This window comes from Agromyces sp. Leaf222, assembly GCF_001421565.1.
Taxonomy (GTDB): domain Bacteria; phylum Actinomycetota; class Actinomycetes; order Actinomycetales; family Microbacteriaceae; genus Agromyces.
Genome location: NZ_LMKQ01000004.1, coordinates 1 through 115343, shown reverse-complemented (window position 1 = coordinate 115343; position 115343 = coordinate 1). Strand labels below are relative to the sequence as shown.

95 protein-coding genes, 1 tRNA gene and 1 pseudogene (1 of these 97 running past the window's edge) are annotated in these 115343 nt (G+C 71.8%); 39 read left to right on the top strand and 58 right to left on the bottom strand.

The features are described from left to right. The 5 genes from ASE68_RS19095 to ASE68_RS19075 form a co-directional block, all read left to right on the top strand. A protein-coding gene (locus ASE68_RS19095) for an ABC transporter permease (protein WP_055863213.1) crosses the window boundary here: on the top strand, nucleotides 1-545 show its 3' portion. It extends 265 nt beyond the left edge of the window; the window shows 545 of its 810 coding nt (coding positions 266-810); its start codon lies off the left edge, out of view; the stop codon is at nucleotides 543-545. Between the two features lie 132 nt (nucleotides 546-677). Next, nucleotides 678-1310: a TetR/AcrR family transcriptional regulator gene (locus tag ASE68_RS20625; protein WP_235481303.1), complete on the top strand. Its 633-nt coding sequence runs from the start codon at nucleotides 678-680 to the stop codon at nucleotides 1308-1310. A 35-nt stretch (nucleotides 1311-1345) separates the two neighbouring features. Beyond that, nucleotides 1346-3073: an MDR family MFS transporter gene (locus tag ASE68_RS19085; RefSeq protein WP_082462531.1), complete on the top strand. Its 1728-nt coding sequence runs from the start codon at nucleotides 1346-1348 to the stop codon at nucleotides 3071-3073. A gap of 245 nt (nucleotides 3074-3318) precedes the next feature. Further along, nucleotides 3319-5025, top strand: coding sequence for a long-chain-fatty-acid--CoA ligase (locus tag ASE68_RS19080; RefSeq protein ID WP_055863208.1), 1707 nt, complete (start codon nucleotides 3319-3321; stop codon nucleotides 5023-5025). 56 nt (nucleotides 5026-5081) lie between these two features. Next, on the top strand, nucleotides 5082-6713 hold the full coding sequence (locus ASE68_RS19075) for a bifunctional phosphatase PAP2/diacylglycerol kinase family protein (protein WP_235481301.1): 1632 nt from the start codon (nucleotides 5082-5084) through the stop codon (nucleotides 6711-6713). Here ASE68_RS19075 and ASE68_RS19070 read toward each other — a convergent pair. Both ASE68_RS19070 and ASE68_RS19065 read right to left on the bottom strand, forming a co-directional pair. After that, complete coding sequence (locus tag ASE68_RS19070; protein ID WP_055863427.1) at nucleotides 6679-7368, bottom strand: response regulator transcription factor; 690 nt, start codon at nucleotides 7366-7368, stop codon at nucleotides 6679-6681. The two genes, ASE68_RS19075 and ASE68_RS19070, sit on opposite strands and share 35 nt — an antisense overlap. A 1-nt stretch (nucleotide 7369) precedes the next feature. Next, nucleotides 7370-8566, bottom strand: a complete 1197-nt coding sequence (locus ASE68_RS19065) for an ATP-binding protein (protein WP_235481284.1) — start codon at nucleotides 8564-8566, stop codon at nucleotides 7370-7372. Between the two features lie 127 nt (nucleotides 8567-8693). Here ASE68_RS19065 and ASE68_RS19060 point away from each other — a divergent pair, with 127 nt between their 5' ends. Together ASE68_RS19060 and ASE68_RS20390 are read left to right on the top strand one after the other, a co-directional pair. Beyond that, entirely contained in the window at nucleotides 8694-10502 is a 1809-nt protein-coding gene (locus ASE68_RS19060) for a PspC domain-containing protein (protein WP_055863206.1), read from the top strand. 8 nt (nucleotides 10503-10510) lie between these two features. Further along, the gene (locus ASE68_RS20390) at nucleotides 10511-11035 is read left to right on the top strand and encodes a hypothetical protein (protein ID WP_055863204.1); all 525 of its coding nucleotides are present in this window, start codon (nucleotides 10511-10513) and stop codon (nucleotides 11033-11035) included. Nucleotides 11036-11194: 159 nt separating this feature from the next. Here the strand turns inward: ASE68_RS20390 and ASE68_RS19050 are convergent, their stop codons facing one another. Genes ASE68_RS19050 through ASE68_RS19040 form a run of 3 tightly spaced genes read right to left on the bottom strand, consistent with a single transcriptional unit; the run spans nucleotide 11195 to nucleotide 13357 of the window. Beyond that, nucleotides 11195-12472: a UDP-N-acetylmuramate dehydrogenase gene (locus ASE68_RS19050; RefSeq protein WP_369800126.1), complete on the bottom strand. Its 1278-nt coding sequence runs from the start codon at nucleotides 12470-12472 to the stop codon at nucleotides 11195-11197. Nucleotide 12473: 1 nt separating this feature from the next. Next, complete coding sequence (locus ASE68_RS19045; protein ID WP_055863202.1) at nucleotides 12474-12911, bottom strand: MaoC family dehydratase; 438 nt, start codon at nucleotides 12909-12911, stop codon at nucleotides 12474-12476. Further along, on the bottom strand, nucleotides 12911-13357 hold the full coding sequence (locus ASE68_RS19040) for a MaoC family dehydratase N-terminal domain-containing protein (protein WP_082462527.1): 447 nt from the start codon (nucleotides 13355-13357) through the stop codon (nucleotides 12911-12913). Before ASE68_RS19040 ends, ASE68_RS19045 begins: the two co-directional genes overlap by 1 nt. 347 nt (nucleotides 13358-13704) lie before the next feature. Here ASE68_RS19040 and ASE68_RS19035 point away from each other — a divergent pair, with 347 nt between their 5' ends. Then, a complete protein-coding gene (locus ASE68_RS19035) occupies nucleotides 13705-14037 on the top strand; it encodes a carboxymuconolactone decarboxylase family protein (RefSeq protein ID WP_055863198.1) in 333 nt (110 codons plus the stop codon). A gap of 212 nt (nucleotides 14038-14249) precedes the next feature. Here ASE68_RS19035 and ASE68_RS19030 read toward each other — a convergent pair whose 3' ends face one another. Further along, on the bottom strand, nucleotides 14250-15707 hold the full coding sequence (locus ASE68_RS19030; RefSeq protein ID WP_055863196.1) for a basic amino acid/polyamine antiporter: 1458 nt from the start codon (nucleotides 15705-15707) through the stop codon (nucleotides 14250-14252). 111 nt (nucleotides 15708-15818) lie between these two features. Continuing rightward, nucleotides 15819-16436, bottom strand: a complete 618-nt coding sequence (locus tag ASE68_RS19025; RefSeq protein ID WP_055863194.1) for a TetR/AcrR family transcriptional regulator C-terminal domain-containing protein — start codon at nucleotides 16434-16436, stop codon at nucleotides 15819-15821. Between the two features lie 189 nt (nucleotides 16437-16625). On the opposite strand from ASE68_RS19025, the gene ASE68_RS19020 reads away from it, so the two are divergent. Both ASE68_RS19020 and ASE68_RS19015 read left to right on the top strand, forming a co-directional pair. Beyond that, nucleotides 16626-17966, top strand: a complete 1341-nt coding sequence (locus tag ASE68_RS19020) for a hypothetical protein (RefSeq protein WP_055863192.1) — start codon at nucleotides 16626-16628, stop codon at nucleotides 17964-17966. Then, nucleotides 17963-19624 carry an amidohydrolase gene (locus ASE68_RS19015; RefSeq protein WP_055863190.1) on the top strand — a complete coding sequence of 554 codons (1662 nt, stop codon included), beginning with the start codon at nucleotides 17963-17965 and terminating at the stop codon, nucleotides 19622-19624. The genes ASE68_RS19020 and ASE68_RS19015 overlap by 4 nt, the downstream gene beginning before the upstream one ends. Nucleotides 19625-19752: 128 nt before the next feature. On the opposite strand, the gene ASE68_RS19010 is transcribed toward ASE68_RS19015, so the two are convergent. The 12 genes from ASE68_RS19010 to ASE68_RS18955 all read right to left on the bottom strand — a co-directional run bounded on the left by ASE68_RS19010 (nucleotide 19753) and on the right by ASE68_RS18955 (nucleotide 36820). After that, complete coding sequence (locus tag ASE68_RS19010; RefSeq protein WP_082462525.1) at nucleotides 19753-21315, bottom strand: APC family permease; 1563 nt, start codon at nucleotides 21313-21315, stop codon at nucleotides 19753-19755. Beyond that, nucleotides 21312-22262 (bottom strand): universal stress protein, encoded by a 951-nt coding sequence (locus ASE68_RS19005; RefSeq protein ID WP_055863189.1) that lies wholly within the window; start codon nucleotides 22260-22262, stop codon nucleotides 21312-21314. The genes ASE68_RS19010 and ASE68_RS19005 overlap by 4 nt, the downstream gene beginning before the upstream one ends. After that, complete coding sequence (locus tag ASE68_RS19000) at nucleotides 22262-23641, bottom strand: NAD(P)/FAD-dependent oxidoreductase (protein WP_055863187.1); 1380 nt, start codon at nucleotides 23639-23641, stop codon at nucleotides 22262-22264. The genes ASE68_RS19005 and ASE68_RS19000 overlap by 1 nt, the downstream gene beginning before the upstream one ends. Nucleotides 23642-23747: 106 nt before the next feature. Further along, on the bottom strand, nucleotides 23748-25220 hold the full coding sequence (locus ASE68_RS18995) for an NAD-dependent succinate-semialdehyde dehydrogenase (RefSeq protein ID WP_055863185.1): 1473 nt from the start codon (nucleotides 25218-25220) through the stop codon (nucleotides 23748-23750). 52 nt (nucleotides 25221-25272) lie between these two features. Further along, nucleotides 25273-26574, bottom strand: a complete 1302-nt coding sequence (locus ASE68_RS18990; RefSeq protein WP_082462524.1) for a Glu/Leu/Phe/Val dehydrogenase — start codon at nucleotides 26572-26574, stop codon at nucleotides 25273-25275. Continuing rightward, nucleotides 26571-27929, bottom strand: a complete 1359-nt coding sequence (gene gabT, locus ASE68_RS18985; RefSeq protein WP_055863183.1) for a 4-aminobutyrate--2-oxoglutarate transaminase — start codon at nucleotides 27927-27929, stop codon at nucleotides 26571-26573. The genes ASE68_RS18990 and gabT overlap by 4 nt, the downstream gene beginning before the upstream one ends. Nucleotides 27930-28155: 226 nt before the next feature. Continuing rightward, on the bottom strand, nucleotides 28156-30045 hold the full coding sequence (locus ASE68_RS18980; RefSeq protein WP_157421772.1) for an iron ABC transporter permease: 1890 nt from the start codon (nucleotides 30043-30045) through the stop codon (nucleotides 28156-28158). A 3-nt stretch (nucleotides 30046-30048) separates the two neighbouring features. Beyond that, on the bottom strand, nucleotides 30049-31218 hold the full coding sequence (locus tag ASE68_RS18975; protein WP_157421771.1) for a hypothetical protein: 1170 nt from the start codon (nucleotides 31216-31218) through the stop codon (nucleotides 30049-30051). Nucleotides 31219-31346: 128 nt separating this feature from the next. Further along, nucleotides 31347-32471 (bottom strand): ABC transporter ATP-binding protein, encoded by a 1125-nt coding sequence (locus tag ASE68_RS18970; RefSeq protein ID WP_055863176.1) that lies wholly within the window; start codon nucleotides 32469-32471, stop codon nucleotides 31347-31349. An 85-nt stretch (nucleotides 32472-32556) separates the two neighbouring features. After that, nucleotides 32557-34086, bottom strand: coding sequence for a DHA2 family efflux MFS transporter permease subunit (locus ASE68_RS18965; protein ID WP_055863174.1), 1530 nt, complete (start codon nucleotides 34084-34086; stop codon nucleotides 32557-32559). A gap of 25 nt (nucleotides 34087-34111) precedes the next feature. Further along, the gene (locus ASE68_RS18960; protein WP_055863173.1) at nucleotides 34112-35728 is read right to left on the bottom strand and encodes an LVIVD repeat-containing protein; all 1617 of its coding nucleotides are present in this window, start codon (nucleotides 35726-35728) and stop codon (nucleotides 34112-34114) included. Between the two features lie 126 nt (nucleotides 35729-35854). Continuing rightward, complete coding sequence (locus ASE68_RS18955; protein WP_055863171.1) at nucleotides 35855-36820, bottom strand: LysR substrate-binding domain-containing protein; 966 nt, start codon at nucleotides 36818-36820, stop codon at nucleotides 35855-35857. 83 nt (nucleotides 36821-36903) lie between these two features. Here ASE68_RS18955 and ASE68_RS18950 point away from each other — a divergent pair, with 83 nt between their 5' ends. From ASE68_RS18950 to ASE68_RS18905, 10 genes are all read left to right on the top strand, one after another. Next, nucleotides 36904-38424 carry a 2-hydroxymuconic semialdehyde dehydrogenase gene (locus tag ASE68_RS18950; RefSeq protein ID WP_055863169.1) on the top strand — a complete coding sequence of 507 codons (1521 nt, stop codon included), beginning with the start codon at nucleotides 36904-36906 and terminating at the stop codon, nucleotides 38422-38424. Continuing rightward, nucleotides 38421-39302, top strand: coding sequence for a 2-keto-4-pentenoate hydratase (locus tag ASE68_RS18945; RefSeq protein ID WP_082462522.1), 882 nt, complete (start codon nucleotides 38421-38423; stop codon nucleotides 39300-39302). The genes ASE68_RS18950 and ASE68_RS18945 overlap by 4 nt, the downstream gene beginning before the upstream one ends. Then, nucleotides 39299-40237, top strand: coding sequence for an acetaldehyde dehydrogenase (acetylating) (locus ASE68_RS18940; RefSeq protein WP_055863167.1), 939 nt, complete (start codon nucleotides 39299-39301; stop codon nucleotides 40235-40237). The genes ASE68_RS18945 and ASE68_RS18940 overlap by 4 nt, the downstream gene beginning before the upstream one ends. Further along, nucleotides 40234-41376, top strand: a complete 1143-nt coding sequence (dmpG, locus tag ASE68_RS18935) for a 4-hydroxy-2-oxovalerate aldolase (RefSeq protein WP_082462521.1) — start codon at nucleotides 40234-40236, stop codon at nucleotides 41374-41376. The genes ASE68_RS18940 and dmpG overlap by 4 nt, the downstream gene beginning before the upstream one ends. Then, nucleotides 41373-42170, top strand: coding sequence for a 2-keto-4-pentenoate hydratase (locus ASE68_RS18930; protein ID WP_055863165.1), 798 nt, complete (start codon nucleotides 41373-41375; stop codon nucleotides 42168-42170). The genes dmpG and ASE68_RS18930 overlap by 4 nt, the downstream gene beginning before the upstream one ends. Next, nucleotides 42163-42642 (top strand): RidA family protein, encoded by a 480-nt coding sequence (locus ASE68_RS18925; protein ID WP_055863163.1) that lies wholly within the window; start codon nucleotides 42163-42165, stop codon nucleotides 42640-42642. Before ASE68_RS18930 ends, ASE68_RS18925 begins: the two co-directional genes overlap by 8 nt. Next, nucleotides 42639-43163, top strand: a complete 525-nt coding sequence (locus ASE68_RS18920) for a 3-hydroxyanthranilate 3,4-dioxygenase (protein WP_055863162.1) — start codon at nucleotides 42639-42641, stop codon at nucleotides 43161-43163. The genes ASE68_RS18925 and ASE68_RS18920 overlap by 4 nt, the downstream gene beginning before the upstream one ends. A gap of 5 nt (nucleotides 43164-43168) precedes the next feature. Further along, nucleotides 43169-44161: an amidohydrolase family protein gene (locus ASE68_RS18915; protein WP_055863159.1), complete on the top strand. Its 993-nt coding sequence runs from the start codon at nucleotides 43169-43171 to the stop codon at nucleotides 44159-44161. Nucleotides 44162-44207: 46 nt separating this feature from the next. Beyond that, nucleotides 44208-45491: a kynureninase gene (gene kynU / locus ASE68_RS18910; RefSeq protein ID WP_055863157.1), complete on the top strand. Its 1284-nt coding sequence runs from the start codon at nucleotides 44208-44210 to the stop codon at nucleotides 45489-45491. 159 nt (nucleotides 45492-45650) lie between these two features. Then, a complete protein-coding gene (locus ASE68_RS18905) occupies nucleotides 45651-47222 on the top strand; it encodes a PucR family transcriptional regulator (protein WP_082462554.1) in 1572 nt (523 codons plus the stop codon). A gap of 135 nt (nucleotides 47223-47357) precedes the next feature. Here ASE68_RS18905 and ASE68_RS18900 read toward each other — a convergent pair whose 3' ends face one another. Further along, complete coding sequence (locus ASE68_RS18900) at nucleotides 47358-48752, bottom strand: GH1 family beta-glucosidase (protein WP_200921795.1); 1395 nt, start codon at nucleotides 48750-48752, stop codon at nucleotides 47358-47360. Between the two features lie 87 nt (nucleotides 48753-48839). Between ASE68_RS18900 and ASE68_RS18895 the strand changes: the two genes are divergently transcribed. Further along, nucleotides 48840-49610, top strand: a complete 771-nt coding sequence (locus ASE68_RS18895) for an SGNH/GDSL hydrolase family protein (protein ID WP_055863153.1) — start codon at nucleotides 48840-48842, stop codon at nucleotides 49608-49610. Between the two features lie 4 nt (nucleotides 49611-49614). Here ASE68_RS18895 and ASE68_RS18890 read toward each other — a convergent pair whose 3' ends face one another. From ASE68_RS18890 to ASE68_RS18830, 13 genes are all read right to left on the bottom strand, one after another. Then, nucleotides 49615-50106, bottom strand: a complete 492-nt coding sequence (locus ASE68_RS18890; RefSeq protein ID WP_055863151.1) for an FBP domain-containing protein — start codon at nucleotides 50104-50106, stop codon at nucleotides 49615-49617. A gap of 258 nt (nucleotides 50107-50364) precedes the next feature. Then, a complete protein-coding gene (locus ASE68_RS18885) occupies nucleotides 50365-51168 on the bottom strand; it encodes a hypothetical protein (RefSeq protein WP_157421770.1) in 804 nt (267 codons plus the stop codon). 24 nt (nucleotides 51169-51192) lie between these two features. After that, on the bottom strand, nucleotides 51193-51690 hold the full coding sequence (locus tag ASE68_RS18880) for an FBP domain-containing protein (RefSeq protein ID WP_055863146.1): 498 nt from the start codon (nucleotides 51688-51690) through the stop codon (nucleotides 51193-51195). An 86-nt stretch (nucleotides 51691-51776) separates the two neighbouring features. Further along, complete coding sequence (locus ASE68_RS18875) at nucleotides 51777-52847, bottom strand: phosphate ABC transporter substrate-binding protein PstS (RefSeq protein WP_055863144.1); 1071 nt, start codon at nucleotides 52845-52847, stop codon at nucleotides 51777-51779. Between the two features lie 94 nt (nucleotides 52848-52941). Next, a complete protein-coding gene (locus ASE68_RS18870) occupies nucleotides 52942-54279 on the bottom strand; it encodes an aminotransferase class V-fold PLP-dependent enzyme (RefSeq protein ID WP_200921794.1) in 1338 nt (445 codons plus the stop codon). A gap of 248 nt (nucleotides 54280-54527) precedes the next feature. Continuing rightward, on the bottom strand, nucleotides 54528-55925 hold the full coding sequence (locus tag ASE68_RS18865) for an NtaA/DmoA family FMN-dependent monooxygenase (protein WP_055863142.1): 1398 nt from the start codon (nucleotides 55923-55925) through the stop codon (nucleotides 54528-54530). Between the two features lie 175 nt (nucleotides 55926-56100). Continuing rightward, the gene (locus ASE68_RS18860; RefSeq protein ID WP_235481281.1) at nucleotides 56101-57519 is read right to left on the bottom strand and encodes a M20/M25/M40 family metallo-hydrolase; all 1419 of its coding nucleotides are present in this window, start codon (nucleotides 57517-57519) and stop codon (nucleotides 56101-56103) included. Nucleotides 57520-57545: 26 nt separating this feature from the next. Next, the gene (locus ASE68_RS18855; RefSeq protein WP_082462519.1) at nucleotides 57546-57884 is read right to left on the bottom strand and encodes a carboxymuconolactone decarboxylase family protein; all 339 of its coding nucleotides are present in this window, start codon (nucleotides 57882-57884) and stop codon (nucleotides 57546-57548) included. After that, the gene (locus ASE68_RS18850; protein ID WP_055863138.1) at nucleotides 57881-59500 is read right to left on the bottom strand and encodes an ABC transporter substrate-binding protein; all 1620 of its coding nucleotides are present in this window, start codon (nucleotides 59498-59500) and stop codon (nucleotides 57881-57883) included. Before ASE68_RS18850 ends, ASE68_RS18855 begins: the two co-directional genes overlap by 4 nt. Nucleotides 59501-59640: 140 nt before the next feature. Further along, on the bottom strand, nucleotides 59641-61446 hold the full coding sequence (locus tag ASE68_RS18845; RefSeq protein ID WP_082462518.1) for an ABC transporter ATP-binding protein: 1806 nt from the start codon (nucleotides 61444-61446) through the stop codon (nucleotides 59641-59643). Next, nucleotides 61443-62390: an ABC transporter permease gene (locus ASE68_RS18840; protein ID WP_055863135.1), complete on the bottom strand. Its 948-nt coding sequence runs from the start codon at nucleotides 62388-62390 to the stop codon at nucleotides 61443-61445. The genes ASE68_RS18845 and ASE68_RS18840 overlap by 4 nt, the downstream gene beginning before the upstream one ends. Then, nucleotides 62387-63484, bottom strand: a complete 1098-nt coding sequence (locus ASE68_RS18835; RefSeq protein WP_082462517.1) for an ABC transporter permease — start codon at nucleotides 63482-63484, stop codon at nucleotides 62387-62389. Before ASE68_RS18835 ends, ASE68_RS18840 begins: the two co-directional genes overlap by 4 nt. Continuing rightward, nucleotides 63484-64557, bottom strand: coding sequence for an LLM class flavin-dependent oxidoreductase (locus tag ASE68_RS18830; RefSeq protein WP_055863133.1), 1074 nt, complete (start codon nucleotides 64555-64557; stop codon nucleotides 63484-63486). Before ASE68_RS18830 ends, ASE68_RS18835 begins: the two co-directional genes overlap by 1 nt. Nucleotides 64558-64783: 226 nt before the next feature. Between ASE68_RS18830 and ASE68_RS18825 the strand changes: the two genes are divergently transcribed. The 11 genes from ASE68_RS18825 to ASE68_RS18780 all read left to right on the top strand — a co-directional run bounded on the left by ASE68_RS18825 (nucleotide 64784) and on the right by ASE68_RS18780 (nucleotide 80321). Beyond that, the gene (locus ASE68_RS18825; RefSeq protein WP_055863131.1) at nucleotides 64784-65992 is read left to right on the top strand and encodes an LLM class flavin-dependent oxidoreductase; all 1209 of its coding nucleotides are present in this window, start codon (nucleotides 64784-64786) and stop codon (nucleotides 65990-65992) included. Beyond that, nucleotides 65992-67434 (top strand): NtaA/DmoA family FMN-dependent monooxygenase, encoded by a 1443-nt coding sequence (locus tag ASE68_RS18820; RefSeq protein ID WP_055863129.1) that lies wholly within the window; start codon nucleotides 65992-65994, stop codon nucleotides 67432-67434. The genes ASE68_RS18825 and ASE68_RS18820 overlap by 1 nt, the downstream gene beginning before the upstream one ends. Next, entirely contained in the window at nucleotides 67424-68734 is a 1311-nt protein-coding gene (locus ASE68_RS18815) for an LLM class flavin-dependent oxidoreductase (protein ID WP_235481279.1), read from the top strand. Before ASE68_RS18820 ends, ASE68_RS18815 begins: the two co-directional genes overlap by 11 nt. After that, a complete protein-coding gene (locus tag ASE68_RS18810; protein ID WP_235481277.1) occupies nucleotides 68731-70119 on the top strand; it encodes a M20 family metallopeptidase in 1389 nt (462 codons plus the stop codon). Before ASE68_RS18815 ends, ASE68_RS18810 begins: the two co-directional genes overlap by 4 nt. Before the next feature lie 145 nt (nucleotides 70120-70264). Beyond that, the gene (locus ASE68_RS18805) at nucleotides 70265-71611 is read left to right on the top strand and encodes an MFS transporter (protein ID WP_055863127.1); all 1347 of its coding nucleotides are present in this window, start codon (nucleotides 70265-70267) and stop codon (nucleotides 71609-71611) included. Between the two features lie 118 nt (nucleotides 71612-71729). Further along, a complete protein-coding gene (locus tag ASE68_RS18800) occupies nucleotides 71730-72668 on the top strand; it encodes a DUF1684 domain-containing protein (RefSeq protein ID WP_082462514.1) in 939 nt (312 codons plus the stop codon). Nucleotides 72669-72671: 3 nt separating this feature from the next. Further along, a complete protein-coding gene (locus tag ASE68_RS18795; protein WP_055863125.1) occupies nucleotides 72672-73832 on the top strand; it encodes an LLM class flavin-dependent oxidoreductase in 1161 nt (386 codons plus the stop codon). Next, a complete protein-coding gene (locus tag ASE68_RS19985; RefSeq protein ID WP_082462513.1) occupies nucleotides 73832-74941 on the top strand; it encodes a GNAT family N-acetyltransferase in 1110 nt (369 codons plus the stop codon). Before ASE68_RS18795 ends, ASE68_RS19985 begins: the two co-directional genes overlap by 1 nt. Beyond that, nucleotides 74938-76056, top strand: coding sequence for an FAD-dependent oxidoreductase (locus tag ASE68_RS18785; protein WP_055863123.1), 1119 nt, complete (start codon nucleotides 74938-74940; stop codon nucleotides 76054-76056). The genes ASE68_RS19985 and ASE68_RS18785 overlap by 4 nt, the downstream gene beginning before the upstream one ends. A gap of 164 nt (nucleotides 76057-76220) precedes the next feature. After that, nucleotides 76221-77294 carry a hypothetical protein gene (locus ASE68_RS20385; RefSeq protein ID WP_157421769.1) on the top strand — a complete coding sequence of 358 codons (1074 nt, stop codon included), beginning with the start codon at nucleotides 76221-76223 and terminating at the stop codon, nucleotides 77292-77294. 339 nt (nucleotides 77295-77633) lie between these two features. After that, nucleotides 77634-80321, top strand: coding sequence for a hypothetical protein (locus ASE68_RS18780; protein WP_200921793.1), 2688 nt, complete (start codon nucleotides 77634-77636; stop codon nucleotides 80319-80321). A gap of 234 nt (nucleotides 80322-80555) precedes the next feature. On the opposite strand, the gene ASE68_RS18775 is transcribed toward ASE68_RS18780, so the two are convergent. From ASE68_RS18775 to ASE68_RS18755, 5 genes are all read right to left on the bottom strand, one after another. After that, a tRNA-Met gene (locus tag ASE68_RS18775) sits at nucleotides 80556-80629 on the bottom strand. A gap of 190 nt (nucleotides 80630-80819) precedes the next feature. Further along, nucleotides 80820-81848 carry an ABC transporter substrate-binding protein gene (locus ASE68_RS18770; protein WP_055863121.1) on the bottom strand — a complete coding sequence of 343 codons (1029 nt, stop codon included), beginning with the start codon at nucleotides 81846-81848 and terminating at the stop codon, nucleotides 80820-80822. A 138-nt stretch (nucleotides 81849-81986) separates the two neighbouring features. Beyond that, nucleotides 81987-82814: an amino acid ABC transporter ATP-binding protein gene (locus ASE68_RS18765; RefSeq protein WP_055863118.1), complete on the bottom strand. Its 828-nt coding sequence runs from the start codon at nucleotides 82812-82814 to the stop codon at nucleotides 81987-81989. After that, complete coding sequence (locus ASE68_RS18760; protein ID WP_157421768.1) at nucleotides 82811-83929, bottom strand: amino acid ABC transporter permease; 1119 nt, start codon at nucleotides 83927-83929, stop codon at nucleotides 82811-82813. Before ASE68_RS18760 ends, ASE68_RS18765 begins: the two co-directional genes overlap by 4 nt. After that, a complete protein-coding gene (locus tag ASE68_RS18755) occupies nucleotides 83926-84501 on the bottom strand; it encodes a GNAT family N-acetyltransferase (protein ID WP_082462512.1) in 576 nt (191 codons plus the stop codon). The genes ASE68_RS18760 and ASE68_RS18755 overlap by 4 nt, the downstream gene beginning before the upstream one ends. A gap of 470 nt (nucleotides 84502-84971) precedes the next feature. Here ASE68_RS18755 and ASE68_RS18750 point away from each other — a divergent pair, with 470 nt between their 5' ends. Further along, the gene (locus tag ASE68_RS18750; protein ID WP_235481349.1) at nucleotides 84972-86525 is read left to right on the top strand and encodes a stealth family protein; all 1554 of its coding nucleotides are present in this window, start codon (nucleotides 84972-84974) and stop codon (nucleotides 86523-86525) included. Nucleotides 86526-86664: 139 nt separating this feature from the next. Here ASE68_RS18750 and ASE68_RS18745 read toward each other — a convergent pair whose 3' ends face one another. Continuing rightward, on the bottom strand, nucleotides 86665-87609 hold the full coding sequence (locus ASE68_RS18745) for a phosphodiesterase (protein WP_055863116.1): 945 nt from the start codon (nucleotides 87607-87609) through the stop codon (nucleotides 86665-86667). Nucleotides 87610-87962: 353 nt separating this feature from the next. Here ASE68_RS18745 and ASE68_RS18740 point away from each other — a divergent pair, with 353 nt between their 5' ends. After that, the gene (locus ASE68_RS18740) at nucleotides 87963-88247 is read left to right on the top strand and encodes a hypothetical protein (RefSeq protein ID WP_055863402.1); all 285 of its coding nucleotides are present in this window, start codon (nucleotides 87963-87965) and stop codon (nucleotides 88245-88247) included. A 74-nt stretch (nucleotides 88248-88321) separates the two neighbouring features. Here the strand turns inward: ASE68_RS18740 and ASE68_RS18735 are convergent, their stop codons facing one another. The 3 genes from ASE68_RS18735 to ASE68_RS18725 form a co-directional block, all read right to left on the bottom strand. Further along, entirely contained in the window at nucleotides 88322-88699 is a 378-nt protein-coding gene (locus ASE68_RS18735) for a DUF2809 domain-containing protein (protein WP_055863115.1), read from the bottom strand. A 6-nt stretch (nucleotides 88700-88705) separates the two neighbouring features. Beyond that, the gene (locus tag ASE68_RS18730) at nucleotides 88706-90694 is read right to left on the bottom strand and encodes a DEAD/DEAH box helicase (RefSeq protein ID WP_055863113.1); all 1989 of its coding nucleotides are present in this window, start codon (nucleotides 90692-90694) and stop codon (nucleotides 88706-88708) included. 191 nt (nucleotides 90695-90885) lie between these two features. Then, complete coding sequence (locus ASE68_RS18725) at nucleotides 90886-91908, bottom strand: tocopherol cyclase family protein (protein WP_055863111.1); 1023 nt, start codon at nucleotides 91906-91908, stop codon at nucleotides 90886-90888. A gap of 125 nt (nucleotides 91909-92033) precedes the next feature. On the opposite strand from ASE68_RS18725, the gene ASE68_RS18720 reads away from it, so the two are divergent. Beyond that, nucleotides 92034-93047 (top strand): DUF2804 domain-containing protein, encoded by a 1014-nt coding sequence (locus tag ASE68_RS18720; protein ID WP_055863109.1) that lies wholly within the window; start codon nucleotides 92034-92036, stop codon nucleotides 93045-93047. A 45-nt stretch (nucleotides 93048-93092) separates the two neighbouring features. Here ASE68_RS18720 and ASE68_RS18715 read toward each other — a convergent pair whose 3' ends face one another. Together ASE68_RS18715 and ASE68_RS18710 are read right to left on the bottom strand one after the other, a co-directional pair. Next, on the bottom strand, nucleotides 93093-94145 hold the full coding sequence (locus ASE68_RS18715) for a HoxN/HupN/NixA family nickel/cobalt transporter (protein ID WP_055863106.1): 1053 nt from the start codon (nucleotides 94143-94145) through the stop codon (nucleotides 93093-93095). A 73-nt stretch (nucleotides 94146-94218) separates the two neighbouring features. Further along, a complete protein-coding gene (locus ASE68_RS18710; protein WP_082462510.1) occupies nucleotides 94219-96837 on the bottom strand; it encodes an MMPL family transporter in 2619 nt (872 codons plus the stop codon). 108 nt (nucleotides 96838-96945) lie between these two features. On the opposite strand from ASE68_RS18710, the gene ASE68_RS18705 reads away from it, so the two are divergent. Then, complete coding sequence (locus tag ASE68_RS18705; RefSeq protein ID WP_235481259.1) at nucleotides 96946-97515, top strand: TetR/AcrR family transcriptional regulator; 570 nt, start codon at nucleotides 96946-96948, stop codon at nucleotides 97513-97515. A 91-nt stretch (nucleotides 97516-97606) separates the two neighbouring features. Beyond that, a complete protein-coding gene (locus tag ASE68_RS18700; RefSeq protein ID WP_055863398.1) occupies nucleotides 97607-98665 on the top strand; it encodes a DNA polymerase IV in 1059 nt (352 codons plus the stop codon). An 18-nt stretch (nucleotides 98666-98683) separates the two neighbouring features. On the opposite strand, the gene ASE68_RS18695 is transcribed toward ASE68_RS18700, so the two are convergent. From ASE68_RS18695 to ASE68_RS18665, 7 genes are all read right to left on the bottom strand, one after another. Further along, entirely contained in the window at nucleotides 98684-99349 is a 666-nt protein-coding gene (locus ASE68_RS18695; protein ID WP_055863104.1) for a ThuA domain-containing protein, read from the bottom strand. After that, complete coding sequence (locus ASE68_RS18690; RefSeq protein ID WP_055863103.1) at nucleotides 99349-101388, bottom strand: hypothetical protein; 2040 nt, start codon at nucleotides 101386-101388, stop codon at nucleotides 99349-99351. The genes ASE68_RS18695 and ASE68_RS18690 overlap by 1 nt, the downstream gene beginning before the upstream one ends. A 35-nt stretch (nucleotides 101389-101423) precedes the next feature. Continuing rightward, nucleotides 101424-102431, bottom strand: coding sequence for a hydroxyacid dehydrogenase (locus ASE68_RS18685; RefSeq protein WP_235481257.1), 1008 nt, complete (start codon nucleotides 102429-102431; stop codon nucleotides 101424-101426). Continuing rightward, entirely contained in the window at nucleotides 102428-103387 is a 960-nt protein-coding gene (locus tag ASE68_RS18680; protein WP_235481254.1) for a carbohydrate ABC transporter permease, read from the bottom strand. Before ASE68_RS18680 ends, ASE68_RS18685 begins: the two co-directional genes overlap by 4 nt. Then, entirely contained in the window at nucleotides 103384-104313 is a 930-nt protein-coding gene (locus ASE68_RS18675) for a carbohydrate ABC transporter permease (RefSeq protein WP_055863392.1), read from the bottom strand. The genes ASE68_RS18680 and ASE68_RS18675 overlap by 4 nt, the downstream gene beginning before the upstream one ends. Before the next feature lie 58 nt (nucleotides 104314-104371). Next, entirely contained in the window at nucleotides 104372-105676 is a 1305-nt protein-coding gene (locus ASE68_RS18670) for an ABC transporter substrate-binding protein (RefSeq protein ID WP_055863100.1), read from the bottom strand. Nucleotides 105677-105813: 137 nt separating this feature from the next. Further along, nucleotides 105814-106902, bottom strand: a complete 1089-nt coding sequence (locus ASE68_RS18665; RefSeq protein ID WP_055863098.1) for a substrate-binding domain-containing protein — start codon at nucleotides 106900-106902, stop codon at nucleotides 105814-105816. A 162-nt stretch (nucleotides 106903-107064) separates the two neighbouring features. Between ASE68_RS18665 and poxB the strand changes: the two genes are divergently transcribed. Then, nucleotides 107065-108798, top strand: a complete 1734-nt coding sequence (gene poxB / locus ASE68_RS18660; protein ID WP_055863096.1) for a ubiquinone-dependent pyruvate dehydrogenase — start codon at nucleotides 107065-107067, stop codon at nucleotides 108796-108798. A gap of 42 nt (nucleotides 108799-108840) precedes the next feature. Here the strand turns inward: poxB and ASE68_RS18655 are convergent, their stop codons facing one another. Genes ASE68_RS18655 through ASE68_RS18645 form a run of 3 tightly spaced genes read right to left on the bottom strand, consistent with a single transcriptional unit; the run spans nucleotide 108841 to nucleotide 110673 of the window. After that, nucleotides 108841-109647 carry a siderophore-interacting protein gene (locus ASE68_RS18655; RefSeq protein ID WP_055863095.1) on the bottom strand — a complete coding sequence of 269 codons (807 nt, stop codon included), beginning with the start codon at nucleotides 109645-109647 and terminating at the stop codon, nucleotides 108841-108843. 34 nt (nucleotides 109648-109681) lie between these two features. Next, nucleotides 109682-110131: a YdeI/OmpD-associated family protein gene (locus tag ASE68_RS18650; protein ID WP_055863092.1), complete on the bottom strand. Its 450-nt coding sequence runs from the start codon at nucleotides 110129-110131 to the stop codon at nucleotides 109682-109684. Further along, a complete protein-coding gene (locus ASE68_RS18645; protein ID WP_055863090.1) occupies nucleotides 110128-110673 on the bottom strand; it encodes a MarR family winged helix-turn-helix transcriptional regulator in 546 nt (181 codons plus the stop codon). Before ASE68_RS18645 ends, ASE68_RS18650 begins: the two co-directional genes overlap by 4 nt. A 22-nt stretch (nucleotides 110674-110695) precedes the next feature. Here ASE68_RS18645 and ASE68_RS18640 point away from each other — a divergent pair, with 22 nt between their 5' ends. After that, nucleotides 110696-111001, top strand: a complete 306-nt coding sequence (locus ASE68_RS18640) for a hypothetical protein (RefSeq protein WP_235481251.1) — start codon at nucleotides 110696-110698, stop codon at nucleotides 110999-111001. A 114-nt stretch (nucleotides 111002-111115) separates the two neighbouring features. Here the strand turns inward: ASE68_RS18640 and ASE68_RS18635 are convergent, their stop codons facing one another. From ASE68_RS18635 to ASE68_RS20810, 4 genes and pseudogenes are all read right to left on the bottom strand, one after another. Further along, entirely contained in the window at nucleotides 111116-112039 is a 924-nt protein-coding gene (locus tag ASE68_RS18635) for an aldose 1-epimerase family protein (protein ID WP_055863088.1), read from the bottom strand. Next, a complete protein-coding gene (gene araA, locus ASE68_RS18630; protein WP_055863085.1) occupies nucleotides 112040-113563 on the bottom strand; it encodes an L-arabinose isomerase in 1524 nt (507 codons plus the stop codon). It lies immediately after the preceding gene. A gap of 28 nt (nucleotides 113564-113591) precedes the next feature. Next, nucleotides 113592-115223 (bottom strand): xylulokinase, encoded by a 1632-nt coding sequence (locus ASE68_RS18625; RefSeq protein WP_055863083.1) that lies wholly within the window; start codon nucleotides 115221-115223, stop codon nucleotides 113592-113594. Continuing rightward, nucleotides 115220-115343 (bottom strand): annotated as a pseudogene (locus tag ASE68_RS20810) (L-ribulose-5-phosphate 4-epimerase); the annotation flags it as partial. The pseudogene ASE68_RS20810 and the gene ASE68_RS18625, both read right to left, overlap by 4 nt.

Below are 115343 nucleotides of genomic sequence, written 5' to 3'. Positions count from 1 at the left end.
AGTCGAACGGCACCCTGAAGCGTCTCGGCGGCACCCCGCTCTCGCCGGTGGCGTACTTCCTCGGCAAGATCGGCCAGGTGTTCGTGACCGGCACCCTGCAGGCGACGCTGCTGATCCTCGCCGGATGGCTCGTGCTCGGCATCGCCCTGCCGACGGAACCAGAGAAGTGGCTGACGTTCGCCTGGGTGTTCGTGCTGGGCCTGACGACCTGCGCACTGATCGGCATCGCCCTGTCGGCGCTGCCCAGGTCGGGCAAGAGCGCCGCCGCGGTCGTCATCCCGATCGGGCTGATCCTGCAGTTCATCTCGGGCGTCTACCTGCAGTGGGACATGCTGCCCGACTGGCTGCAGAACATCGCGAGCCTCTTCCCGCTCAAGTGGATCGCGCAGGGCATGCGGTCGGTGTTCCTCCCCGATGGCTGGGAGGCCCTCGAGCAGAACGAGTCGTGGAACCTGCCGGGCGTCGCCATTGCGCTGCTCGTGTGGCTCGTCTTGGGGCTCGTGCTCAGCCGCCTCACCTTCCGCTGGATCCGCCGCGACGCCTGAACGCCCGGCGCACCCGACGCACCCGACGCACCCGACGCACCTCACGCGCCTGACGCACGCCGACACACCTCGGCGATGACCGAACGCCACTCGGATTTGCACTCTTCGCAGAATAGTGCAGAATTGCACTCCATGACCGAGAGTGCAAGTTCAACGCCAGGACTGCGCGAGCAGCGCATGCGCCGCACCCGGCTCGCGCTCTGCCATCGAGCACGCCAGCTCACGATCGAACGCGGGCTCTCGGGCTTCACGGTCGACGAGCTCTGCACCGACGTCGGCGTCTCGCGCCGCACCTTCTTCAACTACTTCCCGACCAAGGAGGACGCGGTCATCGGCCACGACGCCGACGGCATCGACGAAGCGGCCCTGGCCGCCTTCACCCGCGGTGACGACGACGCGCCGACCCTGCTCGATGCGCTGGCCGAGCTCGCGATCGCGACCGTCGCCGCCTGGGACGACGAGTTCGACGCGATCGACCCGCACGCCATCATCGACCGCGAGCCGCAACTGCTCCCCCGCATGATCGGCGCCGGCCAGCAGCTCGAACAGCGCGTCATCGCCGCCATCGAGGCGCGCGAGCACCTCGAGCCGGGTGACCCGCTCGCACGCACCGCGGCCTCCGTGATCGGCGCCCTCGTCGGCCGCGTCGGCCACCAGTACTTCGCCGACGCCGACACGTCGCCCGTCGACTTCGCCACGATGCTCCGCAACTCCGTGGCCGAGACCCGCGCGGCCTGCGCACCGGCATCCGCCCCTCGCCCCTGAATCACCAAACACCCCGAACCACCGAAGGCACCCGAATGACCACCACGGCACGACCCAAGGCGACGAGCGGCCCGCTCGTGCTCACCCAGCGACGCATCTGGATCATCTTCTCGGCCCTCATCGCCGGCATGCTGCTCTCGAGCCTCGACCAGACCATCGTCTCGACCGCGATGCCGACGATCGTCGGCGAGCTCGGCGGCGTCGAGCACCAGGCGTGGATCACCACCGCCTACCTGCTCGCGACGACCATCGTCATGCCGATCTACGGCAAGTTCGGCGACGTGCTCGGGCGACGCAACCTGTTCCTCATCGCGATCGCCCTGTTCACCGTGGCCTCCGTGGGTGCGGCGTTCGCCCCGACCTTCTGGGCCTTCGTCGCGTTCCGCGCGATGCAGGGCCTCGGCGGCGGCGGGCTCATGATCCTGTCGCAGGCGATCATCGCCGACATCGTGCCCGCCTCCGAGCGCGGCAAGTACATGGGCCCGCTCGGCGCGATCTTCGGCCTCTCGGCCGTGGCCGGCCCCCTGCTCGGCGGCTACTTCGTCGACCACCTGACGTGGCAGTGGGCGTTCTACATCAACATCCCGATCGGCATCGCGGCGTTCGCGATCGCCTGGTTCACGCTGACCCTGCCGAGCAAGAAGGCCGAGAAGAAGGTCGACGTGCTGGGCGTCATGCTGCTCTCGGCGGCGACCGTCTGCCTCATCTTCTTCACCGACTTCGGCGGCAACGCCGCACACGGCTGGGACGCCATCGAGACGTGGGCGTGGGGCGTCGGCCTCCTCGCCGCCGCGACGGCCTTCGTCGTGGTCGAGGCGCGCGCCGAGGACCCGATCATCCCGCTGTCGCTGTTCAAGAACCCGGTCTTCGTCAACGCGACCGCGATCGGCTTCACGCTCGGCATCGGCATGTTCTCGGCCATCGCGTTCGTGCCGACGTTCCTGCAGATGTCGTCGGGCGCCTCGGCGACGGCATCCGGCCTGCTGATGCTGCCGATGATGGCCGGCATGATGGGCACCTCGATCTGGTCGGGCATCGCGATCTCGCGATCGGGCCGCTACCGCGCCTACCCGATCGCCGGAACGCTCGTGACCGCGCTCGCCATGCTCGCCATGACCTCGCTCTCGGCCGACACCCCGATCTGGCTGATCTGCGTGTACCTGTTCGTGTTCGGCGCGGGCCTCGGCCTCATCATGCAGGTCGTCGTGCTCGTGGTGCAGAACGCCGTGCCGCCGACCCAGGTGGGCACCGCGACGAGCACGAACAACTACTTCCGCGAGGTCGGTGCGTCCCTCGGCGTCGCGATCTTCGGCGCGATGTTCGCGACCCGCCTGTCGGAGAACCTGACGAAGATCTTCACGGATGCCGGCGCGAGCGCGGCCCAGGCCGGCGACGCCATGTCGACCCTCGACCCGCAGAAGCTCTCGGAGCTGCCCGACCCCGTGCGCGACTCGATCGTCACGGCCTACGCCGACTCGCTGGCGCCCGTGTTCTGGTACCTGATCCCGTTCATCCTCGCCGCGTTCGTGCTCGCGCTCTTCCTGAAGCAGATCCCGCTCTCCGACGAGGCCGGCATGGTCGCGCGCGGCGAGGCGATCACGGGCGAGGAGGCGGATGCCGCCGAGCAGGCGATGCGCGACGGCGCGACCGTCGTCACCGGTCCGGCCGACGACGGCGAGCCCGTCTCGACGGCGACGGGCAGCACGCCCTCGCAGGGCGGCTCGGCCGGCACCTCCCCCGGCAGCACGCCCTCGCAGGGCTGACGACTCCGGGCGCGCCTCGACACGGGCGCGCCCGGTCCTCCCCGTCCTCCGTCTGCAGGAGCTCGGGCACCTTCCTCCGCGTGGAGCGGGGATGGGGCCTGATCTCCTGCACGAGCAGTCCCAGACGACGGATTCGGCACGCGGCATGCGGATGCGCCTACGCTTGAACGTGGCATCCGCATGCGCCGTGGCAACGACGGGCAGCGCCGTGGTCGACGCATGCAGGGTGGCCTCGAGAGGCTCGCATGACATCCCCGTACGATCACCGCCCATGGCTCGCGCACTACGCCGAGGGGGTGCCGCCCGAGATCGATGAACCGACCGAGACCCTCGTCGACATGATCGACGCGGCCGTCGGCCGGTACCGCAAGGGCACCGCGCTGGAGTTCTTCGGCGCCGAGACGAGCTATCGCGAGCTCGGCGAGCAGATCGCCTCCGCCGCCGAGGGGCTGCGCCGGCTCGGGGTGACGGCCGGCGATCGCGTCGCGATCATCCTGCCGAACTGCCCGCAGCACGTCGTCGCGTTCTACGCGGCGCTGCGGCTCGGCGCGATCGTCGTCGAGCACAACCCGCTCTACACGCCGCCCGAGCTGCGGCACCAGTTCGAGGATCACGGCGCCCGCGTCGCGATCGCCTGGAGCAACGTCGCCGACACCGTCGCGGAGTTCCCGAGCGACATCCGGCCCGACCACATCGTCGCGGTCGACGTGTCGAAGGCCCTGCCATTCGGCAAGCGGATGGCGCTGCGCCTCCCGATCCCGCAGGCCAGGCGCTCCCGCGCCGCCCTCGCGACGACGCCGAAGGCCCGCGGACTCGTGGCCTGGGAGCACCTCACCTCGCGGCGGGCGCTCGCCAAGCGGCATCCGCGCCCCTCGCTCGACGACACCGCCGTGCTGCAGTACACGAGCGGCACCACGGGCGCCCCGAAGGGCGCCGTGCTCAGCCACCGCAACCTGCGCGCGAACGCGATGCAGAGCCGCGCGTGGGTGCCGGGGCTCGACCTCGGCGGCGAGACGTTCTACGGGGTGCTGCCGCTCTTCCACGCCTACGGCCTGACCCTGTGCCTCACCACCGCGATGAGCATCGGCGCACGACTCGTGCTCTTCCCGACGTTCGACCCGAAGCTCGTGCTCGATGCGGCGCGTCACTCGCCGCCGACCTTCCTGCCCGCGGTGCCGCCGATCTACGACCGGCTCGTGCGCGCCGCCGAGCGTCGGCCGCAGGCCCTCGCGAGCATCCGCTTCGCCATCTCGGGGGCCATGAGCCTGCCGATCGCGACCGTCGACCGCTGGGAGAGCGCCACCGGCGGGCTCCTCGTCGAGGGCTACGGCATGACCGAGAGCTCGCCGATCACCGTCGGCAATCCGATGGGACCGACACGTCGCCCGGGCACCGTCGGCGTGCCGTTCCCGAGCACCGAGATCCGCGTGGTCGACCCGTCCGACCCGGCCGAGGACCGGCCGGCGGGCGAGGCCGGCGAGCTGCTCGTGCGCGGGCCGCAGATCTTCCAGGGCTACTGGCGCCGCCCGGCCGAGACCGCGGAGACCCTGCTGCCCGGCGGCTGGCTTCGCACGGGCGACATCGTGCACGTGTCCGACGAGGGATTCGTCACGATCGTCGACCGCGTCAAGGAGCTCATCATCACGGGCGGGTTCAACGTCTCGCCGTCCGAGGTCGAGTCGGCCCTGCTCGCGCACCCCGACGTGCGCGGCGCCGCGGTCGTCGGGCTGCCGCGCGCCGACGGCGGCGAGGCCGTCGCCGCGGGCGTCGAGCTGCGCGAGGGCGCGGTGTTCGAGGCATCCGCACTCCGCGACTTCTGCCGCACGAGCCTCACGCCCTACAAGGTGCCGAAGCACGTCGAGCTGTTCGACGAGCTGCCCCGCTCGCTCATCGGCAAGGTGCTGCGCCGCGAGGTGCGCGACGAGCTGCTCGATCGGATGTCGCAGGGCTGACGCCCCACGCCGGCCGGGCCGTCGGCCGGGGCCTCCGCGCCGCATACGATGACGTGGTGGTCCTCCAGAACGCACGCGCCGCCGTGCAGCGCACGAGAATCCTGCCCGTGTGGGCTCGGCGAGCGGATGCCGCGACGGCACGCGCCGTGAACGCCGGACCCAGCCATCCCGTGGCCGATCGGTTCTGGTCGCAGGTCTCGGGGTTCGCCGACCGCGGCGTGCTCTGGTGGTCGATCGCCGGCGTGCTCGCCGCGACCGGCCGCCCCCGCACGGCCGCGCGCGGACTCGGTTCGCTGCTCGCCGCGAGCGCCCTCGCCAACCTGATCGCCAAGCGGCTCTTCGGCGGCGAGCGGCCGCTGCTCTCCGACGTGCCGATCGCTCGGCGCCTGCCGAAGCAGCCCGTCAGTGCATCGTTCCCGTCGGGCCATTCGGCGAGCGCGGCGGCCTTCGCGACCGGCGTCGCGATCGAATCGCCGCGCCTCGGCCTGGTCCTGGCTCCGGCAGCCCTCGGCGTGGCGTACTCCCGCCTGCACACGGGGGCGCACTGGTTGTCGGACGTCGTGGGCGGGCTCGCGCTCGGCACGGGGGTGGCCGCGCTCGGCGCCGCCATCGCGCCCCCGCACCGGCCCTCCGAGCGCGATGGGTCCGCTCCGACCGGCACCGACCGCCGGCTGCCCGCCTCGCCAGACGGGGAGGGCGCGTTCATCGTCGTGAACCGCTCATCCGGCACGAGCGTGGTTCGCGCCGATCCGGTGCGGGTGCTCGAACGACGGCTGCCGCTCGCCGAGCTGCACCTCCTCGCCGACGGCGAGGACCCGCAGGACGTCGTGCGCGCCGCGCTCGCCCGCGACGTGCCGCCGACCATCGTCGGCGTCTGCGGCGGCGACGGGTCGGTCGCCGCCGTGGCGCACGAGGCCAGGACCGCCGGCGTGCCGCTGCTCGTCGTGCCCGGTGGCACGTTCAACCACTTCGCACGCACGGCGGGCGCCGCATCCGTCGACCTCGCCGTCGATGCGCTGCAACGGGGCGAGGGCGTGCGAGCGGATGTCGCCGAGCTCCGGTTCGCCGGTGGTTCGCCGATCACGGTGCTGAACACCGCCTCGGTCGGCATCTACCCGGATTTCGTCGCGGAGCGCGAGCGCCTCCAGGGCCGGTGGGGCAAGTGGCCCGCCGCCGTCGCTGCTGCCGTGCGGGTGCTGCGGCATTCAGATCCGGTGACCGTCGTCGTCGGCGGACGCCGCGCCCGCGTCTGGACCCTGTACGTGGGCGTCGGCGGCAACGACCCCGGCATCGCAGCGCCGATGCAGCGTCGAAGGCTCGACGGCGGCGAGCTCGACGTGCGCGTGCTGCATGCCGGCACCCGGGTGCGAGCCGTCGGCGCGCTCGCGTTCGGACGGCGCACGAGCGCCGTGCTCCGCCGGCTGCGGCTCCTGCCGGAGCGGCTCGAGTCGTTCACCACCGAGTCGATCGACGTGCTCGTGCGCCCGCGCAAGGGGCAGCCGCCCGGATTCGCGCACGACGGCGAGGTGTCGATCGAGGCGCCGGCCGAGGCATCCGCCCGCACCCCCGGGCCCGGATATCGCACGACCGTGCGCGTGCTTCCGGCCGCACTCGACGTCTACCGCCCGGCCGCCGGCCCCCGCGACCGCGACGTCAGAGCAGGCGGCGCGCGTTCGCCCAGGCCGTGAGTTCGTGCCGGCTCGAGAGCTGCAGCTTGCGCAGCACGGCCGAGACGTGCGACTCGACCGTCTTCGTCGAGATGTAGAGCTCGGCCGCGACCTCCTTGTAGGCGTAGCCGCGCGCGATGAGGCGCATGACCTCCTGCTCGCGCGCCGAGAGGCGGTCGAGCTCGTCGCTCGCGGCCGCGGTCTCGCCGACGGCGGCCCCGAAGGCGTCGAGCACGAATCCGGCGAGCTTCGGCGAGAAGACGGCGTCGCCGCTCGCGACGGCGTGCACCGCGCGGCTGACGTCGGCTCCGGACGACCCCTTCGTGATGTATCCGCGAGCGCCGGCGCGGATCACGCCGACCACGTCTTCGGCCTTGTCCGACACGCTCAACGCGAGAAACCTCGTTCCCGGCACGGATGCCGCGGCGCGGCGCATGACCTCGGCCCCGCCGCTCGTGCCGGCCGGCACGCCGACCCCTGGCAGGTGCACGTCGAGCAGCACGACGTCGGGTGCGGCATCCGTCACCGCGAGCACGGCGGACTCGACGTCGTGCGCCTCGCCCACGACCTCGATCGAGGCGTCGAGGTCGGCCTTCAGCCCCGAGCGGAAGATCGAGTGGTCGTCGACGATCACGACGCGAACGGATGCCGCGCCCGCCGTCTCGGCAGGGTTCAGGTCAGCCACGTGCACCCTCCGTGCCGGAGTTTCCGGCGCTCCCCATGCTGCCGATGCGCTCGGCCGGGAACCGCAGTCGCACCTCGGTGCCGACGCCGCCCGCGCCCGGGCGCACCTCGCCCGAGCCGCCGGCCCGGCGCATGCGCCCGATGATGGACTGCCGCACGCCGAGCCGGTCGCTCGGCACCTCGCCGAGGTCGAACCCGTCGCCGCGGTCGCGCACGAACACCTCGACCGAGTCGGGCGTCGCCTCGACGTAGACCGAGACCTCGCCGCCGGCGTGGCGTGCGGCGTTCAGCATGGCCTCGCGCGCAGCGGCCGCCACCTCGCCGCTCGCCCGCTCGCTCGACGAGCCGACCGCCACGACGTCGATCGTCACCGGGTAGTCGATCTCGAGGGCCGCGGCGAAGTCGCGCAGGTCGGTTCCGAGGTCGCTGTCGGCGGGCGCCTCGCCGTCGAAGAGCCAGTCGCGCAGCTCCCGCTCCTGCGCCCGGGCGATGCGGGCCACCTCGGTCGTGGCGCCGGCCCGATTCTGGATGAGCGCGAGCGTCTGCAGCACCGAGTCGTGCAGGTGCGCGGCGATCTCGCTGCGCTGCTCCTCGCGGATGCGCTTCGTGCGCTCCTCGGTGAGCTCGCGCCACGCGGTCACGAGCGTCGGCGCGTAGACCAGCCCGATGCCGAGCACCGCGGCGAGCGCGGCCGCGAACGTCGGCACCGGATGCCAGCGCGCGCTCTCGCCGAACACGAGGCCGACGGCCGTGACCAGCAGCAGCGCCGTCGCGACGAGCCGGATCGTGAGCTCGTGCCTCGGCCCCCGCTCGGGCTCGGGACGGTCGATGAAGGTCGCCCAGGCTCCGGATGCCACGGCGAGCCCGACCCCGGCGATCACGCCGCCGAACCACCACCGCAGGTCGGCCGCGTCGGCGCCGATCGCCCGCCCGGCCGTGAGCCACGCGACCGCGAGCACTGCCGCCGATGCTGACACGAGCAGCCACGCGACCGGGGCCCGCCGGCTCGGACGCCGCTCGCCCGGCTCCCACGGCGTCAACGCCCAGAGCCAGGCGTAGAGCAGCACGCCCGCACCCGCCGCGACGCTGGTCACGACGAACGCGGCGCGCACGACGAGCACCGGCCAGCCGAGGTGCGCGGCCAGCCCCGCCGCGACGCCCGTGGCGACGCAGGCGCGCGGTCGCGACATCCGGGGCTCCATGTCTGCCATCCAAGCACGCCCGGCGCCACCTGCCCCGGCCCCCGGGTCACCGTCAGGGTCGAATCAGGGACTCACCCCATAGCGGGTCGCCCAGCGCCGCTGCCAGCATCGAGGCATGGAGACGAACCAGACCGCCCCGCAGACCGACCCAGTGCCGGAAGGCGTGCAGGGGGACTCCGCGCAGGTCGGACCGTCGGTCGACGGGGCGGTCGGTTCGGCTTCATCAGGTGCAGAGGGTGCAGGCGGCTCGGGCGGCGCGGGCGGTTCAGGCGGCTCGGGCACTCCGAACGGCTCGGGCGCGACGGATGCCGGTGGCAGGCCGGCCGCACCCGACGCGACGGGCCCCGGCTTCTACGCCTGGCTGCGGCGCCTCGGACTGCCGCGCCGCGCCGGATGGCTCGGCGGCGTCTGCGCCGGCATCGGCGCCCGCCTCGGCATCGACCCGATCATCGTGCGCGGCATCGTCGTCGTGGTCGCCGTGCTCGGCGCCCCGTTCGTGCTGCTCTATGCGATCGCCTGGCTGCTGCTGCCCGACGCCGACGGCGAGATCCACCTCGAACGCCTCACCCGCGGCATCGTCGACCCGGCCGTCGTCGGCATCGCGGTCATGGGCGTGCTCGGCCTGATCCCGTTCGTGCAGGGCGGCTGGCTCGGCTGGCAGTGGTGGGACGAGTGGCCCTACATCGCCGACCCGATCTTCGGCTTCAACCTCACGGTGCCGCTGCGCATCATCTGGACCCTCCTCATCGTGGGCGGCATCGTCGCCCTCGTCATCTGGCTCGCCCGGCGAGCCTCCCAGAACCCCCCGGCCGGCGGCGCCGGCGCGCGAACGGCTTCCGCTGCCGACGCCGCCCGGTCGGGGTCCACGCCTGGGGCTGCCGCGAGCGCGGCCGCCGCGACGTCCGCAGCCCCGGTTCCCCCGACGAACGGCGACACCCGTTCGACGGGTGCGGATGCGGCATCCGCTCAGGTGACGGATGCCGCGTCCGCGACTCCGGCCGATCCCAGCGCCGGTGCGGCGACCATCGCGGCCGCAGCAGGCCCGACGACGTCGACCGAGCCCCCGGTGCCCGCGATGGGCGCCGACCCCGCGGCGATCGCCGAGTGGCGTGAGCAGCACGAGGCATGGCGCGTCGCGCACACCGAGTGGAAGACCGGGCAGGAGCAGGCCGAACGGGCCGCCCGCGCCCGCGCCGCCGCCGAGAACCGGGAGAAGGCCCGCGCACTCGCCGCGAGCGCGGATGCGGCCAGGGCCGCACGTCGTGCGAGCCGCCCTAGGGCGAGCGCCGCGTTCGTGTTCACGATGCTCGGCGCGAGCCTCATCGGCGGCGCGATCGTCGCACTGCTGGCCCTCGGCGACGCGGGGGTCGCAGCCTTCGCCGTGCCCGTGGCGCTGGCCGCAGGCACCCTCGTGCTCGCGCTCGGCATGATCATCGCGGCCCTCCGGCGACGTCGGAGCGGGGCGCTCGCGTTCCTGACGCTCACCGCCGTTCTCGCCATGTTCGTCGGGCTCGGCGCGGCGACGTTCTCCTCGCAGGGCCGGCTGATCGGCCCCGACGAGAGCATCGACCTCACCACCTCGCAGCGCCTCGTGCAGCCGATCGGCAACGCCTACATGCGAGCGCTGCCGGTCGCAGGCTCCCCCGCGGTCGTAGAACTCACGCAGGGCATCGGCGACACCTGGCTCGGACTCGACGACGGCGCCGTGGTGCTGCTCGACGCGTCGGACGCCGGCCCCGTCGACATCACGGTCTACGACGACGAGGGCGCGATGCGCGTCCCGCAGATCGGCGACCTCGATCGCGCCGCGCTCGTGCTCGGCGGCGAGGCCGGCGCCAGGGCCCTGAAGTCCGGCGAACAGGTCGACGCCGTGCTCGAGCTGTCGCAGCGCACGGGCACCGTCCACATCCAGATCATGGAATGAGCGAGAACATGACCGAGAACACCTCACGCCCCGCCGACGACGCCGACGCCGACCGCCGGTCGAGCAGCGACGAAGGAGCGTCTCGAGACCTCCACGCCGCCGCGAGCACCGGCCCCACGGCCGTCATCGAGACGGATGCCGCGGCCGACGCCTTCACCACGGTGCCGCTGTCGCCGCCGGCCGCCGCAGAGCCCGCCTTCTTCACGACGCCGGCCGACCCCGCGGCATCCGCCGACCGGCCCGACTCGGTGTACGCCTCCGCGTCGCGTGCCCCGGCATCGACGACGCCCCCGGGCCGACCGACAGTGCGCTGGGGCGCCCTCGTGTGGGCGCTGATCTTCGGCGGCACGGCCGCGCTGACGCTGTGGATCCTCGTGGATCCGGCCAGGCGCCTCGCCGCCGACGCCTGGATCGCCGGGCTCAACCCGCTCGCCGCCTGGCTCTACGCGCTCATCGCGGTCGGCGTGATCGTCGCCCTCTTCGGCGTCGTCGGCCTCATCCGGCGCGGCGAGCGCGCCCGGCCGGTCGAGTAGCGAAGCGTATCGAGGCCTCAGTCGGGTCACCCGCCGGTCGAGGAGCGAAGCGTCTCGAGGCCCGCGCGCCGGTTGCCGCTGGTCTCGATACGGCGCTTGCGCGCCTACTCGACCGGCGGAGCTCGGCGCTTGCGCGCCTCCTCGACCGGTTCGGCCGCCCTACAGCTCGAGCCCGACGACCACCGGCTCGGGATGCAGCAGGATGCCGAACTCGGCCTGCACGCGGTTGCGCACGTAGCGCGCCAGCTCGGCGATCTCCTCGGCCGTCGCTCCCCCGCGGTTCGTGAGGGCGAGCGTGTGCTTCGACGAGATCGCGGCGCGCGATCCGGGCAGGGCGAACCCGCGGCCGATGCCCGAGCGCTCGATGAGCCACGCGGCCGACAGCTTCACGCTCGGTTCGGTCGCCGCGGCATCCGTCACCGATTCGGATGTCTCGAGCGACGCCTGGTGCGCGAGGAACTGCTCGAGCGGCGACTCCTCGAGGGCGTTCGCGAGGGGCACGACCTCGTCGGCGACCTCGGGCTCGACGTACCAGCGCGGTGCATCGCCCGGCAGCGACCTGGCCGCATGCTCGCCGACGATGGGGTTGGTGAAGAAGGATCCGGCGCTCACCGAGTCGCGGTCGTCGGGGTCGAGCACCATGCCCTTCGAGGCGCGCAGGGCGAGCACGCTCTCGCGCACGCGGGCGATCGGCACGCGGTCGCCGAGGTCGACGTGCAGCGCCCCGGCGAGCTGCGCGTAGGCGACGGCCTGGCCGAGCGCCTCGCCGAGCACGGCGCGCTCGGCGGCCGTGTCGTGCAGCGCGAGCTCGATCGAGACGACGATGCCGCTCAGCCCCTGCTTCAGCACCGAGGTGCGGTAGCCGAGCTCGAGCTCGGCGGCGGTCATGCGGCGGGGACGGTCGGCGCCCTCGTCGAGGAACTCGATCGCGACGAGCGTCGACTCGAGCTCCTGGCCGTAGGCGCCGATGTTCTGCACGGGCGCGGCGCCGACGCTGCCCGGAATTCCCGACAGCGCCTCGATGCCCGAGTACCCCTTGTCGACGGTCCAGGCGACGAGGTCGTCCCAGACCTCGCCGGCCTGCACGCGCAGGTGCACGGTCGAGGTGTCGGGCTCCGCGCCGGGCTCCGCGCCGGGCTCGCCGTCGGCTTCGGACCCGCGCAGCACCTCGATGCCCTTCGTCGCGATGCGGATGACGGTGCCGTCGAACCCCTCGTCGCCGATGAGGAGGTTCGAGCCGCCGCCGAGCGCCATCCACGGTTCGACGTCGCTCCACGCGTGGGCGGCGGCGTCGACGAGGTCGCGCTGCGTCGTCACGGTGACGAGGCGCCGGATCGGGCCGCCGACGCGCAGCGTCGTGAGCTCGGCGAAGGTCGGTTCGGTCGGTTCGGTCGCGCCCGGCACGGCCTCGGGTGACGTCATCTCGGAGTCGCCCATGTCAGCCGAGGACGACGCGGACCTGCGCCTTGCCGAGCACGGTCGCGCCGTCGAACGTGACGGTGAGGTCGATGCGGGCTGCGCGCGCGTCGGCGTCGAGCTGGCCGACCTTGGCGCTGACGCTCACGGTCGCGCCGAAGGCGGGGTCGACGACCACGGGCCGCGTGAAGCGCACCTGGTAGTCGAGCACCCGGCCGGGGTCGCCGGCCCAGTCGACGACGGGCTGCACCGCGAAGCCCATGGTGAGCATGCCGTGCGCGAGCACGCCGGGCAGGCCGACCGAGGCGGCGACGTCGTCGCGGTAGTGGATCGGGTTGAAGTCGCCGGATGCCCCGGCGTAGCGCACGAGCGAGTCGCGGGTCAGCGCGAACTCGCGCTCGGCCACGACGTCGCCGACGGCGAGCCGATCGAACGAGGGCGTTGCGGACGCGGCGGCCATCACTCATCACCTCGCACCACGAGCGTGGAGGTCGCGGTCACGACGTGCTCGCCCGCGGCATCCGTCACGTTCGTCTCTGCGGTGACCATCGAGTGCGGGCCGAGCGTCTTCACGCTCGCCACCGTGAGCGTCGCGGTGAGCAGGTCGCCCGCGACGATCGGACGGGTCGACGTGAAGCGCTGGTCGCCGTGCACGACGCGGCTGAAGTCGATGCCGGCGTCGGGCTCGGCGAGCAGCTGCGCGAGCGTGTGCTCCTGCACGACGACCGCGAACGTGGGCGGCGCGACGACGTCGGCGTAGCCCGCCGCCTGCGCGGCTTCGGTGTCATGGTTGATCGGATGCGTCGCGAACACGGCGCGCGCGAACTCGCGCACCTTCTCACGACCGACGAGGTACGGCTCGGCCGGCGGGAAGACCCGCCCCTGCAGCTCGGGGTTCACTGGCACCCGCACAGTCTATTCGGCGAGCGGATGCCGCGGCCGGGCGCCCGCCGCACGCCGCCGTCCCTGCCACCCGCCGGCCACCCTGCCGGCCACTCCGCCGGCGCCACGCCGCCGCCCGTCGCCGAGCGGTCACTTCTGGCCGGAATGCGCGCGCCGAGGCAGCCGAAATCGACCACTCGCGGGCGCGGCGTGGCGCGGCGCGGCGCGCCAGCTGCAGCAGGGCCCGAAGGGGGCACTCGCAGTGACTGCCACGTGCATTCGCCCGCGCATACGTTCGAAGGGCGAGACGACACGGCACGACCACGTCTCGCACCGCATCACGACATCGACAGGACGGGACGGGACAGACGATGACCGACAGCCAGGCACCCAAGCAGGTCGGCGGAGGCCGCCGCACACTCGGGGACTTCGCGCCCAAGCTGGCCGCGCTGACCGACGACGTGCTCTTCGAGGACGTCTGGAACAGGCCCGAGCTCTCGCCCCGCGACCGCAGCCTCATCACGGTCGCCGTGCTCGCCGCCGGCGGCGACCACGACCAGCTCGCGTTCCACCTCGGGCGGGCGGTCGAGAACGGCGTGACCCGCGAGGAGCTCATCGAGGCCCTCACCCACGTCGCCTTCTACGCCGGATGGCCCAAGGGCATGGGCGCGATGAACGTCGCGAAGGGCGTGTTCGCCGACTGATCCCGGAGGTGCGCCGACGAGCGGATGCCGCATGCGGGCGTCCGCCGCACGCGGCCGTCCCTGCCACCCGCCGGCCACGCCGCCGGCGCCACGCCGCCGCCCGTCGCCGAGTGGTCATTTCCGGCCGGAATGCGCGCGCCGAAGCAGCCGAAATCGACCACTCGCGGTCGAAGCACGGCGCGCCGCCCGCAACCGGGCACGCCGCGCGCTCCTCAGATCGCGAGCCAGCCCGCCGCGAGGCCGACGACCGCGACGACGGCACCCCCGAAGGCGACCGCGAGCACGACGACGTCCCAGCGCGAGGCGATGAGGGGGCGGGAGTTCTCGCGGCGGGCGAGGAAGTAGAGCAGGGTCGCCGGCGCCTGCACGATGAGCGAGATGAGCAGCAGCTCGAGGCCGGCGCCGAGCAGCAGGAAGATCACGTAGCCCGTGGCGACCGCCCCGATCACGAGTTCGGTGGCGCGCGAACGGCGCGACGCGGCATCCGGACCGTAGCCGTCGCGGCGGATCGCGATCTTCAGCAGGTAGCCGGCCGCGAACAGGAGCGGCACGAGCGCGAGCGCGCTGGTCAGGTCGAGGGCGAACCCGAACGCGTCGGCCGAGAAGAACGCGACGACGAGCACGAGCTGCGCGAAGACCGTCGAGCCGAGCAGGGCGACGGTGGGCACGTCGCGCGAGCTCATGGTCGCGAAGATGCGCGGGAAGTCGCCGTCGCGCGCGGCCGTGAACACGACCTCGGCGGCCATGAGGGTCCACGCGAGGTAGGCGCCGAGCACCGCCACGATGAGCGCGATGCTCACGAGCACGGCGCCCCACTCGCCGACGGCCGCCTCGAGCACGCCCGCCATCGAGGGTTCGTGGAGCGCCGCGATCTCGTCGGCGGGCAGCACGCCGTACGACACGATCGTGACGGAGGCGAAGACCGCGAGCACCGAGAGGAAGCCGAGCACGGTCGCCCTGCCGACATCCGTTCGCCGCTTGGCGTGCCGCGAGTAGACGCTCGCGCCCTCGACGCCGAGGAACGCGAAGACCGTGACGAGCATCGTGCCGCGCACCTGGTCGAACAACGGGCCAGCGTCGACCCCGCCGAGCAGGTTCGCGGCGAACACCTCGGGGTCGAGCACGGTGAGCGAGATGACGATGAACACCACGATCGGCAGGAGCTTGGCGACCGTGACGATGCGGTTGACGGCGGCCGCCTCGCGCACGCCACGGCGCACGAGCAGGAACGTGACCCAGAGGCCCGCGGTCGCGCCGATCATCGCGGGGATCGTCTCGCCGTCGCCGAGCGCGGGGATCCACGCGCCGAGCGTCGACATGATGAGCACCCAGTAGGTCACGTTGCCGACGCACGCGCTCGCCCAGTAACCGAACGCCGAGAAGAAGCCGAGCAGGTCGCCGAACCCCGTCTTCGCGTACGAGTAGACGCCCGCGTCGAGGTGCGGCTTGCGGTTCGCGAGCGCCTGGAACGTGAAGGCGAGCATGAGCATGCCCGTGCCGGCGATCGTCCAGGCGATGAGGGCGCCGACGACGCCCGTGTTCGCGGCGAACTGGCCGGGCAGCGAGAACACGCCCGCGCCGACCATCGATCCGACGACGACCGCGGTGAGGCTGCCGGTGCCGAGGCGCACGGTGGCCGGTTGCGCGGCCGTCGGTCGCGTCGTCGACATGGCTCCCCCGTTCGCCCGCGTTCGCCCGCCCCGCGAATCCCCTGCGCCGACGCTACACCGGCGGGCACCCGAGGGGCGAGCGGATGCCGCGGGCCGGCGTTCGCGCGCCGCTCAGGCGTTGAGGCGCGCCAGGCGTGCGCGCAGCGACTCGATGAGGAGCTCGAGTCCGAGGTCGAAGGCGCGGTCGGAGCGCTCGTCGCCGTGCGGCGCGTCGGCGATGAGGCGGCCGAGGGTCTGCGTCTCCCCCTCGGGCTGCCAGACGTCGTGCGGCGAGGCGAGGTCGAGTCCGAAGCCGATGGCGAAGGCGTCGAGGAGGGCGATGACGCCGAGCACCTCGTCGTCGGGGAACCCCGCGTCGACGAGGGTCGTGGCGAGGTGGTCGTAGCTGGCGATGACGTAGGGGTCGGTGATGGTCTTGCCGACGATGAGCGGCACGAGGTTGGGGTGCGCCGCGTACATGCGTCGCTGCGCGCGCAGCGTCTCGGCGACGACCTCGTGCCATTCGCCGCCGCTCGCCTGGGCTCCGGCACCGGCGTCGCGCGAGAAGCGTCCGCGCATGAGCTCGATGATGCCGTCGCGCCCGTCGACGTGGTTGTAGAGCGACGACGGCGTCACGCCGAGGCGGCGGGCGAGGGCGTTGACCCCGAACGGCTGGCCTGAGTCGACGAGTTCGAGGGCGGCATCCGCGATGCGATCGACCGACAGCAGGGGAACCTTGGGTCTCGCCATGATCGGTTCCCCCTCTCGTCGTCGAGCCGGCCCGGCGTGCCGAATGTCCCGGATCAGGGTATCGGCCTTCCGCGACCGAACCCTGATGTGCATAATAAACGAACACCATTCACTTACCGCGTCGCGACACCCCGACGACACGGACCCCCGCCGGCACGACGGAGTGCCCAGCCCCCTCGGAGAACGAACATGACCGACCTCGACCTCGGCATTGACCAGGGCGCGCGAGTGCCGCTGCGACTGCCCACCGCCACCGCCACCTTCACCATCGGCATCGCCGGCTACCTCGGCGTCAACCTGTCGCCGTACATGATCACCGCGCTGCAGGGCGCGCTCGGCAGCGACGTGCTCACCGCCAGCTGGATCGTCACGGGGGCGCTGCTCGCCACCGCGATCACCGGCCTCGCGATCGCCCCGCTCTGCGCCGGCCCCCGCCGCCTGCTCGTGGCCCGCGTCGGCCTCGTGATCGCGATCCTCGGCTTCGGCGCGGCCGCGCTCATCGCCGCACCCGGCGTCGTCGTCGCCGGCCTGCTGCTCGGCGGCGTCGGCGCCGGCGGGGCGGTGGCCGCCTCCGGTGCCGCGATCGCCGCGTTCACGAACCCCGACCGCGTCGCCGGCTTCAACGGCCTCGCGAACCGGGCGATCGTCACCGTGATCCTCGCCGTGGTGCCGCTGATCGGCCTCGCACCGATCGACGTGTTCGGCGCGCTCGCGCTGTTCTCGCTCGTCTCGCTGCTCGTGAGCGGCTGGCTGCCGGCCGCACCCGTCGCCGCGGCGAACGCCGGAGCGGCCGTCGCCGAGGCCGTGCCCCTCGAGGTGCCCGAGACGTCGGCGATCCCGGCGCTCAGGGCCCGCGCCGCGGCATCCGCTCGTCCGACCCGCCTCGCGACCATCGCCGGCTTCGTGCTGCTCGCGACCTTCGCGCTCTGGGCCGTCAGCGAGGACTCGCTCTGGGCGATGACCGGCGTCATGGGCGCCGAGCAGGCCGCGCTGACCCCCGAGGGCCTGGGCCTCGCGCTCAGCGGCGCCACCGCCGGCGGACTCGTCGGCTCGGTGCTGCTCATGGTCGTCGGCAACCGCCTCGGCCGCGCCGTGCCGCTCGTCGTGCTGCTCGTGCTCGGCGGCGTGCTGAAGATCGTCGAGGGCTTCGTCGCCGACCCGACCGCGTTCATCGTCGTCTTCATCGCGTGGAACACGATCTACGCGATCGCCTTCATGTACTTCGTCTCGACGTCGGCCGCGCTCGACGTCGAGGGCCGCTGGTCGGGCCCGCTGCTCGCCGTCTACCTCGTGGGCTCGGCGCTCACGCCCGTGATCGGCGCGGCGCTCGTCGAGGTCTTCGGGTTCCAGGGCTTCACGGTGGTGCTCGGCATCGCGAGCTTCGTGCTCGCCGTGCCCGCCGCGTTCGCCGCCCACGTCTCGACACAGCACGAGAAGGCCGAACGGGCGGATGCCGCAGCGCTCGCCGCAGCCGCATCCTCCTCCGCCACCGCCGCCACGGGCGCCGACGCCGACGAGGTGCTCGCATGAGCCGCACGATCTACCGCAACGCACGCGTCTTCACGGCCGAGCCGTCGACTCCGTGGGCCGAGGCGTTCGTCGTCGACGGCGACGTGCTCGCCTTCGTCGGCGATGCGGCCGGCGCGCTGCGCGTCGGAGGAGCGGATGCCGCGACGGTCGACCTCGACGGACGCCTCGTGCTGCCCGGCTTCACCGACGCCCACACGCACCTCGTCATGATGGGCGACGCGCTCGGCCGCGTGCCGCTCACCGATGCGCGCACGCTCGACGAGATCCAGGCGCGGCTCCGCGCCGCGCGGGCCGCCGACCCGACCGCACCGCGCGTGCTCGGCCGCGGCTGGCTGTTCGACTCGGTGCCCGGCGCCCCCACCGCCGCGATGATCGACGCCGCCGTCGCCGACGTGCCCGTGTTCCTCGACGCGAACGACTACCACTCGTGCTGGGTCAACGGCGCCGCGCTCGCCGACCTCGGCATCACGCGCGAGACGCCGGACCCCATCGGCGGGCGCATCGGCCGGGACGCCGACGGCGAGCCCGACGGCATGCTCTACGAGACCGCCGCCCAGCAGTTCGTGTGGGAGCACCTCGCGAGCCTCACGACCGACGCCGACCGCGACGCGGCCGTCGAGCGCACGATCGACGCCTACCTCGCCACCGGCGTGACGGGCGTCGTCGACATGGCGTTCGACGAGCTCGGACTCGCCGCGTTCCAGCGTGCGATCGACCGCCGGGGCGGCACGCTGCCGATCCGCGTCGCCGCGCACTGGTTCGTCGCCAACACGGGCGACGAGGCCGCGAACCTCGCGCAGGTCGAGACCGCCGCCCGCCTCGCCGCCGAGACGGCCGCCGCGCCGACCGCGCCGTGGCTGCGCATCGTGGGCGTCAAGCTCGTGCTCGACGGCGTGATCGACGCGTGCACGGCCGCCATGCGGCATCCGTACGCCGATGGCTCGAACGCCGAGCCGATCTGGCCGCTCGACGCGCTGAAGCCCGTCGTGGCCGCAGCAGACGCGGCGGGCCTGCAGGTCGCCCAGCACGCGATCGGCGACTACGCCAGCGAGATCGCCCTCGACGCGATCGAGCACGCCGTGGCCGTCAACGGCGACCTGCCGCGCCGCCACCGCATCGAGCACCTCGAGTACGCGGCCCCCGGCACGGCCGAGCGGATGTCGCGCCTCGGCGTGACCGCGTCGATGCAGCCCGTGCACGCCGACCCCGCGATCTTCGACAACTGGGTCGCCATGCTGGGCGACGAGCGCGTCGATCGGGCGTTCGCCTGGCCCGAGTTCGTGGACGCCGGTGCCCTGCTCGCGTTCTCGACGGATGCCCCGACCGCACCCCACGAGGCGCTGCACAACATGTACGTGGCCGCCACGCGCCGTTCGGCGCTCGACCCGTCGTTCGAGCCCTCGCTGCCCGGGTTCGCGCTGCCCCTCGCCGAGGCGATCGGACACGCGACGCGCGATGCGGCCGCCTCGTGCGGCGACGGCGATGCGCGCGGACGCCTCGTGGCCGGCCTCGCCGCCGACTTCGCGGTGCTCGACGTCGACCCGTTCGCCGCGGGCGAGGCGTCGCTGCTCACGGCGCGCGTGATCCGCACGGTCGTCGCCGGCGCGACGGTCTTCGAGGCGGATGCCGCGGCAGCCGACGAGGGCCGCGCCGCGTAGCCCGGGGGCCCGCCGGCGGCATCCGCTCGACCGACTCGACGGGCTCGACCGGCGCTCGACAGCAAGACGAGGATGAGGCCGCCTCCCGGTGTCGCGGGAGGCGGCCTCATCTGTCGGTGTGCGCGGGACTACTCGCTCGCGACCGCCCGCGACAGCGTCTCGCCGCGGAAGAACGCCGGCCGCTTGCGCCACTGCCAGAGCATGACCGCGACGCCCGAGAGCAGCACCACCATGCCGAGCACGAAGACGAGGCCGACGCCGAAGACGTTCGACCCGCTGCCGTAGTCGGGGTTCATGCTGTCGATCAGCGTCGTGAAGAAGAGCACGGCGAGGATCACCCCGCCGATGAGCGGGAACAGCAGCGTGAAGAAGACGTTGCGCACCGAACGCCACCACAGCTTGCGGAAGAACCAGACGCACGCGAACGCCGTGATGCCGTAGTAGAAGCAGATCATCATGCCGAGGGCGGTGATCGTGTCCCACAGCACGTCCTCGCTGAGGAAGCGCATGACGGCGTAGAAGGCGGCCGCGACGATCGCCGAGACGATCGTGGCGTAGCCGGGCGTGAAGAAGCGCGGGCTGACGCTCGCGAACTTCTCGGGCAGGGCGCCGTAGTGCCCCATGGCGAGCAGCGTGCGCGCGGGCGACACGAACGTGGACTGCAGGCTCGACGCCGAGCTCGTGAGCACGGCGAGCGAGACGAGCACCGCGAGCGGCCCGAGGATGGGCCCGGCGAGGTGGAAGAACACGTTGTCCTGGATGTCGGGATTGCCGAGTCCGTACTCCCCGTCGCCGACGCCCGCGAAGGCGATGAGCGAGACCGCGATGAGCAGGTACAGCACCACGATCGTGACGACCGTGATCGTGGCCGCGCGCCCGGGGGTCTTCTCGGAACCCCTCGTCTCCTCGTTCATGGTGAGCGTGACATCCCACCCCCAGAAGATGAAGATCGACAGCGAGAGCCCGGCGGCGAAGGCCGAGAACGACTCGACGGCGAACGGGTTGAACCACGACAGCTCGATGGGCGTCGCGTCGAACGCGTTGCCGTTCGCGACCTCGACGAGTGCCGCGACGGCGAAGAGCACGAGCACGGCGACCTGGAACCCGACCAGCCAGTACTGCAGCTTCTGCGTCGTCTGCATGTCGCGATACGACACCCACGTGGCGCCGAGCACGAACAGCAGGCACACGCCGACGTTGATGAACGGGTTCGTCGCGAGGTCGGCGATCTCGGGATTGCCGACGATCTGCGAGATCAGCAGGAACAGGAAGTCCACGGCGATGCCCGCGAGGTTCGAGAGCACGAGGATCGTCGCCGCGACGAGTCCCCAGCCGGCCATCCAGCCGACCCACGGGCCGAACGCCCGCGTCGCCCAGGTGAACGACGTGCCGGAGTCCGGCATCCGCTTGTTCAGCTCGCGATAGCCGAATGCCACCAGCAGCATCGGGATGAACCCGACGAGGATGATCGCCGGCACCTGCACGCCGACCTCGGAGACCGTCGGGCCGAGCGCCGCGGTCAGCGTGTACGCCGGCGCGATGCACGAGATGCCGATGACGATCGCGCCGATGAGGCCGACCGAGCCGGCCGAGAGCCCCTTCTTCGAGATGCCACCCTGCTCGGAGGCGTCGACGGCCGCGCTCGCGGAGGTCAGCGGAGCACCCGCCGTCGGGTCGGGTCGGTTCGTCATGATGACGCCTTTCCGGTGGTGCGACCGGCGGCTCGTCCGTTGGCTCGCGGCTCGGTGGTGCTGCGCGGAACGACGATCATCGGCACCGGGAGCTCCCGGAGCATCTTCGACGCCGTCGACCCGAGGAACAGGTGACTGGGGGTGGCCAGGCGGCTCGACGCGACGAGCACGATCTCGCCCTCGTGCCACGAGAGGCTGCGCACGGCGGCCTCGATGGTGTCGCCGGTGGCGACCTCGGCCGTGGCCTCGATGCCGGCGGGCAGCTCGCGCTTGGCCGCGGCGAGCACCTCGTCGGCGTGGGCCGTGCCCGTGAGCTCGGCGAGGCCCTCGTCCATGCCCGAGGGCAGGTCGATCGGCACGAGCGAGAGCAGCCGCAGCGGCGCGCGCAGCGACTTCGTCAGTCGCACGGCCGCATCGAGCAGCACGCCCGCGCCGGGGCGCGAACCGAGGGCCGCGGTGATGCGGGAGACGCCGGCGGATGCCGCGAGCTCACGTGACCCGGCGGGCGCGAGCGCCACCGGCACGTCGGAGGAGTGCAGCAGTTCGTTGGCCACCGAGCCGATGCGCGAACGCCCGAGGATGCCGCCGCGGGCCGCGCCGACGACGATGAGCGACGCGCCGAACTCGTGCGCCGACTCGATGAGCCCCTCGGCGAACGACTCCGCGTACCGCACGTGCAGCGACTGCACGAGGTCGGGGTCGAGGCTGGCGGAGGCCTCGGCCAGCCAGGAGCGCGAGCGGGCCTTCAGGTGGCGCTCGTACCCGACGTCGGAGGGCACGGTGCTCGAGCGAGCCTCGCTCGGCAGCACCATCACGACATCGAGCTGCGCCTCGCTCGCCGTGGCGAGCCTGGTCGCGAGGGCGAGCGCGTCGGCGCCGCTGTCGTTGGCCGTGTACCCGACGACGATGCGGCGCGGCGCGGCATCCGCCGGTGCCCCGGCGTTCATCAGTCGCCGGCCAGGATCGCGGCCGCGACGTCGCGGCCGACGCGGATCGCGCCGTCGACGTGCTGGTAGCCCTTGCCGGCCATGTCGCTGCACGAGAAGTGGATGGGTCCGACGGGCTTGCGGAGGTCGGCGCCGTATCGCGCCAGGCCGCCCATGTCGAAGCTCGCCGCGTACGCGCCGCGGGTCCATTCCTCGGAGCCCCAGTCGCTCTCGTAGTAGACGACCGGGTGCTTCGCCTGCTCGCCGTAGTAATGCGACAGCGACTCGAGGATGCGCTCCTTGCGCTCCGCGGCACTGAGCGTGAAGACGCCGTCGGCCTCCTCGTCGGAGACGAAGCCGACGAGCGTGCCACGGGGGTCGTCGTGGTTCGTGTTGTCGTACGCCTCGTGCACGAGCTCGTACGGGCTGAAGGCCGTGCCGCTGAGCCCGTCGGTGCGCCAGAACGGCGTCTCGTAGACGGCGTGCACCTTGATCACGAAGCCCATCGAGAGGTGCTGGTGCAGCTGGTGCTGGCGGCGGGGCAGCGGCGGCTCGTACGAGATGCGGCTGATGAGCACGGGCGCGAGGGCGAGGATCACGCGCTTCGCGTGCACCTCGAGGTCGTCGGTCACGGCGGTGACGCCGGCGTCGGGGTTCTTCGCCTGTCCTTCGGCGCCGGCCCAGCGGAGCTTGCGCACCGGCTGGCCGAGGCGCACCGCGCCGCCGAGCTTCTCGGCGAGGAGGAGCGGCACCTGCTGCAGGCCGCCGACGACGCGCTGGTCGAGGATGAAGTCGGCGTCGACCAGGTGCGAGAACGAGCCGGCCGAGGCGGCCATGAGCAGCGCCTGCAGGGCCGAGAACGCATGCGCGGGCTTGGTGAGCATGGCACCGGCGATGAACATGCCGATGTTGAGCTTCGCCTCCTCGTCGTCGGTCTGCGTGCCGAGCCACTCGGCGAACGAGACCTCGTCGAGCTCCTTCGCCCGCGGGTGGGCCCACGGCGCGTCGGGGTCGATCTCGGCGACGAGCGCGTCGAGCTTGTCGATGAGCCCGAGGATCTCGCCCTCGGTCTTCGCGGGCACCGGGAAGATCTCGCCCTCGAAGAGGCGGCGTTCGCCGTCTTCGCTGATGTAGACGTTCTCGCCCTCGCGGTAGCGCGAGTAGGTCTCGAGGCCGAGCTCCTCGATCGTCTCGATCAGGGCGTCCTGGTCGGGCGAGACCCACTGGCCGCCGATCTCGAGCATGGCGCCCTCGATGTCGTCGGTCCAGAGGCGGCCGCCGATGCGGTCGCGCGCCTCGAGCACGACGACGGACTTGCCGGCCGCCTTCAGCTTGTTCGCGGCGGTGAGGCCCGAGGCCCCGGCGCCGACGATGACGACGTCGCAGTCGATGCGTTCCATGGTGTTTCTTTCGCTTTCGGTTCGCGTGTTCCCGCGTGACGCGCGGGGTTCGAGATGGGGGCGAGCGGATGCCGCGGCGCGGCGCTGCGGCATCCGCCCGACCGGCTCAGTCCACCGGGACGAGCGTGTACTTCGTGTCGAGGTACTCGTGGATGCCCTCGAGCCCGCCCTCGCGGCCGATGCCCGACTGCTTCACGCCGCCGAACGGTGCGGCGGCGTTCGAGACGAGGCCCGTGTTGAGCCCCATCATGCCGGTGGCGAGGCGCTCGATCATGCGGTGGCCGCGCGCCAGGTCTTGCGTGAAGACGTACGAGATGAGGCCGTACTCGGTGTCGTTGGCGAGGCGCACGGCCTCGTCCTCATCGGAGAAGGTCGTGATGCCGAGCACCGGGCCGAAGATCTCCTCGGCGAGCAGGCGGCTGCCCGCCGCGACGCCCGCGAGCACGGTCGGCGCGTAGAAGGTGCCGTCGCCGTCGACGATGCGGGTTCCGCCGGTGAGCACGCTCGCGCCGCGCGAGACGGCGTCCTGCACGAGCGCGTCGGTCGACTCGACCGCCTTGCCGTCGATGAGGGGGCCGATGTTGACGCCCTCCTCGGTGCCGCGGCCGACCTTCATGGCCTTGACGCGCTCGGCGATGCGGCTCGCGAACTCGTCGGCGACCGACTCGTGCACGATGAACCGGTTCGCCGCGGTGCACGCCTGGCCGATGTTGCGGAACTTCGCGACGAGGGCGCCCTCGACCGCCTTGTCGAGGTCGGCGTCGCCGAAGACCACGAACGGGGCGTTGCCGCCGAGCTCCATGCTCGTGCGGAGGATGCCGGTTGCCGCCTGCTTCATGAGGGCGCGGCCGACGGGGGTCGAGCCCGTGAAGCTCAGCTTGCGCAGGCGCGGGTCCTCGATGATCGGGCCGGAGACCGCCGACGAGGTCGACGTCGGGATGACGTTGACGACGCCCTTCGGCAGGCCGGCCTCCTCGAGCAGCTGCACGAACGCGATGGTCGTGAGCGGCGTGAGTGCCGGGGGCTTGATGACGACCGTGCACCCCGCGGCGAGCGCGGGTGCGATCTTGCGGGTCGCCATCGCGAGCGGGAAGTTCCACGGCGTGATGAAGAACGACGGGCCGACCGGGCGCTGCGAGACGATCATGCGTCCGGTGCCCTCGGGGTTCAGGCCGTAGCGGCCGGAGATGCGCACGGCCTCCTCGCTGAACCAGCGCAGGAACTCGCCGCCGTAGACGACCTCGCCGCGCGCCTCGGCGAGGGGCTTGCCCATCTCGAGGGTCATGAGGAGCGCGAACTCCTCCTTGCGCTCCTGCAGCAGGTCGAACGCCTTGCGCAGCAGCTCGCCGCGCACGCGGGGCGCGGTCTTCGCCCACGACTCCTGCACGGCCACGGCGGCATCGAGGGCGCGGATGCCGTCGGCGGGCGAGGCGTCGGCGATCTCCTTGATCACGGCGCCCGTCGCGGGGTCGTGCACGGCCAGGGTCTTGCCGCCCTCGGCGTCGACCCATTCGCCGCCGATGAAGAGGCGGCCCTCGACGGCGCCGAGGATGGTCGATTCGAGCGTTGCGTTCGTCATGCGGATTCCTGTTCGGTTCTCTTCGAGAGGAGCGTCGTGTGATGAAGGTGGATCAGGGGTAGAGGCCGCGGAGGCGGTGCGCATCGGCCACGCGTTCGACGGCGAGCGCCGTGGCCGCGGTGCGAAGCGAGAGCCCCCTGGTCTCGGCATACCCCAGCACGTGCTGCCACGCGCTGAGCATCCGCTCCTCCAGTCTGGACTCCACCTCGTCGGCGCGCCACCAATAGGCCTGATTGGCCTGCACCCACTCGAAGTAGGAGACGATCACGCCGCCGGCGTTCGCGAGGATGTCGGGCACGACGAGCACGCCGCGCTCGCGCAGGATCGCGTCGGCCGTCGGCGTCGTCGGGCCGTTCGCGCCCTCGACGATGACGCGAGCCCGCACGTCGCCGGCGTTGGACTCGTGCAGCACGCCCTCGACGGCGGCCGGCACGAGCAGGTCGACGTCGAGCGTGAGCAGCTGCGCCCCGTCGATGGGCTCGGCGCCGGCGAAGCCGACGACGGATCCGGTGCCGCGCACGTGGTCGGTGAGGGCCTCGACGTCGAGTCCGGCGGCGTTGAACACGGCGCCGTACTGGTCGCTCACGCCCGTGACGCGCACGCCCGCCTCGGACAGGAACCGCGCGGCATCCGCACCGACCTTGCCGAAGCCCTGCACGGCGGCGGTCGAGCGCGTGGGCTCGAGGCCGACGTGCCGCAGCGCGGCGAGCGCGATGTGGGTCACGCCCCGGCTCGTCGCCGAGGCGCGACCCAGCGAACCGCCGAGCGCGATGGGCTTGCCGGTCACGATGCCGGGCACCGTGTAGCCGCTGGCGACGGAGTAGGTGTCCATCATCCAGGCCATCGTCTGCTCGTCGGTGCCGATGTCGGGCGCGGGGATGTCGCGCTCCGGGCCGATGATCGGCAGGATCTCGCTCGTGTAGCGACGGGTCACGCGCTCGAGCTCGGCCTTGGAGTGCTCGCGGGGGTCGATCGCGATCCCGCCCTTCGCGCCGCCGTACGGCACGTCGAGCAGGGCGCACTTCCAGGTCATCCACATCGCGAGTGCGCGCACCTCGTCGATGTTGACGTTCGGCGCGTACCGCAGGCCGCCCTTGGCCGGGCCGCGCGAGAAGTTGTGCTGCACGCGGTGGCCGACGTAGAGGCGGCTCTCGCCCGAGTCCATGCGCAGCGGCACGGCGACGGTCAGTTCACGACGCGGGGTCGCGAGCATCCGGTGCAGGCCGTCGTTGTAGCCGAGCAGGGCCACGGCCTCGGCGAGCTGCGAGCGCGCGTCGGTCAGCGGGGTGGCGATGTGATCCGAGGATGCCGCGGGGCGGGCGATCACGACGTCGTTGTCGGTGAGGGTGGTCATGCCGTCTTGAGTCCTTCCGCGACGACCTGCAGGCCCTCGATGAGGAGGTCGTCCGAGATGGTGAGCGGGGGGAGGAAGCGGATCACGTTGCCGTAGGTTCCGCAGGTGAGCACGAGCACGCCCTGCGAGTGGGCGTACGCGGCGACCTTGTTGGTGAGTGCCGCGTCCGGTGCGCCGGTCGCGGGGTCGACGAGCTCGATCGCGACCAGCGCGCCGCGGCCGCGGACGTCGCCGATGCGGGCGTCGGTCGTGCGCAGGGCGTTCAGGCGGCCGATCAGCACCGTGCCGATCTCCTTGGCCCGCTCGATGAGGCCGTCCTGCTCGTACGTCTCGATCGAGGCGAGGGCGGCGGCGCAGGCGAGCGGGTTGCCCGCGTAGGTGCCGCCGAGCCCGCCGGCGCCCGCGGCGTCCATGATCTCGGCGCGGCCGGTGACCGCGGAGAGCGGCAGCCCGCCCGCGATGCCCTTGGCGGTGGTGATGAGGTCGGGCACGATGCCCTCGTGGTCGCTCGCGAACCAGGCGCCGGTGCGGCCGAAGCCGGTCTGCACCTCGTCGGCGATGAACACGACGTCGTTCGCGCGGCACCACTCGACGAGGGCCGGGAGGAAGCCGGCGGCGGGCACGATGAAGCCGCCCTCGCCCTGGATGGGCTCGATGATCAGCGCGGCGAGGTTCTCGGCGCCGATCTGCTTCTCGATCTGCAGGATGGCGCGCGCGGCCGCCTCGGCGCCGCTGAGCCCGCCGTCGCGGAAGGGGTAGCTGAGCGGCACGCGGTACACCTCGGGCGCGAACGGGCCGAAGCCGTTCTTGTACGGGATGTTCTTCGCGGTCAGGCCCATGGTGAGGTTCGTGCGGCCGTGGTAGGCGTGGTCGAACGCGACGACAGCCTGCTTCTTCGTGTAGGCGCGGGCAATCTTCACGGCGTTCTCGACGGCTTCGGCGCCGGAGTTGAACAGGGCGGTGCGCTTGTCGTGGTCGCCGGGGGTGAGCTCGTTGAGCTTCTCGGCGACGTCGACGTAGGAGTCGTAGGGCGCGACCGTGAAGCAGGTGTGCGTGAAGGCGTTCAGCTGCGCGGTGACCGCCTCGACGACGCGCGGGTTGGCGTTGCCGACGCCCGTGACGGCGATGCCGGAGCCGAGGTCGATGATGGAGTTGCCGTCGGCGTCGACGAGCACTCCACCGCCGCCGGCGACGATCGCGACGGGAATGGTGGTGCCGACGCCCGAGGCGACGGCCGCGGCCTTGCGCGCCATGAGCTCCTGCGAGCGCGGGCCCGGAATGGCGGTGACGAGGCGGCGCTCCTGCGGGAGCGACGGTCCTCCGGTGACGGTGACCGTGGTGTCGACGATGGTCATGACGGGCTCCTCTTCAAGGTGACGACGGTGGCGGTGCGCCCAATGCTAGGTCGCGACATCCGGATGTCGCACCGCCCCGTCGTACACTTCGAACCCGTTTCATCGACACCGCGTACAAGCACCGTCGAGCAGGCAACGCCGATCGAGTAGGCCCGCCAGGGCCGTATCGAGATCCGCATCGGCTGGCCTCGATACGCTCCTTCGTCGCTACTCGACCGGCGCGAGGTCAGCGCCTGGCCAGCTGCCTCCGGTCCTCGAGGTCCTGCGCGGCGACCGCGCGGGTGTCCGGAGCCACGGGCGGCGCCGACGGAACCACGTCGGCCGTTCCGACGCCGGGGATCGGGTTGCGGCGCTTCGCCCGCCCGATGGCGAAGAGCGAGACGGCCCACTGCAGCCCGTAGCCGATCGCGAAGACGAGCAGCGTGAAGATCAGCGCCATCGCCGCACCCTGGTCGGGCTGGTAGAGCTGCGCCGACCGCGGGCTGATCATCGCGTACATGTACACCGACAGCGGCCGCGACTCGGGCGTCGCGAGGAACGCCGGCAGCGTGAACTCGTTGGTGCCGAGCACGAACATCTGGATCCATACGGCGAACACCGTCGGCATGAGCAGCGGGGCGACGATGCGGCGGAAGCCCTCGAGCGGACTGGCGCCGCTGACGAGCGCCGCCTCCTCGAGCTCCATCCGGATCTGCAGCGTCGCGCTGTACCCGGCGCGGTAGGCGATCGACACGCGGTACGAGTACGCGAGGATCAGCGCCACGATGGTGCCGGCCAGCGGGATCACCGGGTTGATCACCATGAACGTGAGGAACATCGCGAAGCCCGCGATGACCGCCGGGATCGCGACCGACGACGAGGCGAAGAGGTCGACGGCCTTCGTCCAGCCGGTGCGCCTGGCCCTCGCGATGCCGTAGGCGAGCACCGTCGCCGCGACGCAGGCGATGGTGGCGCTGCCGCCGGCGATGACGAGCGTTCGCCCGAGGGAGGCCCAGAACTCGGGGTCGGCGAGCACCGCCCCGAACGAGCCGAACTGGGTCTGCGTCGCGAGCGCCTCGAACGAGAACGCGATCGGGTAGGGCGTGATCGCCGACCAGAGCAGGGCGAACAGCGGCAGGATCGCGGTGAGCAGCACGAAGACGAGGATCGCGAGCATCACCGGGACCTTCCACGGCCCGAGCTTCATGACCGTGGGCCGGAAGCCCTTGCCCGAGATCGAGGCGCGCCGCTCGGCGTTGCGCGTCGCGCGGAGGTAGATCACGAACGCGATCGTCGTGATCACGAGGAACACGCATCCCCAGGCCGCCGCGAGCCCGTACTGCGGCAGCTCCCCCGCGCCGGCGCTGATGAGGTTCCAGAGCTTCAGCGCGAAGATCGACGTGCCCGACTCCTGGCCGAACAGCAGCGGCACCTCGAGGCTGCCGAGTCCGAGGATGAACGTGAGCACGGCCACGCCGAGCAGGCCGGGCCAGAGCATCGGCAGCGTGACGCGACGCAGCGTCTTGGGCCACGAGGCACCCGAGACGCGCGCGGACTCCTCGAGGGAGCCGTCCATGCTCGTGAGGATCGGCACGATCATCAGGTACGGGAAGGTCACGTTCGTGAGCGCCTGGATCGCCGTCATCGTGACGAACGAGTAGGGGTCGATCACGAGGTCGCCCGGCAGCAGGCGCAGGAGCTGGTTCAGCACGCCCGACTCGGGCGAGAGCATGAGCAGGTACGCCTGCGCCTTGACGATCGGCGGAATGATGAACGGCACCACGACGAGCACGGAGATCACGCGTCGCAGCGGGGCGTCGGTGCGCACCGTCACCCAGGCCAGCCCAAACGCCATCAGGAGCGAGAGCACGGTCGACCCGCCCACGAAGGCGGCGGTCGAGCCGAGCACGGCCCAGAAGTCGTCGCGCAGGCTCCAGAGGGTGACGAAGTTCTCGACCGACCACTTCGCGGTCGAGACGCCGAACGGCAGGAACGGACCACGGAAGGCCGTGATCACCTGTACGGCCAAGGGGATCGCGAGGAGGAGGAAGATCACCGCTCCGGCGATGATCGTCGCGATCTTCATCGAGGTCGGCCGAGTGCGCTCGACCTTCGTGGTCCGTCCTGCCTGTGACACGAGTTATCCGTTCAGTGCCGCGTCGGCGGCGTTGATCATGGCGATCCAGTCATCGCGGGTGTCGACGGTCTCGGTGATCGCCCCGCCCTGCAGGCCCTCGAGCAGCGCGGTGGAGTTGGTCTGCATGAGCCCGGTGGCCGAGTCGAACAGCGAGGTGGGCAGGCCCGGGTACGGCACCTGCGTCGTCGAGAAGCGCTCGTCGGTCATGCGCAGCTCGAGCCAGTCGGGGTTGTACGCGTTCCAGAGCGACCACAGCATGCCGCCGGCCGGGTTCTTCGCGTCGACGTTGACGCCAGAGAACTGGGCGAAGACGCCGGCATCCTCATAGGGCGAGACCGACAGGCTCGGGTTCGGGTTGAAGAGCGTCTGGCCGAGCGCGATCGGCACGTCGCCGCTCGAGAGCGGCGAGTCCTGGTCCTCGAGCACCTGGAGGTTGCCCGACGACTTCAGCTCGCCGATCAGGTCGACCATCGCGTCTTCGCCCTGGTCCATGCCGTAGCCGGCGAAGACGTTCGCGTTGTAGCTCGCGACCGAGACCTTGCCCGCGTACTCGGGGGCGAGGAGGCCCTCGAGGGTGTCGGGCGCCTCGGCCTTGTCGGTGTTGACCTGCATGAGCGAGCCGTTCACGCTGTCCGGCAGCATCTCGGGGGCGCCGATCGTGAAGAACTCCGACGGGACGCCGAACTCGGTCCAGTCGACATCCGCCCAGTAGCCCTCGTCGGTCATGGTCGCCGCCGACACGAGGGAGCCCGAGATGACGTCGGTGTTGCGCGAGCCCGTGGCCTTGGCCGAGATGATGGCCGACGACAGGTTGTAGGTGAGGCCGCGCGTCTCGATCTTCAGGTCGGGGTAGACCTCGTTGAACTGGGCGATGACGTCGGGCGAGAGCTCGTACCAGTCCCAGATCACCAGGCGGCCGCCGTCGGTCTGCTTCGCCGTCTCGTAGAGGGCGTCCATCTGCTTCGAGATCTCGGGCCAGAAGTCGTCGTAGAAGTTCTCGCAGCGCGTGACCGCGCCGACCTCGACGGCATCGCACGCGGCGAGCTCGACCGGGCCGTCCGACGGCTCGATGGGGCCGGATGCGGCCGACCCCGCCGAACTGCAGGAGCTGAGCAGCAGCATTCCCGCGGCCGCGAGGGCCACCATTCCGTTCCGTGCTGTGGGTGATGTCATGATCCGGGTTTCCTTTCTCGGTGGCGCTCTTCCTTGGGGTGGTGCGGATGGTGCGGCGTTCCGGTGGTGCGGGTGGTGCGGCTTGCGGATGTCGCGGCGTGCGGGTGGTGCACGTGCGGGTGGTGCGGCTAGGCCGCCAGCACGCGGCAGGCGTGCGGCGCGAGTTCGATGAAGACGGTGCTGCCGGTGGCGGGCGAGTCCAGTGGGGCTCCACGGGCGACGAGCGTGCCGACGACGGTCTCGCCGTGCAGCACCTCGACCTCGTACTCGACGATCTCGCCGAGGAACTCCACCCGCACGACCCTGGCGGGCAGCACGTTCAGGCGGTCGGGGCGGGTCTCGTGCCAGCGCACGCTCTCGGGCCGGAACGTCACGGTGACGTCGCTGCCGGTTCCGATGCCGCTCGGGCACGGCGTCACCAGTCGGGTTCCGAACGCCTCGACGAGCGCAGCGCCGTCGGCGTCGCGGTCGCGCACGACGGCCGGGATCATGTTGACCCGGCCCACGAAGTCGGCCACGAAGCGATCGGCCGGCTGGTAGTAGAGGTCGCGCGGTGCCGCCTCCTGCACGATGCGGCCCTGGTTCATCACGGCCACGCGGTCCGACATCGACAGCGCCTCGGACTGGTCGTGCGTGACGTAGAGCGCCGTGATGCCGAGGCGCTGCTGCAGGGAGCGCAGCTCGTTGCGCATCGTGTCGCGGAGCTTCGCGTCGAGGTTGCTCAGCGGCTCGTCGAGCAGCAGCAGCTTCGGGCGGTGCGCGAGCGCACGGGCGAGGGCGAGGCGCTGCTGCTGTCCGCCCGAGAGCGCGGTGGCGGGCCGGTGCGCGTAGGCGTCGAGCTGCACGAGCTCGAGCGCCTCCATCGCGCGCTTCCTGGCCTCCTTCTTCGGCAGCTTGGCCGCGGCGACCTGGAGCGGGAAGATCGCGTTCGCGAACACGCTCATGTGCGGCCAGATCGCGTAGTTCTGGAACACCATGCCGATGTCGCGCTTGTCGGGCGAGATGTGGCGGGTGCCGGTGGAGAGCATGTTGCCGTCGAGCGAGATCTCGCCGCCGTTGCTGTTCTCGAGGCCGGCGACGCATCGCAGGGTCGTCGTCTTGCCGCAGCCCGACGGACCGAGCAGCGACGTGAACGTGCCGGGCTCGATGGTGAAGGTGACGCCCTTGACGACCGGCACCTCGGCGCCGTCGAGCTCGTAGTGCTTCTCGAGGCCGTCGACGACGAGCCGACCGCCTCCGCTTTCGTGCGTCATTCGCTGCTCAACTTTCGGTGGCGAGTTCTGTATTTTGGATCCAGAGAGACGGTACGGATGCCGCGGGCGGGCGCTGCGACGTCCATCAGCGTTCGCCGGCCGAGGTCGACGACGCCGCGGTGGCGGGCGCTGCCGCCCCGGTGGCGGATGCCGGGGCCTCGCCCCAGCCGACGGTGACCTTCGGCTTCGCGAAGAACGCCACCACGACGGCGCAGAGGGCGAACCCGCCGACGGCGAGCCACAACGACTGCGCCATCGCGGCCGAGAACCCGGCGACGAGCTCGGGCGGCAGCGCGCCGCCCTCGCCGGGCCGCGCCTGTTCGGCGGCCCCGCCGGGCAGGTTCGCGGCGAGGCTGTAGCTCATCAGCGCGGCGACCGCCGCGGAGCCGAGCACCGATCCGACCTGCCTGGTCATCGTGTAGACGCCCGATCCGGCACCGGCCTGGGCCCGCGGGAGGTTGCGGGTCGCGGTCGACGCGAGCGGGGCGAAGACGCCCGAGATGCCGACCCCGAGCACTGCCGAGGGGAACAGCAGCAGCCAGTACGGGACATCCGGCCCGAGGAGCGCGACGTAGCCGCCGAGCGCGAGCGCCGCCGTCGACAGCCCGACGAGCGCGACCCACTTCGGATCGACGCGGTCGCTGAACCGCCCGACGAGCGGCGAGAGCACGCCGGAGACCACGGCCATCGGCACGAACATGAGGGCCGCCTGGGTCGGCGTCAACCCGCGCGCCACCTGGAAGTAGTACGCGAGCGGCAGCGGCATGGCCGTCAGCGCGAGGCCCACCAGCGAGATCGCGACGTTCGAGAGCGCGAAGTTGCGGTCGCGGAACAGCCCGAGCGGCAGCAGCGGCTCGGCCTTGTTGAACGCCTGCCAGACGACGAAGCCGACCAGCACGACGAGTCCCGTGACGATGACGCCCCACACCGTGATCGGGCCGGTGATCGTGCCCCAGTCGTAGGTCGCGCCCTCCTGGATGCCGAACACGACGAGGAACATGCCGACCGCGCTCAGCACGACGCCGAGCCAGTCGAAGCGGTGGCCGTGCGTCTCGAGGTCCGGCACGAGCCGCCACGCCGCGACGAACGCGACGATGCCGACCGGCACGTTCACGAAGAACACCCACTCCCAGCCGAGCGAGTCCACGAGCACGCCGCCGAGGATCGGTCCGACGAGCGTGGCGACGCCCGCCACCGAACCCCAGAGGCCCATCGCCGCGCCCCGCTGGTTCGGCGGGAAGATGCGGGCGATCACGGCCATCGTCTGCGGGGTCATCAGCGCGGCGCCGAGGCCCTGCACCGCACGAGCGGCGATCAGCGTCTCGATGTCGCCCGACAGCCCGCACCAGAGCGACGCGAGCGTGAACACCACGAGCCCGACCAGGTAGACCCGCTTCGGGCCGAAGCGGTCGCCGAGCCGGCCCGTGATGAGCAGCGGCACCGCGTAGGCCAGCAGGTAGGCGCTCGTCACCCAGATCACCGCCGTGAGGTCGGTGTCGAGATCGGCGAGGATCGCCGGGTTCGCGATCGACACGATCGTCGTGTCGACGAGGATCATGAAGAACCCGATGACGAGCGCCCAGAGGGCGGGCCACGGCTTGGAGGTCTGGTTCATGGTCGGCTTTCGCAGTCTCGGCCGGTCAGTCGGCGTCGGACGGCGCAGACGGCAACCCCACGACGGGCTCGCCGAGCAGCGGCGTCGAGACCGCGTAGATGCCGTGGTTGGCGAACACCCAGATGAGGTTGCGGTCCCACTCGACGAAGATGCCGTGCACCGGGGCGGCCATGTCGTCGTCGTCCTTGAGGCCCATCGGCGGCACGAAGTAGGCCCCGACCTTCGGGTCCTCCGGGTCGCGCACGTCGAAGACCTGCAGGCCGGCTGCGTAGAACGCGTAGGGCACGACACCGCCGTGCGGGGTGCCCGTGTTCGTGAAGTAGCCGGAGCGCTTCGGCCCGAACGATCCGCGCCGCTGCGCCCAGTCGGTGAACGCAGCCGTTGCCGGCGGCACCGGGCGGGGCAGGGTGCGCACGAGCTTCGGCTGCGTCGGGTCGCTCACGTCGATCTGGTAGATCTCCTTGGCGGGCTCGTAGCAGTCGGTGTTCATCGGGTAGCCCGAGACGTAGACGTACCCGGTCTCCTCGACCTGGGTGGTGTCGACGTTGTCGCCCTCAGTGCCGGCGACGCTCGACGGCAGCTCGCACCATCCGACGTGGTGGATGTTCGTCGGATCCGAGACGTCGAGCACGAAGAAGCCCTGACCGCCCTGGGCCGCGTAGGCGTACGTGCCGCCGGACTCGACCGAGCGCGGCATGAAGACGCCCATGCGCGAGCCGAACCACGAGGTCTTGTTGTTCCACCGGTCGTTGCCCGCGAGGTACTCGGAGTCGGCCTCCTCGCCGAGGCGGGTGCCGGGAACCCACCAGTCCGACAGCCGCACGGGGTTCGCCGGGTCGGACACGTCGTAGGCGGCGTGGCCGGCGGCCCACAGGGTGGTCTTGTAGGGCTGGTTGGTGAACGTGTTGTCGGGCGCGGTCGCCACGAAGAGGTACTTGTCGCCGTAGTAGACGGGCAGGTCGAGCACGCCGTTGCCCTCCTGCACCTCGTCGGGCCCGTGGTTCGGGTCGGTCGAGACCTCGGTGAGCAGGGTCCAGTCGCGCGGGGTCGGGCCGTTCACCTCGAAGACACGGAAGCCGCGAAGGCCCTCCCACTCGAGCAGCTGGCCCTCGACGGTGTCGTCGATCCACTTGTTCGCGACGCGCCCGTTCAGGAAGTAGCGGGGCGTCTCGCTCGCCTGGATCGCGATGAACTTCCCGCGCGCCTCGTTCCACTGGATCGTGACGGCGCCGAACTGGGGCGCGCTCCACGGCAGGGTCTCCTCGTCGACGACGGTGAGGGCGCGCGGGTCGGTGATGTCGTAGACCTTCCAGGCGTAGCCGCCGCCGTAGTGGAGCATGTACCGTCGGCCGTTCAAGTCGTAGATCGACTGCCAGGTGTGGCTCGTGTTCACGACGATCGGGTAGAAGGCCTCGGCGGTCGCGTTCAGGCTGTAGGTCTCGGGGTCGCGGTAGTCGAGCTGTCCGGGCCAGTCGACGAACACGTCACGCGGAACCGAGGGGGTCAGTGCCGGCGGCAGGAAGCTGCCGTCGGGCTGCATGCCCCAGCTGGCGGGGTCGGGGTCGACCGGCTCGCCTTCGACGCGCTCGAAGTCGTCGGGGTTGTACTTCTTCGCGTTCGGTACGTACGGAGAGCCGGCCATGTCGCCTCCAGGTTGGGCAGTCGAGCGGATGTCGCGACGCAGGGGGCGTCGTTCATCCCAGCGTCGCCAGAGCGACCGATGCTGTCCAATGACTATCCGGCTCGGAGCCATGACCGTTCGGGCATATCAGCCGAGCGGTCGGAACTCCGTCTGCGCGTACTCGCGCTCGAGCGCGGCGAGCAGCGCCCCCTCTTCGCGGAGGTGCACGAGCAGGGCCGCAGCGGCGGCCGAGGGCGCGCGGTCCTTCGGCATGGTGACCCCGACCGAGCGGCGGATCGAACTCAGCGGCGTCGGCAGGATGCGGAGCTCCCCGTCGTCGACGGCGATGAACATCGGCAGGGCGGCGATGACGTCGGTCGACACGAGCAGGTTGCGCAGCGTCAGCATCGACGTGCACTCGACCCGGTCGGCCGGCAGCGGCAGTCCTTCGTGGAAGAACACCGCCTCGAGCTCGGCACGCAGCGCGGTCTGCGCGACCGGGAAGATCCACGGGTACGCGATGAGGTCGGCGAGCGAGGTGCGCGACCCGGTGTGCACGGGGTGCCCGGCGCGGGCCACGAGCCGGATCGGCTCCTGGTGCAGCCGCTCCTGCTCGAGGCGCACCGGGACGGTCGGCGAGAGGCGCCCGACCGTGAGGTCGAGGTCGCCGGAGAGCAGCAGCTGCTGGAGCGTGTCGGGCGTGCCCTCGCGCACGACCACGGTGAGCCGCGGATGCTCGGCCTTGAGCCCGGCGATGGCCCGCGGCAGCAGCAGGTTCGAGCCGGCGAGGTGCGTGCCGACGGTGACCGTGCCGAGCTGGCCGGACTGCAGCAGCCGCACCTCCTCGCCCGCGATGCGGAGCTCGGCGAGCACCGAGCGGGCGCGTTCGATGAACGGCCGGCCGTACTGGGTCGGCACCACCCCGCGCGGCAGCCGCTCGAAGAGCTGCACGCCGAGCAGGTCCTCGACCTCGCGGAGTCCGCGGGTGACGACGGGCTGCGTGATGTGCAGGGATTCGGCGGCGCGCACGAGCGTGCCCTCGTCGGCGATCGCCGTGACGAGCACGAGGTGCCGGATCTTCAGTCGTCCATCGAGGATGCGATCGGTGCTCACGCTTCGGAACTATAGCCGTGGGGGCATGGCAGTGCCACAAGTGGGTATTTGTCGGCATCGACGGGAGTTCCTAGCCTGATCGCATGACCACCCGGACGACGACGTCGCTGCCTGATACGGCCCAAGCCCCCCAGCCGAGCGACCGCGCGACCCGCCAACTGCGCAACTTCATCGGCGGCGAGCCCGTCGACGGCGTGCGCACGTTCGCCAAGCTCGACCCCACCGACGGCTCGCACGTCGCCGAGGTGCACGAGGCCGGACGCCGCGAGGTCGACCTCGCCGTCGCCTCGGCCCGCGCCGCGCTCGAGGGCCCATGGGGCCGGATGACGGTGGGCGAGCGCGCGACGATCCTGCGACGCATCGCCGACGGCATCGAACGCCGGTTCGACGACCTCGTCGCCGCCGAGGTGGGCGACACCGGCAAGCCGGAGGCCCTCGCCCGCGACCTCGACGTCGCCAGGGCCGCCGCGAACTTCCGCGCCTTCGCCGACGTCGTCTCGGCCGCGGGCCTCGACTCCTACCTGACCGAGTTCCCCGACGGACGTCGCGCCCTGAACTACGCCGTGCGCAAGCCGCTCGGCGTGGTCGCCGTGATCGTGCCGTGGAATCTCCCGCTCCTGCTGCTCACGTGGAAGCTCGCGCCGGCGCTCGCCTCCGGCAACGCCGTGGTCGTGAAGCCGTCGGAGGAGACGCCGTCCTCGGCGACCCTCCTCGCCGAGATCCTCATCGAGGCCGGCCTCCCCGCCGGCGTCGTCAACGTCGTGCACGGGTTCGGCGCGGACTCCGCAGGCGAGTTCCTGACGACGCATCCGGGCATCGACGGCGTCACCTTCACGGGCGAGTCCTCCACCGGGTCGGCGATCATGCGGGCCGTGGCCCCTCGCGTGCGCCCGGTCTCGTTCGAACTCGGCGGCAAGAACGCGGCCGTCGTCTTCGCCGACGCCGACCTCGACGCGGCGATCGCCGGGCTCGCCCGATCCACCTACCTGAACACCGGGCAGGTGTGCCTCTGCACCGAGCGCATCTACGTCGAGCGGGCGATCTTCGACGACGTGGCCGCCGGCCTCGCCGAGCAAGCCGCGCGCCTGCGCCTCGGCCGGCCCGAGAACCCCGCGACGACCACAGGTCCGCTCATCTCGCGTCAGCATCGCGAGAAGGTGCTCTCGTACTACGAGCTCGCACGGCAGGAGGGCGCCACGGTGCTCGCCGGCGGCGGCATCCCGACCCTCGGCGACGGACTCGACGCCGGATTCTGGATCGAGCCGACCCTGCTCTCCGGGCTCGACAACTCGCACCGCACGGTGCGCGAGGAGATCTTCGGCCCCGTCGCCACGCTGATCCCGTTCGACACCGAGGAGCAGGCGATCGCGCTCGCGAACGACACCGACTACGGCCTCGCCGCCGTCACCTGGACCCGCGACCTGACCCGCGGTCACCGCGTCGCCCAGCGCATGCGCGTGGGCATGTCGTGGGTCAACACCTGGTACCTGCGCGACCTGCGCAGCCCCTTCGGCGGCGTCGGCCTCTCGGGCATCGGCCGCGAGGGCGGGCACCACTCGCTCGGGTTCTACACCGAGCCGACGAACGTGTGCGTGCAGCTGTGAGCGGCCAGACCTCACCGGCCTGGCCTGGCGAATGGCCCGAGGCGGATGCCGCGTCCGCCGCATCATCGACGACGCCGCCCGCCGTGCGGACCGCCGCCGAGCGCCTGCGGTCCGCCGCGGCATCCGGAACCCCGTGCGAGCCCGTGCGCGACCTCATCGGCGACGACGACCTCGACGCCGCGTACGCCGTGCAGTCGCTCGGCATCGAGCGGCGCCTCGTCGACGGCCGGCGCATCGTCGGCCGCAAGATCGGCCTCACCTCGCCGGCGGTGCAGGCCCAGTTCGGCGTCTTCACGCCCGACTACGGCGTGCTGCTCGACGACATGGTGCTCGGCGACCGCGAGCCGCTCGACCTCTCGCGCTTCCTGCAGCCCCGCGTCGAGGCCGAGGTGGCCTTCGTGCTCGGCCGCGACCTCGACTCCCCCACGACGCACGTCGCCGACGTGATCCGCGCCACCGCCTTCGTGCTGCCGGCGATCGAGGTCGTCGACTCGCGCATCGCCGGCTGGGACATCCGCATCGCCGACACCGTCGCCGACAACGCCTCGAGCGGTGCCGTCGTGCTCGGCACGACCCCGCGCTCGCTCGACGGACTCGACCTCACGGCCGTCGGCATGAGCCTCGAGCACGACGGCGAGACGGTCTCGACCGGATCGGGCGCGGCCTGCCTCGGCAGCCCCGTCATCGCGGTGGCCTGGCTCGCGAGAGCGGTCGCCAGGCACGGTCGCCCGTTGCGCGCCGGAGAGGTGATCCTCTCGGGCGCACTCGGCCCGATGGTCGCCGTCACCGGACCGGGCGTGTACACCGCGCGGCTCGACGGCCTGGGCGAGGTGCGCGCCGACTTCACCGGCGCCCTGAGCGAGGGAGCCGCCGCATGAGCGCGGGCATCGCCATCATCGGCTCCGGCAACATCGGCACCGACCTGCTGATCAAGGTCAAGCGGCTCTCGACCACGCTCCGCGCCGTCGCCATGGTCGGCATCGACGAGCACTCCGACGGGCTCGCCCGTGCGCGCCGCCTCGGGGTCGCGACGACCCACGAGGGGGTCGACGGCCTCCTGCGCATGCCCGAGTTCGCCGACGTCGAGCTCGTGTTCGACGCGACCTCCGCCGGCGCCCACGCCCGCAACGACGCCCTCGTGCGCGACAGCGGCCGCATCATGGTCGACCTCACGCCCGCCGCGATCGGCCCCTACGTCGTGCCCGTCGTCAACCTCGAGGAGCACCTCGGGGCCACGAACGTGAACATGGTGACGTGCGGTGGTCAGGCCACCGTGCCGATGGTCGCCGCCGTCTCGCGCGTCGCGCCCGTCGCCTACGCCGAGATCGTCGCCTCGATCGCCTCGAAGTCGGCCGGGCCCGGCACGAGGGCGAACATCGACGAGTTCACCGAGACCACCTCGCGCGCGATCGAGCGCATCGGCGGCGCCGACCACGGCAAGGCGATCATCGTGCTGAACCCCGCCGACCCGCCGCTCATCATGCGCGACACCGTCTTCTGCCTCGTCGAGCGTGGGGCCGCTGAGCTCGATCGAGAGGCCGTGCGCGCGTCGGTCGACGCCATGGTCTCCGATGTGCAGGGCTACGTCGGCGGCTACCGCCTCAAGCAGCAGGTGCAGTTCGAGGCGGTCGACGAGGCGTTCGTGCCGGCCCTCGGCCGCCCGTTCCGGGGCACGAAGGTCACCGTCCTCCTCGAGGTCGCGGGCGCCGGGCACTACCTTCCGGAGTACGCGGGCAACCTCGACATCATGACGAGCGCGGCACTGCGCACCGCCGAGCGCCTCGTCGCCGGCCGAACGGGAGCCATCGCATGACCGCCGCCACGACCCCGTCGACCCGGTCGACCCCGACCGACCCGACCGACCCGACTGCCGCGACTGCCGCGACTGCCGCGAACGCCCCGCGCGTCTACGTGCAGGACGTCACCCTGCGCGACGGCATGCACGCCGTCGCGCACCGCTACTCGGTCGAGCAGGTGCGCGACATCGCGGCCGCGCTCGAGGCGGCGGGGGTCGACGCCATCGAGGTCGCCCACGGCGACGGGCTCGGCGGGTCGAGCGTCGCCTACGGCCACGGCGCGAGCACCGACGAGCGCTGGATCGAGGCCGCGGCCTCGGTGCTCGAGCGGTCGAAGCTGACGACGCTGATCCTGCCCGGCATCGGCACGATCGACCACCTCGCCCGCGCCCGCGACCTCGGCGTGCAGAGCGTGCGCGTCGCGACGCACTGCACCGAGGCCGACGTCGCCGCCCAGCACATCGGCTGGGCCCGCGATCACGGCATGGACGTCTCGGGGTTCCTCATGATGAGCCACCTGAACGACCCGCGCGGCCTCGCCGAGCAGGCGAAGCGCATGGAGTCGTACGGCGCCAACTGCGTCTACGTCACCGACTCGGGCGGACGCCTGACGATGCACGACGTCGCCGAACGCATCGACGCGTATCGCGAGGTGCTCGACCCCGGCACCCAGATCGGCATCCACGCCCACGAGAACCTCTCGCTGAGCGTCGCGAACAGCATCACCGCCGTCGAGCACGGCGCCCTCCGCGTCGACGCGTCGCTCGCCGGGCAGGGCGCGGGCGCCGGCAACACCCCGATCGAGGCGTTCATCGCCGTCGCGAACCTGCTCGGCTGGGAGCACGGCTGCGACCTCTTCGCCCTGCAGGATGCCGCGGAGGAGCTGATCCGCCCGCTGCAACGACGCCCGGTGCGCGTCGACCGCGAAACCCTCACCCTCGGCTACGCGGGCGTCTACTCGAGCTTCCTGCTGCACGCCGAGCGGGCAGCCGAGCGCTACGGGCTCGACGCCAGGGCCATCCTCATCGAGCTCGGGCGCCGCCGCATGGTCGGCGGCCAGGAGGACATGATCGTCGACGTCGCGCTCGACCTCGTCGCCGCCCGCGATGCCGCCCGCGACGCCGCCCGCGACGCCGCGCTGGAGCCCGTGCGATGACCGGCACCGCGCCCCGCGAGGGCCTCACCGCGCTGGCGGAGACCCTCGACGCCGCCCAGCTGCACGGCGCACCCGTGTCGCAGTCGGGCGCGGCGATGACCCTCGCCGACGCCTACGCGGTGCAGCACCTCCTCGTCGGGCGCCGCACCTCCCGCGGCGACCGCATCTCGGGGGTCAAGCTGGGCTTCACGAGTCGGGCGAAGGCGATCCAGATGGGCGTCGACGACGTCATCATCGGCTCGGTGACCGAGCGGATGCGCGTCGAGGACGGCGGCCTGCTCGACGCCGCCGGGTTCATCCATCCGCGGATCGAACCCGAGCTGGCCTACCTCATCGGCTCCGACCTGCCGGCGGACGCCGACGATGCCGCGCTCCGCCAGGCCGTCGTCGGGGTCGCGCCCGCCCTCGAGATCATCGATTCCCGCTACCTCGACTTCCGGTTCGACCTCGAAGACGTCGTCGCCGACAACACCTCGGCCGCCGCCTACGTGATCGGCCCATGGACGGATGCCGCCACGGCAGGCGACCTCGGCAACCGGGGCGTCCGCCTCGAGGTCGACGGGCGCCTCTGCGCCACCGGGTCGACCGCGGCGATCCTCGGCCACCCCGATCGGGCCCTCGCCACGGCGCTGCGGATGTCGCGAGCCCACGGCTTCGAGCTCCGCGCCGGCATGGTGCTGCTCGCCGGGGCCGCCACCGCGGCGGTGCCGCTGCCCCACGGCGCCCACGTCGCGGCATCCGTCACCGGACTCGGGAGCGTCTGGATGCGATTCGGGGGCGGGGCGCATGACTGACGCGACGCAGGCCGGGAGCGGCGCCATCACGGTCGAGGGCAGGGCGACCCCGCGCGGCCGGTTCCCGCACGTGAAGGTCGCCGGCGACCTGATCTACGTCTCGGGCACCAGCAGCCGGCGCGCGGACAACACGTTCGAGGGCGCCGAGGTCGACGAGTTCGGCGCCACGACCCTCGACATCGCGGCGCAGACGCGCGCGGTGCTCGAGAACATCCGGGGCGTGCTCGCCGCGGCAGGGGCGAGCCTCGACGACCTCGTGCAGGCGACGACCTACCTCGTGAACATGAACGACTTCGCCGGCTACAACGCGGTCTGGGCCGAGTACTTCGACGAGACGGGCCCGGCACGCACGACGGTCGCCGTGCACCAGCTGCCGCATCCGCTGCTGCTCATCGAGATCCAGGCGATCGCCCGACGAGACCCGAACGCCATCACGAACTCCAGCACCACCACCATCAAGGAGGAATCATGACCACCATCCCACCCGTGATCGACTTCCCGGCCTGGATCCGCGAGCACGAGCACCTGCTGAAGCCTCCGGTGAACAACAAGGCGGCCTGGGCGCCGATGGGCGACTTCATCGTGCAGGTCGTCGGCGGCCCGAACCAGCGCACCGACTTCCACTTCGACCCGTACGAGGAGTGGTTCTACCAGTACCGCGGCAACATGCACGTGAACATCCAGACCGAGGACGGCCCGCAGCGCATCGACATCCGCGAGGGCGAGATGTGGCTGCTGCCCGGCAACGTGTTCCACTCCCCCCAGCGCCCCGAGGCCGGTTCGATCGGCATCGTCATCGAGCGCATCCGCGAGGAGGGCACGCTCGAGAAGTTCGCCTGGTTCTGCCCGAACTGCAACACGAAGGTGCACGAGGTCGAGCTGCAGGTCCGCGACATCGTCGAGGACCTCCCGCCCGTGTTCCGCGACTTCTACGAGAGCGAAGCGGGACGAACCTGCCCGAACTGCGGCGAAGTCCACCCCGGCAAGGGCTGAACCGGGTGGGCACGATCGACATCCACACGCATGCCGTGCCCAAGGGCTGGCCCGACCTGTCGACGCAGGTCGGGCCGGGCTCCTGGCCGTGGCTCCGCGTGGACTCCGAGCGCGAGGCCATGATCATGCTCGGCTCGAGCGAGTTCCGCCGCATCGACGAGAGCTGCTGGGACGCCGAGACGCGCCTCGCCGAGATGGACGCCGACGACGTCGACATCCAGGTCGTCTCGCCGACGCCGGTGTTCTTCTCGTACGAGAAGCCGGGCGACCAGGCCGCGAAGGTCGCGCGCATCTTCAACGACCTCACGCTCGAGCTCTGCTCCCCCGCACCCGACCGACTGCTGCCGTTCGCGCAGGTGCCGCTGCAGGACACGGATGCCGCGTGCGCCGAGCTCGATCGCGCGATCGCCGCCGGGCACCGCGGCGTCGAGATCGGCAACCACGTCGGCGACCGCGACCTCGATCACGAGGGCATCGTCACGTTCCTGCAGCACTGCGCGGATCGCGGGGTGCCCGTGCTCGTGCACCCGTGGGACATGCCGGGCTCGCCCCGACTCGACCGGTGGATGGCCCGCTGGCTCACCGGCATGCCCGCCGAGACGCACCTGTCGATCATCGCGATGATCCTCGGCGGCGTCTTCGACCGGGTGCCGCCGACGCTCCGCATCGGCTTCGCCCACGGCGGCGGTTCGTTCGCGTTCTGGCTCGGCCGGTTCGAGAACGCGTGGCACCGCCGGCCCGACCTGGTGGGCGTCAGCGAGCTGCCGCCGTCGGGCTACCTCGACCGTTTCAGCGTCGACTCGGTCGTGTTCGACCCCGCGGCGCTGCGCCTGCTCGTGGACACCCTCGGCGCCGAGCAGGTGATGCTCGGCAGCGACTACCCCTACCCGCTCGGCGAACGGCCCGTCGGCGCCGTGATCGAGCGCGCCGACTTCCTCACCGACGAGCAGAAGGCGGCCATCCGCCACGGCAACGCCCGGCGCTTCCTGGCGCTCTGACCACGCTCTGACCACCTCCCCCGAGCCGCGAAGGACCGACTCCGCCATGAGCATCGCCCCCTCCATCCCCCACGTGATCGACCGTGCGACCTGCACGGCCCTCGACGCCGCCGACCCGCTCGCCGGGTTCCGCGACCTGTTCGACCTGCCCGACGGGGTCGTCTACCTCGACGGCAACTCGCTCGGCGCCCTGCCGCGTGCGACGGCGGCGCACGTGCAGCGCGTGATCACCGAGGAGTGGGGCACCGGGCTGATCCGCAGCTGGAACGACGCCGGCTGGTTCACGAAGCCGCTCGACCTCGGCGACCGCATCGCGCCGCTGATCGGCGCGGCGGCGGGCGAGGTCGTGCTCGGCGACTCGACGTCGTCGAGCCTGTTCCAGGTGGCGGTGGCGGCGGCCCGGCTGCGGCCGGAGCGCCGGGTGATCGTCTCGGAGCGCGGCAACTTCCCGACCGACCTCTACGTGCTCGAGTCGGTGCAGGAGCTGCTCGGCGAGCCCGGCCGGCCGCTCGAGCGCCGCCTGATCGCCGACGACGGACCGACCCTCGACGACGTGCTCGACGCGGACGTCGCGGTCGTCGTGCTCACCCACGTGAACTACCGCACGGGCCGCATGTACGACATGAACGAGGTCACGCGCCGCGTGCACGAGGCCGGCGCGATCATGGTGTGGGACCTCTGCCACAGCGTCGGGGCCGTGCCCGTCGACCTGAACGGCGCCGGCGCGGACTTCGCGATCGGCTGCACGTACAAGTACCTCAACGGCGGCCCGGGCTCGCCGTCGTTCCTCTGGGTCGCCGGGCGGCACCAGGCCGCAGCGCGGCCGGCGATCACCGGCTGGCACGGGCACGCGAAGCCGTTCGACTTCGACGTCGACTACGCACCGGCGCCCGGCGTCACCCGCTTCCGCGTCGGCACGCCCCAGCTGCTCGCGCTGGCGGGCCTCGAGGCCAGCCTCGACATCTGGAGCGGCGTCGACCTCGACCTGCTCAGAGAGAAGAGCCTCCGCCTCACCGAGCTGTTCATCTCGCTCGTCGACTCCCGGCTGGCCCAGTGGGGCGTCGAGGTCGTCACGCCCCGGCAGTCGGCGCGGCGCGGCAGCCAGGTCGCGCTCCGCGCCGGCGACGCCGACGGGTACTCGGTCATGCAGGCGCTCATCGAGCGGGGCGTCATCGGCGACTTCCGCGCGCCCGACCTGATGCGCTTCGGCTTCACGCCGCTCTACACCTCGCATGTCGACGCGTGGGATGCGGTGGCCGCACTCGAGGACATCCTCGCGACCGAGGTCTGGCGCGAGCCGCGCTTCGCACGCCGCGGCACCGTCACCTGAGAGCCCCGGCGGGTCGGTCGGCGCATCGATCGACCCGCCGGTCGGCCGCCCAGCACCCCGCTCGGCCGTGCCGGCGTTCGGCCGACCGCACAAGGCCCGCCTGTACACTCGTGCCTGCATGTTCGACACCGCGTACATGCCGAGCGGAGGGTGGCCACGGTGCAGCCGACGGTGCAGACCCTGCTCGATCGTCCGGAGCTCGCGCTCGGACTCCTCACCCCCGCATCCGCTCTGCCCGACGACGCGCTCGCCGCCCCGGTGGTCTGGGCGCACAGTTCCGACCTCGCCGACCCGGCCCCGTTCCTCGACGCCGGCCAGGTACTGCTCACCACCGGCACGCAGTTCGACCTCGACGAGGCGCGAGCGGATGCCGCGGGCTTCGCCCACGAGTACGTGCGACGCCTGCGCGACCGCGGTGTCGCCGCACTGGGCTTCGGCACCGAGGTGATCCGCGACGGAACGCCGGCGGCACTCGTCGACGCCTGCGTCGAGCTCGGACTGCCGCTGTTCGAGGTGCCCTACCGGGTGCCGTTCATCGCCATCGCCAAGCTCGTGGCCGACCTGCTCGCCGAAGACGCCTACGCGCGACAGGCCTGGGCGCTCTCGGCCCAGCGGGCGATCTCCCGTGCCGCGCTGCGCCCCGACGGCCTCACGGCGACCCTCGGCGAGCTCTCGAAGCGGCTCGGAACGTGGGTCGGACTCGTCGACGCTACCGGTGCGCTCGACCGTGAGGCCCCAGAGGGCGCGCTCAGCCAGCCAGGGCTCGGCGAGGTCGTCGGCGAGGCGCGCTCGATGCTGCGTCGGGGCCAGCGGGCCGGCCGCACCGTGCTCGTCGGCGAGTCGACCGATACCCCGCAGCGCATCACCATGCAGACGCTCGGCTCCGGCGGCGCCCTCCGCGGCGTGCTCGCGGTCGGCGACTCGCCCGAGCTCGACCAGGCCGGCCGCGAGGTCGTCACCGCCGTGATCGCCCTCGCCGGGCTCTCGCTCGAGCAGAACCGCGACCTCGATCGCGCCAGGGGGCACCTGCGCACGGGCCTGCTCCGCAGCCTGCTCGCCGGCGACACCTCGTTGGCCGAACAGGTGTCCTCCGAGATGTGGGGCCAGCTTCCCGAGGCGCCGGTGCGCGTCGCGGTGACGGATGCCGCGGCGCAGGCGCTCGACCGCATGACCGAGCTGCTCGAGCTCCGCGTCGACGAGCGCGGCGGGCGCCTCTTCTTCGCCCGCGACGGCGGGGTCGTCGTGCTCGTGCTCGAGGCCGCGGATTCGGCCATCGCCGACGAGCTCTGCGCCGAGTTCGACCTGCCGGTGGGCGTGTCCGACGCGATGCCGATCGAGAGCCTGGCCGCCGCGCACGAGCAGGCCCTCCGGGCACTCGACCGCGCCCGCGAATCGGGGGCCCGCGACGCTCCGGCCCGCGTCGTCGCGTTCGACGAGATCAGCCGGCAGGGCGTGCTCGCGTTCCTCGCCCGAACGGATGCCAGGGCGGTCGCGGTCGCGACGCTCGCACCGCTCGTGCAGCACGACGCGGCATCCGGAACCGCGCTCGTCGAGACCGTGCGCACCTGGCTCGAGCACGGCGGGCAATTCGATGCGACCGCCCAGCAGCTCGGCGTGCACCGGCACACGGTGCGCAGCCGCATCGCGCTCGCCGAGCGCCTGCTCGAGCGCGACCTCTCGGGCTTCCACGCGCGGGCCGACCTCTGGGCCGCGCTGCTCGCGGTGCAGTAGGCGGCCGCCCGCGGCATCCGCTCGCCCCCGCTCGGACCGACGTCCGCGAATCAGGCGAACGGCCCCGGCTCAGGACGGAACGGGGCCGATCGTCCTGAGCAGCGCGCGTTCGCCTGAACTCACGCCCACCACGACTCAGCCGAGCTGGTCGGCGACGACCCCTCGGTACCAGGCGAAGGAGTCCTTGCGGGTGCGTTCGCCGGTCTCGAAGTCGACGTGCACGAGCCCGAACCGCTGCGTGTACCCCTGCGCCCACTCGAAGTTGTCGATGAGCGACCAGACGAAGTAGCCGCGCACGTCGACCCCGCGCTCGATCGCAGCGTGCACCGCGCGCAGGTGCCCGTCGAGGTAGTCGATGCGCTCGATATCGTGCACGGCGGGCTCGCCGTCGGGGCCCGGAACGACCTCATCGGGATACGAGGCGCCGTTCTCGGTGATGACGACCGGCGGCAGCGCGTCGCCGTAGTCGCGGCGGAGACTCACGAGCAGCTCGGTGAACGCCGCAGGCGCGACCGGCCAGTCGAAGCCCGTGACGGGCGTGCCCGCCGGCGGCCCGACCGGCTCGAACGGCAGTCCGGCGAGCGCGAACTCCGACCCCTCGGCCGGCGCGGCCACGTAGGTGGGGTTGTACGAGTTGAGGCCGTAGAAGTCGAGCGGCGCCGCGATCGTGTCGAGGTCGCCCGGCTCGAGGCCCGGGAACGCGTCGAGCCCGAACGCCGACAGGTCGGGGTACGCCCCGGTGAGCACCGGATCGATGAAGATCCGGTTGTAGACGAGGTCGAAGGCGAAGGCGGCGACCAGATCGGCCGGGCCATCGGAGGCGGGCACGACGAGCGTGTGGTTGTTCGTGATGCCGACCTCGGCGGCGCCCGACGCGGCGCGGATCGCGGCGACCGCGAGCCCGTGCCCGAGCAGCTGGTGGTGCACCGTCGGCAGGGCGCCGAGCATGAGCGTGCGACCCGGCGCCTGGGTGCCGAGCGCGTATCCCTCGAGCGTCGTCATCGCGGGCTCGTTGAGCGTGATCCAGCGTCCGACGCGGTCGCCGAGGCGGTCGAGCACGAGCCCGACGTACTCGGCGTAGCGCTCGGCGGTGTCGCGCACGAGCCACCCGCCGGCGTCTTCGAGCGGCTGCGGAAGGTCCCAGTGGTAGAGCGTCGCGAGGGGCGCGATGCCGGCCTCGGCGAGCGCGTCGACGAACCGCTCGTAATGGTCGAGCCCTGCGGCGTTGGCCGCCCCCGAGCCGCCGGGCTGCACGCGCGGCCACGAGATCGAGAACCGGTAGTCGGTGGCGCCGAGCTCGCCGAGCAGGGCGATGTCGTCGCGCCAGCGGCGGTAGCCGTCGGCCGCCTCCTCGGCGTTCGAGCCGTCGATCACGCGGCCGGGCTCGGCCGTGAACGTGTCCCAGATGCTCGGCCCGCGCCCGTCGGCCGTCGTGGCTCCCTCGATCTGGAACGCGGCCGTGGCAGCGCCCCACCGGAAGCCCCTCGGGAATCGGGGCATGCGTTCGTCGACCACTGGGTACCTCGCCATCGAAGATCCGAAGTGGGTCAGCTGACCCACTTCGGCCACCCTAGCGGTGCGCCCGCCCGTGCGCCACGGAAAGGTAGCGTGGAGCCCATGTTCCACTCCTATGCGGCCATCGGCGACAGCTTCACCGAGGGCGTCGGCGACGAACGGCCCGACGGCAGCGTGCGCGGCTGGGCCGACTTCGTCGCCATGGGCCTCGCCATCGCCGCACGCGAGCCCATCGGCTACGCGAACCTCGCGATCCGCGGCCGCAAGCTCGGACCGATCATCGAAGAGCAGCTCGAGGCGGCCATCGCGCTCAAGCCCGAGCTGCTGAGCTTCAACGGCGGCGGCAACGACATGCTGCGCCCCCGCATGGACGAGCAGGTCACCGCTGAACGCTTCCGCCAGGCGATCCACCGCATCCGCGACGAGGGCATCCACGTGCTGATGCTGAGCGGCGCGAACCCGACCGAGCACCTGCCGCTCGGCAAGGTCTTCGACGCCCGCGGCGCACGGCTGACGACCGCGCTCATCGACCTCGCCGACGTGCCGGGTGTCACGTTCGTCGACAACTTCAACGACCGGGGCCTGCGCGACATCCGCTACTGGTCGGCCGACAAGCTGCACCTGAACTCGCTCGGGCACGCGCGCGTCGCGAGCAACGTGCTCACCGCGATCGGCGTGCCGGTGCCCGAGGAGTGGGGCGTGGCCGAGGTCGCCGCGGCCCCCGCGGGTGCTCGCAGCCGCAACACGGCCGCGTACTACCGCGAGTTCGTGCTGCCGTGGATCGGCCGCCGCCTCACCGGTCGCTCGTCGGGCGACGGCCGCACCGCCAAGCGCGCGACGCTCGAGCCCCTCACGCCCGACGCCGCGCACTGACCGGTCAGGAGCCCTCGCGCACCGCCTGCACGAAGCCGGCGACGTGCTCGCGCAGCGCCTCGATGCGATGGAGCCTCGCGGCCTCGACGTCGAACCCGAGGTACGCCACCGGCGGCAGGCGCCGCACGTTGCGCGAGCACTCGAAGCCCGCGCACGCGAGGATGCCCACCGTGTCGCCGTTGCGGCCCGCCGCGCCGGAGCGCTTCGCCGTGTAGAACACGACGTCGTTCGGCAGGGTCACGTCCTCGCACCACGAGCACTGCGGGCGCGTGCGGATGCGGCCCTCGGCCTGGCGCAGCACGACGCCGACGAGGCCGCCCTCGGTCTCGATCACGACGTAGCCGACCTTCGGCAGCTTGGGGTCGCGCCAGCCGAGGACGTCGAACGCATCCCACTGGAGGGTCGCGAAGTCGGCGGGCAGGGTCACCGCGGCGCGTTCGCGCTGCGAGGCGTTGATGAATGAGGCGCGGATGCGCGCGCCGTCGATGGGCAGCATGATGTCGAGTCCTTCGTCGTGCCCGGTCGCTCGCGCGGCCGGGCGTGATGGTTCTGTTCCGGGTGGAGGTGCCCCGAGCGGCGAGCGCGGCTCAGGGATCCGCTCGCGCCGAGGCGCGCGCGATCACGGGCGCGACGGCCCTCTCCTGTCGGCATCGAGAACGCCGACGACCTCCAGACGCCCGACGGGCATGGGGAACGGAACGGTCTGACTCACAAGCGCCGAGTGTACACAGCGGGCCTGAGCGGCACGCGTGAGCTACCTGCGCATCGACCACTCGAGCCCGGTCGAGTCCGCCGTCCAGGCGAACTCGACGCCGTCGCCCGGCCCGACCCCCACCGGCCTGGCCAGGTCGCGCAGCTGCTCGTACCTCACGACCTGACGGATGCCGGAGCGCGCGAAGTCCGACTCCGCGACGCAGGTGGTGCCCGATCCGTTCCAGTTCTCGCGCTGCAGCGTCAGGCAGACGTCGCCCCGGTCGCGGAACACCCAGGCGCGGTAGCCCACCTCGGTGCCGATGTACCTCACCGAGGCGAGCGATGCGGGGGTCAGGATGTCGTCGTTGCCCGGCATCAGCGCCTGCGACGGATCCGGCGCACGATCGAAGACCTCCAGGCCCCTCGGCGGTTCGGAGAGCGCTCGCAGCGGACCGAGCGCGGCGACCACGGCGATGGCGGCCGCCACCGCGACCATGACGAGGACGCGACGACGCGTGCCGGGCGGGGCGCCGGGCGGGGCCGGGTCGCGCAGAGCCTGGTCGGGCACAGCCGGGTCGGGCACAGCCGGATCGACCTGCGGGTGCTGCCCGATCTGCTCCACCTGCTCGATCACGGCGAGACCGCCGGCGCGCAGGGGGTCGGCGGTCGGCGAGGCGATCGGCCCCGACCCCGAGATCGGATCCGAACCCGGCCCGGGGGTCGGATCCGAACCGGAGCGCAGCTGCGCCTCCACCGTCTCGAGTTCCGCGGCGGCGGCGCTCAGGTGCCCGCCGGGCGTGCCGTAGACGATGCGACGAAGGGCCGCCGCCCTGGCCTCGAGCTCGGACCGTTCGGAAGACGTCATCGTCATCCTTCCCCTCAGGCTCGATCAGTCGGTCGCGACCACGTTCGCGACGAAGGCGCGGGTGCGACGGGCGAGGCCCTCGATGCTCTCGAGCTCGCGCAGGCTCGGCATGACCTCGGACGGCGCCGCGGGCCGGCCGAGGCGCACGGTGTCCTGGCACGCGAGGTCGGTGCACATGTAGACGCCGACGCTGTCGCCGCGTTCACCGGCGGCGCCGGCCTTGCGCGCCGAGACCATCGCGACCTGGTCGGCCGGCTGCTGGGTGTGGCAGAGGTTGCAGATCGCCGCGCGATGGTGCGATCCGCCCGGCGAGGGGGTGCGCAGCACGACGCCGACCGGCGAGCCGTCGAGCTCGGTCACGAGGTAGCCGCGCCCGCTGATGCGGGGGTCGCGCCACGCGAAGGCGTCGAGGTGCGCCCACTCGGTCACGAAGAACGACACCGGCAGCGACAGTTGTGCGAGCTCCCCCGGGGAGGCGTTGCGCAGTGCGCCGCGCACCTCGGCCTCGGTCAGCGCCTGCATCCGTCTCCCCCGTGAACGTCTCGTGTTCGTCGAACCCGTCCAGTCTACGAAGGCCGACGGCGAACGGGCCCGTGCAGCGGAGCGGATCAGCCGATCGTGGCCACGACCTCCTGCACGCGGGTGCGCAGCGATGCGGAGATGGGCGAGGAGCCCGCTCCGTCGGCCGCGGCATCCTGCCCGGCCTCGCTCGCGACCCAGGCCAGGTAGGCGGCGACGAGCTCGCCCTCGCCGGCGTCGAGGTAGGCGCGGCACGCGATCACGTAGCTCACGAGCACGAGCGGATACGCGCCCGCGGCATCCGTCGACCGGTCGATGTCGATGACGAGGTCGTCGTCGGCACGGCCGGGCTGCATGGGCGAGACGTCGAGGATCGCCGCCGCCGCCTCGGGCGTCGGCGTGACGAAGTCGTCGCCCACCGCGAGCTGTGCGACGCCCATGTCCGTTGCGCGCGAGGCGTCGAGGTAGCCGATGACGTTGACGCCGTCGCGGATCACCGAGGCGATGCCCGAGCTGCCCTGCGCGGCCTCGCCCTCGTAGGGGAACGTGCCCGACGGCTCGTTCGGCCACTCGGCGGGCGCGGCCTCGTGCAGGTAGTCGGTGAAGTTCTCGGTCGTGCCCGAGTCGTCGGATCGGTGCACGGCCGTGATGCGCGCGTCGGGCAGTGCCGCATCTGGGTTCAGGGCGACGAGCGCGGGGTCGTTCCAGCGGTCGATTTCGCCGCTGAAGATCCGGGCGACGGATGCCGCGTCGAGGCGCAGCTCGTCGACGCCGGCGATGTTGAACGCGAGCGCGATCGGCGAGACGTAGAGCGGCAGGTCGACCGCGCCCGCACCGTCGACGCACCGGCCGATGTCGCCGGTCGTCTGGTCGGGATCGAGCGCCGCATCGCTGCCCGCCCACCCCACCGCTCCCGTGAGGAACTGGTCGCGGCCTGCACCGGATCCGGCAGGGTCGTAGTTGACCGTCGCGCTGCCGTTCGCGGTCTGGAAGCCGGCGATCCAGACCTCCTGCGCCGCCGCCTGCGCCGAGGACCCGGCGCCGTCGATCGTGCCGGAGAGCTCGCTCGGCTGCTGGTCCTGCTCGTTCACGGCGCAGCCGCTCAACAGGGCGAGGGCGATGAACGCGCCGAGCCCCCCGGTGATCTTCGCCGCACGCATACCGCCCATCGTATTGACGGCAGCCTGCGAAGGCGCGGGGCGCGTCGGCGCGCGGCGCCTCAGTCGAACGAGGCGCCTCAGTCGGCGCGGGGCCTCAGTCGAACGAGGCGCGCGGCCGGTCGTCGGTCACGGGACACCAGCCGTCGGGCGTGCGCGAGTACTCGTGCGCGGGGCCGTCGGTCACGAGCAGGCCGAGCGCCGCGATGAAGCGGTCGACGTCGTCGATGGTGGATCCGGCGCCGAGGCTGGCGCGGAGCCCGTTCGAGCGCGACGAGACGCGGTCGAAGAACGGGTGCGCGCAGAAGCGGCCGGCGCGCACCGAGATGCCGTGCTCGGCGCCGAGGGCGGCGGCGACGAGGCCGACCGACCCGCGGTCGAGCTCGACGGTCGCGATGGCGAGCCGGTCGGTCGCGTCGTCGAATCCGCGGATGACGCGCACGCCGGGCAGCGACGCGAGGCCGTCGTGCAGGCGGGCGGTGAGCCCGGCCTCGTGCGCCTCGCGTTCGGCGTCGCCGAGGCGTTCGAGCTCGACGAGCGCACGGGCGAGTGCGGCGATGCCGACGACGTTCGGTGTGCCGGCCTCGTGGCGGTCGGGGCCGGTCCGCCACTCGACGCGATCGACGGCGACGTTCTCGACCGCGCCGCCGCCGGCGAGGAACGGCGGGGCGGCGTCGAGCCAGTCGGCCCGGCCGATGAGCGCGCCGGCGCCGAAGGGCGCGTACGCCTTGTGGCCAGAGAACGCGACGAAGTCGAGGTCGGATGCCGCGACGTCGATGCGCCGGTGCGGCAGCAGCTGGGCGGCGTCGACGGCGATGCGGGCGCCGTGCGCGTGCGCGATGCGTGCGAGCTCGGCGATCGGCAGCACCTCGCCCGTGACGTTGGAGGCACCCGTCACCGAGAGCAGCGCCGCCGGGCGCGCGGCGAGCTCGGTCTCGAGCGCGACGAGCGTCTCGGCGATGCTCGCGCGGGCGACGACGACGCGTCGGTTTCGCCACGGCAGCAGGTTCGCGTGGTGCTCGATGTCGAGCACCACGGTGTCGCCGGGCACGGCGGTCGCGAGCAGGTTGAGCGCCTCGGTCGTGTTGCGGGTGAACACGACGAGGTCGCCGTCGCGGGCGCCGACGTGGCGGGCGACGCTCACGCGGGCGTCTTCGACGAGCGCGGTCGCGGCCTGCGACGGGTAGCCGCTGCCGCGGTGCACGCTCGAGTAGTACGGCAGCACCCTCGTGACGTGGGCTGCGACGGCCTGCAGTGCGGGTGCGGATGCCGCGACGTCGAGGTTCACGTGCCGCACCGTTGCTCCGCCGAGCACGGGCACCTCGAGGCCGGCGTCGGTCAGTTGCGCGAGCGGCGAGGCGCCGTCGGGGATCGGGCCGGCCGCGGCATCCGTGCGCACCGATCGCACGTCGGTGCGTGCTGCGGTGTCGATCACGCCGGCTCCAATCGCGGGTCAGGCGTCGAACCTACGACCGACGCGGCGGGGCCGACAACCGTCGGGCGTCGCACGTGGTCATCGGGTGCAACATTCGGTCACGAACCCGCGGCAGGCTGGTCTCGATACGGCGCTTCGCGCCTACTCGACCGGCGCGACCCGACCGCCGGTCGAGAAGCACGAGCGCCTATCGAGACCCCCGCCGGTCGAGTAGCGCGAAGCGCGTATCGAGACCCGTCACCGACCGTTCAGATGTGGGCGCCCGCGTAGCTCGGCTGCGCGAAGCTGCTCTCTGGCCGCGTCAGCCCGAGGTGCTCGCGCAGCGTCTCGCCCTCGTAGGCCGGCGGCAGTACGCCGCGACGCACGAGCTCGGGCGCGACGAGGGTCGTGAACGCCTCGAACTGCGACGGCTGCACCGCGGAGAGCACGTTGAACCCGTCGACTGCTCCGGCCTCGCCCCAGGTCTCGAACTCGCCGGCGATGTCGTCGGCCGTGCCCACGATGATCGGGGCGTTCACGGCCGCGGCGACGACGAGGTGCCGCAGGGTCGGCGGCCGGGTGCCGCCCGGCGTGCGCCCGGTTCGCTCGGCGACGATCTCGACGAGCTGCTGCCCCGCTGCGCCGAACTGCGCCGCGATGGCGGGGGTCACCGCGAGGTCGGGCGAGCGGCCCGTGAGGTCGACGCCGACGAGCGGCGACAGGCTCGCGAGCGAGCGCGACGCCGGGAACCCCGGCGGCGGGCCGTCGGGCCAGTCCTCGACGATCTGCATGAGCTCCGAGAGCTCGTCGGCGAGCTGCTGCGCATCGGCGCGGGTCTCGCCGACGATCGGCAGCACGGGTGCGATGACCTTCAAGGTGCGGTCGTCTCGCCCGGACTCGAACGCGAGGGCGCGCAGCTCCTCGCGCACCGAGACGGCGTGCGCGAGGTCGTTCGCGGCGACGAGGGCGAGGTCGGCGCTCTGCGCGGCGATGAGCTGCGAGCGCGGCGAGGCGCCCGAGCGCACGATCGGCAGGTGTCCCTGCACGGGCCGCAGCACGTTCAACGGTCCGGCGGAGCGCACGTGCTGGCCGCGGAAGCCGGTCTCGTGCAGGCTGCCGGGGGCGAGGAACCGGCCCGTCGCGGCATCCGCCACGATCGCGTCGTCGTCGAAGGAGTCCCAGAGGCGGCGCAGCACCGCCTCGAACTCGACCGCCCGGTCGTAGCGGCTCGGATTCGCGCGGTCGAAGTCGACCCCGTGGTTCGCCGCCGCACGCGGATCGGCCGAGGTCACGAGGTTGAGCCCGGCACGCCCGCCCGAGAGCAGGTCGATCGAGGCCGTCGCCCGCGCGACCGTGTACGGGTCGGCGTAGGTCGAGTCGACCGTCGCGATGAGCCCGATGCGGTCGGTCACCGCCGCCAGGTGCGAGATCGTCGAGAGCGGGTCGATGCGGGCCACGAGGTAGGGGTCGTGGTGCTCGAGGTCGTGGCCCGTCGCGAGCCAGTCGCCGAAGAAGAGGTAGTCGAGACGGGCCTCCTCGGCGAGCCGCGCGGTCAGGCGCAGCACGCCGGCGTCGTGGCGCGGGTCGCGGTGCGCACCCGGATAGCGCCAGCCCGACGGGTAGGCGCCGATCGCGCGCACCATCGCGCCGATGATGAGTCTGGTCATCGTCGTTCCCCTCGTCGCGGTGTCGTGTTCGGCATGGCTCGACGCTAGGTGGAGCGGGGCGGATGTCGCGAGCACCGCCGACGCGGTCGGTAAGCGGACGCAACAGGCCGACGCATTGCGCCGCATGACGACACGTCGGGCGGTGGCCGCCCGCGCCGCCCGCCGCCCGAGGCGCTCAGGCGAGCCGCAGAAGACGCTCCGTGACGCGGGCCGAGAACGCGAGCGCCTCGACCGGGATGTGCTCGTCGGCCGTGTGGAACTGCCCGAAGACGTCGAACTCGTCTGGCACCCGCAGCGGCACGAAGCCGTATCCCGAGATGCCGAGCCTCGACAGGTGCTTGTTGTCGGTGCTCGCCGGCAGCAGGTACGGCACCACGAGCCCCTCGGGGTCGTCGGCCTCGATCGCGCGTTGCATGGCCGCGACGATCGGCGCGTCGACAGGCGATGCGATGGGCGGGATCCACCTGCCGACCTCGACCTCGACGTCGTCGCCGACGACGGCGCGCAGCTCGTCGACGAAGGACTCCTCGTGGCCGGGCAGCACGCGCACGTCGAGGCTCGCCGTCGCGACGCCGGGGATGACGTTGGTCTTGGCTCCGGCCTCGAGCACCGTCGGCGACGCCGTGTCGCGGGCGCCGGCACTCACGAGGGACCCCGTGAAGCCGAGCGCGGCGAGGTCGGCCTCGATGTCGGCCGCGGCATCCGGGAACGCGAGACCGCGCGCCTCGCCGAAGGTGTGCAGGAACGTCTCGAGTGCCGGCGTGCGCGTGAACGGGAACCGGTGCCCGCCGATCGCGGTGACGGCCTGCGCGATGCGCACCACGGCGTTGTCGGGAGTCGGGCGCGATCCGTGGCCGGGGCGCCCGCGCGCCGTGATGCGCGCCGACCCGACGCCCTTCTCGGCGGTGGCCACGAGGTACGCCCGCCGTGGCCGTGCGGCCGGGCCCGCGGCATCCGGAGCCCCCGGCGCGCCTGGCGCCGTGCCGGCCTGCGGGATCGGCACCGAGAACCCGCCCACCTCGCTGAGCGCCTCGGTGGCGCCTGCGAACAGGTCGGGCCGGTGCTCGACGAGCCACTTCGCACCCCAGGTGCCGCCCGCCTCCTCGTCGGCGAAGAACGCGAAGACGAGGTCCCGCGACGGCACGACCCCCTCGCGGGCGAACGCGCGGGCCACCGCCAGGAGCACGCCGGCGAAGTTCTTCATGTCGACGGCGCCCCGGCCGTACAGCTCGCCGTCGTGGATCTCGGCCCCGAACGGCGGATGCCGCCAGTCCTGCCCCTCGACCGGCACCACGTCGAGGTGGGCATGCACCACGAGCGCGCCACGCTCGGGCTCGCCGCCGTCGGGGCCCGCGCCCCGCAGCCTGGCCACGACGTTGCCGCGGCCCGGCGTGGACTCGATGAGCTCGCTGTCGAGCCCGGCCTCGGCGAGCGCCGCCTGCACGAGCCGGGCGGCCCGCGTCTCACCGTCGCCGATGGTGCGCGGGTCGCCCGTGTTGACGCTGTCGATGCGGATCAGCTCGCGGATGTAGTGCAGCGCCTCGCGCTCGAGCAGCGTTCCGCCCGCAGGCGCTTCGCTCGTCGTCTCGCTCACCGTCCCAGTCAACAGCGTCTCGCCCATCAGTGCTCGTGCAATCCCGAGAGCTTGAAGGCGAGCCGCCCGTGCGCGTAGCCGCCGCCGGCGCGGATCGCGGTCGCGACCCACGCCGACTCGGCGAGCTCGGTCTCGGTGGCCCCGGCCTTGACCGCGTTCTTCGAGTGGGCGTCGATGCAGTACGAGCACTGCGTCGTGACCGACACGGCGAGCGCGATGAGCTCGCGGTACTTCAGCGGGATCTCGCGCCCGTCCGCCGCGAACACGGCGGCGTCGAAGTCGGCGAACGCCTTCAGGATGTCGGGCGCGTGCTCCTTGTAGACCTTGGTGTAGCTGCGGTCGGATGCCTCGTAGTAGGCGGTCACTCGGCCTCCTCCCATGCGCCGACGAGCGAGTCGAGGCGCGAGTCGGCGCCGAGGCTCACGCCGTGCACGGTCGGCAGCGTGCCGAGGATCGAGGTGAGCTCATGCACGGGCACCTGGTGCACCTGCTCGGCGATGCGGGCCTGCGCCTCGGCGAGCACCTCGTCGCGGGCGTCGGGGTCGGCGAGCGCGGCCTGCTCCTGCAGCAGCGCCTCGAGCTCGGGGTCGTCGAGGTGCAGGCGGTTGGTCGCGGCGACCGAGTAGGTGGTGCGCAGCACGTCGCCGTCGGCGCGGGAGAGGTTCTGCCACGACAGGTCGAGGTCGCCCGTCTCCTGGATCTTCAGGAACTCGGGCACGCTGCCGCCGACGAGCTCGATCTCGATGCCGACCTCCTTGAGCTGCTGCTGGATGAGTTCGAGCGAGGTCTGGTTCGGACCGAAGTTCGTGATCCACGCGAGCTTCAGGCTGAGCGGCTCGCCGTCCTTGGTGCGGATGCCGTCGGCGCCCTCGGTCCAGCCGGCGCCGTCGAGCAGGTCGGCCGCGGCAGCGGGGTCGTACTCGAACGCGTCGCCCTCGTCGGCGAAGCCGGGCGTGGTCTTCGCGAGCGGGCTCGTGGCGACGGCGAAGAGGTCGTTCAGCGCGGTGTCGCGCACGACCTCCGGGTCGATCGCCGCGGCGATGGCCTGGCGCACGGCGAGGTCGGAGACGACCGGGCGCGACTCGTTGAAGTACACGCCGAAGGTCGCGCCCGGGTTGCCGCGGTACACGAGCGGGAAGCCGGCGTCCTCGATGGTCTGCACGTCGTTCGGCTGCACGCCGCCGGCCACGTCGACCTGCTCGGAGGTGAGGCTGCCGGTGCGCACGCTCGCCTCGGGCACGACCTGGAACACGACCTCGTCGAGGTGGGCCGCACCGTCGTTGCCGAGCGCCTCCGGCGCCCACGCGTAGTCGTCGCGACGCTCGAGCACCGTCTCGACGTCCTTCGTGTACTCGCCGAGCGTGAACGCGCCCGAGCCGACGATGGCCGCGCCATCCGCTCGCTCGTCGTAGGGCGTCTCGAGCGTGGCCGCGCCGACGATGCCGAGCGAGACCGTCGCGGTGGAGTTCGGGAACGCCGCGTTCGGCGTGCTGAAGCGCACCTCGACCGTGTGCTCGTCGACGGCGACGGTCTCGTCGTAGCCGATGAGGAGCGCGGCGGCCTGGCTCGCGGCGCCGGCCGCGACGATGTCGTCGAACGTGCCCTTCACGTCGGCCGCGGTGAGCGGCGTACCGTCGGAGAAGGTCACGTCGTCGCGCAGCGTGAACGTGAAGACGGTGGCGTCGTCGTTCGACGACCAGTCGCTCGCGAGCCACGGCTCGAGGCGGCCCGTCTCGGGGTTCTGGTACAGCAGCGAGTCGACGAGCTGACGCGTCACGTAGAGCGTGTCGTTGCCCGAGCCCGTGCCCGACGGGTTCAGCGAGATCGGGTCGTTGGCGATCGCGAAGGCGAGCTGCCCGCCGTCGACGACGGTCGCGGTGCCGTCGCCCGAGCCGGCCGACCGGGCGTCGGCGCAGCCCGCGAGGGCGAAGACGGTCGTCGTCGCGATGGCCGCGACGACGAAGCGTGAGGTGGTGCGCATGTGCTTCTCCTGGTGTGTTCGGTGTGCTGGTCTGTGGTTCGGGTGGTCGGTGCTGCGGCAGCGGCTCCGGATGCTGCAGCCGGGCGGTTCCGGGTCGGATGCCGCGGCCGGGTGTCAGGCGCGGACGGCGCGGCCGGGTCTCAGGCGCGGACGGCGCGCCCTGGGATCGCGTCGAGGAGCTCCCGCGTGTACTCCTCGCGTGGATCGCGGAAGATCCGCGCGGCCTCCCCCGCCTCGACGACGCGCCCGTCGCGCAGCACGATCACCTCGTGCGCGATGCGGCGCACGACGGCGAGGTCGTGCGAGATGAAGAGGTAGCTCACGCCGAACTCGGCCTGGATCCCGGCGAGCAGGGTGAGGATCTGGTCCTGGATCGACACGTCGAGCGCCGACACGGGTTCGTCGAGCACGACGAGGTCCGGCGCGAGGGCGAGCGCCCTGGCGATCGCGACGCGCTGGCGCTGCCCGCCCGAGAGCTCGGCGGGCTTGCGGTCGATCGTCCCCTTCGGGAGGGCGACGACGTCGAGCAGCTCCTCGACGCGGCGCCGCCGCTCGGCGCGGCTGCCGACCCCGAAGGCCTCGAGCGGATCGGAGACGATGCGACCGATCGGCAGGCGCGGGTTCAGCGACGCGTACGGGTTCTGGTGCACGAGCTGGGCGCGCCGGCGGAACCGTCTCACTGCCCCCTGGCCGAGCGCCGTCAGGTCGACGCCGTCGAAGTCCACGCTGCCGGAGGTCGGCTCGGCGAGCCGCAGCACGAGCCGTGCAGTCGTCGACTTGCCCGACCCCGACTCGCCGACGAGGGCGAGCGTGCGTCCGCGCGGGATCGCGAAGTCGACGCCGTCGACGGCGCGGTGCACGCCGCCGCCCGCCGCCCTCGGCACGGGGAACTCCTTCACGAGGTCGTGGGCGACCACGAGCGGCGACGGCACGCCCGCAGGCGGCGCGCCCGCGGCATCCGACCCGCCCGACGCGAACGCGGAACCGGAGCCCGCCGCGACCGTGACGCCCGACGCATCGGCCCGGCCCGAGACATCCGCCGCCCGCGATCGCTCGTCGAGGTCGAGGCTCGGGGCTGCGGCGATGAGGGCGCGCGTGTACGGATGCGAGGGCGAGCCGAGCACCTCGGCGGGCGTGCCCTGCTCGACGACCTCGCCCTGCGACATGACGACGATGCGGTCGGCGCGGTCGGCGGCGACGCCGAGGTCGTGCGTGATGAGCAGCACGGCGGTGCCGAGGTCGTGCTTCAGGGCGTCGATGCGGTCGAGGATCTGCCGCTGCACGGTGACGTCGAGCGCGCTGGTCGGCTCGTCGGCGATCACGAGCGCGGGCCTGGCGATGAGGGCGATCGCGATGAGCACGCGCTGCCGCATGCCGCCAGAGAGCTCGTGCGGGTACTGTTGCGCCTGCCGCTCTGGGTCGGGCAGTCCGGCCTCGGCGAGCGCGTCGACCGCGCGGGCCTCTGCTGTGCGCCGGTCGGCGAGGCCGTGGATCTCGAGGACCTCGGCGACCTGGCGGCCGATGCGCTGCACCGGGTTGAGGCTGACCGTCGGGTCCTGCGGCACGAAGCCGATCGCGCGCCCGCGGAGGCCGCGCAGCTCGACGCGCGAGATCGCCGTGACGTCGCGCCCCTCGAACCGAACGCTGCCGCCCGCGATCGACGCGGTGGACGGAAGCAGCTGCACGACCGCGTGCGCGGTCGTCGACTTGCCGGAGCCGGACTCGCCGACGATCGCGACCGTCTCGCCGGCGTGCACGGTGAGGCTGGCATCGCGGACGGCGTCGATCGTGCCGCGGGCGGTGCGGTAGCTCACGGCGAGGTTCGTGATCTCGAGCAGGGGCGTGCGGTCGGGCGTGCGATCGGGCGTGCCGCCGGGTGTGCGGTCGGGCGTGCGGCTCGGCGTTCCGCCTTCTGCGGCGGATGGTTCGGTCGGTGCGGCGCTCATCGCGTGCGCCTCCCTTCGGTGTCGAGGGCGCGCGAGACCCGGTTGGCGGCGAGCACGGTGGCCGCGATCACGAGACCGGGGAAGGTCGTGAGCCACCAGGCGTTGCGCAGGAAGTCGCGACCGCCCGAGACGAGCGATCCCCATTCGGGCGCGGGCGGCGGTGCGCCGTAGCCGAGGAAGCTCAGCGCGGACACCGCGAGGATCGCCCCGGCGAACTCGAGCACGGCGAGCACGAGCACGGGCCCGGCCGAGTTCGGCAGCACGTGGCGGAACAGCACGCGCCCCCAGCGGTCGCCGGAGGCGCGGGCCGCGTCGACGTAGACCGAGCTGCGCACGCGCAGCACCTCCGAGCGCGAGATGCGCGAGACGGTCGCGATGCTCGCGAAGCCGACCGCGACGGCGACGTTGATCGTGCCGAAGCCGAGCGCGGTGATGATCGCGAGCGAGAGCAGCAGCGCGGGGATCGCGAGCAGCACGTCGGCGAACCGCATGACGGCCTCGTCGACGAACCGGCCGACGAAGCCCGCGAGCAGGCCGAGGAACGTGCCGACGACGAGTCCGACCGCCACGGCGATGCCGGCGGCCGAGAGGGTCAGCGCCGTGCCGTGCACGACGCGGGTGTAGAGGTCGCGGCCGAGCTGGTCGGTGCCGAACCAGTGCGCGGCCGACGGGCCCTGCAGCCGATCGGCGGGCACCCCGTCGAGCGGGTCGCCGGGGGCGAGCACGTTCGGCGCGACCGCGGCGATGACGATGAGCGCGAGCCACACGAGCGCGATGAGGAGCGTCGGCCGTGCGAGCACCCGGCCGAGGCCCCGGCCGGCGCGCAGGGCGGCGTCGGCCGATCGGCTGCGCACCGCGTCGGCGAAACGCGCATCGGCGGTGGCCGCGAAGACGTCGTCCGACTGCTCGTGCCGCTCGGGAACGAGGGCGGTGGTGTCGGTCATGCGGGCTCCCCCTGGGTCGATGCGGCCGACGGCACGGCGGAGGCCGCGGTTCCGGATGCGGCGGCGGGCCGTGCGGCCGGCGTGTGGGTGGCTGCCGGGCGGGCCGCAGCGGGGCGGGCCGTAGCGGGGCGAGCCCCGGCCGGCGTGCGCCGTCGGCTCGACGCGCCGCCCGTGACGATGCGCGGATCGAGCAGCGGCGCGACGAGGTCGACGACGAGGTTCGCGACGACGAACGCCGTGGCGGCGACGAGCACGACGCCCTGCACGACGGGCACGTCCTGCTGCTGCACGGCGCCCGCCGTGACGCGGCCGAGGCCTGGCCGCGAGAACACCGTCTCGGTGACGACGGTGCCCGAGAGCAGCTGCCCGACGATGAGGCCGGTGACGGTGAGCGCGGGCAGCGCGGCGTTCTTCAGCGCGTGGCCGAGGTGCACGCGGGCCCGGCTGGCTCCCTTGGCCCACGCCGTGTCGACGTAGGGCTCGCGCAGCGTGTTCGAGAGGCTCTTCGAGAGCAGCTGCGCGATCGTCGCGCCCGTCGGCAGGGCGAGCGTGATCGCCGGCAGCACGAGCGACGCGAAGCCGCGGTCGCCGACGGCCGGGAAGATCGGCACCGTGAACGAGAACCACTGGATGAGCATGAGCCCGAACCAGAACGCGGGCACGGCGACGCCGAGCGGCGGCAGGCCGAGCAGCACGTCGGCCAGCCACCGGTGCCTCGTGTAGTTCGCCGCGATGGCGATGCCCGCACCAGCGACGACGGCGATCACGAGCGCGAACGTCGCGATCGCGATCGTCGGCGGCAGCGCCTCGCCGATGATCTCCGTCACGGGGCGGCCCGTGACGATCGACGTGCCGAGGTCGCCGTGCAGCACGGCGCCGAGCTGGTCGAGGTACTGCACGATGAGCGGCCGGTCGAGCCCGAGCTCCGCGCGCAGGGCGTCGAGCTGGGCCGGCGAGATGTCGGTCGCATCCGGCCCGGCGAGCAGCGTCACGGGGTCGCCGGGCAGCGCGTAGAGCACGAGGAACGACACCGTGTACGCGGCCCACAGCACGCCGATCGCCTGCAGCAGGCGCAGCAGCACGTACCTGGTCATCAGGCGGCCGCCGTCACCGGCGTCGACGCCACGCCCTCGCCCCTGCCGTCGCCCCCGGCCCAGCCGAGCTCGGGCGCGACGAGCCGGGCGACGTCGTCGAGGATCTGCCGGTAGTCGTCGACCGAGAACTCGTAGGGCAGCTCGAGCCGCAGGTCGGTGACGTCGGAGACCACGGCATCGGCGGCGAGCTGCTCGAGGATCTGCTCGGCCGTGCCGATGAGGTCGGGCGCGAACTGGGTGAGGCGCTCGCCGTGGGCGAGGCGCGTGCGCTCCTCGCGGCTCGCGCGGTACTCGGCGTACTTCGCCCTCGTGGCGCGGTCGGCGCCGTCGGTCGGCACGATCACCCGGCCGAGCGCGACCCTGGGTCGCCCGGCGCCGCGGTATCCGTCGCGATAGCGGGCGAGCACCTCGAGCTGCGTGGCGCCGAACGCGGCCGGTCCGCCGGCGTCGACCGGGCCGCCGGAGACGATGTTGCCCGTCAGCAGGCCGAGCCCGCGCTCGGCGGCCCACTCGGCCGACCGGGCCGAGCCCGCGCCGATCCAGATCCGGTCGCGGAGCCCGGCCGCGTGCGGCTGCAGGCGCGGACGCTGCACGTTGCCCGGCGAGTGGATGACCGTGTCGGCGTCGCCGAGGAACTCTCCGGAGAGGTTCTCGAGCAGCCGGTCGACGCGGGCGTGCGAGAAGTCCTGCCCGCTCCAGTCGCCGTCGAACACGCGCTCGCCGATGAGCTCGACATGCGGCGGGCGGCCGGCGCTCACGCCGACCTCGAGCCGGCCGCCCGAGAGCACGTCGGCCGTCGAGAGGTCTTCGGCGAGCCGGAACGGGCTCTCGTAGCCGATCGGGATCACGCCGATGCCGAGCCGGATGCGGCGCGTGCGCTGCGAGGCCGCGGCGAGGAACACGGGCGCCGACGACACCCCGTGCTCGAGGTGGCGCTGACGCACCCATGCTCCGTCGTAGCCCAGGCGCTCGCCGTGCTCGAACAGGGCGAGGGTGTCCTCGAGGCCCTGCTCGGGTCGGGCGTCGTCGTAGTTGCCGGGGGTCAGGAACGCGATGGTCGAAAGGGTGGTCATGCCGCCACTGAACCGTCGGATCCGGCCTCGGCCAAGCCGTGTCGCGAAGCGTGACCGAAGGTGGCGCCGAGTGTCTCCGCGCGACGGAACATGACGGCGAGCGCACCGATGGTGTGACCGCGTATGACCTCGGCCCGCGGCATCCGATGAAGCCGTATGACCTTCGACTTCACCTCGTGACGGGCCGCCTTGCACGCCCGGCCGGAACGCGCGGAAGGTGAATCGCATGACTCGACGACCCACCATCGCCGTCGCCCTCGACGGGGCCGGATGGCACCCCGCCGCCTGGCGCGATCCGTCGGCGCGACCGACCGAACTCTTCAACCGCCGCTACTGGCGCGACCTCGTGCAGGTCGCCGAGCGCGCCGACGTCGACCTCGTCACCATCGAGGACGCGCTCGGACTGCAGACCTCCACGCTCTGGACGGCCGACGACCGCATCGACCAGGTGCGCGGCCGCCTCGACGCCCTGCTCATCGCCTCGTTCGTCGCGCCCGTCACGAGCCGCATCGGCCTCGTGCCCACCGTGACGACCACGCACACCGAGCCGTTCCACGTCGCGACGGGCCTGCAGACCCTCGACTTCGCGAGCCGCGGCCGGGCCGGCTGGCGCCCGCAGCTCTCCGGCTCGCCGAACGAGGCCGCGCACTTCGGCCGTCGCACCGTGCCGCCCGTCGACGTCGAGGCGCTGCTCGCCGGCGACTCCGAGCAGATCCGCCCCGGGTTCGACGAGGCGCGCGACGTCGTCGAGGTGGTCCGCCGCCTCTGGGACAGCTGGGAGGACGACGCGATCATCAGGGATGCCGCCACCGGCCGCTTCATCGACCGCGAGAAGATCCACGGCGCCGAGTTCACCGGCGAGTGGTTCGACGTGAAGGGCGCCTCGATCGTGCCGCGCTCGCCGCAGGGCCAGCCGCTCGTCGCGGTGCTCGCCCACCAGACGATCCCCTACGAGCTCGCCGCGACGAGCGCCGACCTCGTGTTCGTCACGCCGCACGACGACGCGCAGTCCGCCTCGATCCTCGCCGAGGTGCGCGACGCCGAGGCACGCACGGGCCGCACGGGCCGCCGGCTGTCGGTACTCGCCGAGGTGCTCGTCGTGCTCGAGTCGACGCCGGCCGCCGCCCGCGCCGCGCTCGAACGCCTCGACGAGCAGAACGGCTCGCCACTGACATCCGACGCCCTCGTCTTCGCCGGAACGCCCGAGCAGCTGCTCGAGCGCATCGACGGCTGGACCGCGCTCGGCTACGACGGCGTGCGCATCCGCCCCGCCCGCCTGCCGCGCGACCTCGAGCAGCTCGCTGACTGGGTGCTGCCCGCACTGCCCCGAGCGGATGCCGCGGGCACGACCCTGCGCGAACGGCTCGGCTTCGAGCTGCCCGAGAACCGATACACCGCCGCCGCCGCGGCACGGACGAACGAGGAGGCCGCCTGATGACCCAGAGCAAGCCGACCCAGAGCAAGCCGACGCAGGCCAAGCGCCAGGTGCATCTGGCCGCCCACTTCCCGGGCGTGAACAACACGACGCTCTGGGCCGACCCGCTGCACCGCAGCCAGATCGACTTCAGCGCGTTCGAGCACTTCGCCCGCACCGCCGAGCGCGGACGCTTCGACTACCTGTTCCTCGCCGAGGGTCTGCGCCTGCGCGAGCACAAGGGGCAGCTGCACGAACTCGACGTCGTCGGCCGGCCGAACACCCTCGCCGTGCTCGCCGCCCTCGCCGGCGTCACCGAGCACATCGGACTCGTCGGCACGCTGAACGCGACCTTCAACGAGCCGTACGAGCTGGCCAGGCAGCTCTCGACGCTCGATCACCTCTCCGACGGACGCGCAGGGTGGAACGTCGTGACGAGCTCCGACGCGTTCCACGGCGCGAACTTCCGCCGCGGCGGCTACCTCGACCACGCCGACCGCTACCACCGCGCGAACGAGTTCGTGAGCCTCGCGAAGGAGCTCTGGGACAGCTGGTCGGCCGACGCGATCGTCGCCGACCGCACCTCAGGGCGGTTCCTCGCCGGCGACGCCGAGGAGGCGGGCGCGTTCGCGCACCGCGGCGCGCAGTTCGACGTGCGCGGTCGCTTCACGACGCCCGCCAGCCCGCAGCGCTACCCGGTCATCGTGCAGGCGGGCGACTCCGCCGACGGGCGCGACTTCGCCTCCGAGCACGCCGAGGTGATCTTCTCCAGGCACAGCGCCTTCGACGAGGCGCGGACGTTCTACGCCGACGTCAAGGGCCGGCTCGCCGGATGGGGCCGCACCGAGGACTCCCTCAAGATCCTGCCCGCCGTCACGTTCGCGATCGGCGACACGCAGGCCGAGGCCGAGGAGGTCGCCCGCGCGACCTCGCTCGCCCAGGTCACGCCGCGCAACGCGATCACCGCGCTCGAGCAGCTCTGGGGCACCGACCTCACGGGCTACGACGCCGACGGGCCGCTGCCCGAGTTCGACCCGGGCGAGGGGCCGGCCGACACCGTCGCGGGCACGATCACGAAGGGCTGGGCGCCGCGCTTCCCCAACGCCGTGCAGATCGCCCGCGCCTGGCGCGCGCAGTCCGAGGCCGAGGGGCTCTCGATCCGCGAGCTCGTCATCAAGGTGGCCGGACGCCAGTCGTTCATCGGCACGCCCTCGCACATCGCCGCCGAGCTCGACCGCTACGTGCAGGAGCGCGCGACCGACGGCTTCGTCGTCGTCGGCACGACCTCGCCGCACGGCCTCGACGCCTTCGTCGACCGGGTCGTGCCCGAGCTGCAGGAGCGCGGCGTGTACCGCACCGAGTACGAGCCCGGCGCGACGCTGCGGCAGAACCTCGAGCTGCCAGAGCCCGGCGCCCGTGTGGCGGCCGTGCGGGATGCCGAGGAGGCGCGTCGTGTCGGCTGAGTCGCGGGCCGCCGAGCCCGCCCGCCGCGTGCCGCTCGCCGTGCTCGACCTCGTGCCCATCGCCGAGGGGTCCAACGCCGGCGAGGCGCTGCACCGCTCGATCGACCTGGCGCGCCGGGCCGAGGCGTTCGGCTACGCGCGCTACTGGCTCGCCGAGCACCACCTGAACCCGGGTGTCGCCGGTGCGGCCCCGCACACGTTCCTCGGCATCCTCGCCGCGTCGACCGAGCGCATCCGCGTCGGCACCGCGGCGACGATCCTCGGCAACTACGAGCCGCTGCAGGTCGCCGAGGCGTTCGGCACCGTCGCGGCGCTCTGGCCGGGCCGCGTCGACCTCGGTCTCGGCCGCAGCGGGCTCCCCCCGGCGAAGGCGGATGGCGGAGCCGCCGCGGGGCCCTCGGCCGTGCCGGCCGCCCCGCCGCTGCCCGCGGTGCCGGTCGCGCCCGAGACCGCGGCCGAGCCCGCTCCGCCCGCACCCAACGAGGTGATCGACGGACTCGTGATCCCGCCGCAGCGTCCGTTCCGCTTCGATCGGGCCCGGTTCGCGCTGCAGGCGCGGCTCCTCGGGCGCACGGTGGGCGACGCCGACCGCTTCGCCGACGACGTCGACGCCCTGCGGGACTTCTTCGCCGGCCCGGTGCGCTTCGCCGACGACAGCCGACCCGACGGCGTGGCCGTGCAGGCGCAGCCCGCGACGGGCACCCCCGTCGAGCTCTGGGTGCACGGATCGAGCGCGGGTGAGAGCGCCCGCCTCGCCGGACGCCTCGGCCTGCGGTTCGGCGCGAACTACCACGTCGCCCCGAGCGGCGTGCTCGCGGCCGTCGCCGAGTACCGGGCGCACTTCCGCCCCTCGCCCGAGCTCGAGCGTCCGCACACGATCGTGTCGGTCGACGTGGTCGTGGCCGAGACGGATGGCGAGGCCCAGCGCCTCGCTCGCGGCTACGCGGAGTGGGTGCTCTCGATCCGCGAGGGCCAGGGCGCCGTGCCCTACCCGAGTCCCGAGCGTGCGACGCCCGACGCCGAGCTGTCGAGCATCGAGCTCGACGCCGTGCAGGATCGCCTCGACACGCGTTTCGTCGGCTCGGCCGCGAGCGTCGTCGCCCAGCTCGAGACGCTGCAGCGCGCGACCGGCGCCGATGAGCTGCTCGTGACGACGATCACGCACGACCACGAGGCGCGTGTCGCGTCGTACCGCCTGCTCGCCGAGGCGTGGAACGACGTGGCAGCACCGGTCGAGGGCGAGGATCGGGGCGCCGAGCGGGCCGAGTCCGAGCTCGCGGGCGCCACGGTCGGGGCGTGACCGCCGCGACGCACGGCGTGCGGATCGGTGCCCGGCCCACGACGCCGAGCACCCTGCACCTGGACGCCGTCGCCCGCGAGGCCGAACGCCTCGCGGGTGCGGCTCCGCCCATCTCCTCGCCGCACGGCGGGGCCCCCACCGAGCTGCGGGCCGCCCTCGCTGCCGCCGTGGACGACCTTGCGCCGACGCTCGGCGCCCTCTCCGCGCACCTGTTCGCGCTCGCGGAACCCGGGTTCGCCGAGGTGAAGAGCGCCGCGGCCATTGTCGAGACGCTCGCAGCCAGCGGCATCCGCTCAGAACTCGGGGTCTTCGGGCTGCCGACCGCGTTCGTCGCAGAGCTGCCCACAGCGCCCGGCGCGCCCTGCACCGACGGCGCCCCCACCGGCCCGACCGTCGCCCTGCTCGCCGAGTACGACGCCCTGCCCGGCATGGGCCATGCCTGCGGACACAACCTCATCGCCGCGGCATCCGTCGGCGCATTCCTCGCCCTCGCCGAGGCGAGGCGGCAGCACCCCGCGAACGTGCCCGGCCGCGTGCTGCTCATCGGCACGCCCGCCGAGGAGGGCGGCAACGGCAAGGAACTGCTCGCCCGCGCCGGCGCGTTCGACGACGTCGACATCGCCGTCATGGCGCACCCGTTCGGCGCCGACCTCGCCGACCCCGTCTTCATCGGCCGCCGCATCGTGCGCGTCGTCTATTACGGCGTCGCAGCGCACGCCTCGGCCGCCCCGTTCCAGGGTCGCAACGCACTCGATGCGGCAGCCCTCAACTACCAGGCGGTCGGCCTGCTGCGGCAGCACCTGCCGCCGGGCGACCGCATCCACGGCGTCTTCGTCGACGGCGGCGCCCGCCCGAACGTCGTGCCCGAGCGCGCCGAGCTCGAGTACTACGTGCGCTCGCACGAGATCTCGACCCTTCGCGAGCTCTCGGCCCGCGTCGACGACATCGCCAACGGCATCGCGCTCGCGACCGGCACGGGCGTCGAGGTCACGTGGGATCCGCAGCCGTTCAGCCTGCCGATCCGTCACAACGGCCCGCTCGCCGAACGGTGGGCGCTTGCACAGGCCGAGCGCGGCCGCCGCGTGCTGCGCGCCGCCGATGCGCCGGGCGCCCAGGCCGCGTCCACCGACTTCGGCAACATCAGCCAGCGCCTGCCCGGCATCCACCCGGTCATCGCGATCGCGCCGCCCGAGATCGCGCTGCACACGCGCGAGTTCGCCGAGTATGCGGGCTCCCCCGCATCGCTCGAGGCGGTGACGGATGCCGCGTACGGCCTCGCGGCGACCGTCGCCGACGTGCTGGCCGACGCCGACCTGCTGGCCGCCGTGCGAGACGACTTCGCGGCGGCGGGCGGCGCGGTCGACGTCGAGCGCACGTTCGCATGAGCGGGACCGGCGTGAGCACGGCCTGCGTGAGCAGGGCCCGTGCGAGGACGGCCCGCGCGAGCACGGCCGCCGTGCGCCCGGCCTGCGTGAGCACGGAGTGAGGCCCGCGGCATCCGCGACCCCACGGGATCGCACGTCGGGGCGCGTGCTCGCCCTCGGCGTGTCGACGGGCTTCGTGACGATCATCGACCAGGCGGCGTTCTCGTTCGCCGTGCCGGGGCTGCGCGACGATCTCGGTGCGGATGCCGGGCAGGTGCAGTGGCTGGTCGCCGGGTACTCGCTCGCGTTCGGGGCCGCGCTGCTGCCAGGCGGACGCCTCGGCGACGTCTTCGGACGACGCGTGCCCTACCTCGTCGGGCTGCTGCTCTTCGCCGTCGGCGGGCTCCTCGCCGCCGGCGCGGGCGACGCGAACGTGGCGATCATCGCGCGACTCGTGCAGGGCCTCGGCGCCGGACTCGTGAACCCGCAGGTGCTCGGCTACTTCCAGGACCTGTTCACGGGGCCCGCTCGCGCCAAGGCGATCGGCGCCTACACGGTGTCGGCGTCGATCGCGGGCCTCGTCTCGCCGCCGGTCGCCGGATGGGTCCTCGCCACGACGGCGCCCGGCCTCGGCTGGCGGCTCGTCGTGCTGCTCTCGGTGCCGGTCGCGCTCGCGCTGCTCGTGGCCGGCCTCGCGGTACTGCCGTCCGTGCCGCGATCCGGCAGCCGACAGGGCTTCGACCTGATCGGCCTCGCCCTGCTCATGGCCGCGATCCTCGCGCTCATGCTGCCCGTGACGGCGGGGGTGCCGGGCGGCGGACTCTGGCTCGTCGTCGCCGCGATCGCGGGCCTCGCCTTCGCCGGCTGGGAACGCCGCATCGCGCGCCGCCGCGCCTCGCCCGTGCTCGACCCCGCGCTCATGCGCTCGCGCGGCTTCATGCTCGGAACCGGGGTCGCGACGCTCACCTTCGGCGCCGGACTCGGGCTCGGCATCGTCTCGACGCTGTTCCTCATCGACGGGCTCGGACTGCCCGCCCTGACGGCCGCGCTCCTGCTCGCCCCGCGTGCGCTCGGCATGGCGATCGGCAGCATGCAGAGCTGGCGCGTCGCGATCCGGTTCGGGCGCCGCGGCATCACGATCGTGCTCGCGGCCGGCGCGGTCGCCATGGCCGTCGAGGCGGCGCTCGTGGCCACCGGTTCGCCGCCCCTGGTGCTGATCGCCCTCGTCGGGGTGGGAACCGTGCACGGGGTGCTCTCGGGGCTCGCCATCCCGTCGAACCAGACGCTCACCCTCGAGCACGCGCCGGCGGATGCCGCGGGGGTCGGCGCCGGCGTGCTCGCGCTGGCCCAGCGGCTGGCCGGCGCCGTGTGCCTCGCCGTCGGCATCGGGCTGTTCCTCGGCGGGGAGACGCCCGCGACCGGCTTCGCCACGGCCGCCGTCGTCTTCGCGGTGCTGTCGGCCGCCGCGGTCGCGATCTCGGCGTTCGACCGCGGCGCCGTGCGCGTCGGCTGAGCCGTCGAGCGACCAATTCCGGCCGGTCGAGCCGCCCGCGGTTACGCCCCGTGACGCCCGCCCGAAACCTGCCGTCACGACCTCCGGAACCGCCTTGCGACCTGCCTAGTCTTCCCACATGACCGACACGCTGACCACTTCGAACTCCGCCGCAGCAGCCCCCGCCGCGACATCCGCCGACGCACCCGCCGCCGCCCTCGCCGCGCCCATCGACCGCGCCGCCTTCGCCCGCGAGTGGGAGGAGTGGCACCGCGCACACGAGGCAGCCCGGGCAAGCGGGCACGGCTTCCTCGCCGTCACGGGCCTGCACTGGCTCGGCGCCGAACCGCAGCGTCTCGACGGCGCACCGGGTCGCTGGTCGACGAGCGACGCCGGCCCCGTCGTCGAACTCGACGAGGGCGAGGTGCTCGAGCTCGACGGCGTCGCGCTCGATGGGCGCCACGAGTTCGGCCCCATCCCCGAGCGTGGGGGCCTCACGCTCCGCTCGGGCGAGCTCGCGATCGAGCTCGCACGCCGCGGCGGCAACGACATCGTGCGCCCGCGCGACCCGGCGTTCCCGTTCCTCGCGGCCTACTCGGGCACGCCCACGTACCTGCCGAACCCGCGCTGGCTCGCCCTCGGCCGGTTCGTGCCGTATGACGAGCCGCGCGAGGTCACGGTCGACGCCGCGGTCGAGGGCCTGCAGCACGTCTACGAGGCGCCGGGCGAGGTCGAGTTCGTGCTGCGCGGCGAGGCCTTCCACCTGATCGCGTTCAACGGCAAGGAGCCCGGCAGCCTCTTCGTGCTGTTCACGGATGCCACGAGCGGGCTCACCACGTACGCCGCGAACCGCAGCCTCGCGATCGACGCGCCCACCGAAGACGGCACCGTGCTGCTCGACTTCAACCGCGCCGTGAACCTGCCGTGCGCCTACACCGACTACGCCACCTGCCCCCTGCCGCCCGCCGGCAACCGCCTGCCGGTCGGCATCGAGGCCGGAGAGAAGACCCCGCTCGCGCGGGTCGAGGCGACGAGCACGGAGGCGACGAGCACGGCTGCCACGAGCACGGCGGTCTGAGCCATGCGGTTCCAGCTGCTCGACATCGTCCCCCACGTCGAGAACCCCGTCACCGGGCGGCTCGTGAGCGCCGCGGAACGGCTCGACCAGACCGTGGAGTCCGCCCGCCGGGCCGAGCGCCTCGGATTCGATGCGTTCTCGGTCGGCGAGCGCCACGCCGGGCACTTCCTGTCGTCCTCGCCGACGGTGCTGCTCGGCGCGATCGCCGCCACGACCTCGCGCATCCGCCTGCACACGGGCGTCACGGTGCTCTCGGTGCTCGACCCGGTGCGGGTCGCCGAGGACTACGCGACGATCGACCAGCTCTCGCGCGGCCGGCTCGAGCTGACCATCGGCAAGGGCAACGAGGCCGCGCAGTTCCCGCTGTTCGGGCTCGAGATCGACGACCAGTGGGAGCTCCTCGCCGACAAGTACGCGTTACTGCGCCGCCTCTGGCGCGAGACCGACGTCGAGTGGGCGGCGACGCCGTACACGCGCGCGCAGCACGCGACGACGACGCTCCCCCGGCCCTTCGCCGGCGCGCCCCGCGTGTGGCACGGCTCGGCGACGACGCTCGCCTCCGCGGCCCTCGCGGCGAAGTGGGGCGACCCCCTCTTCAGCGCCAACGCGATCCAGCCGCTGCAGAACTACGCAGTGCTCGTGCGGCACTACCGCGACGAATACGCCAGGCACGGCCACGACCCCCGCTACGCCTACGTCGGCGCCGGATCAGGCTCGCTCTACCTGGCGGATACGACGCAGCAGGCCAAGGAGCTCTACGGTCCCGTCTACGATGCTTTGGTGGCAGCGACCAATGTTCCAGGCAACAACACCCCCTTCCGCGACATCGATCACGCGATCGCCGAGGGCCCCGCGCTCGTGGGCAGCCCCCAGCAGGTCATCGACAAGATCGGCCGGTTCCACGAGACCTTCGGTCACGACCTGCAGTCGGTGAGCCTGCCGACGACGCTGCCGATCGAGCAGCAGCACGAGCAGCTCGACCGCCTCGCCTCCGAGGTGTTCCCGGTGCTGCGGCGCGAGTTTCCGACGACCCTCTGGGGCGAGGGCGACCCGTACGCGGCCCGTCCGGCCTTCGCGGGCGGTTCCGAGACGGATGCCGCGGCGATCGTCGAGTCGACGGGCGCCGCCGCGACGGCCGGCGTGCTCGAGACGGCGGCCGCCTGATGGGCGCGGCGACCGCGTTCACGATCCGCGCCGCGCGACCCGAGGAGTACCCGGCCGTGGTCGCGCTCACCGATCTCGCGTTCGCGACGGGGCCGTATGGCCACCTGCCCGTCTCGGCCGAGCGGCGCGCGCTCGTGAACGCGGTCGCCGAACGCGCGGCCGACGGCGCGGTGCTCGTCGCCGTCGAGCACGAGCCCGAAAACGAATCCGGGCGAGCGGATGCCGCGGGCGGCCGCCTCCTCGGCACCGTGAGCCTGGTGCGGGCCGACTCCGCGCAGGCGCGCCTCGCGACCGGCGACGAGGCGGAGCTCCGCCTGCTGGGCGTCGCCCCCGAGGCCCGCGGACGCGGCATCGGCGAGGCCCTCGCCCTCGCCGCACAGGAGGAGGCGCTCACGTGGGGCGCACCCGCCGTCGTGCTCGACACCGGGACCCTGAACTTCACCTCGCAGCGGCTCTACGAGCGGCTCGGCTACGAGCGCTTCACGTCGGCCGGCGCGGTGCAGGTGCCTGAGACGGATGCCGCGGCATCCGAAGACCGCATCGACCACGTCGACTACCGCCTGCCGCTGCGCGACCGCGACGACCTCGTGATCAGGCTCGTGCGCGACGACGAACTCGAGGCCGTCGGCGCCCTGTCGCTGCGCGCCTACGACTACGCGTACGACCTGACCGACGGCTACCGCGCCTCGATCGCCGATGTCGCCCCGCGCGCCCGCGAGCACCAGGTGTGGGTCGCCGCCGATCCGGCGACCGGCGAACTGCTTGGCAGCGTCGCGACGCCCCGTCGCGGCAGCACGATCTCGCCGCTCGCCCAGCCCGGCGAACTCGACTTCCGCCTGCTCGCCGTCGACCCGCCCGCGCGCGGACGCGGCATCGGCGAGGCCCTCACCCGCCTCGCCATCGAGCTCGCCCGCCTGCGCGGACTCGACCGCGTCGTCATGAACAGCGGCGAGCAGATGACCGGCGCGCACCGCCTTTACGGCCGCCTCGGGTTCGCCCGCCTGCCCGAGCGCGAGCACGTGATCGTCGAGGGCGACCGCCGCATCCAGCTCTTCGCGTTCACGATCGACGTGCCCACCGCGGTGCGCACTCGCGGGCTCGCCGCATGACCGATCACGACGTCATCGTCGTCGGCGGCGGCGCCATGGGCTCGGCCGCCGCCTGGCAGCTCGCCTCACGCGGGCGCGACGTGCTGCTGCTCGAGCGCTTCGCCGAGGGGCACGCCAGCGGCGCCTCGCACGGTGCGAGCCGCAACTTCAACGTCTCGTACGCGGATGCCGCACACGTCGCCCTGCTCGTCGAGGCGGGCCGGCAGTGGCGGGAGCTCGAGGCCGAGACCGGCACGAGCCTGCTCGCCCAGGTCGGCATCGTGAACCACGGCGACCACCCCGACCTCGACGCCGTGCATGCGGCACTCGGGGCCGTCGGCATCCCGAGCGAGTTTCTGCCCGCCTCCGAGGCGGGTGAGCGCTGGCCAGGTCTCCGCTTCACGACCCGCGTGCTGCACACGCCCACCGCCGGGCGGCTGAACGCCGACGCATCGGTGCGCGCGCTGCAGCAGGCGGCCGCCGCCCGAGGCGCCGAGGTGCGCCACGAGGCGCCCGTGCGCGGCATCCGCGTGCTCGACGACGACCGCGTCGAGGTCACGCTCGACGACGACGCCGGCGAGGCAGCCACGTTCACCGCCCGTCGCGTGATCGTCGCCGCCGGCGCCTGGACCTCGAAGCTCGTCGGCGGCCTGCTGCCGCTGCCAGAGCTCGTCGTCACGCAGGAGCAGCCCGGACACTTCGCCGTGATCGACACCTCGTTCGAATGGCCCGGCTTCAACCACCGCCCCGGGCCCGGCGACGAGTGGTGGTACTCGGGCGTCTACGGCATGCTCACGCCCGGCGAGGGCGTCAAGGCCGGCTGGCACGGCACCGGACCCGTCGTCGACCCCGACCGCCGCGACTTCACGGCCGAGCCCGTGCAGTTCGAGGCCCTCCGCCGCTACGTGCGCGAGTGGATCCCCGGAGCCGACGCCGACGCCGCACGCGCCATCAGCTGCACCTACACGACGAGCCCCGACTCGGTCTTCGTACTCGACGCCGTCGGCCCGCTCGTCGTGGCCGCCGGCTTCTCCGGCCACGGCTTCAAGTTCACGCCCGCGATCGGCCGCGTGCTCGCGGACCTCGCCGAGGGCCGCACCTCCCCGGAGCCGTTCCGCCTCGCACGCTTCGCCTGAGCTCGGCTCGATTGCCGAACAGGGTCGCCCCGATCATGGTTCCTGGCAGACGAGACCAACTTCAGTCGAGACACCGCCCCCAGGAGGACACCGGAGGCAGGTCTATACCGATAGCGCAATCCTTCCCGCGCTGACGTGTCGGCGCGAGTCCCTATCGTCTAATCATGTCTAAACCTCACGACCCGAAGGGTGCGGGCAAGCAGCCCAAAGTAGCGGTTCGGTGGTGGCTCGTCGCGCTGTTTCTGCTCTTGGGCGCTGTCTGCGTACATCTCGGCAAGATGATCGCCTACGCCGAAACGGCCCTGCGCAGCGATGCCGCCTCGTTCTGGTCAGGTGTCTGTGTAAACGTCGGGACATCGCTTCTTCTCGCCGCGTTGTTAGTCTGGTTTGAGCGCGTCATCGTTCGTCAGGTACGCACTGAGAACGCTTTGGCGGTCAGCACCGCCGCGGAGAAGGCGGCTGAAGACGCGGCGAACCGAGTGACGGAGGCGATCACGCCGCGACTCGACGAACTTGACGAAAAGTTCAACGCAAGTGCTGGTAGTGCTGCGAGTGGGCGCTTGGCCGCTGCCGAGCGCGTCGCGACGCTGCCGACATTCGAGTCAACCCGCGAGGGGCTGGTGGCTGCAAGAGACATCAATGCCATTGCAGGAGGAGACGGACAGGCGGGCTCTGCCCGGATCACGGTGCCAGCAGGCGCTTCGCCGAGTTCTCCACGGATTCAGATAACGTTTCACCCAGCTACGGACGACGCGGCGGAGTTCCTGGATGTCGCCCACATTTCCGGCGAGTTCGGCATGGCGCGCGGCACGTGGGATCAAGGTGTCGCGGCTGAAACCGTGTTCGCGGAATTGGCCGCGGACATGACGCGACACGGACAGGCAGAGGCTGCGCACTCCATGTCGCCTGAAGCATTCTTCGCGAACCTCAGTTCCGTCCTGCTGGACTCAGTATCTGCACGTCAGAAGGACGACGGTGCATGGATGAGCGGCGCAACCGTGCTCGAAATGATCACCAATGGGTGGGTGACCACAAAGGCCGGCGTCGAGGTCAAGGACCACGGAGTCGTCGTGCCAGCAAGTTCTTTCGGCAGCTACGTCACCGGCACCAATCAAGTGAAGGGGGAGGAACTCCCCCCGAATCCGCCGCCCGGCTTAGATCAAGAAGCCTGGGATTTGGCCATCACGCGATCCGGTCGACTCGTCCGTGGCAAACCGTTCCATCTGCACAAGTGGTGATGCAATACGCGATGGTCCAGTATCACAGCGATGCTTTGTCAAATGTGACCGCACCACGCGGTGAACGGCAACTCGCGGCCTCGACGATCCGCCGCGGTGGATCACCCCGACGGCGTTGAAGGACTCACACCAGAGCTACGTGACCCGGCTCGCGGATTGCGCGCGCTGCATCAGCGGCGATCCGTCTGTCCCGGTTGCCCGAACCGCATACTGAGTCGCCGACCTCGGAACGCCTGCCCTCAAGCAACTGGAGCAATTACCCACCGGTGGAACCGATCAACGGCTCCTGTAGTGTCGCGTCGTGCCCCAAAAAGCGGTTGTTGAAGGTGATCTGTCGGCATGAAGTGGCGCGACATTATCTTCCTCGCGTGCGCTCTGGTGCTGAGCGTGACGGTGCTCGCCGTGGCGCACTATTCGGGCGATCCCGCTTGGCTCTTGGAGAATCTACCCGCAGCACGCGGCGGTGACGGGATTCTGTGGCAGGTCCAGACGACGTTCTTGTCGGTGGGATTTGCCGGGCTAGCCATTGCGGCCCAGCTCTTTGCCGAGGCACCCCTCGCCATCGGAGCCTCTCGAGGACGAGTGTTGGAGTACGTAGGAGCCAGTCGGTTCGTCGGTGTAGGGCTCGTAGCCAACGCGGTCATAGCTATCGAGACGATCTGGCTGCAAAGCATGCTCGGCGTCATCTTCATATCCGCCTTCTGGTTCATACCAACGGTCGTCATGCTGGTGGTGTCAACCGTCAGGCTGACGCAGCTCTTTGGTCATCCATCCCAGCTTGACGAAGTAGTGCGTCAAGCGCTGGTGGAGACGCTGTCTAATCGGCTCGACGAAGCGTCACGCAAGCATGCTGGTGCGACTCACGAACTAAATGACCTCGTTGTTTCGGGCTGGACCATGGGAATTCCCAAGGCCTCGACCTCCACGCTGAGGGTGCCGGTGCCGGAGGTTGGGCGCGTCATCAAAGCCATCAAGGCCAAGATCGTTCGACAGGCGATCGACTCCGTCACATTGCGTGCCACGGAGGAAAGTTCGACCGTCAGCAGTACCGCCGAGCAATACACGCCACCCCAAATCGCCCTCGATGTTGACCCGGGAGATCGCACCAGGCTCGGAGAGACGGCCTTCCGCGTCATCACATCGAATCGACTCGACGAAGCAACGAACGGCCGGGTAGTCCGTCTTCTCCAATCAAGCATCGAGTTCGAGCCCCCCACGGCGGTCACCCCATACGAGGAAACCAATCGGGAGATCGCGAACCTGAAGGATGCAATTGGCGTGAATCTCCGATCGGGCGCCCTTGCCTCAGCTGAGCGAGCTTTGGAGCTCCTTGGGCACATCGTCCAGGGAGTTTGGGTCGCAGGCCCCGAACACAAGGCTCCCTCCCGACGCACGTCGTTCACCCGGCGGGACTGGTTATTCCGCAGCATCGGTGAGGTCGAACAGGACGCGCTTCTCTCACCCCGCGTGGCCGACCTATTTGTCAGCGCGGCTATGACTCGCGCCCTCGAAGCACCTCGGACGGGATCGGCGGAGTACGTCGACGAATGCCTTCGAAGTTTCACGAGATTGTGGTTCGACGTGCTGCGGAACGGAGGACGCGAATTCGACGCAGTGCCACCACGTATCACCACCTGTGTCCAGAACTTGGCGGCTTATTCCTACAAAGCCTCGGAGGAACGAGAAGACCTCCAGGCCCGGGGGGCTTGGGCAATGGTCGAACTAGTCAAGCTGGCACTCGACGCAAAGAAGCCGGACGCAGCCCAGATGGCAGCGCTAGAGCTCAGCGGCTTGTTCGAGTTCGATCGGCAAGGCTCAAGCCGATCTCACGTTCGAGCAGGTCAACTCGTGCTATCTGGATGGCTTGATTACCTCGCAGACAAGGGGGACGCACGCAGCCCGGCTGATCCAAGCCTTCGAGAGACGGTTAGTCCGCGGGGCACGTTGGCGGAGATCCTCGCAGCTCGACGCATGGCCGAACGGGGCATTGCGCCGTTTAGCCGGTGGGATTGGTGGGAGTCTGAGACAACCGCATCCAACCGCGCACAGACCCTTCAGCTCTCCCGCTATATCGATCGCGCGCAGCTGTCCGCGCTTGCTTCCTCTCGTGGGCGCTTACCGCAGGCAGAAGACCAAGAGACGGCGTCGACGTACAACCGGTTCCTCAATCTTCTCGCCGATGAAGGCCGCGTGCTGAGTGCTGACGAGGAGCGGCTCAAGCAGAGGCTTACAGAAGTCGTCGCGGAGTGGGACGCCGCGGAGGATGAGCGTCTGGCACTCGAGCCGCTATCGGAAGCGCGAGTTGAAACGCTACGAACTGCCCTCCGTGCGACCTTGAACGAGCGGCAACGGCTGGCTGCACTGATTCCCTCGGAGGAAGAAACTCCAGATACAGCCGACTTGTCGCGCCCTATTCTCGGAATGAATTTCCGGGTCCCAAGGCATTACCTCGTGGACGAAGTTTTCAGCCAGACCTACGCCGATCCAAAGGAACTTGGCCAAATGATCGCCCGGGGATTCGTAGAGGGCGAGGAGCAGAAGATCGTGAGTGAGCTCCGCGAACTGCCCGCCGACATTCTCGAGCCGACGGCCTCCGCAATACGAAAGGCGATCGATGAGCTCGGAGACGAAGCCAAGCACTTTGTGTTGATAACCCCCTACGGTGGCGTTGAGGACTCTCGAGATTGGTACTCGATCGAATTCAATGAGGCTCTGAAACGCGTAATACACATCGAGACGGTCGTGCTTGAAGCCGAAGCATTCCTCTTCGATCGGCGCAGCACTTTCACCTCGTGCCGCGAGCCAGAGCAGAAGGTCGGCCTCTCGCCTGTTGAAGGCACATCCATCGCTCTCGGGGTATTCGAAGATGTCCAAGACAGCGACGAGCCGCAAGTGCGCGTAGAGACTGGCGAATATTTCGCGCTGGGGCGGGGTAGCGCCCCTCGCATCTTGCACTTCGGTGCCGTTGAGCCGGCTCCCCGGAACCTCGACGCCGGTGACATGCCCCCCGAGGGCGAAGCGCGTTGAAGGTCCAGTAGCGGAAATTCTCGATCTACGGCTTCGCGGCGATGGATCCATCGCGGTCGGTTCGTCGACTCGGCTCACGTGGACTGTCCGCCAGCCAGATCTTGTGCCATTGATGTGCCATTAGATGCGCGTTGAGAAGAATCCCTGATCAGCGCGATATGATGTCTATACGAATGAGCGAAAACCACCCAGGCTCAGTGAAAATCGAAAGGTCATCATTCTCAGGGCGTTTCGACGCGATGGCAGGATTCGAACCTGCGAATAGCGGGTTATGAGTCCGCTCCCTTGGGCCGCTTGGGTACACCGCGATGAGGTTGGTTCAGGCCAGCTCGAAGCCGGCGGTGATGCGGGCGAAGGCCCGGGTGACGCGACGCTCGCTCAGCCGGTGGCATCCGTCATCGCACCGCCCTGAGGTCGCCCCCACCTGGCTGACCCCGGAGAACCGGATGCCGCGCAGCCACCCGCCACGCGGCATCCGCCGTCATCCGAGCTTCTGCCTCACTCGGACTTCGGCAACCCGGGAGGGTTGACCTCGGAGACGTCGAGAGCCTCGGTCGTGAGCGCCCAGCGGTCGAGCACCTCGTCGTAGGTGCCGTCGTCGATGACCGACTGGAGCACGAGCTGCACGGGCTCGATGAGGCCGTTGCCCTTGGCGGTGCCTGCGGCGATCGGCGCGGTCTCGGGCCATCCGCCGTTGATCGTGCCGACGAGCTTCGTCTCACCGGTCGTGGCCGCCTGATAGGCGGAAGTGGCGTTGGGGCCGAAGCTCGCATCGATACGTCCGGAGGTGAGGGCGAGCGTCGCCGCGGCCTGGTCGTCGTAGTAGACGAGTTCTGCGGGCTCTTCGCCGTCGGCCTCGAGCTCCTCGTTCCAGGCGAGCAGGATCTTCTCCTGGTTGGTGCCCGATCCGACGACGATCGACAGGCCGGAGATGTCGGCGGCCTCGGAGATCGAGTCGATCTTGCTGTCGGCCTTCACGTAGAAGCCGAGCAGGTCCTGGCGGTAGCTCGCGAAGTCGTAGAGCTCCTTGCGCTCCTCGGTCACGGTCACGTTCGACGCGATGAGGTCGTACTTGCCCGACTGGATGCCGAGGGGCCAGTCGGCCCAGTTCACGGCGACCGGGTTGTACTCGAGGTCGAGGCCGTCGGCGATGAGCGCGCCGAAGTCCGCCTCGCTGCCGATGATGGTGGTGTCGTCGTCGGACGCGAGCACGCCGAGCGGAGCCGCATAGGGCGAGACCGCGACGGTGAGCTTGCCGGCCTCGATGGGCTCGAAGCCGCTCTCCTTCAGCGCCTCGACGGCCGCCGCGACGGGCTCGATGCTCGGACGGTCGGCCGCGTTCTGCGACGTGAGGTCGAACTGCGTCGAGGCCTCGACCTGCTCCTCGGTGGTCTTGCTGCCGCCGTCGGCCGCCTCGGCCGAGTTGTCGGCGCCGGCCAGGACGGCCCACGTGATGCCGCCGCCGATGAGGACCACCGCCGCGACGCCCGCGACGATCACCCCCGCCTGCTTCTTGTTGATCGCCATGATGGATGCTCCTAGTGTCGAACTGTTCCGATGGCCGGACGGTTTCTCGGATCGCCCGGTGCGGCACTGCCATGCCGCACCGGGGCTTGTCTTGCTCGCGATGCGCGCCCGACACGAGGTCGGACTCGGTGCCCGGTGCTAGAGCACCTTCGCGAGGAAGTCTCTGGTGCGCTGCTGCTTCGGCGAGCGCAGCACCTGAATGGGCGTGCCCTGCTCGACGATCTCGCCGCCGTCGAGGAAGACGACGCGGTCGGCGACCTCCCTGGCGAACCCGATCTCATGCGTGACCACGATGAGCGTGGTGCCGTCGCGGGCGAGGCCGCGGATCACGTCGAGCACCTCGCCGACGAGTTCGGGGTCGAGCGCGCTCGTCGGCTCGTCGAAGAGCAGCACCTTCGGCGAGAGCGCGAGGGCGCGTGCGATCGCGACGCGCTGCTGCTGCCCGCCCGAGAGCTGGCGCGGGTAGTGGTCGACCTTGTCGGCGAGGCCGACGCGTGCGAGCAGCGCCTTGGCGAGCTCGCGGGCCTCGGGCTTCGTGAGCCGCTTGAGGGCGATGGGCGCCTCGACGACGTTCTCGATCGCGGTGAGGTGCGGGAACAGGTTGAAGTTCTGGAACACGAGTCCGAACTGGGTGCGCCGCCGCAGGATCTCGGCCTCGCGCAGCTCGTGCAGCTTGCCACCGCGTTCTTCGTAGCCGATGTACTGGCCGTCGAGCGTGATCGATCCGCGGTCGACGGTCTCGAGGTGGTTGATCGTGCGCAGCAGCGTCGACTTGCCCGAACCCGAGGGGCCGATGAGCGCGACGACCTCCCCGGGCGCGATGGTCAGCGTCACGTCGCGCAGCACCGTGTTCGTGCCGTACGACTTCGTGACGTCGCGGATCTCGACGCGGCCGACGGTCGCCGTCGGGCGGGGCGCGAGCGGAACGTTGCCGTCGAACGACGGGGCGAGGGCGGTCTGGCTCATCGGGTCGCTCCGATCTTCGTGGGCGGGGTCGTGGTGTCGAGAACGGATGCCGCATCCGCTCGTTCGGACTCGGGCGCCCGTTCCCCGGGCGGCGCACCTGGAGTCGTGGCGTGCGCCGCGGCATCCGCCCCACCGCCCTGATTCGGGTTGTCGCCGAGGCGCGACCACTGTTCGGAGATCCACTGCCGCGAACGCTGGATGGGCGTGGGGGGCAGCTCGCGCACCGCTCCGCGGGCGAATCGCCGCTCGACGTAGTACTGCGCGACCGAGAGCACGGTCGTGATGATCGCGTACCAGACGACGGCCACGAGCAGCAGCGGGATCACCCGCTGGTTGCGGTTGTAGATGACCTGCACCGTGTAGAAGAGCTCGGGAAGGGCGACGATGAAGACCACCGAGGTGCCCTTCACGAGCCCGATGATCTCGTTGAACGCGTTCGGCACGATGGCCCGGGCCGCCTGCGGCAGCGTGATGCGGAAGAAGCGGATGCGACGCGGCAGGCCGAGCGAGGCCGCGGCCTCGAGCTGCCCCTGGTCGACCGAGAGGATGCCGGCGCGGATGATCTCGGCCGAGTACGCCGCCTGGTGCAGCGAGAGGCCGATCGTCGCCGCGGCGAATGCCGAGATCATCGTCGTCGTCGGGAACTCGACGAGCCAGAAGTCGGTGGTGAACGGGGTGCCGAGTCCGAGCGTCGGGTACAGGTAGCCGAGGTTGTACCAGACGAGGATCTGCACGACGAGCGGCACCGACCGGAAGAACCAGATGTACCACCACGCCGCGGCGTTCAGCAGCGGCGACTTCGACAGCCGGAACACCGCGAGCACGGCACCAAGGGCGAAACCGATGACGCCCGAGATGACGGTGAGCTGCAGCGTGAGCACGAGCGACTGCAGCACCGAGGGCGCGAAGAAGTACTCGGCGAAGACGTCCCACTGCCATTTCTCGTTGCTCGCGAGCGACCACAGGAACTGCAGGATCACGAACGCGACGACGGCCGAGAGCACCCAGCGGCCCCAGTGCTTCACCGGGACGACCTTCAGGCCGTGCTCGAACTCGGGCCCGGCGGATGCCGCGGGCCGGCCGGGTGCGACCGGTTGCCCGGTTGCGGCGCTCACGCGTTCGCTCCTTCGGGGGTGCGAACGGATGCCGCGGCGGCCGTCGTGCCGGTGCTCGTGCCCGCGGCGGCCGGCACGCCGACGAGTCGCTTGCGGAACGCGTGGATGCCGACCTCGGCCGGCGGCAGCGTCGTGTCGAACTGCGGCTCGTACCCCTCGCGCAGGTAGAGCGACACGGCCTCGGGCTGGCGGGGACCGGTGGTGAGGAAGATGTCGGTGTAGCCGAGGCGGCGGGCCTCGGCCTCGAGCGCGGCGACGACCTCGCCGGCGAGGCCACGGCCCCGGCGGTCGGCGCGGGTCCAGATGCGCTTGAGCTCGGCGGTGTGGTCGTCGTACCGGCGGAACGCGCCGCCGGCGATCGGCGTCTCGACGCCGTCGACGAACTCGACGAGCACGAGGAAGGCGCCGGACGGCAGCGCGAACTCCTGCACCGGGTAGCGGTTGATCTCCTCGCTCGCACGCGAGCCGAAGTGGTCGCCGTAGCGTGCATCGTATTCGCGCTCGAGGTCGTCGAGCAGCGGTCTGGCCAGCGGGTCGTCCGCGGCGATGAACCGCACGATCGTGTCGCTCATCGGTGCCTCCTTCGCGTGTCGGCCGAGGTGGTGTCCCCCGGGGTTTGCACGAACGTACGAAGGCGGTCGCCCTGCCCGCAATCGCGGTGGACACGCGGTGTCCGATACCGTCACCGGCCGTCACGCGGCGGCGTTTCGACGCGTTCGGAGGCCCTCCGACGCGGGTCTCCCGCGTCACGGGGCGAAATCCAGGTGACGATATCGGTCATTCCCCGGTCGGACGTAGAATCGAGGTTCCGATGAGCTTCGCGCGGCTCCCAGACATTCAGGAGTCCAGCCAGTTGACGACGAACGACCTCGACCGCCCCATCGACCGCCCCTCGGGCGCGGCATCAGCACCCCGCGACGGGCACGCCTTCACCCGCGCCGAGCCGGGCACGCCGCCCCCGCTCCGCATCGCCGATGGCACCGAGCTCGTCCTCGTCACCTCGCAGCGCCGCGACCCGCGCTTCGACCGTGACGACATCGTCATGCGCAAGGGGCAGTACGCCCTGCGCAACGGCCATCTCACCCCGCGCGAGTCGATGGTCGAGGATCTCCGCGCGATCGGCGACGCCCTCGATGAGGCCGGCATCGGCTTCCTGCTCGTCCGCGGAAACGACGACCGTCTCGTGATCGCGGTCGACCGCGCCGACCGCAAGGCCGTGGCCCGCGCATTCGCCGAGGCGTTCACGACCGAGCCGTTCTACGCCGAGACCGTCGAGCCGCGACGCGACGGCGCGACCTATCCGGTGCTGCTCGCCGACGGGCACCTCTCCGGCCACCGCAAGGCGTCGGTCGTGCGCATCCACCGCCCGCGCGTCGAGCCGGTCGGCCGCCTGCGCTATGGCCCCGAGACGGGCGTGCAGCTGGAGTTCTGGCGGTTCGGCGACGACACCATCGAGGCGCCTCGCGAGAACGCCCTCATGCGCCGCACGCTCCCCCGCTCCGAGGCGATCGACGACGTCGTGCACCTGCACGGCCGCGACTGGCCCACCCTCGAGCACATGTTCGCGTCGCTCGCGAGCGACGTCGACTTCGACATCGACCTCGTCTTCTCGTGGGTCGACGGCTCGAGCGACGAGTTCGTGCGCGAGCGAGCGAAGCGCATGGCGAGCTACGTCGTCGGCGAGGGCGACGACTCCGAGGCCCGCTACCGGCAGATCGACGAGCTCAAGTACGCCCTGCGTTCGGTGTACCTGTTCGCCCCGTGGATCAGGCGCATCTTCATCGCGACCGATTCGCCGGCGCCCGAGTGGCTGGCGCGGCATCCGAAGGTCACGCTCGTGCGCAGCGAGGAGATGTTCGCCGACACGTCGGTGCTGCCCACGCACAACTCGCACGCGGTCGAGAGCCAGCTGCACAACATCGACGGCCTCGCCGAGCACTTCCTCTACTCGAACGACGACATGTTCTTCGGGCGCCCCGTCTCACCCGAACTGTTCTTCTCGCCCGGCGGCATCACGAAGTTCGTCGAGGCGTCGACGCGCATCGGGCTGGGCGACACGCACCCCGGCCGCTCGGGCTTCGAGAACGCCGCGCGCGTCAACCGCGCCCTGCTGCGCGACCGGTTCGGCAAGGTCACGACGCGCCACCTCGAGCACTGCGCCGCGCCCCTGCGCAAGTCGGGCATGGCCGACCTCGAGGCCGCGTTCCCCGAGGAGTTCCGGCGCACCGCGGCGAGCCGCTTCCGCTCGGCCACCGACATCTCGGTCACGAACTCGCTGTACCACTACTACGCGCTGCTCACCGGGCGCGCGGTCGTGCAGACCGATGCCCGCGTGAAGTACATCGAGACCACGCTGAAGCGCGCCCTGCCGGCGATGCGCCGACTCCTCAAGCGCCGCGACCAGGACATGTTCTGCCTCAACGACGGCAGCCTGCCCGAGATCTCGGTCGAGGAGCGCACGGCCGCGGTCACCGAGTTCCTCGAGCACTACTTCCCGTTCCCCGCCCCGTGGGAGAAGACGGCGGATGTCGCGGGCGAGGCGTCGCTCGCCGGCTCGACGTCGCTGGCGGAGCCGGCGCCCGACCTCACGGCCTGACCACCGCCCGCCCCACGACGTTTTACCGGTTCACGCCTGCTTTGCACTGGTCGTCACGCCGCAAAAGGTCGTGGCAGTGGGATGGGACGGCGTCGCGCCGCGTCGCCGGACTGCAAGACGGAGCGCGGGCGCGAGCGCGTCAGCCCGCGAGCACCGGGATCGGCATCGTGAACGGCGGGTCCTTCGGCACGGGCGGCGCCGCGGCATCCGGGATCGTGATGCCGTCGGCTGCGAGGCGGCGCGCGCTCTCGTCGGCGTCGATCCAGTCGAGCGCGGGCGTCTCGCCGAGCGGCACGACCGAGTGCAGCACGGTCGACGGGTACACGTGCACGAGGTTGAACGCGCGCGCGCCGTCTCGCCCGCGGGTGCCGCCGACGGGCACGTTGAGGTCTTGGGTGTAGCAGCTCGCCGATGCGACCGACACGGGCACGCCCGCGAACATCGCGGTCGACGAGTAGTGCAGGTGCCCCGCGATGATCGAGCGGATGTCGCTGCCCTCGACGACCTCGGCGAGCGCCGACTGGTCGCGGAGCTCGACCGAGACCGCGAGGTCGAGCACGCTCGGCACGGGCGGGTGGTGCATCGCGAGGATCGTGCCGTGCGGCGCCGGAATGGAGAGCTCCTCGGCGAGCCAGTCGAGCTGGTCGGGCGAGACCTCGCCGTGGTGGCGGCCCGGCACCGTGGAGTCGAGCGTGATGACGCGCAGGCCGTTCACGTCGTCGACCCGGTCGACCGACCGGTATCCGCCGACGCGGTCGTCGAGCAGTCCGCGGCGGAAGGCCGCCCGGTCATCGTGGTTTCCCATGACCCAGATCACCTTCGAGTCGAGGCGCTCGGCCACGGGCTCGACGATGCTGCGGATGCGGTCGTAGGCGTCGGCCTCGCCCTTGTCGGCCAGGTCGCCCGTGAAGACGATCGCCTCGGGGCGCCCACCGGATGCCTCGAACTCCTCGAAGAGCGTGCGGAGGTGGTGCTCGCTGGCCACGCGATCGTAGAGACTACCGCCGCCGGCGAGCAGGTGCGTATCGCTGATGTGCAGCAGGAAATGGAGCGGCCGAGAGTATTCGGCGATCCGCGTGTTCACGAGGGTGTCCCATCGTTCGGCTATGACGCACGACGGCGGGCGTCGGGCTCAACCTAGCGGAACACGTGAATCTGAACGAGACATGAAGACGGAGTGTGACCGAGCCGAAACCTTCTCGGTCGACGCCGCGCGATCACCTTTTCAGGACCACAGCGGTCATGAGCGCAATATGCAGCCATGAGCGGTGTGGTCCTGAAAAGGTGATCACCAGAGGGCGAGAGCGATCGGATGCCGCGGCGCGAACCCGTTCGAGGGGCGCCCAGTGTGGGACATCCGATCGACGGGTGCAAGGGGTTGCGACGATTCGAGGGCTTCGGAATGGTGGGACATTCGTGATCGCAGAGGAGGAGCACATGCTCACACTGACCGAGAACGCCAGCACCGTCGTGAAGGAGATCGTCTCCCGCAACGGAGCCCCCGAAGGGTCCGGGCTGCGCATCAACGCGCAGGATGCCGCGGCGACCGAGTTCGCCGTCGCGATCGTTCCGACGCCGAACCCGACCGATTCCGTCGTCGAACACGACGGCGCGCGGGTCTACCTCGGCGAGGCCGCGGCGATGGCTCTCACCGACAAGACGCTCGACGCGTCGATCGGCGACGACGGCCGCGTGTCGTTCGAGATCGGCGTGCAGGGCTAGCAGCCCGCGTGCCCGAACCGGGGCAAGACGAACGGCGGATGTCGCGGGGCTCGTGCTCCGCGGCATCCGCCGTTTCATGCCCGCCGCCGACCCGCCGCTCGTACGACCGCGGCGTGCACGAAGAACAGCGCCACGGCTCCGATCGCGTACCCGACCAGGTCGAGCGGATCGAACGAGCTGCCGAACACGAGCCGCAGCGGCGGCACGGCCGACACGATCGCCGCCGGGATTCCGGTGAGCTGCAGTAGTTCGACCCCCGCCGAGATCGCGAAGGCCGCCAGGGCGACGATCCAGCCGGCGAGGCGCGGCCCCGCGATCGCGACCAGGAGCCCGACGAGCATGGCGTAGAGCGCACTGCCGGCGAGGTCGACGGCGACCGTGCGGTCGAGCAACTGCAGGCAGAGGCCCGCGAGCAGCACGACCGCAGCGGTCGCCGCGAGGATCGGCCGCACGTGCGACTACTCGTCGCGCGTGCCCTTGTGGCGCGGCTTGCGGCCGGCGCCGTCGTCGCCGGCGCCGGCAGTGTCTGCGGCGGCGTCGTCGTTCGAGCCCGCCGGCTTGTCGTACGAGCGGGCCGGCTTGTCGTCGTACGAGCGGCGCGGCTTGTCGTCGCGGTCGTACGAGCGACGGGGCCGGTCGTCGCGGTCGCCGTACGAACGGCGAGGACCGCTGTCGCGTCCGCCGTCACGACGGGGCGGCGCGCCGCGGTCGGGGCGCAGCTCGATGAGCCGGCCGCTGATGCGGGTGCCGTCGAGGCGCTCGAGCGTCTCGCGGGGCAGGTCGGCGGGCAGCTCGACGAGCGAGAAGTCGGGGCGGATCTGGATCGCACCGAAGTCTTCGCGGCGCAGGCCGCCCTCGTTGGCGAGCGCGCCGACGATCTGGCGGGGCTCGACCTTGTGGCGTCGCCCGACGGCGATACGGTAGGTCGCGAGCTGGGGGCCGCCGCGCGAGCGACGGTCGCCGCCGCGGTCGTCGTCGTAGCGCCCGCCGCGCGATCCGCCGTCGCGGTCGCCTCGGCGGTCGTCACGGCCACCACGGTCGCCGCGGTCGTCGCGCTCCTTCCACTCGCGCGCGGGGCGCACGGCCTCGGGCTCGAGCAGCAGCGGCGACTCGCCCTGGGCGACCACGGCGAGCGCCGCGGCCACGTCGACCTCGGGCACGTCGTGGTGCTTCATGTAGTGGCCGATGATGTCGCGGAAGCCCTCGATGCGCTCCGCCTGCTCGAGCGCCGCGGTGATGCGGTCGTCGAAGCGCGAGAGTCGCGTGACGTTGACGTCGTCGACGCTCGGGAGCTGCATCTGCGTGAGCTCCTGGCGGGTGGCCTTCTCGATCGCCGAGATGAGGCGGCGCTCGCGGGGCGTCGCGAAGCTGATCGCGTCGCCGGTGCGGCCGGCGCGGCCCGTGCGGCCGATGCGGTGCACGTACGACTCGGTGTCGGTCGGGATGTCGAAGTTCACGACGTGGCTGATGCGCTCGACGTCGAGGCCTCGCGCCGCGACATCCGTCGCCACGAGGATGTCGAGCTTGCCCGACTTCAGCTGGTTGACGGTGCGCTCGCGCTGGGCCTGGGCGATGTCGCCGTTGATGGCCGCAGCCGAGTAGCCGCGTGCACGGAGCTTCTCGGCGATTTCTTCGGTCACGCTCTTCGTGCGCACGAAGACGATCATGCCCTCGAAGTTCTCGACCTCGAGGATGCGCGTGAGGGCGTCGATCTTCTGCTGGTGCGCGACGACGAGGTAGCGCTGCGTGATGGTCGCCGAGGTCGTGGTCTTGGTCTTGACCGTGATCTCTTCGGGGTCGTTCAGGTACTGCTTCGAGATGCGGCGGATCGCCGACGGCATCGTGGCCGAGAACAGGGCGACCTGCTTGTCGGCGGGGGTGTCGGCGAGGATCGTCTCGACGTCTTCGGCGAAGCCCATCTTGAGCATCTCGTCGGCCTCGTCGAGCACGAGGTACTTGAGCTGCGAGAGGTCGAGCGTGCCCTTCTCGAGGTGGTCCATGATGCGACCGGGGGTGCCGACGACGATGTGCACGCCGCGGCGCAGGGCCGAGAGCTGCACGCCGTAGCCCTGTCCGCCGTAGACGGGCAGGATGTGCACGCCGCGCATGCGCGACGCGTACTTCTCGAAGGCCTCGCAGACCTGCAGGGCGAGCTCGCGCGTGGGGGCGAGCACGAGGGCCTGCGGCGTCTTCTGGGACTCGTCGAGTCGCGCGAGGATCGGCAGCGCGAACGCGGCCGTCTTGCCGGTGCCGGTCTGGGCGAGGCCCACGACGTCGCGCCCTGCGAGGAGGGTCGGAATGGTGGCGGCCTGGATGGCCGAGGGGGTTTCATAGCCGACGTCGGAGAGGGCCTTGAGTACGGCGCCGTCGAGTCCGAGGTCGGCGAAGCTGATCGCGGCGGGCTCTTCAGGAGCCTCGGCCACGACGGGGTTTTCGCCGGAAGTCACATTTCAGCCTACTCCTGTCGCCTGTGAGGCGTCCGGGTACGTTTTTCGGGCGGCGTCGACGCAGGGCGAGCGGATGCCGCGGGCGGGCGTCCGATGCCGGTCGAGTAGGCGCGCCAGCGCCGTATCGAGACCAGCGCGGTCGGGTCTCGATACGCTCCTCCGTCGCTACTCGACCGGCGGGACCACGAAGCTCAGAGCGCGAGCAGCCGGTCGGTGTCGCCGAAGACCTCGAGGCCGGCGCAGGCCGCGGTGCCGGCGAGCAGCACGCGGCCGTCGTGGTCGAGGTGCCGGAACGCGATGCTCGCGTCGAGCGTCTCCTCGACCCGCTGGTGCATGGCGGTGCGGAGCGGTGCGTGCAGCAGCCCGCCGCGCACCCGCTCGGCGTCGAGCTCGAGCACGCCGTCGGGGCCGGTGACGCTCCACCGCACATGCGTGTCGTCGATCGAGAGACGGGTCTCCTTCGAGCGGTTGTACGTGGTCCACCGGTGCAGTCGACCGCCGTGGCGCAGGCCGATGATCGAGCCGCGGAACGCCCGCCCGAGCCACGGGATGATCGCGATCGAGGCGATGAGCGAGGCATCCGTTCCGTCGCCGATCTCGGTGTCGAGGTGGTTGCTGGCCATCCAGACGTATCCGGCCGGGAAGGCCTGGCCCCAGTCCTTCTCGAGGTAGCCCCGCCCGCCGCCGAAGCTCGTGGGGCGGCCCTCGACCTCGATCTCGCCGGCGAGGCCGTGGCCGAACGAGACGATGCCGTGGAAGCACTCCATGGCCGGTACGAGGCCGTACCAGCCCATGATGCCGGGCTCGCGCGCCGTCACGGGCCACGGTTCGAGCGGCGTGGAGTAGGCGATCTCGCCGCGGAACTGCGGCAGGTCGAGGGTCATGCCCGCGGGCGAGAACCGGTTCGGCCCGACGCGCACGTCGAACTCCCGGTCGGATGCCGCGAACTCGCCGACCTCGTACCGGTGGTACCAGCTGCGCCCGGTGAGCCCGTCGAGCACCTGCACGAACGCCTCGTCGGTCGTGCGCCCGTCAGCTCCGCCGGCGGCACCGCCGAGCCCGCGGAACACCCCGGGGATCACCGCCCAGCGTTGCGTACGGTCGGCCGACACGACCTTGTTGTACCAGCCCTCGAAGTACCCCTTCGTCACGCCCTTGCCGTGGAAGGCCTCTGGATGCCGCACTCCTCGCAGATACGCCGCCGGGGTTCGCATGCGCCAACCCTAGGGGGCGGCGGGTCCGCGGGGCATCCGCTGCTACGCTCGCTGCGGATTCAGCGCCGAACATGACCGATCGGCGACGCATCCTCACCTCGATTCCCCCGCGAGATCGGACCCGGATGCCCCGCACCATCGTCGAGCGCGAGCTCACCGCACCCGTCGCCCTCGTGGGCGCAGACGGCCGACTGAACCCCGAGTCCGTCGGCTGGACGCGCACGCCCCTGCACGACACGTCGGGCATCGGCGGACGACACGTCTGGGGACGCAACAAGCGCTGGGAATACTGGGCCGTCACCACCCCGACCCACGTGATCGCCCTCACCGTGTCGTCGCTCGACTACGCCGCGGTGCACGCCGTGCTCGTGCATGACCGTCGCACCGGGGCGACGATCGACCGGTCGGCGATCGCCCCGCTCGGTTCGAGCGCCGTGCTGCCGGCCTCGCTCGGCGACGGCCCGGCCCGGGCGGTCACGCGCACGATCTCGATCGACCTCGACGAAGTCGACGGTGGCACGCGGCTTCGAGCGACGTCAGGCGACGTGCGGCTCGACATCCTGGCCCATCGGCCGGTCGGCCACGAGAGCCTGGGTGTCGTCGTGCCCTGGTCGGCGACGCGGTTCCAGTACACGGTGAAGGATGTCGCGAGGCGGGCGAGCGGATGGCTCGAGGTCGCCGGCGAGCGCATCGACCTGCCGGAGGGCGAGAGCTGGGCGGTGCTCGACCACGGGCGCGGGCGCTGGCCGTACCGCATGACCTGGAACTGGGGCGCCGCGTCGGGCCTGGCCCCCGACGGCCGCACGATCGGCCTCCAGCTCGGCGGCAAGTGGACCGACGGCACCGGCTCGACCGAGAACGCGGTGCTCGTCGACGGACGCCTGCACAAGATCGGCGACGAGCTCGAGTGGGCGTACGACGAGCACGACTGGCTCGCGCCGTGGCGCATCCACGGGGCATCCGTCGACCTGCGCTGCGAGCCGTTCTGGGACCGCGTGAGCTCGACCGAGCTGCTCGTGTTCGGCTCGCACGGCCACCAGTGCTTCGGCCACTACTCCGGGTGGGTGGATGCCGGGGGCGAGCGCATCGCGGTCGACGGCCTGCTCGGCTGGGCCGAGGAGGTGCGCAACCGCTGGTGACCGTCGAGCCGGCACCTCGAGGCGTCAGCGGGCCATCGGTCGCGGTCAGGCCGACACCGAACGCGGGCGTCGCGTCGCGATGAGCACCATCGCCCACGTGGCGAGCAGCAGCGCCGTGAGGAGGAGCCCGAGGTCGTCGACGCCGATGGATGCGATCCAGGCGAACGGGTCGCCGAGACCGAGGTTCTCGACCAGCACGCCCGAGAGTTGCACGAGGGCGATGACGACCGCGGCCACCACCGAGAGCACGGTCATCGCGACGCCGTAGACCGCGCCGACATCGCGATTCCGGATGCCGCGGCCACCCGATTCACCTGCATCCGGCTGCCACGCGTAGGCCCGGCGCATCACGGCGCCCTGCGCGGTGTCGAAGGCGCTCATGCCCGCCGCGAAGAGCACGGGAAGGGTCAGCACCGCCCACCACGGCACGGCGGCCAGCGTCGAGGCGCCGGCGAGGGCGAGCAGGCCGATCTCGGTCGCCGTGTCGAAGCCGAGTCCGAACAGCAGGCCGACCCCGTACATGCGCGACGGCCGGTCGACCGCACGCTCGAACGGGCCGAGCAGGCGCAGCACCGGACCGCCGTGATGGTGGTCTCCGTGGTGCGCGTCGGAGCGGCTGCGGGCCCGGAGCGACGCGATGTTGACCGCCGCGATCACGAGCAGGAAGACGCCCGACACGGTCGGCCCGATCACGCCCGTCCAGGTGTGCAGCGCCGACGAGTCGTCGGCGAGCGACGCGCTGATCGCCGCGACGCCGAAGGTGAGCAGCACGCAGAGCACGAGCACGATCGTCGAGTGCCCGAGCGAGAACCAGAACCCCACGGTGCTCGCCGGGCGTCCGCGCTCGGCGAGGCGTCGGGTCGTGTTGTCGATGGCCGCGATGTGGTCGGCGTCGAACGCGTGGCGGAGGCCGAGCGTGTAGGCGGCGAGTCCGACGCCGAGCGTCACGAGCGCGGTGCCGTCACCGGCCCCGAGCGGAATGCCCGCCGGTACCACGGCGACGAGCAGCACGCCCCACCCCAGCACGTGGAGCGCGGCGATGAACGCCACGACGCCGACGGTGCCGCGGCGGGTGTCGACCCGATCGGGTGAGGTCATCGATCCCGCTCATCCGCCACGGCGTCATGCTAACGCCGGGGCGGACGAGCGGGGAGGCCCGAACGGGCAGTCGTCAGCGCGTCGGCGAGGTCTCGGTCGCGGGCGTCGCGTCGTCGGCCGGGCCGGTGACGAGCGTGGGGCCGCCTGCGACATCCGCTTCATCGTCTGCCGTCACGAGGTGGTGACGGCGCTCGAGGGCGGCACCCTCGACGTCGACGTCGGGCATGATGCGGTCGAGCCACTTCGGGATCCACCACGCCGAACGGCCGAGCAGGTGCATGATCGCGGGCATCAGCAGCATGCGCACGACGAAGGCGTCGATCAGCACGCCGAAGGCGAGGCCGAAGCCGACCGAACGGATCATGGTCGAGTCCGAGAAGATGAAGCCGCCGAAGACCGAGACCATGATGAGCCCGGCCGCGATCACGACCGACCGACCGGCGCGCAGGCCCTGGGCCACGGCGAGCCGCGCGGGCGACCCGTGAACGTAGGCCTCCCGCATGCCGGTCGCGAGGAACAACTGGTAGTCCATCGCGAGGCCGAACAGGATTCCCACGAGGATCACCGGGAGGAAGCTCAGGATCGGCCCGGTGCTGATGCCGAGCGCGTCCGCGCCCCACCCCCACTGGAACAGCGCGACGATCGCGCCGTAGGTGGCGAACAGCGACAGGATGAAACCGCCGGTGGCGATGATCGGCACGAGCAGCGAGCGGAACACCAGGATCATGATGAGCAGCGAGAGCCCGACCACGACGACGAGGTAGAGCGGCAGCACGTCGGCGAGGCCCTCGGAGATGTCGATGTTGATCGCCGCCTGGCCCGCCACGCCGAGCGTGATGTCGCCGTTCACCGGCGGCAGGGCGCGCAGGTCGCGCACGAGTTGCTCGGTCGAGGCCGCGTTCGGGCCCTCGGCCGGGATCACCTGGAACACGGCGAGCGAGTTGTCGTCGGAGACGTCGACGGCGGCGACCGAGACCACGTCGTCCTGCGCGGCGATGGTGGACGCGATGTCGACCTGGAGCTGCAGCACCTCGTCGTCGGTCGTGCCCTCGGGCAGCTCGGCCGTCACGAGGAGCGGGCTGTTCGCGCCCGCGCCGAACTGCTCCTCGGTGACGGTGAACGCCTCGTACGCGGCCGAGTCGTGCGGCTCGCTCGAGCCGTCGGGCAGGCCGACGCGCATCGAGAGCGCGGGGATCGCGACGATGAGCAACGCGACGATCGTGACGAATCCGGTGAGCACCGCGCGCCAGGTGGGCATGGCCTTCACGACGGGCGGCTCGTGGCGGTTGCCCTCGCCGAGGTGGGCGCGCACCTTGCGGCGGAGGATGCGCATGCCGAGCAGGCCGAGCAGCGCCGGCGTGAGCGTCGTCGAGATGAGCACGGCGACGGCGACGGCGACCGCGCCGACGGTTCCCATGAGGCCGAGGAACGGCACGCCCGTGACGTTCAGCGCGAGCAAGGCGACGATGACGGTGGTGCCGGCGAACACCACGGCGTTGCCGGAGGTGCCGTTGGCGAGCCCGATCGACTCGACCACCTCGGCGCCCTGCAGCAGTTGCTTCCGGTGCCGGTTCACGACGAAGAGCGAGTAGTCGATGCCGACCGCGAGGCCGAGCATGACCGCGAGCATGGGCGTGACTGAGGCCATGTCGACCACGCCCGAGAAGGCGAGCGAGCCGAGGATGCCGACGGCGACGCCGAAGATCGCGGTGACGAGCGGGAGGGATGCCGCGATGACCGAGCCGAGCATCACGAGCAGCACGATCGCCGCGATGACGAGGCCGATCGCCTCGCCGATGCCGAACAGCTCGGGAACGCCCTGCGAGATGTCGGTCGAGAACGAGACCGAGACGCCCTCGATGGGTTCGGCCGAGAAGTGGTCGATGACGGACTGCTTGGCGTCCTCGGAGAGCTCGAGGCGCGGCACGGTGAACGACACGTTCGCGATCGCGGTCGAGCCGTCTTCGGAGACGAGGCCGATGCCGTCGGCGTAGCCGAGCAGCTCGCTGCCGAGGTCGAGCTGCTCGGCGTTGGCCGCGAGCTCATCGGCGCCGTCGTCGAGCTTGGCCTGCTCGCTCGCGAGCACCTCGGTCTGGGCGTCGAGCTGCGCCTGCTGCGCGTCGAGCTGGGCCTGCTGGGCGTCGATCTCATCGGTCGGCATGCCGGCGGCGACGAGCTGCTCGCGTGCCGCATCGAGCTGCGCCTGGCCCGCGTCGAGCTGCGCCTGCCCGGCCTCGAGCTGCGCGGTTCCGGCGTCGAGCTGCGCCTGGCCGTCCTCGAGCTGCGCCGTGCCGTCGTCGATCTGCTGCTGGCCGTCGGCCAACTGCTGCTGCTGGTCTTCGAGCTGCTGCTGCGCTTCGAAGGGGTCGACCACGTCTTCGACGTCGACGAGGTCGCCCTGGTCGGCGATGAGCGCGCTGATCTCGGCCTGCTGGGCGTCGGTGAGCGCCGAGCCGTCGGTCGTGGTGAAGACGACGGTGCCGGCTCCGCCGCTGTACTGCGGCATCTCGTCCTGGAGCTCGGCGATGACCTCGCCCGACTCGGTGCCCGGCACGTCGAAGCTCGTCGTGAGGCCCTTGAACCCGATGAGGAATCCGCCGACGGCGATCGCCAGCACGACGGTCCAGGCGGCGATGACCACCCATGCCCGTCGCGCCGAGAACTTGCCCAGTCGGTACAGCAGCTCAGCCACGTCATGTTCCTCTCGCGCGCGACCGACGTTGCGATCGACCGTGCGAGTATACGAGACGCACCGTCTCGTCTTGCTGGGAGAACCATGGGCGATGGGTACCATGTGCTGGTGTCCGAGCATCGACGGGGTCCGGTCCGCAGCGAAGCCGCGCGGGTCGCGATCCTCGACGCCACGGCTCGACTCTTCGAGACCCGCGGCTACGACCACCTCACGATGGAGGGCATCGCCGCCGAGGCGCACGTCGGCAAGCAGACGATCTACCGCTGGTGGCCGTCGAAGGGCGCGCTCGTGGCCGACTGCCTGCTCGAGGGCCTGCTGTTCTCCGAGGGGTTCATCAGCCCTGCCGACACGGGCGACCTCCGGGCCGACCTCACGGCGTGGCTCCGGGGCATCCTGGGCTTCGTCGACCGCGAGGGCGGCGACACGATGGTGCACTCGCTCATCGCCGCGGCGGGCGACCACCCGAGCGTCGGCGCCCGCCTGTCGGAGCAGCTCGGCGCGAACTCCCTGCTGCACGCCCGGTTCGAGGCCGCCGTCGCGGCGGGGCAGTTGTCGCCCGACCGCCCGCTCGACGAACTCGGCGATGCGCTCGTCGGCGCGGTCGTGCTGCGGGCGCTCAGTCGTACCCCGTCGGATGCCGCGGCGGCCGCCCGGCTCGTCGACGCCGTGCTCGGCTGATCGGCGCGGTGCCCGGCTGATCGGCGCAGTGCGAGGCTGATCCCTCGCGCCCGGCCGGCGGCCGCGGCACACTGGAGGCGTGGCCGCCTGGGTGCTGCACGTGGATCTCGACCAGTTCATCGCTGCCGTCGAGGTGCTGCGGCGCCCCGAGCTCGCCGGGCTGCCGGTGATCGTCGGCGGCCGCGGCGATCCGACGGAGCGCGCCGTCGTGTCGACGGCGTCGTACGAGGCCCGCGCATTCGGGGTCGGCTCCGGCATGCCGCTGCGCATCGCGGCGCGCAAGGCGCCCGACGCCGTGATCCTCCCGGTCGACCACGAGGCCTACACCGAGGCATCCGTCGCCGTCATGGCGACCCTGCGCGAACAGCCGGGCGCGACCGTGCAGGTGCTCGGCTGGGACGAGGCGTTCGTCGGCATCGACAGCGACGACCCCGAGGCGTACGCGATCGCCCTGCGCGGCGCGGTGCTCGAGCGCACGCGCCTGCATTGCAGCGTCGGCATCGGCGACACGCTCGTGCGCGCCAAGGTCGCGACCGGGTTCGGCAAGCCGCAGGGGATGTTCCGGCTGACGGCCGAGAACTGGCTCGAGGTGATGGGCCATCGCGCGACGATCGAGCTCTGGGGCGTCGGCTCGAAGATCTCGAAACGGCTCGCCGCCCTCGGCATCTCGACGGTCGCCGAGCTCGCCGCCGCAGACCTCGACCTGCTCGTCGCCGAGTTCGGCCCCCGCATGGGGCCCTGGTTCCGCGAGCTCGGTCGCGGCGAGGGCTCCCGGGTCGTCGACGACACCGAGTGGGTCGCCAGGGGCCACAGCCGGGAGACCACGTACCAGGCCGACCTCGTCGAGCCCGCCGAGATCGAGGCCGCGCTGCGAACCCTCGCCGAGTCGGTGCTCGACGACATCGCGGCCGAGGGTCGACCGGTGATGCGGCTCACCCTCAAGGTGCGCTACGCGCCGTTCCTCACCAAGACGTTCAGCCGCAAGGTCGCCGAGACCGCCGACCGCGACGAGGTGCTCGCGCACGTGAGCCGGTTCGCGGCCGACCGCATCGAGCCGGGCCGACCGATCCGGCTGCTCGGCCTCCGCGCCGAGATGCCGATGCCCGACGACGCCCGCGAGGGGCACACGCCGACGCGCAGCGGGTGGTGAGTCGCGGCGGGTGGCGCGTCAGGGCGCGTCGGCCCCCGCGAGCCACCCGAGCGCGCTCGTGATGAGCGCGCGGTGCGCAGCCGACTCGTACGACCGGGCATCGTGCCCGAGCGCGTCGTAGACGAGCCTCGACCGTCCGACCTCGCGCGCCCAGACGAGCGGATGCCACGCGCCGCCCTCCTCGTGCTCGGCGATCGGCTCGATCTCGCCGAGCCGTCGCAGGCCCGTGTACCGCTCGTCGAGCACGGTGAAGTCGACGAGGCCCTCGGCAACGGCATGGTCGCCCACGACGTGCACCCGCGCCTCGCCGAACGGCGGATGCCACGAGACGTCGCGCACCCACCGGCCGCCGAGCAGCCGTTCGTAGGCCGGGTACGCACGCAGGCTCGCCGCCGCGGCGTGCATCGCGAGCACGCCGATGCCGCGATCCAGGGCGCGGTCGAGGGCGGATGCCGCGGCGGCGGCCTGCGAGGATGCAGGCGCATCGCCGGGGTCGCCCGCGTTCACCACGACGAGGCGCACGTCGTCGCCGAGCGCCGCGACCGCGGCATCCGGATCGTCGTCGATCTCGACCGTGAGCCCGGCCTCGCGCACGAGTTCGGCGAGCGCGGCGCTCGTCTCGGCGAACGGATGCCACGGGTCGGCGTAGCGGCCACCCCCGCTGAGGACGACGACATCGGGCATCAGCGGCCGCCCGAGGGGCGGGGACGGTCGACGACCTGCACGAGGTTGCGACCCCGCAGCGTGTAGATGCGTCCGCGCTCGTCGATGTTCAGGTGCGAGCCGCTGTACCAGGCGCCGTTGATCTCGGAGACGACGACGGTCACGGCGAACGTCTTCGGGTCGAACCGCCACAGCGTCGTGTCCGACACCGCGTAGACGACGCCCCGGTTCTCGACCATCGCCGCGAATCCGGGGCAGAGCGGGCGATGGTCGGCCGTGTGCACGATGCTGCGCTGCAGCAGGTCGATCACGACGAACCCGCCCTTGATCGTGAGCGCGTAGAGATGGCGCCCCTGGATCGCGAGCGCGGCGATGCCGTTCGGCAGCCCGGTCTCGATGCGCCACAGCTCGCGCTGCGCGATCGGGTTCCACGCGATCACGGTGCCCCGGGGGCCCGTCTTCTGCGCGTTGTCGCCGCCGAGGTAGGCGACCCCGCGGGTCGTCGCGACCGCGCGCACGAGCTGCACGTCGTCGATCGGGTTCACCGCGATGGTGGACGTCGACGTGCGGGGGTCGTAGGTCCAGATCGACCCGCCGCCCTCGGTGTCGGACTGCACCGCGACGAGGAACCTGCGGTGCACCGGGTCCCAGGTCGTGTCGAGCGGACGGTTCTGCTCGCCGGCGAAGGCGGCGACCTGGTGGATCGGCTCGCCGCGCTTCGGGTCGTACGACCAGATGCCCTGCGAGTTGTACTGCCCGGTGTAGAGCACACCGCCGATCACCTCGGCGTCCTTCGCCTCGCCGGGTGCACGCAGGTTGACCACCTCGCCCGTCTTCAGCGAGTGCCGCGCGATGGCGCCGTTGCCGCCGACGTACACGTAGCCGCCGCCGGCGGCCAGGCCCATGCAGGTCTGCGGGCTCACCGGAGCGCCGGCCTCGGCGAGGTCGGTGACCGTCGACGTGCCCGTCGCCGGGTCGACCTCGGCCACGAAGCCGTATGCCGAGACGACGGCGAGCGTGCCACCGTGCGCGTCGACGCCCCAGATCTCGCCGAGGTCGAGGTCGCCGAGGTCGAGCTGCGTGAGCGTGCCGGTCGACGGCGTGAAGTCGAGCAGCCCGGTCTCGTTGGCGAGGTAGAGGTGGTCGCCGATGGCCGCGATGTTCTTCGCCGTCTTGCCGATCGAGGTCGCCAGCGTGTACGACGAGAGGTCGGCCAGGTCGATCACGGCGACCTTGGACGCCTCCGTGGAGGCCGCCGTCGACGCGACGAGCCGGTCGCCCACGATCGCCAGCTCGCGCACGCTCGGGTCGGCGGCGAACTCGGCGGGCGCGATCGACGAGAACGTCGCCGCCGCCCGGTCGTAGGCGAACAGGGTCGCCCGGCCGGCGCTGCCGCCGCCGCCGAGGGTGCTGCCTGCGCCGAAGAAGACGGCCTCGTCGGTGGCGGCCACCGCCCGGGCGAGCGTCGAGGCGGCATCGGGGATGCCGAGGCTCGTCACCTGCCCCGACGCCGGGTCGAACTGCCAGAGCGCCGGCGCGGTCGTGCTGCCGCCACCGACCGCGAAGAGGGTGCCGTCGGGTGCGACGGCGAGGTCGCGCACGTCGCGGTCGCCGATCGCGCCGATCGGCACGGCGGGCAGCTCTGGCGTCTGCAGGTCCCACCGGTGCAGGTTGGGCTGCGGACCGCCGGACTTCTGCAGGATGCCGATGTAGAGGTACCGGCCGCTCGCGTCGGCCGCCAGTGACTGAATGGCGTACCCGGTCGTGACCTCGGTGCTCACGGTCACGGTGCGCGTCGGCAGGTGGAAGCCGATGACGCCGGTCGGCTCGATGTTGCGCGAGCCGATGTAGACGGTGTCGCCGACGAGCAGGGCGCTCATCAGGCCGTACTGGCTGACGGCGGGGCCGAGGTCGGTGATCGTCGGGCCGGTCGGCCGGCCCGCGGCGAGCGCGGCCGCGGCGGCCGGGTCGGCGGCGACGAGCGCGGCGAGCGCGGACAGGCCGGCAGCACCGCCCGCCTGCAGCACCACGCGTCGGGAGAGCGTCGGGGATTCGGACATCGGAACTCCTTCGTTCGTAGGGTGGAGATGACGTGTCAGGCCGTGATGGCGAGCAGTTCGGCATCGACCTCGTGGGCGAGCGGAAGCCCATCTGCGAACCGTCGCAGCTCGTCGAGCACGACGTCGGCCAGGCGGCCGAGCTCGCCGCCGAGGGAGCCGGCGATATGCGGCGTGAGCAGGGCGTGGTCGTGGCCGTAGAGCGGATGCTCGTGCTCGAGCACCCACGGCGAGGTGACGTCGAGGATCGCGAACAGCTCCCCCGCGGTGACCCGGGCGGTCAGCGCCGCCTGGTCGATGATCTCGCCGCGGGCCGTGTTCACGAGGGTCGCGCCGTGCCGCATCAGCCCGATGCCGCGCGCGTCGACGAGATCGTGCGTCGACGGCAGCGACGGGGCGTGGATCGACACGACGTCGGAGGTGGCGAGCAGGTCGTCGAGCGCGACCGACTCCACGCCGAGGCTCAGGGCTTCGGATGCCGACAGGAACGGGTCGTAGACGACGACGTCGAGGTCGTAGCCGCGCAGCAGCTCGATGACCCGGCGTCCGATCTTCGACGCCCCGACGATGCCGACGCGCTTGCCGAAGTTGCCCAGCCCGGGGAACGCCTGCTCGACGTCGAACTCCTCGCGCAGCATCCGGTACCGCGCCGCGATGGGCAGCACCTTCTTGTTGGCCAGCACGATCATCGCGACGGTGTACTCGGCCACCGGGGCGGCGTTCGCGGTCGCCGCCGTGCTCACGCGGATGCCGCGTTCGAGCACGTCCTCGGACACGTACGGCTTCACCGTGCCGGCCGAGTGCAGGACCGCTCGGAGCGCCGGCGCGAGGTCGAGCACGCCCGCGTCGATGAACGGCGCACCCCAGCCCGTGACGAGCACGTCGGTCTCGAGCAGCGCCCGCTTCGCGGCATCCGATTCGAACTCGGTCAGGATGCCGGCGACGTCGGCGACCTGCTCGAACCGGGCGACCTGCTCGGCCGGGAAGATGCGTTCGCGCACGTCGTGGGCCATCGCGAACGTGACACGCAGCCGATCGGCGCTCACTTGACGCTCCCGGCGGACAGACCGGATCGCCAGAAGCGCTGCAGGCCGACGAAGGCGAGCACCAGCGGCAGGATCGACACGAAGGAGCCCGCGATCACGAGGGTCGAGAACTCGGGGTTCTGCTGCACCTGGCTCTGCCAGAGCGCGATGCCCACGCTCGACGGGAAGAGGTCGCGGTCCTGCAGCATGATGAGCGGCAGCATGAAGTTGTTCCAGATCGCCACGAACTGGAAGAGGACGATCGTGACGAAGCCCGGCACGAGCATCGGCAGGCCGATGCTGAAGAAGCTGCGGATCGGCCCGGCCCCGTCGACGCGGGCCGCCTCGAGGGTCTCGTCTGGCAGGTATCCGGCACTGAACACGCGCGCCAGGTAGACGCTGAACGGGTTGCAGAACGCCGGGATGAGCACGGCCCAGATCGTGTTCGTCGCGCCGACGGATGCGGCGAGCAGGTAGAGCGGGATGACCGTCGCGGTGTTCGGGATGAGCACGCCGACGAGCACGAACCCGTACAGCCCGTTCTTGCCGCGGAAGCTGAACTTGTCGAACGCGTAGCCCGCCATGAGGGCCACGAAGCCGCAGACGAGTGCGCCGATGCCGGCGTAGAGCACGCTGTTGCCGAGCCAGCGCCAGAAGATGCCGTCGTCCTGGGTCATCAGCTGCTGCAGGTTCTCGACGAACGCCCCGCCCGGCGAGAACGCGCTCGAGCCGTAGAGCCCCTTCGCGTCCTTCGTGACCGCGAAGAGGAGCCAGAGCAACGGCAGCACCATGTAGGCGACGCCGAGGAGCAGGATGCCGTTCACGGCGAGGCTCGCCCCGGGGCGACCGGCCGAGCGGCGGTTGCGGCTGCGACGGTGGTCGGCGGGCTCGCGCGGAGGGAGTCCGGGCACGCGGGATGGGCCCTCGGGGAGGTCGGGCGCGGGCCGCGACGGCGCGGCGGTGGTCGCGATCATCATGCACGTCCCTTCGAGGCGAAGCGGGTGACGACCCACGAGAGCACCCCGGCCACGAGGGCGAGGATGATCGACGCGGCCGCCGCCTGCGGGAGGTTGTTGCGGTTGAACGCCGCGTCGTAGGCCCACATGTTCGGCACCCACGTGCTCGTGACCGCGGTCGTCACCGACGAGAGGATCGTCGGCTCGGTGAAGAGCTGCAGCGAGCCGATCACCGTGAACAGCAGGGCGATGCCGAGCGAGGGCGCGATCAGTGGCGTCTTGATCCAGAGCGCGGTGCGGATCTCCCCCGCGCCGTCGACCCTCGCGGCCTCGAGCACCTCGCGCGGCACGGCCTGCAGGGCGGTGAAGAGGATGATCATGTTGTAGCCCGCCCACTCCCAGACGGCGATGTTCACCATCGACGGGAGCACCATGTGCACCGACAGGAAGTCGATCTGGATGCCGCCCGACTCGAGCGCGGAGACGAACGGGCTGACGCCCGGCGTGTAGAGGTAGGCCCAGATGAGGGCGGCGATGACGCCGGGCACGGCGTGCGGCAGGAACAGCAGCAGCTGGAAGGCCCGCTTGGCCTTGGCGACCGCGGCGTCGAGCAGCAGGGCGAACAGCAGGGCGGTGCCGAGCAGCACCGGGATGTAGAGCAGGCAGTAGAGCGCCAGCCGCCCGAACCCGGCCACGAAGGTCTCGCTCGAGAGCACGTCGACGTAGTTGCCGAAGCCGACGAACTCGGTCTCGGTGCCGCCGAACCCGAGGCCGCTCCGCCGTTCGGCGAAGAGGCTCATGCCGATGGCGTAGACGACCGGCGCGATCATCGCGACCAGGAAGAGCACGAAGAACGGCGTGAGGAAGATGGCGGCGGTGCGGCCGCCGGTGCCGGCGATCGGATGCCGCGTGGTGCGCGGTGCCCGGTCAGCGAGTCTGACGCTCATGGTGTTGCCCTTCGGTGCGGCGGTGCCGGCGGGGTTCGCCGCCGGCACCGCTCCGGTCCTATTCGGAGATCTCGAGTCCGAGCTGCTCGAGCCCGTCCACGGTCTCGTCCTGCGTCTGCTCGATCGCATCGCCGAGCGTGGGTGCCGTGGTCACCGCGTCGGTGAGCGCCGTGTTGGTGATGTCGTAGTTCGGGCCCCACGACCATCCACCGACGACCGACGCGGATGCCTCGTCGAAGACGGCGTAGATGTCGTTGCCGTAGTAGTCGACCGGGGCGACCTTCTCGGCGGTCTCGTTCAGGCCCGGGTAGGCGAGGTAGGCCGTGCCGACCGCGCCGCGCGCCTCGACGGCGGCCGGGTCGGTCGTGAGCCAGGTGAGGAAGGCCGCCGCCGCGGCGGAGTTCTTCGAGTTCTCGGTGACCGCGAAACTCGTGCCGCCGCTCAGCGCGCCGCTCGGCTCGCCGTCCCACGACGGCGGCACTGCGGCGATCCACTTGCCGGCCTGACCGCTCGCCTCGGTGCGGGTCATCAGGCCCGATGCGCTCCACGAGCCGCCGACCCAGCCGTTGACGACGCCGCTGTTGAGATCGGCGGTCCACTCGTCGCTGAAGCCGAGCTGCGGCTTCACGAGGTCCTCGTCGATGAGCTTCTGCCAGTAGTCGGCCACCTTCGTCGAGGCGTCGTCGTCGATCGAGACCTTCCAATGGTCGTCGTCGACGCCGAACCAGGTCGAGCCCGCCTGCCACGAGAGCGGGGCGAGCTGGGGCTCGTTCGTGAAGAAGCTCGTGAGGTAGGCCTCGGGGTTCGCGGTGTGCACCGCACGGGCGGCCTCCTCGAACTCGTCCCAGGTCTTGGGCACCTCGACGCCCGCGGCGTCGAGCACGTCCTGGCGGTACCACATGACGAGCGGCGGGGCGTCGTAGGGCATGCCGTAGGTCGATCCCTCGAAGTCGACGAGGCCTCGCACCTGGTCGCTGTACTCGTCGAGCGTGTCGCTCGGCACGAGGTCGTCGAGCGGTGCGACCTGACCGGATCCGACGAAGCCGGGGAGCCGGTAGTACTCGATGCCGACGACGTCGGGGCCGGTGCCCGACTCGATCGCGGCGGCGAGCTTCGTGTAGCCGCCGTTCGCGCCGTTCGCGATCTCCTCGAAGTTCACGGTGATGTCGTCCTGGCTCGCGTTGAAGGCGGCGGCGACGTCGGCCATGCCGCTGAGGGAGGACCAGAACGTGATCTCGCCCGTGGGGGTCGCTCCGCTGCCGGTGTCGCCGGACGGCGCCGAGGCGGCGGACGAGCACCCCGCGAAGAGGACGCCTGCGGCCAGCATCGCCGCGGCGGTGAGGGAAGTGCGACGCAGGTTCATGACGGATTCTCCTTTGAATGTGAAGCGTGCACGGGCCACTGAAGTCGACTCGGGGCATCGCCGCAAGCAATGAAGCACAAAACGAACATTTCAGAACATTTCGGCGCCTGGGTTCGGGATGACGCGGGCGGTGGAGGTCACGCGGAGCGCGTGGACTCCCGTTCGACGAGCGTCGGCAGGAGCGACATCCGCGTGACGGCGTGGCCGGTGCGCTCGTGCTGGCGGATGCGGTCGAAGCAGAGGCGCAGGGCCGCGTACCCGAGGTCGTGCTTCGGCGGGGCGACCGCGGTCAGCGGCACCGCGGCGAAGGCCGAGAACTCGTCGTCGTAGGCGACGAGCGCGAAGTCCTCCGGAATGCGCAGGCCGCGCTCGACCACGAGGTCGGCGAAGGCCATGGAGTCCACGTCGCCCAGCATCAGCGCCGCCGTCACCTCGTGCTGCACGCACTCGTCGTAGAACCGCTCGAGCGCGTCGATCGCCGAATCCGCGCCGACGGCCGGCGTCGGCAGCGAGCGGAAGCGCACGTGCTCGGCCAGCCCGAGTCGCGCCATGGTGCGTTCGTACCCGTCGAGCAGCCAGGGCGTGGTCGCCGCCTCGCGCGCCGCCAACGCGATGCGGCGATGCCCGTGCTCGACGAGGTGCCGCACCGCGAGCTCGGCCCCGTAGGCGTGGTCGCTCCGCACGGACTCGATGCGGCCGGCGATGCGCTCGTCGACCCCCCGCTCGACGATCACGACCGGCACGGGTGCCTCGATCAGCAGCTCGTGCAGCGGGGAGCCCTCGACGAGCCCGTTGTGCGGCGTGATCATCAGCCCGTCGACGCCGTTCGCGATGAGGCGCTCGGCCTGGCGCAGCTCCTCGCGTTCGGAGTAGTTCGTGGTGCCGAGCACGAGCCGGCAGTTGAGCTCGCGCGCGGCGTCGCTCGCCCCGCGGATGACCTGCGGGAAGTAGTAGTTCGCGGTCGGCGCGATCATGCCGATCGTCGCGACCGGGCGCCGCGCCATCGCGCCGCCCGAACCGGAGCCCCGCTCCTGCTGCTTCGCGACCGCCGTCGAGACCGCGCCGCCGTGCACGCGCACGAGGAGGCCGCGGGACTCGAGCTCCGCGAGATCGCGGCGCAGGGTCATCGCGGAGACGTCCAGCCGTTTGGAGAGTTGCGTGATGGCGAGCGAGCCTCGCAGCTCGAGCTCCCGCAGGATGGCGTCATGACGTGCGACGGCGACCATCGGGCCTCCAGATGTGTGAGTTTGTGCGTTCTCAAGATCGAACATGACTCACGATACGCAGTCCGCGGAGAATTCGCCTCGCCCGGCGGGACGGCCCCTTCGCGACGTACGGTGGAGACACCGCGTCGGAAGGCGCCCGCACACCATCCGGGGGGATGACGCATGTCGCAGACCATCGCCGAACTGTTCGTGGAGACGCTGAAGCGGGCGGGGGTGAGCCGGGTCTGGGGCCTGCCGGGCGATTCGCTCAACGCCTTCACCGACGCACTGCGCCGTGACGGCGGCATCCGCTGGCTGCATGCGAGGCACGAGGAGACCGCCGCGTTCGCCGCGGCCGCCGACGCTGCCGTCACCGGCGAGCTCGCGGTCGTCGCCGGCAGCTGCGGTCCAGGCAACCTGCACTTCATCAACGGGCTCTTCGACGCCCAGCGCAGTCGCCTGCCAGTGCTCGCGATCGCCTCGCACATCCCGTCGTCGGAGATCGGCAGCGGGTACTTCCAGGAGACGCACCCGCAGGAGCTGTTCCGCGAGTGCAGCGTGTACTGCGAGCTCGTCGGCGATCCGTCGCAGCTGCCGTGGGTGCTCGAGACCGCCATGCGCACCGCCGTCGAGAAGCAGGGCGTCGCCGTCGTGGTCGTGCCGGGCGACGTGTTCTTCCGCGATGCGCCGGCGCGACGGCCGAGCGCCCCGATCCGGGCCGCCCGCCCGCGCGTGCTGCCCGCCCCCGACGAGCTGGCCGAGGCCGCCGGCATCCTGAACGCCGCGGCATCCGTCACGATCCTCGCCGGTGCGGGCGTCGCGGGCGCGCACGACGAGGTGCTCGCGCTCGCCGAGCGGCTGCAGGCGCCGATCGTGCACGCGTTCCGCGGCAAGGAGCACATCGAGTACGACAACCCCTACGACGTCGGCATGACCGGACTGCTCGGCTTCGCCTCGGGCTATCGGGCCATGGAGAAATGCGATGCGCTGCTCATCCTCGGCAGCGACTTCCCGTACCGGCAGTTCTACCCGTCGAAGGCGAAGATCGTGCAGGTCGACCTGCGCGGCGAGCAGCTCGGGCGTCGAACGCCGGTCGACCTCGGACTCGTCGGCGACGTGCGCGAGACGGCCTCGGCGCTGCTGCCCCTCATCGCCGAGGACCGCAGTGGCAAGCACCTCGAGTCGAGCGTGAAGCACTACGAGAAGACGCGCCGCGAGCTCGACGGCCTCGCGAACGACGACGGCAAGCAGCCCATCCACCCCGAATACCTGGCGAAGGTCATCGACCGGCTCGCCGATCCTGATGCGATCTTCACGGCGGATGTCGGTTCGCCCGTCGTCTGGACGGCGAGGTACCTGCGGATGACGCGCGACCGTCGCCTGATCGGCTCGTTCACGCACGGGTCGATGGCCAACGCGATGCCGCACGCGCTCGGCGCGCAGGCGGCGGCCCCCGGACGCCAGGTCATCGCGCTGGCGGGCGACGGTGGCCTCTCGATGCTCATGGGCGACCTGCTCTCGATTCGGCAGAACGACCTGCCGATCAAGATCGTCGTCTTCAACAACTCGTCGCTGAACTTCGTCGAGGTCGAGATGAAGGCCGCCGGCATCGTGAACTTCGGCACCGAGCTGGTGAACCCGTCGTTCGCCGCGGTGGCCGAGTCGGTCGGCATCACCGGCATCCGCGTGGAGCAGGGCCCCGACCTCGAGGCGGCGCTGACGAAGGCGTTCGCCGAACCCGGTGCGGCCCTCATCGACGTCGTCGTCGCGCGCCAGGAGCTCTCGATCCCGCCGTCGATCACCGCCGCGCAGACGAAGGGCTTCGCGCTCTACGCGCTGCGCACGGTCATGTCGGGCCGCGGCGACGAGCTGCTCGACCTCGCCGACACGAACGTGTGGCGGCGCATCTTCCGCTGAGTCGCGTGGCGGGCCACCCGGCGGCGCGCGCCCGGGCTCGCGTCAGCCCGCGTCGCCCTCGGCCCGCGCGAAGTCGGCCTTCCACTGCCGGAAGGAGTCCTCGGTGCGGCCCCGGCGCCAGTACCCCGAGACCGAGAGCTGGTCGCGGGCCAGCCCGCGCTCGTTCCGCAGATACGGCCGGATGCCGCGCATGACCTCTTCGGCCTCGCCGTGCACGAACGCGTGCACGCGGCCCTCGAGCCAGCCGACGGCGCGCACGGCGGCGGCGAGCAGCCCCTCACCGGAGCCGCCGTCGCGGTGCACGAACTCGACGGTGCCGCCGCCGGGCAGGGCGAGCTGCGGTTCGTGCTCGGCCGACTCCACGAGCACGACGGCCCTCGCCACGGCGTCGGCGGGCAGCGCCTCGAGCGCGGCCGCGATCGCCGGCACCGCCGACTCATCACCGGCGAGCAGGTGCCAGTCGGCCTCGGGATCCGGCCGGTAGGCGCCGCCTGGGCCGTTCGCGAGCAGGAGGTCGCCCGCGCGGGCGTTCGCGGCCCACGGCCCGGCGACCCCCTCGTCGCCGTGCACCACGAAGTCGATGTCGAGGGTGCCGGCCGCGACATCCGGGTGCAGCGCCGTGTAGGTGCGCACGACCGGCAGGTCTTCGGCGGGCATCGTGCCGCGCAGCGCGCGCACGTCGATCTGCTCGGGGTAGGCGACGCCCGGCTTGAGGAACACGAGCTTGAGGTAGCGGTCGGTGAACCCGCTGTCGGCGAAGGCCGAGAGGTCGTCGCTGCGCAGGTGCAGTCGGCGGAGGCTCGGCGTGATCCAGGTGGCGCCCGTCACGGCGAGGCGAATGGTCGGCATGCGTCCATCACATCACGGCGAACCGGGTCCGGGCTCACGCCCTGGTGCCACCGCCCAGCTCGTCGACGAGCTTGGCGATGCGGCGCTGCCGCGTCGGCGCGGTCTTGGCCTGGTCGATGACCCGCACGTGCTGGCGCCGTTGACTGACCGTCTGGGCGTCGAACCGGGCGCGCACCTCGGGGTCGGCATCGAGGGCGTCCGCGAGATCGTCGGGCAGCTCGACGTCGACGAGTTCGGGCAGGAGCTCGAGCCGCACCGCGACCTCGGCGCCGACCTCGAGTCCGGCCGCCGCGCGGTTGGCGTTGCTCAGCCCGATGAGGTTGCGCCCGAGCATGATGGCGACGCGGGTCTCCCAGGTGTGGCCGTTGACCGTGACCGCGACGCGTGGACGCCGGCCACCGCCGAGCTCCTCGACCGCCGCCTCGGGAACCTCGAGCCCCCGCATCTTCTCGTGCGGTTCGACGACCGCCCTGAACTCCGTCATCGTGCTCCCTTCGATCCTGCGTCGAGGCCGGGGTTCTTCCGTTCGGCGTCGTGGCCGGAACCGGGGCTCGGGCTGATGCGTTGGATCAGCGTCGAGAGCTCGGCGTGCAGGCGCAGGAGGTCGTCGACCTCGACGCCGAGCGAGGCGACGACCTGCTCCGGCACGCGTTCGGCCTGGTCGCGCAGGCGTCGCCCCTCTGGCGTGAGCCGAAGCGCGAGCTGGCGCTCGTCGCGGGTCGAGCGCTCGCGGGTCACGAGCCCGGCGGCCTCGAGGCGCTTGACGAGCGGTGACAGCGTCGCGGGCTCGAGCCGCACGAGGGCGGCGATCTCGGAGAGCGCGAGGGGCTCCTGTTCCCAGAGCGCGAGCATCACGAGGTACTGCGGATGCGTCAGCCCCATGGGCTCGAGGATCGGCTTGTAGGTGCCGATCACGAGCCGCGAGGCGACGGCGAGGGCGAAGCAGAGCTGGCGGTCGAGGGCGAGCGGGTCGGCCTCGGCGACCCCGCTGGCCTGCTCGACGCGGGCGGCGGCGGGAGCATCCATAATACTTAGTATACTAATCGTTATGGCACGAAAGAAGATCGACGGCGCGGCGTGGACTCCCGAGCCCGGACTCAACCCGCTGAACCCGTTCATCGGCAAGCGCGGCTTCTACAACGCCTTCAACCGCATGATCTTCCGGTTCACGGGCCCGGCGCAGGTCGGCATCGGCCGCCCCGAGGCGCCGTACGTGCCGCCGGCCGACCCCCGCTGCCCGCTCTGCGGCGGGCCGATGGCCGACCACGACATCGACCGCTCGGGCGAGCGCACGCAGGTGCACTGCCCGCCCGCCGCGACGTCGCCGGTCGAGCCGGTCGAGCCGGTCGAGTAGCGAACGGCCCGGCTGGAGCCTGGTCGACCACCGCCCTCGTCGAAGGGCAGTGACCGACCGAGCCCCAGCCGGGCCGAACGGTGACGCGTCGGGTGCGTCGGCGCTTCAGGCGCGTCAGATCGCGAAGATCGTCCAGCGCGCCGACGACGAGTCGCCCGGCTCCAGCACGATGAGGTCGACGCCGGAGTTGAACGCGTCGGGCGGGCAGGTCATCGGCTCGACCGCGAGGCCGGTGCGTCCGCTGCCGTCGGCCGTGTGGATCTGCACCCACGGGCACTCCCGGCGCCACGCCATGCCGACGCCGCGTCCGTCGGCATCGGTGAGCGTCGCCTGCACGGCACCGTCGGGGCCCTCGGCGTCGTAGGCCAGCCCCGTGAAGGCATGGTCGATCTCGGTCGCCCCGATGCGCCGCGGCATCCGGAAGTCGAACGTGTCGCCTTCGCGCGGTGCGTCGACCGCCGCGGTCGCCGTCGGGATGAGGCGGTCGGGCGTGACCTCGAGCACCTCGGCCGCGGGCAGCGTGAGGGTCCAGTCGTCGACCGAGCCCTCGCCCGCCACGAGGTACGGGTGCGGTCCGGTGCCGTAGGGCGCGGCATCCCGCCCCACGTTCTTCGCGGTGACCGTGGTGTGCAGGCCGCCGGCGTCGACGCGGAACTCGACCTCGATCGCGAGCCGGTGCGGATAGCCCGCCTGCGCCTCGATCGTGGCGGCGAGCACCACGCGGGCGCTCTCGCGGTGCACGGGCTCGAAGTCGAGCCAGGCGGCGAGTCCGTGCAGGGCGTGCCCGCGCTCGGGCTCGGTGAGCGGCAGCTGCTCGTCGACCCCGCCGAAACGGTAGCGGCCGTCGACGACCCGGTTCGGCCACGGCACGAGCGTGACGCCGCGGTAGGCCGGGCGCACCTCCTCGGCCTCGAAGGGCACGACGAGGTCGCGACCCTCGTAGGTCAGCGAACGCAGGGAGGCCCCGACGCTCGCGATGACGGCGACGTAGCCGTGCGCACCGATCTCGTGCTGGTACCCGGAGAGCGCGTTGCCCACTTACAGGCCCTGCGCCAGACGGTAGTAGGCCTGGTTCCAGCGCACCTCGTGCTTGAAGCCGGGCAGCGTGGTCTCGTCGTCGATCACGAGCAGCTCGATCTCGGCCATCTCGGCGAAGTCGCGGAACACGTCGACGCCGACCGCGGTCGACATCACCGTGTGGTGCGCGGCACCGGCGGTGAGCCACGCGGCGGCGCTCGTGCGGAAGTCGGGGGCCGGCTTCCAGACGGCACGGCCGACGGGCAGGTTCGGCAGCGACTCGCGCGGCGCCACGTTCTCGACGACGTTCGCGGTGAGGCGGAACCGGTCGCGCATGTCGCTCATCGCGACGACCACGGCGGGGCCGGCGTCGGCGGTGAAGACGAGGCGCACGGGGTCGTCCTTGCCGCCGATGCCGAGCGGGTGCACCTCGAGCGTGGGCTTGGCCGAGGTGAGCGACGGCGAGACCTCGAGCATGTGCGCGCCGAGGATCAGCTCGTCGCCGGGCGTCATGTCGTAGGTGTAGTCCTCCATGAGGCTCGCGCCGCCGGGCAGGCCTGCACCCATGACGTGCGCGATGCGCACCAGCACGGCGGTCTTCCAGTCGCCCTCGGCGCCGAAGCCGTAGCCCTCGGCCATGAGCCGCTGCACGGCGAGGCCGGGCAGCTGCTTCAGCTCGCCGAGGTCCTCGAACGAGGTGGTGAAGGCGCCGAAGCCGCCCTCCTCGAGGAACGAGCGCAGGCCGAGCTCGATCGCGGCGCCGTCGCGCAGCGACTGGTGGCGCTCGCCGCCCTTGCGCAGCTCGGGCACGACGTCGTATTCGTTCTCGTACACCGCGACGAGCTCGTCGATCTCGGCCTCGGATGCCGCGGCGACCGCCTCGGCGAGCTCGTTGACGCCCCACGTGTTGACCTGCACGCCGAGACGAAGCTCGGCTTCGGTCTTGTCGCCCTCGGTGACGGCGACGTAGCGCATGTTGTCGCCGAAGCGGGCGAGCTTGAGGTCGCGGCTCGCGGCCAGGCCGGCGGCGGCGCGCTGCCAGGTGCCGAGCTGCTGCTGCACGACGGGGTCGCTCGCGTGGCCGACGATCGTCTTGCGGGGCACGCCGAGGCGGGTCTGGATGTAGCCGAACTCGCGGTCGCCGTGCGCGGCCTGGTTCAGGTTCATGAAGTCGAAGTCGATGTCGGCCCACGGCAGCTCGACGTTGGCTTGCGTGTGCAGGTGCGCGAGCGGCTTCTGCAGGGCGTCGAGGCCCGCGATCCACATCTTCGCGGGGCTGAACGTGTGCATCCACGCGACGAGCCCGATCACGTTCGGGGCGGCGTTGGCCTCGAGCATGACCTTCTTGATCGCGGCCGAGTCGGTGAGCACGGGCAGCCAGACGATCTTCACGGGCACGTCGGATGCCGCGTCGAGCGTCGCGGCGATCTGCTCCGACTGCTGGGCGACCTGTGCGAGGGTCTCGGGGCCGTAGAGGTGCTGGCTGCCGGTGAGGAACCAGACCTCGTACTGGTCGAGCGAGGTGGTGAGCGGGGTGCGGGTCATGATCTTCCTTGCGTGGTCGGTGGTGAGGTCAGAGGGCTTCGACGGCGGCGGCCTCGGCGGCGAGGCCGGCCCGGTAGCGGTCGAGGTAGGCGGCGAAGCCGGCGACATCCGCCCGGTCGGGCTCGACGGTGTCGAAGCCGGCGTCGGCGAAGACGTGGTCGTCGAGGTACGTGCCGAGATCGATCGCGTGCCCGTCGTGTGCAGCGGCGGCCGAGAGGTAGGACGCGAGCACGGCGATGCCCCACGCCCCGCCCTCGGACGCGGTCTCGCCGACCGCGACGGGCGCGTCGAGCGCTCCGGCGAGGAAGCGCTGCGCGACCCCGGCCGTGCGGAACATGCCGCCGTGGGCGAACATGCGGTCGAGCTCGACGCCCTCACCCGCCAGCACGCGCATGCCGAGGGCGAGCGTGCCGAACACGCCGTAGAGCTGGGCGCGCATGAAGTTCGGCAGGTTGAGGCGGCTGTCGGGCGTGCGCACGACGAGCGGGCGCCCCTCGGTGAGGCCCGCGATGGGCTCGCCCGCCAGGTGGTTGTACGCGAGCAGCCCGCCGGCGTCGGCCTCGCCCTCGAGCGCGGCCGTGAACAGCGCCTCGAAGACGGCGTCCGAGCCGATGGGGGTTCCGGATGCCGCGGCGAACTGCCCGAACACCCCGGCCCAGGCGGCGAGCTCGCTCGCGCCGTTGTTGCAGTGCACCATCGCGACCGGATCGCCCGCGGGCGTGGTGACGAGGTCGAGCTCGTGGTGCGCGTGCTCGAGGGGGCGCTCGAGCACGACCATCGCGAAGATGCTCGTGCCGGCGCTGACGTTGCCGGTGCGCGGCGCGACCGAGTTCGTCGCGACCATGCCCGTGCCGGCGTCGCCCTCGGGCGGGCAGAGCAGGGCGCCGGGCTTCAGGCCGCCGGTCGGGTCGAGCAGGGCCGCGCCGGCCGCGGTGAGCACACCGGCCGGAACGCCCGCCTCGAGCGACTGCGGCAGCAGCTCGACGAGGGGCTTCGGCAGGCGATCGCCCACGAGTGCGTCGTACGAGGCGACGAGTGCGGCGTCGTAGTCGTGGGTGGCCGCGTCGATCGGGAACATGCCAGACGCGTCGCCGACGCCGAGCACCTTGCGGTCGGTCAGGCGCCAGTGCACGTACCCGGCGAGGGTCGTCACGAAGCGGATGTCGGGAACGTGCGCCTCGGCGTCGAGCACCGCCTGGTGCAGGTGGGCGATCGACCACCGCAGCGGGATGTTCACCCCGAAGCGGTCGCTGAGCTCGGCCGAGGCCGCACCGGTGGAGGTGTTGCGCCACGTGCGGAACGGCACGAGCAGGTCGCCCCGCTCGTCGAACGCGAGGTAGCCGTGCATCATCGCCGAGACGCCGATCGCGCCGAACGTCTCGGGCGTGGCGTCGTAGCGGCGCCGCACGTCGGCGACGAGGTCGGAGTAGGCCGCCTGCAGGCCCGACCAGACGTCGTCGAGCGAGTAGGTCCAGACGCGGTCGACGAACTCGTTCTCCCACTCGTGGCTGCCGACGGCGAGCACGTGCGTGGGGTCCGCCGCGTCGACGAGGCAGGCCTTGATGCGGGTCGAGCCGAGCTCGATGCCGAGCGACGTGCGCCCGTCGAGGATCGCGGTGCGCGCGGCATCCGTCGTCTGAGTGGTCGAGGGGTCGGTCATGCGCTGGGTTCCTTCCGTCGAGCGTCGGTGCTCTGTCCGTAGACGTTCTGGTACCGGTCGTACAACCGGTCGATCGAGTCCTGCGGGATCGCCACCAACGGGCCGGCCTCACGAGCCAGA

Excerpts from the sequence above, each read along its gene's own strand:
- ASE68_RS20625 (WP_235481303.1), top strand. The coding sequence starts at position 678 with ATGACCGAGAGTGCAAGTTCAACGCCAGGACTGCGCGAGCAGCGCATG.
- ASE68_RS19085 (WP_082462531.1), top strand. The coding sequence starts at position 1,346 with ATGACCACCACGGCACGACCCAAGGCGACGAGCGGCCCGCTCGTGCTC.
- ASE68_RS19080 (WP_055863208.1), top strand. The coding sequence starts at position 3,319 with ATGACATCCCCGTACGATCACCGCCCATGGCTCGCGCACTACGCCGAG.
- ASE68_RS19065 (WP_235481284.1), bottom strand. The coding sequence starts at position 8,566 with ATGTCGCGACCGCGCGCCTGCGTCGCCACGGGCGTCGCGGCGGGGCTG.
- ASE68_RS19060 (WP_055863206.1), top strand. The coding sequence starts at position 8,694 with ATGGAGACGAACCAGACCGCCCCGCAGACCGACCCAGTGCCGGAAGGC.
- ASE68_RS20390 (WP_055863204.1), top strand. The coding sequence starts at position 10,511 with ATGACCGAGAACACCTCACGCCCCGCCGACGACGCCGACGCCGACCGC.
- ASE68_RS19050 (WP_369800126.1), bottom strand. The coding sequence starts at position 12,472 with ATGGGCGACTCCGAGATGACGTCACCCGAGGCCGTGCCGGGCGCGACC.
- ASE68_RS19045 (WP_055863202.1), bottom strand. The coding sequence starts at position 12,911 with ATGGCCGCCGCGTCCGCAACGCCCTCGTTCGATCGGCTCGCCGTCGGC.
- ASE68_RS19035 (WP_055863198.1), top strand. The coding sequence starts at position 13,705 with ATGACCGACAGCCAGGCACCCAAGCAGGTCGGCGGAGGCCGCCGCACA.
- ASE68_RS19030 (WP_055863196.1), bottom strand. The coding sequence starts at position 15,707 with ATGTCGACGACGCGACCGACGGCCGCGCAACCGGCCACCGTGCGCCTC.
- ASE68_RS19025 (WP_055863194.1), bottom strand. The coding sequence starts at position 16,436 with ATGGCGAGACCCAAGGTTCCCCTGCTGTCGGTCGATCGCATCGCGGAT.
- ASE68_RS19020 (WP_055863192.1), top strand. The coding sequence starts at position 16,626 with ATGACCGACCTCGACCTCGGCATTGACCAGGGCGCGCGAGTGCCGCTG.
- ASE68_RS19015 (WP_055863190.1), top strand. The coding sequence starts at position 17,963 with ATGAGCCGCACGATCTACCGCAACGCACGCGTCTTCACGGCCGAGCCG.
- ASE68_RS19010 (WP_082462525.1), bottom strand. The coding sequence starts at position 21,315 with ATGACGAACCGACCCGACCCGACGGCGGGTGCTCCGCTGACCTCCGCG.
- ASE68_RS19005 (WP_055863189.1), bottom strand. The coding sequence starts at position 22,262 with ATGAACGCCGGGGCACCGGCGGATGCCGCGCCGCGCCGCATCGTCGTC.
- ASE68_RS19000 (WP_055863187.1), bottom strand. The coding sequence starts at position 23,641 with ATGGAACGCATCGACTGCGACGTCGTCATCGTCGGCGCCGGGGCCTCG.
- ASE68_RS18995 (WP_055863185.1), bottom strand. The coding sequence starts at position 25,220 with ATGACGAACGCAACGCTCGAATCGACCATCCTCGGCGCCGTCGAGGGC.
- ASE68_RS18990 (WP_082462524.1), bottom strand. The coding sequence starts at position 26,574 with ATGACCACCCTCACCGACAACGACGTCGTGATCGCCCGCCCCGCGGCA.
- gabT (WP_055863183.1), bottom strand. The coding sequence starts at position 27,929 with ATGACCATCGTCGACACCACGGTCACCGTCACCGGAGGACCGTCGCTC.
- ASE68_RS18975 (WP_157421771.1), bottom strand. The coding sequence starts at position 31,218 with ATGACATCACCCACAGCACGGAACGGAATGGTGGCCCTCGCGGCCGCG.
- ASE68_RS18970 (WP_055863176.1), bottom strand. The coding sequence starts at position 32,471 with ATGACGCACGAAAGCGGAGGCGGTCGGCTCGTCGTCGACGGCCTCGAG.
- ASE68_RS18965 (WP_055863174.1), bottom strand. The coding sequence starts at position 34,086 with ATGAACCAGACCTCCAAGCCGTGGCCCGCCCTCTGGGCGCTCGTCATC.
- ASE68_RS18960 (WP_055863173.1), bottom strand. The coding sequence starts at position 35,728 with ATGGCCGGCTCTCCGTACGTACCGAACGCGAAGAAGTACAACCCCGAC.
- ASE68_RS18950 (WP_055863169.1), top strand. The coding sequence starts at position 36,904 with ATGACCACCCGGACGACGACGTCGCTGCCTGATACGGCCCAAGCCCCC.
- ASE68_RS18940 (WP_055863167.1), top strand. The coding sequence starts at position 39,299 with ATGAGCGCGGGCATCGCCATCATCGGCTCCGGCAACATCGGCACCGAC.
- dmpG (WP_082462521.1), top strand. The coding sequence starts at position 40,234 with ATGACCGCCGCCACGACCCCGTCGACCCGGTCGACCCCGACCGACCCG.
- ASE68_RS18930 (WP_055863165.1), top strand. The coding sequence starts at position 41,373 with ATGACCGGCACCGCGCCCCGCGAGGGCCTCACCGCGCTGGCGGAGACC.
- ASE68_RS18925 (WP_055863163.1), top strand. The coding sequence starts at position 42,163 with ATGACTGACGCGACGCAGGCCGGGAGCGGCGCCATCACGGTCGAGGGC.
- ASE68_RS18920 (WP_055863162.1), top strand. The coding sequence starts at position 42,639 with ATGACCACCATCCCACCCGTGATCGACTTCCCGGCCTGGATCCGCGAG.
- kynU (WP_055863157.1), top strand. The coding sequence starts at position 44,208 with ATGAGCATCGCCCCCTCCATCCCCCACGTGATCGACCGTGCGACCTGC.
- ASE68_RS18900 (WP_200921795.1), bottom strand. The coding sequence starts at position 48,752 with ATGGCGAGGTACCCAGTGGTCGACGAACGCATGCCCCGATTCCCGAGG.
- ASE68_RS18895 (WP_055863153.1), top strand. The coding sequence starts at position 48,840 with ATGTTCCACTCCTATGCGGCCATCGGCGACAGCTTCACCGAGGGCGTC.
- ASE68_RS18890 (WP_055863151.1), bottom strand. The coding sequence starts at position 50,106 with ATGCTGCCCATCGACGGCGCGCGCATCCGCGCCTCATTCATCAACGCC.
- ASE68_RS18885 (WP_157421770.1), bottom strand. The coding sequence starts at position 51,168 with ATGACGTCTTCCGAACGGTCCGAGCTCGAGGCCAGGGCGGCGGCCCTT.
- ASE68_RS18880 (WP_055863146.1), bottom strand. The coding sequence starts at position 51,690 with ATGCAGGCGCTGACCGAGGCCGAGGTGCGCGGCGCACTGCGCAACGCC.
- ASE68_RS18875 (WP_055863144.1), bottom strand. The coding sequence starts at position 52,847 with ATGCGTGCGGCGAAGATCACCGGGGGGCTCGGCGCGTTCATCGCCCTC.
- ASE68_RS18865 (WP_055863142.1), bottom strand. The coding sequence starts at position 55,925 with ATGACCAGACTCATCATCGGCGCGATGGTGCGCGCGATCGGCGCCTAC.
- ASE68_RS18850 (WP_055863138.1), bottom strand. The coding sequence starts at position 59,500 with ATGCGCACCACCTCACGCTTCGTCGTCGCGGCCATCGCGACGACGACC.
- ASE68_RS18845 (WP_082462518.1), bottom strand. The coding sequence starts at position 61,446 with ATGAGCGCCGCACCGACCGAACCATCCGCCGCAGAAGGCGGAACGCCG.
- ASE68_RS18840 (WP_055863135.1), bottom strand. The coding sequence starts at position 62,390 with ATGACCGACACCACCGCCCTCGTTCCCGAGCGGCACGAGCAGTCGGAC.
- ASE68_RS18835 (WP_082462517.1), bottom strand. The coding sequence starts at position 63,484 with ATGACCAGGTACGTGCTGCTGCGCCTGCTGCAGGCGATCGGCGTGCTG.
- ASE68_RS18830 (WP_055863133.1), bottom strand. The coding sequence starts at position 64,557 with ATGACCACCCTTTCGACCATCGCGTTCCTGACCCCCGGCAACTACGAC.
- ASE68_RS18825 (WP_055863131.1), top strand. The coding sequence starts at position 64,784 with ATGACTCGACGACCCACCATCGCCGTCGCCCTCGACGGGGCCGGATGG.
- ASE68_RS18820 (WP_055863129.1), top strand. The coding sequence starts at position 65,992 with ATGACCCAGAGCAAGCCGACCCAGAGCAAGCCGACGCAGGCCAAGCGC.
- ASE68_RS18800 (WP_082462514.1), top strand. The coding sequence starts at position 71,730 with ATGACCGACACGCTGACCACTTCGAACTCCGCCGCAGCAGCCCCCGCC.
- ASE68_RS18795 (WP_055863125.1), top strand. The coding sequence starts at position 72,672 with ATGCGGTTCCAGCTGCTCGACATCGTCCCCCACGTCGAGAACCCCGTC.
- ASE68_RS19985 (WP_082462513.1), top strand. The coding sequence starts at position 73,832 with ATGGGCGCGGCGACCGCGTTCACGATCCGCGCCGCGCGACCCGAGGAG.
- ASE68_RS18785 (WP_055863123.1), top strand. The coding sequence starts at position 74,938 with ATGACCGATCACGACGTCATCGTCGTCGGCGGCGGCGCCATGGGCTCG.
- ASE68_RS20385 (WP_157421769.1), top strand. The coding sequence starts at position 76,221 with ATGTCTAAACCTCACGACCCGAAGGGTGCGGGCAAGCAGCCCAAAGTA.
- ASE68_RS18780 (WP_200921793.1), top strand. The coding sequence starts at position 77,634 with ATGAAGTGGCGCGACATTATCTTCCTCGCGTGCGCTCTGGTGCTGAGC.
- ASE68_RS18770 (WP_055863121.1), bottom strand. The coding sequence starts at position 81,848 with ATGGCGATCAACAAGAAGCAGGCGGGGGTGATCGTCGCGGGCGTCGCG.
- ASE68_RS18765 (WP_055863118.1), bottom strand. The coding sequence starts at position 82,814 with ATGAGCCAGACCGCCCTCGCCCCGTCGTTCGACGGCAACGTTCCGCTC.
- ASE68_RS18755 (WP_082462512.1), bottom strand. The coding sequence starts at position 84,501 with ATGAGCGACACGATCGTGCGGTTCATCGCCGCGGACGACCCGCTGGCC.
- ASE68_RS18750 (WP_235481349.1), top strand. The coding sequence starts at position 84,972 with ATGCGCAAGGGGCAGTACGCCCTGCGCAACGGCCATCTCACCCCGCGC.
- ASE68_RS18740 (WP_055863402.1), top strand. The coding sequence starts at position 87,963 with ATGCTCACACTGACCGAGAACGCCAGCACCGTCGTGAAGGAGATCGTC.
- ASE68_RS18725 (WP_055863111.1), bottom strand. The coding sequence starts at position 91,908 with ATGCGAACCCCGGCGGCGTATCTGCGAGGAGTGCGGCATCCAGAGGCC.
- ASE68_RS18720 (WP_055863109.1), top strand. The coding sequence starts at position 92,034 with ATGCCCCGCACCATCGTCGAGCGCGAGCTCACCGCACCCGTCGCCCTC.
- ASE68_RS18715 (WP_055863106.1), bottom strand. The coding sequence starts at position 94,145 with ATGACCTCACCCGATCGGGTCGACACCCGCCGCGGCACCGTCGGCGTC.
- ASE68_RS18695 (WP_055863104.1), bottom strand. The coding sequence starts at position 99,349 with ATGCCCGATGTCGTCGTCCTCAGCGGGGGTGGCCGCTACGCCGACCCG.
- ASE68_RS18690 (WP_055863103.1), bottom strand. The coding sequence starts at position 101,388 with ATGTCCGAATCCCCGACGCTCTCCCGACGCGTGGTGCTGCAGGCGGGC.
- ASE68_RS18680 (WP_235481254.1), bottom strand. The coding sequence starts at position 103,387 with ATGATGATCGCGACCACCGCCGCGCCGTCGCGGCCCGCGCCCGACCTC.
- ASE68_RS18675 (WP_055863392.1), bottom strand. The coding sequence starts at position 104,313 with ATGAGCGTCAGACTCGCTGACCGGGCACCGCGCACCACGCGGCATCCG.
- ASE68_RS18670 (WP_055863100.1), bottom strand. The coding sequence starts at position 105,676 with ATGAACCTGCGTCGCACTTCCCTCACCGCCGCGGCGATGCTGGCCGCA.
- ASE68_RS18665 (WP_055863098.1), bottom strand. The coding sequence starts at position 106,902 with ATGGTCGCCGTCGCACGTCATGACGCCATCCTGCGGGAGCTCGAGCTG.
- poxB (WP_055863096.1), top strand. The coding sequence starts at position 107,065 with ATGTCGCAGACCATCGCCGAACTGTTCGTGGAGACGCTGAAGCGGGCG.
- ASE68_RS18655 (WP_055863095.1), bottom strand. The coding sequence starts at position 109,647 with ATGCCGACCATTCGCCTCGCCGTGACGGGCGCCACCTGGATCACGCCG.
- ASE68_RS18650 (WP_055863092.1), bottom strand. The coding sequence starts at position 110,131 with ATGACGGAGTTCAGGGCGGTCGTCGAACCGCACGAGAAGATGCGGGGG.
- ASE68_RS18645 (WP_055863090.1), bottom strand. The coding sequence starts at position 110,673 with ATGGATGCTCCCGCCGCCGCCCGCGTCGAGCAGGCCAGCGGGGTCGCC.
- ASE68_RS18640 (WP_235481251.1), top strand. The coding sequence starts at position 110,696 with ATGGCACGAAAGAAGATCGACGGCGCGGCGTGGACTCCCGAGCCCGGA.
- araA (WP_055863085.1), bottom strand. The coding sequence starts at position 113,563 with ATGACCCGCACCCCGCTCACCACCTCGCTCGACCAGTACGAGGTCTGG.
- ASE68_RS18625 (WP_055863083.1), bottom strand. The coding sequence starts at position 115,223 with ATGACCGACCCCTCGACCACTCAGACGACGGATGCCGCGCGCACCGCG.